Source organism: Streptomyces sp. NPDC002564 (assembly GCF_042889645.1).
Taxonomy (GTDB): Bacteria; Actinomycetota; Actinomycetes; order Streptomycetales; family Streptomycetaceae; genus Streptomyces.
Genome location: NZ_JBIARE010000003.1, coordinates 739,162 through 849,044, shown reverse-complemented (window position 1 = coordinate 849,044; position 109,883 = coordinate 739,162). Strand labels below are relative to the sequence as shown.

Genomic DNA, 109,883 nt, shown 5'->3' with positions numbered 1-109,883 from the left:
GGCGGGGGGGGGCTCTCGGCGGCCCTGGGCCCGGCGGGCGGGCGGCGGGGGGGGGCGCCCCGCGCCCGCGCCGGGGGGGGGGGCCCCCCCCCCCCCCGGGCCCGGGGTACCCGGCAGGCGGCCGGTCAGACGTCGCGGCCGCGGGCGGGACTCAGGCCTGGACGCCGACGAGCTCGTAGCCCGCCTCGTCGACGGCGGCGCGCACGGCGGCCTCGTCCAGCGGGGCCTCGGAGACCACGGTCACCCGGCCCGTCGAGGCGACGGCCTTGACGGAGCTGACGCCCGCGAGCTCCGAGATCTCCTCGGACACGGCGCCCTCGCAGTGCCCGCAGGTCATCCCCGTGACCTCGTACACGGTGGTGACGCCACCCTGCGGCGCCTGGCCGGCGTCGGAGTGGCAGGAACCGCTGGGGGAGCAGCAGGAGCCGGTCGTCTCGGCCTGCGGGAGCTCGGTCTGGGCGCTCATGTCGTTCTCCTCGGGGAAGGGGGGTGTACGTATGCGGCGTAGCGTGCAGGAGGGGGCCCCGGAGTCCCGGTGACCTCCTGACACACTCGAGACTATACCCCTAGGGGGTATTTCTCAACGAGGTGGGGCCGCACGGCGGCCGGGTGGCGCCCGGGCGGGTGCGCCACGTCAGTCCCTGCGGCCCCGGTTGCCGGGGCGCGCCGCGACCCAGGCGCGGATGGTGTCCGCGTACCAGTAGGGCTTGCCGCTCTCCACGTGGTCGGGGTCGGGCAGCAGCCCGTGCTTGCGGTAGGAGCGCACGGTGTCGGGCTGCACGCTGATGTGTGCGGCGATCTCCTTGTACGACCAGAGCCTGCGGTCGGTCATCGGTGGCACCTCCCTGCGCGCGCCCAGGGCGACCGAAAGGCCGACGGGGGAGCTGGGCGCTGCGCGCGGCGATCACTCAGCCTGTGCCCGGTGAACGACGCAGAGTGACCATGGGGGAGCGGCTGTCGACCGCCTGTGACCCAAGACCCGCGTACACGAGACATGCGTGACAGAAGGGCGGTGTTTGTGACAGAAGCGACGCATGGGCAGGGTGCGGCGCCCCGGCGCGCACGCGGCGCGCGGCGGGACGCGCGGTCGGCGGAGTGCGGCGCTCCTCAGGCGCCGCAGGAGCGCAGGAAGGAGCGGGTGCGGCGGGCGATCGGCAGCGGCCGGTCCGGCGCGCACGGGTACATGTCCTGCTCGACGATGGCGAACAGGTCGACGCCCAGCTTCTGCGCCGCGGCGAGGACCGGCTCCAGGGCGGGCTCCCCGGCGGGCGGCTCGCACATCACGCCGCGCCCCACCGCGGGCCCGAACGGCAGCTCCTCGGCCCGCACCTGAGCGAGCACCGCCGGGTCGACCTGCTTGAGGTGCAGATAGCCGATGCGCTCGCCGTACGTCTCGATGAGCTTGACGCTGTCGCCGCCGCAGTAGGCGTAGTGGCCGGTGTCCAGGCAGAGCGAGACGAGGCCGGAGTCGGTGGCGTCGAGGAAACGGGTGACGTTCTCCTCGCTGTCGATGTGCGTGTCCGCGTGCGGGTGCACCACCACCCGCAGGCCGTACCGCTCGCGCACCTCGTGGGCCAGGCGCTCGGTCTGAGTGGTCAGTTCACGCCATTGTGCGGGGGTCAGGACGCGGTCCTCCAGGACCTCGCCGGTCTTGTCGTCGCGCCAGAAGGAGGGGATGACGACGAGGTGCTCGGCGCCCATGGCCTGCGCGAGCGCCGCGTTGTCCGCGACGTGCGCCCAGGTCCTGTCCCAGACGGCCGGGCCGTGGTGCAGCCCGGTGAAGACGGTGCCCGCGGACACCTTGAGGCCGCGCCGGGACGTCTCGGCGGTGAGCTCGGCGGGGTCGGTGGGCAGGTAGCCGTACGGGCCGAGCTCGATCCACTCGTACCCCGACTCCGCGACCTCGTCGAGGAAGCGGCGCCAGGGCACCTGCCGCGGGTCCTCGGGAAACCACACGCCCCATGAGTCGGGCGCCGAACCGATCCGGATGCGAGACAGCGTCGTCATGCCGGCAAGCGTCCAGGCCGCCTCGGAGGAGTGTCAAGCAGTGGTCCGAATGTAAGGACAAAATGTTGACAGGGCTCCCGGGGCGGGATTAGACCTGGGGTGCCACGCGGGCGAGGAAGGGACGTGCAGGGTGAGCGATCCGTACGACGTCATCACGATGGGCCGGATCGGGGTGGACCTGTACCCCCTGCAGGCCGGGGTGCCCCTCGCCGAGGTGACCGCGTTCGGGAAGTTCCTCGGCGGCTCGGCCAGCAACGTCGCGGTCGCCGCGGCCCGCCTCGGGCGCCGCGTCGCCGTCATCACCCGGACCGGCGAGGACCCGTTCGGCGACTATCTGCACGGCGCGCTGCGCGAGTTCGGCGTCGACGACCGCTGGGTGAGCGCGGTCGCGGGCCTGCCGACGCCGGTCACGTTCTGCGAGATCTTCCCGCCCGACGACTTCCCGCTCTACTTCTACCGGCTGCCGAAGGCGCCCGACCTGGAGATGTACGCGGGCGAGCTCGACCTCGACGCGATCGCGGCGGCGCGGATCTTCTGGATGACGGGGACGGGGCTGTGCGCGGAGCCGAGCCGGTCGGCGACGCTGGCGGGGCTCGCCGCGCGGTCGGCGGGGACCACCGTCTTCGACCTCGACTGGCGGCCGATGTTCTGGGCCGACCCCGCCGAGGCGCGGCCCCACTACGCGGCGGCGCTCGCGCACGCCACGGTCGCCGTCGGCAACCTCGACGAGGTCGAGATCGCCACGGGGGAGCGCGAACCGCTCGCCGCGGCGCGGGCGTTGCTCGACGCGGGCGTCGAACTGGCCGTCGTCAAGCAGGGGCCCCGGGGCGTCCTCGCGATGAACCGCGCGGGCGAGTCGGCCGAGGTGCCGCCGCTGCCGGTCGAGGTGCTCAACGGGCTCGGCGCGGGGGACGCGTTCGGCGGGGCGCTGTGCCACGGGCTGCTCGCGGGGTGGGGTCTTGAGCGGATCATGCGGTACGCCAATGCGGCGGGGGCGATTGTCGCTTCGCGGTTGGAGTGTTCTTCCGCCATGCCGTTTGCTGGCGAGGTCGCCCTGGCCGTCGAACGGGGGGAGGTCACGTGAGCGGTCCCGTCGCACGGGGGTGCCGCACACGGGGCTCCGCCCCGGACCCCGCTCCTCAAACGCCGGAGGGGCTGGCATGGGGCTCCGCCCCTCGCCCCCGCTCCTCAAACGCCGGAGGGGCTGAATTGTCTGGAAGGGTGCCGTCGTGACGGGTGTTGATGTGGGGGCGCTCGTGCGGACTCGGGTTCGGCATCCCGAGGCCATCGGGGAGGCTGCCGCGCGGCGCAGGCGGCGGGCGTTGCTCGGGGGTGCCGGGCGGCTGATGATCATCGCCGCCGATCATCCGGCGCGCGGGTCCCTCGGCGTGGGGCGCGCGCCGCTCGCCATGGCCAACCGGGGCGACCTGCTCGAACGGCTCTGTCTCGCGCTGTCGCGGCCCGGCGTCGACGGCGTGCTCGCCAGCGCCGACGTGCTGGACGACCTGCTGCTCCTGGGCGCCCTCGACGACAAGGTCGTCATGGGGTCGATGAACCGGGGCGGACTCGCGGGCGCCGCCTTCGAGCTGGACGACCGGTTCACCGGGTACCGGCCCGAGGACCTCGACCGGCTCGGCTTCGACGCGGGCAAGCTGCTGCTGCGCGTCGACTACGCCGACCCGGGCTCGCTGCGCACCCTGCACTCCGCGGCCCGCGTCGTCGACGCCATGGCGGAGCGGCGGCTTCCGGTCTTCGTCGAGCCGTTCCTCACCGCCCGCGACGGCACCGGGCCGCCCCGCAACGACCTGAGCGCCGAGGCCGTCACCCGGTCCATCGCCATCGCCTCCGGTCTGGCCGGCACCTCCGCGTACACCTGGCTGAAGGTCCCCGTCACGGAGAACCCGGACGACATGGCCCGGGTCATGGAGACCTCGACGCTGCCCGCCGTGCTGCTCGGCGGCGACATCGGGGACGATCAGGACGCCGCGTACGAGAAGTGGCGCGGTGCCCTGCAGCTGCCCACCGTGCAGGGACTCGTCGTCGGCAGGGCCCTGCTCTACCCGCCCGACGGGGACGTGGCGGGGGCGGTCGACACCGCCGTAGGACTGCTGTAGCGGCGCGGACAGGCTCAGGAGGCCCCCATGACGTACGTACCGAAAGGGAGTGCGGTCGACGGTCCGTACGCCCTGTCCATCGACCCCGAACGGGCCGGTTGGGCCTACTCGCGGCTGCGCGTCGTCGAGCTCGGGCCGGGCGGGCTGCACTCCTTCGCCACCGGGGAGAGTGAATGGATCGTGCTCCCGCTGACCGGCGGCTGTACGGTTCGGACAGCAGACGGGATCATCGAACTGCTGGGCCGCGAGAGCGTGTTCAGCGGAGTCTCCGACTTCGCTTACGTGCCGCGCGACGCCCGGATCCAGATCGCCTCCGGCGCGGGAGGCCGCTTCGCCCTGGCAGGAGCGAAGTGCGAGCGTCGACTCCCCGCCCGCTACGGCCCCGCGCCGGAGGTACCAGTGGAGCGCCGCGGCAGCGGCGGCACGGCCCGCGAGGTGCGCAACTTCGCCTCCGCGGACGCCTTCGACTGCGACCGGCTGATCGCCGTCGAGGTGATCACGCCCGGCGGCAACTGGTCCTCGTACCCGCCGCACAAGCACGACGAGCACCGCCCGGGCGTCGAGGCGGAGCTGGAGGAGATCTACTACTTCGAGATCGAGGCGCGCGAGGGCCGGGACGGCTTCGGCTACCAGCGTGTCTTCCCGTCCCGGGAGGGCGGCACCGACGTCCTCGCCGAGGTCCGCACCGGGGACGCCGTGCTCGTGCCCGACGGCTGGCACGGCCCCTCCGTCGCCCAGCCCGGGCACGCGATGTACTACCTGAACGTGATGGCGGGGCCCGGGCAGGAGAGGGAATGGCGGATCTGCTTCCACCCCGACCACACGGAGGGATACCGATGACGGAGACCCCTGCGGGCAGCGTCAGGCTCACCAGCGCGCAGGCGCTCGTGCGCTTCCTGGCCCGGCAGTTCACCGAGCGGGACGGCACCCGGCAGCGGCTGATCGGCGCGACCTGGGGCATCTTCGGGCACGGCAACGTGGCGGGGATCGGCCAGGCGCTCGTCGAGCACGCCGAGGACATGCCCTTCCACCAGGGGCGCAACGAACAGGCCATGGTGCACGCCGCCGTCGGGTACGCCCGGCACTCCGGCCGGCTGTCCACCCACGCCGTCACCACCTCCATCGGCCCCGGCGCCACCAACCTGGTCACCGGCGCCGCGCTCGCCACCGTCAACCGCCTGCCCGTCCTGCTGCTGCCCGGCGACACCTTCGCGGCCCGGCCCGCCGACCCCGTCCTGCAGCAGCTCGAAGTGCCCTGGGCGGGCGACGTGTCGGTCAACGACTGCCTGCGCCCCGTCTCGCGCTACTTCGACCGGGTGACCCGCCCCGAGGCGCTGATCCCCGCCGCGCTCGCCGCGATGCGGGTCCTCACCGACCCCGTCGAGACCGGCGCCGTCACCCTCGCGCTGCCCCAGGACGTGCAGGCCGAGGCGTACGACTGGCCCGCGGAGTTCTTCGCCGAGCGGGTGTGGACCGTGCGCAGGCCCGCGCCCGACCCGCGCGAACTGGCCGCCGCCGCCGAGGCGGTGCGCGCGGCCCGGCGCCCGCTGATCGTCGCGGGCGGCGGCGTCCACCACAGCGCCGCCGAGGACGCCCTGCGCGCACTCGCCGACGCGACCGGCATCCCGGTGGCCGCCACCCAGGCCGGCAAGGGCTCGCTGCGCTTCGACCACCCGTCGGACGTCGGCGGCATCGGCCACACCGGCACCGCCCCGGCGAACGAACTGGCCCGCGCGGCCGACCTGGTGATCGGTGTCGGCACCCGCTACAGCGACTTCACCACCGCCTCCGGGACCCTCTTCGAGTCGCCCGGGGTGCGCTTCCTCAACCTCAACGTCGCGCCCTTCGACGGCCACAAGATGGCGGGCGCCACCCTGATCGCCGACGCCCGGGCCGGCCTGGAGGCGCTCGCCCGGGAGCTGGACGGGTACCGCGTCGAGCCCGCCTTCTCCCTCGACTACCGAGGCGACAAGGCGCGGTGGGAGCAGCGGGTCGACGCCGCCTTCCTGTCCGACGAGCCGGACGTGCGCCCGAGCCAGACGCAGGTCCTCGGCGCCCTCGACGCACTGGTGACCGACGACGACGTGCTGATCAACGCCGCCGGGTCGCTCCCGGGCGACCTGCACAAGCTGTGGCGGGCCCGCTCGCCCCGGCAGTACCACGTCGAGTACGGCTACTCCTGCATGGGCTACGAGATCCCGGCGGCCATCGGCGTCGCGCTCGCCGACCCGGGGCGGCCGGTGTGGGCGCTGGTCGGCGACGGCACGTATCTGATGAATCCCACCGAGATCGTCACGGCCGTCCAGGAGAACCTGCCGATCAAGGTCGTCGTCCTGCAGAACCACGGCTACGCCTCCATCGGCGGCCTCTCGGAGTCCGTGGGCGGCGAGCGGTTCGGCACCGCGTACCGCTTCCGGGCGCCGGACGGCGCGTACACCGAGGGCCCGCTGCCGGTCGACCTGGCGGCGAACGCGGCCTCGCTCGGGATGCGGGTGCTGCGCGCCAAAACCATCCGTGACCTGCGGGAGGCGCTGCGCGAGGCGCGCGGGGCAGACCGGCCCACATGTGTCTATGTGGAGACGGAAACGGCAGACACAGTGTCGGGCCCGCCCCCGGCACAGGCGTGGTGGGATGTGCCCGTGGCCGAGACCGCGACCCGGGTGTCCGCGGTCAGGGCCAGGGAAGAGTACGACCGGCACGTCACTGCCCGACGCCGCCACCTGTGAGAGTAGGGATGCTTGTCATGACGAAGACCGTCAACCACTGGATCGGTGGGAAGACCGTCGATCGTGCTGAGGGCGCGTCCGGGGCGTACGGCCCGGTCACCGACCCGGCGACCGGCGCCGTCACGACGCAGGTCGCCTTCGCCTCGGTGGACGAGGTGGACGCCGCCGTCGCCTCCGCCCGCGAGGCCTTCGCGACGTGGGGCACCTCCTCGCTCGCCAAGCGCACCGCGATCCTCTTCAAGTTCCGCGCGCTGCTGGACGCCAACCGCGACGCGATCGCCGAGCTGATCGTCGCCGAGCACGGCAAGGTGCACTCCGACGCGCTCGGCGAGGTCGCCCGCGGCCTGGAGATCGTCGACCTGGCCTGCGGCATCACGGTCCAGCTGAAGGGCGAGCTGTCCACCGAGGTCGCCTCGCGCGTGGACGTCTCCTCCATCCGCCAGCCGCTGGGCGTCGTCGCGGGCATCACGCCGTTCAACTTCCCGGCCATGGTGCCGATGTGGATGTTCCCGCTGGCCATCGCGTGCGGCAACACCTTCGTGCTCAAGCCGAGCGAGAAGGACCCGTCCGCCTCGATGAAGATCGCCGAGCTGTTGAGCGAGGCGGGCCTGCCGGACGGCGTCTTCAACGTGCTGCACGGCGACAAGGTCGCCGTCGACCGCCTCCTGGAGCACCCGGACGTGGCGGCCGTCTCCTTCGTCGGCTCCACGCCGATCGCCCGGCACATCCACACCACCGCCTCCGCCAACGGCAAGCGGGTGCAGGCGCTCGGCGGCGCCAAGAACCACATGCTGGTGCTGCCGGACGCCGACCTGGACGCGGCCGCCGACGCCGCCGTCTCGGCCGCCTACGGCTCGGCCGGCGAGCGCTGCATGGCCATCTCGGCGGTCGTCGCCGTCGGCGCGATCGCCGACGAGCTGGTCGCGAAGATCAAGGAGCGCGCCGAGCAGATCAAGATCGGTCCGGGCAACGACCCGACGTCCGAGATGGGTCCGCTCATCACGGCCGCCCACCGCGACAAGGTCGCCTCGTACGTCACGGGCGCGGCGGCCGAGGGCTGCGAGGTCGTCCTGGACGGCACCGGCCACACGGTCGAGGGGCACGAGGAGGGCCACTGGATCGGCCTGTCGCTCCTGGACCGCGTCCCGACCACGGCGAAGGCCTACCGGGACGAGATCTTCGGCCCGGTCCTGTGCGTGCTGCGCGTGGACACGTACGAGGAGGGCGTGGCGCTGATGAACGCCTCGCCGTTCGGCAACGGCACCGCGATCTTCACCCGGGACGGCGGCGCGGCCCGCCGCTTCCAGCTGGAGATCGAGGCGGGCATGGTCGGCGTGAACGTGCCGATCCCGGTGCCGGTGGGCTACCACTCCTTCGGCGGCTGGAAGGACTCCCTCTTCGGGGACCACCACATCTACGGCAACGACGGCACGCACTTCTACACCCGCGGCAAGGTCGTCACCACCCGCTGGCCCGACCCCTCGGACGCGCCGTCCGGCGTCGACCTCGGGTTCCCGCGCAACCACTGAGTCACCGTGGTGTGACCGTTCGTGGAGCAGGGCCGTCCGGTATCCGGACGGCCCTGATTCTTTTTTGACGCCGTCCTTGCGGTTCCCGTGCACAGGGTGCAATTCGGGCACCGAATGTCTCCGAGTTCATCTGCCTGCAATATCAAGGTCATAGTCACTGTCGGCATGTTCATTGCGACCTCCAGGGGCAAACTCTTGGGAAAGTGAGGCGACTTGGCCTGCGGTGCCGCTGCGGATTCCGTAGGTAAATGACCGTTGACGTTCCGGTTGTCGCCGGGGTTCGATGACGCGCCGGGAGCGAAAGAAAGACCAGCTCAGCAGCCTTCGGAGGCGATAGCGCTCCCGCCCGCAACTCCTGCCGCACGAGTCGATCGGAACCGCGCTTCATGACCGATACGCTTCGCCCGCCCCAGTCCGCCGTCACCGAGGCCCCCTCGGCGGCGGCAGCCGACCCGGGAAACCCCCAGAAGCTCAAGCGTTCCATCGGTGTCGTCGGCGGCACCCTGCTCACGCTCTCGTGCGTGACGCCCGCCTCCACGCTCTTCGTGGTCGTGCCCGACCTCTTCTCCTCGCTCGGCACCGCCACCGCGCTCACCATCGCCATCGGCTCGCTGCTCTGCGTGGGCGTCGCGTTCTGCTACTCCGAGCTGGGCACCCTCATCCCCAGCGCGGGCGGCGAGTACGCGATGGTCTCCACGATGGCCGGACGCCTGGCCGGCTGGCTGGTCTTCGTCCTCTCGCTGCTCGTCGTGATGATCGTGCCGCCCGTGATCGCCATGGGCACGGCCGACTACCTGGCGCCCGTCATCCACCTCGACCCCTCCTACGCGGGCGCCGGGGTGATGATCCTCGCCACCCTCGCGGGCCTGCTCGACCTGCGCGCCAACGCGTGGATCACCGGCATCTTCCTGGTCCTGGAAGTCGTCGCCGCGGGCGTCGTCGCCGTCCTCGGCTTCACGCACGCCCAGCGGGGCGCCGGCAGCCTCACGGACCTCTCGGTGGCCTCCGGCTCCGGGCCCGCGGGCGTCGACCCGGTCACCGCCATGCTGATCGTCTCCGGCCTCGCCATCGCCCTCTTCGTCACCCAGGGCTTCTCCACCGCCGTCTACCTCTCCGAGGAGATGGAGAACCCGCGCCGCAACGTCGCGCGCACCGTCCTCGCCACCCTCGCCATCTCCTCCGTGATCATCCTGGTCCCGGTGATCGCCATCACCATGGGCGCCGAGGACCTCACGGCCCTCACCGGGGGCGACATCAGCGGCATGGTCACCGCCTGGTCCAGCTCGGCCGTCGGCACGTTCGTCAGCCTCTGCGTGGCCCTCGCGATCATCAACGCGGGCATCGTCATGGTCATCCAGAACTCCCGCGTCCTGTTCGCCTCCGCCCGCGACAAGGCATGGCCCTCGCCGGTCAACAAGGCCCTGTCCAAGCTCGGCGCGTCCGGCGCCCCCTGGGTGGCCACCCTCCTGGTCGGCGTCCCCGGCGCGCTCCTGTGCTTCGTCAACCTGGACACCCTGTACGGCGTGACCGGCGTCTCCGTGACCGGCATGTACATCCTGGTGGCCGTCGCCGCGCTGCTGGCCCGCAGGGGCACGCACGGCACCACCGCGGCCTGGCGGATGCCGCTGTGGCCCGCGGTGCCCGTGGTGCTGATCGCGGTCCTCGCGTACGTGCTCAGCCGGCAGGAGCTGTCCTACCTCGCCTGGACCGGCGGCATCGTGGCCGCGGCGACCCTCTACTGGGCGCTCTACCTGCGCCCGCACCGCGAGACGCGGTGGCTGGTGAGCGTGCCGGAGGAGTCCTAGCCGGAGGAGTCCTGGCCGGAGGAGTCCGGCCGGAGGAGTCCTGGCCGGAGGACTTCCGGGCACCGGACGGCCGGTCCCGCGCGCAGGACCGGCCCGCCCGCGGCTCAGGCGAAGTCCCAGCCGACCGACGCGAACCGGCCCTCGTCCGTGCCGCCCGCGCTGCGGTACGTCGCCAGCGCCGCGTCGTTGTCCGGCTCCACGCCGACCCACATCCCGTAGCAACCCCGCTCCCGCGCCAGCGCGGCCAGCGCCTCCACCAGGGCCCGCCCCGTGCCGCGGCGGCGGGCCTGCCCGGCGACCGCGAGCTCGTACAGGAACATCTCCGCGCCCTTGTCGGGGTGGAGCGTCTCCACGCCGCTGACGAAACCCACCGGCACGCCGGGGTCGCCGGGGTCGTGGGCGAGCAGCAGATGGTGGTCCGGGGCGTCGAGGAAGCGCCGCGTCGCGTCGGGGCGGGCGGGGCCGTCGAAGAGGTGCGCGGCGGCCATCACTTCGGCGACGGTCGTCGCACGGCGGATCTCCATGCGTACCACGATCGCGGTACGCGGGCGGGGAGTCTACTCCCCGGGGATGCCGCCGGGTTCAGACCGGCGGCCGCCTCCGTTGTCGGTCGGCGCCCGTACGGTGGACGGCATGGATCTACGACTGCCCAGGGCCAGATTTCCCGGGCCGCGCGGGCCGCGCCGGCTTCTCGCCGCCGCGGCCGCCGTCGCGGTGCTCGCCGGCGTGGGCACCTGGACGGCGGCCGCCTCGGACGACGGACCGGCCGTGCACCGCAGCGACCGCATGGTCGACACCGGCGGCGCGCGGATCGACACCTCGTACTTCACGGCGGGCTCCCCGGACGCCAAGCGCCCCGCCGTCCTCATCGGGCACGGCTTCGGCGGCAGCAAGGCCGACGTGCGGGCCCAGGCTCAGAAGCTCGCCGCCGACGGGTACGCCGTCCTGACCTGGTCCGCCCGCGGCTTCGGCAAGTCCACCGGCAAGATCGGGCTCAACGACCCCCGGGGCGAGGTCGCCGACGTCTCGAAGCTGATCGACTGGCTCGCCACCCGCCCCGAGGTCCGCCTCGACAAGGACGGCGACCCGCGCGTGGGCCTCACCGGCGCCTCGTACGCGGGCGCGGTGTCCCTGCTCACCGCGGGCCGCGACCCGCGGGTGGACGCCATCGCCCCCCAGATCACGTACTGGAACCTGGCGGACGCCCTCTTCCCCGACGGCGTCTTCAAGAAGCTGTGGGCCGGGCTCTTCATCAACACCGGTGGCGGCTGCGACAAGTTCGAGAAGCAGCTCTGCGCCATGTACGAGCGGGTCGCCGAGGCGGGCAAGCCGGACGCGGCCGCGCGCAAGCTGCTCGCCGAGCGCAGCCCCGCCGCCGTCGGCGACCGCATCAAGGTGCCGACCTTCCTGGCCCAGGGCCAGACCGACTCGCTCTTCCCGCTCACCCAGGGCGACGCCATCGCCCGGGGCATCCGCGCCCACCACGCCCCCGTGTCCGTCGACTGGATCGCCGGCGGCCACGACGGCGGCGACAGCGAGCAGGACCGCGTCGAAAAGCGCGTCACCACGTGGTTCGACCGCTACCTGAAGGACGACAGGAGCGCCGACACCGGCCCGGCGTTCCGCGTCACCCGCACCGGAGGCGTCGACTCCACCGACGGCGCGGCCCAGCAGCGCGGCGCGAGCGCCGACGCCTACCCCGGGCTGCGCAGCGGCCCGCGCGCGGTGCCGCTCACGGGACGCGAGCAGACCTTCGACAACCCCGCGGGCGCCAGCCCGCCCGCCATCTCCGGACTCCCCGGCGTCGGCGGCAGCCGCCTCTCCCAGTTCGCCTCGCTCGGCGTCGGCGTCTCCGTGGACTTCCCCGGCCAGCACGCCCGCTTCGACTCGGCGCCGCTCGGCAAGGACCTGCGGATCACCGGGACGCCGACCGTGCGCGCCCACGTGAAGTCCACCTCCGACGACGCGGTGCTGTTCGCGAAGGTGTACGACGTCGGGCCCGGCGGCAAGCAGAAGGTGCTGCCCTCCCAGCTCGTCGCCCCCGTCCGGGTGGCGGACGCCCGCCGGGGCAAGGACGTCGAGCTGCGCATGCCCGCCGTCGACCACAAGGTCCAGAAGGGCCACCGGCTGCGCCTGGTGCTCACCTCCACCGACCTGGGCTACGCCTCACCGACCCACCCCGCCCAGTACACCGTCGCCCTGAAGGGCGACCTCCAGGTCCCCACCGCGCCCGGCGTGGAGACCGCCGCCGCCCCGCTGCCCGCCTGGGTGTGGTGGCTTCCCGCCGCGGGCGCGGTGATCGCCCTCGCGCTGCTCGCCACCGCCCGCCGCCGCTCCGCCGCCCCCGCGCCCGACCCCGGGCTCGCCGAGGTGCCGCTGCGGATCACCGGCCTGACCAAGCGGTACGCGAAGTCCACCGACCGGTACGCGGTCCGCGACCTCTCCTTCACCGTCGAGAAGGGCCAGGTCCTCGGCCTCCTGGGGCCGAACGGCGCGGGCAAGACGACGACCCTGCGCATGCTCATGGGCCTCATCCGCCCCGACGCGGGCGAGATCCGCGTCTTCGGGCACGCGATCCGGCCGGGCGCACCCGTCCTGTCCCGGGTCGGCGCGTTCGTCGAGGGCGCGGGCTTCCTGCCGCACCTGTCGGGACGGGAGAACCTGGAGCTGTACTGGAAGGCGACCGGACGCCCCGCGGACGACGCCCACCTGGACGAGGCCCTGGAGATCGCCGGGCTCGGCGACGCCCTGTCCCGCGCCGTGCGGACGTACTCGCAGGGCATGCGCCAGCGCCTGGCCATCGCCCAGGCCATGCTCGGCCTGCCGGACCTGCTCATCCTCGACGAGCCGACCAACGGCCTCGACCCGCCGCAGATCCGCGAGATGCGCGAGGTCATGATCCGCTACGCGCGCGAGGGACGCACCGTCATCGTCTCCAGCCACCTGCTCGCCGAGGTCGAGCAGTCCTGCACGCACCTGGTCGTCATGGACCGCGGCCGGCTCGTGCAGGCGGGCCCGGTCGCCGAGATCGTCGGCTCCGGCGACACCCTGCTCGTCGGCCTCGCCTCCGCGATCCCCGACCCGCTGGTCGACAAGATCGCGGCGCTGCCCGGCGTGGCGTCGGCGGAGCGCGCCGACGACGGCCTCCTGGTCCGCATGGACGGCACCGAGCACGCCGGCGCCGAACGCCTGCTGCCCGAACTGGTCCGCCTGGACGTCCCCGTGCGGTCCGTGGGGCCGCACCGCCGCCTGGAGGACGCGTTCCTCACCCTGATCGGAGGAGGCGCCGCATGACCGCCACCGCACCGCCCGAGCGCCCCGCGGCCCCCGCCGAGCGGGCCACCGCGCCCGGCTACCGCGCCCGGCGCACCCTGCCCCTGCGCGTCGAGGCGGTCCGCCAGCTCAAGCGCCGCCGCACGCTCGTGATGGGCGCCATCATGGCGCTCCTCCCGGTCGTTCTCGTCATCGCCTTCGCCGTGGCGGGCGGCTCGCCCGAGTCCCGCAGCGGCCGGGTGACCCTGATGGACACGGCGACCGCCTCCGGCGCCAACTTCGCCGCGACCTGCCTGTTCGTGTCGGCGGGCTTCCTGCTGGTGATCCCCGTCGCGCTGTTCTGCGGGGACACCGTCGCCTCCGAGGCGAGCTGGTCCTCGCTGCGCTATCTGCTCGCCGCGCCCGTGCCGCGCGCCCGGCTGCTCTGGTCCAAGATGGCCGTCGGCCTCGGCCTGAGCGCCGCCGCGATGGTGCTGCTGCCCCTCGTCGCGCTCGTCATCGGCACGGCGGCGTACGGGTGGGGGCCGCTGGAGATCCCGACCGGCGGCGTGCTGCCCGCCGACACGGCGCTGCGCCGCCTCGCGATCGTCGTGGCGTACGTCTTCGTGTCCCAACTGGTCACCGCGGGGCTCGCGTTCTGGCTGTCCACCAAGACCGACGCCCCGCTGGGCGCGGTCGGCGGCGCGGTCGGCCTGACGATCGTGGGGAACGTCCTGGACGCGGTCACCGCGCTCGGCGACTGGCGCGACTTCCTGCCCGCGCACTGGCAGTTCGCCTGGGCCGACGCCATCCAGCAGCAGCCCGAGTGGGGCGGCATGATCCAGGGCTCGGCGATCTCCGTGACGTACGCGCTGGTGCTGTTCGCGCTCGCCTTCCGGGGGTTCTCCCGCAAGGACGTGGTGTCGTGAGGGCGGGTGTCGTAGGGGCGGTGCCGCTCTAGCCCCCCGCCCCGCCCCCTCCCGGCTCCGTGGCCGCATCGAGACGCTTCCGCAATGCTTCCGGGCGATCCCGCGGAGGACCCTGCGCGTCACAGGCACGTAGCCGATGCCGAAGCCGACGCGAGGGGGAGAGATGCGGATCCGGAGGATGTGCGGGACATACGGGCCACGTGGGCAAGGTGGGGTGCGGGGGGCATGGAGTGGGGGGCTTCTCCTGTCACAGCAGCCCCCGCACCCCCTGCCCTCACCACAACCCCGTCGTCCCCGGCACGGGCTGCTCGCCGTGGTCGTGGCGGGCGGGCTGCTGCTGGCCGGGTGCAGCGGGGGCGGTGCCGCGAGCGGGACCTCCGCGGACGGCAAGGCCAGGCGGAACGGCTCCGCGCCGCTCCCCGCCCCGGCCGCCCCCGGCGGTGACGCGGCGACCCCCGGCGGGCCCGACGGCGAGCGGGACGACGCCCGCAGGGACGCCGTGCCGCCACCCGACCACCTCTCCACCTTCGCCCTGGACGTCGACACCGCCTCGTACGGCTTCGCGCGCCGCACCCTCGCCGAGGGACGGCTGCCCGACCCGGCGACGGTGCGCCCCGAGGAGTTCGTCAACAGCTTCCGCCAGGACTACCCGCGGCCGGACGGCGACGGCTTCTCGGTCAGCGTGGACGGCGCCCGCACCGGCGACGACGGCTGGTCGCTGCTGCGCGTCGGCCTCGCCACCCGCGCCGAACCCGACCCGTCCGAACGGCCGCCCGCCGCCCTGACCTTCGTCATCGACGTCTCCGGCTCCATGGCCGAGCCGGGCCGCCTCGACCTCGCCAAGAAGTCGCTCGCCCTGATGACCGACCGGCTGCGCCCCGACGACTCGGTCGCGCTGGTCACCTTCAGCGACACCGCGAAGACGGTACTGCCGATGACCCGCATCGGCGACAGCGGCCCCGGCCGCTCCCGCGTGCACCGCGCGATCGACGGCCTGGAGCCGACCCTGTCGACCAACCTCGAAGCGGGCATCGCCACCGGCTACGACACGGCCGTCCGCGGCAAGGAGCGGGGCGCGACCAACCGGGTCGTGCTGCTCTCCGACGCCCTCGCCAACACCGGCGACACCAGCGCCGACGGCATCCTGGAGCGGATCTCCGACGCCCGCCGCGAGCACGGCATCACCCTCTTCGGCGTCGGCGTCGGCAGCGACTACGGCGACGCCCTGATGGAACGGCTCGCCGACAGGGGCGACGGCCACACCACCTACGTGTCGGACGCCGACGACGCCCGCGAGGTCTTCTGCGAACAGCTCCCCGCCCACGTCGAGCTGCGCGCCAGGGACGCGAAGGCGCAGGTCTCCTTCGACCCGCGGACCGTCGAGCGGTTCCGGCTCATCGGCTACGACAACCGCGCCGTCGCCGACGACGACTTCCGCGACGACTCCGTGGACGGCGGCGAGGTCGGCCCCGGCCACACGGTGACCGCGCTGTACGCGGTGCGCGCCAGGCCCGGCGCGTCCGGCCACCTCGCCACGGCGAGCGTGCGCTGGCTCGACCCCGCGAGCAGGGTCCCGCACGAGGAGTCGGGCAGCGTGACGGCCGCCGACCTCGACGCGTCGCTGCGCGAGGCCGACGGGGGGCTCCAGATCGCCGCGACCGCCGCCTACTTCGCGGACGCGCTGCGCACCGCCGCCCCGCCGGGCGCCGCCTCCGACGACCGGGGCAGCCCGCTGCCCGGCCGCACCCCGACCCTGGGCGAACTCTCCTCCCGGGCCCATGCGCTGCCCTCCCGCGACCGGCAGGTGCGCGAGCTGGCGGAGGCCATCGACCGGGCGGCCCGCCTCGCGGGGGACGGCCCGTACGCGCCGGGCACGGAGGCGCCCCGGAACGAGACGCCCTAGGGCGTCGGCCGCCCGCACAACTCCCTCTCCGCGCGCACCGGATCGGTGGGGAAGCGGAACGCCGTGCGCGCCGCGGCCCCGGTGAGGTTGTGCCAGAACCGTCCCGCGGTCAGCGGCGCGCGCGTCGCCGCCCGCAGCTCCGCGAGCGGCCCGCAGCGCAGGGCCCGCCGGGCGGCCTCGACCCGGGCGGGGTCGAGGCCCTGCGCCGCGGCGCCGCGGGCCGTGCCGCGCTCGGCGACGACCCACTCGCGGGGCAGGTGCTTGTCGTGGCCGACCCGGCCGCGGGTCGCCCCGGAGTGGGCGGCCAGCGGATAGGACAGGCCGATGGCGTCCAGCGCGGCACCGTCCAGCGGGACGACGGTGCCGTTGAGCCCGAGGGTGTTGTGGACGCCGGTGACCGACGGCGCCGTGGCGGCGACCGGCACCGGCCCGACCAGCAGCGTCGGCCGCCCGGACCGCACGGCGGCCTGCACCAGGTGCCGGTAGCGGGAGTTGCCGGGGGAGTGCGAGAAGTCGTGGTGCACGGGGTGCGGGTCGGCGTTCTGGCGTACGTACACCCCGCGTTCGTCCGCGACGCCGTCCGGCCCGACCTGGCCCCCGTAGGGCACCCGCAGGGCGCCCGCGCACACCACGGCCCAGCCGCAGACGACGACCGCGACGGCTCCCCACGCCCGGGTGAGGGGCACCAGGAAGACGGGCAGCAGCATCAGGAGCAGGCCGGGCAGGAACATCCGCGCGTGCATGAAGTCGCCGCCCACCCTGACGACGTACACCCAGCACAGCACGCCCGCGACGCAGGGCGCGGCCACGGGCGCCCGCAGCCGGGCGCGCCCGGCGACGACGGCCCCGGCGCCGACGGCCGCGAGCGGCAGCCACAGCCCGTACGGCCCGGCGAAGTCCCACAGATACGTCGCCCCCCGCCCCCACAGGCTCCGCGAGGCCTCCTTGGTGACGCCGGGCAGCGGCACCAGATGCCCGTAGTACCCCATGCGGAAGATCTCGTACGCGGCGGGCAGCGCGCCCGCGACCCCCGCGCCCGCGAGCGCCCCGCGCCACGAGGGGCGGACCGTCACCCACTGCGCGGCCAGGAAGACCACCGACACCAGGCCGAGATCGGGCCGCACGAGCGGGCCGAGCCCGATGAGCGCACAGGTCGCCGGGGCGTGCGGGCGGGCGACGAGCGCGAGCCAGGCCGCCGCGATCCAGCAGGTGGCGAGCCCGGTCTCCAGGCCCGAGGTGGCGAAGTCCCAGACGGGCGGCAGGGCGAGCAGCACGACGGCGCCGCACGGCACGAGGAAGCGGGCGCCGTCCCCCGGTCCGCCCGGTCCGTCCAGGCCGCCCGCGCCGCGCGCCCGCAGCGCACCGATCCCGGCGAGCACGAAGCCCGCGACCGTGAGCAGCAGCCCGCCGTACACCGCGACCGACGCCACGTCGGCCCCCGTCGCGCCGCCCAGGACGAGCAGCCACTGCCACAGGGTGCCGGTGGAGGACTCGGCGCGCTCGCCGGGGTTGAAGACCGGCCCGTTCCCGGCGAGGACCTGCCGGACCGTACGGACGTAGATGTGCCCGTCGTCCGACATCCAGCGCCGCTGGAACCCGGCGACGGCGATCAGCAGCGCGGGCGCCCAGACGGCGGGGCGCAGGCCCCACCGCCACGCCGTGGTCCGTGCGCCGGGCGGGTCCCCGACGCGGATGTCCCGCGCGGGACCGGCAGAAGAGTGCGTAGAGGTCATGAACGCTAGATCGGCGCAGGTCAAGGAGGCCTTGAGCCGGGGCGCCGGTCCGCGGCCGTCAGCGGATGTGCCGCCCGGTGATCGCCCGGGCGATCACCAGACGCTGGATCTCGCTGGTCCCCTCGAAGATCGTGTAGATCTTCGCGTCCCGGTACATGCGCTCCACCGGGTGCTCCCGGCTGTACCCCGCGCCGCCGAGGACCTGGACGGCCTTCTCGCTCGCGGCGACGGCCAGTTCCCCGGCGCGCAGCTTGGACATCGAGCCCTGCCCGGCGTCGAACACCTTGTCGTTGCGCGCCATCCACGAGGCCTGCCAGATCAGCAGCCGCACGGCCTCGATCTCGGTGCGCAGGTCGGCGAGGGCGAAGGCGATGGACTGGTTCTCGACGACGGGCCGCCCGAAGGCGACGCGGTCGCCCGCGTACTCCAGGGCGTACTCGTAGGCGGCCCGCGCGATGCCGAGCGCCTGGGCGCCCACCGTGGGCCGGCTGACCTCGAAGGTGGCCATCGCGGCCTGCGTACGCTGCCGTCCGGCCGCACCGGAAGCGGAAGCGGAGTCGCCGCCCCCGGCACCCCCACCGGCACCCCCACCGGCCTCCGCGGCGGACCGCTCGCGGGCCCGGGCGAGGCGGGCGTCGAGCCGCTCCTTGCCGCCGAGGAGGCACGATCCCGGCACCCGCACGTCGTCCAGGAAGACGTCCGCGGTGTGCGAGGCGCGCAGCCCCAGCTTCTTGATCTTCCGGCCCGCGTCGAGCCCGCGCGTGCCCGGCGGCACGACGAACGCCGCCTGCCCGCGCGCGCCGAGCGAGGGGTCGACGCAGGCGACGACGACGTGCACGTTCGCTATGCCGCCGTTGGTGATCCACGCCTTCTGGCCGGTGAGCGCCCACTCGTCGCGGGCCTCGTCGTACACGGCGCGCGTCCGCATCGCGGAGACGTCCGAGCCGGCCTGCGGCTCGGAGACGCAGAACGCGGCGACCTTCGGGTCGTCCTCGTCCCCGAAGCACTGCGGCACCCACTCCGCCAGCTGGTCGGGCGTACCCGCCGAGAAGATCCCGGCGACGGCGAGCGACGTGCCGAACAGGGCCATGCCGATGCCCGCGTCACCCCAGAACAGCTCTTCGTTGGCGATCTGCAGCGAGAGCCCGGAGGGGTCGCCGAACAGGTCGGCGAGCGACTCGAAGCCGTAGAGCCCGATCTTCGCGGCCTCCTGGATGACGGGCCACGGGGTCTCCTCGCGCTCGTCCCACTCGGCGGCGGCCGGCCGCACCACACCGGCCGCGAAGCCGTGCACCCAGTCGCGCAGGTCCCGCTGTTCCTCGGTCAGTTCGAGGGAGAATGCCACGGCGTGCCGCTCCTCAGGCCTTGGGGATGTCGAAGTACCGGGTGAGTCCGGCCGCGAGCGCCACATCGCCCGCGATCTTCACCTTGCGCATCATGAACATCGTGACGGGGCTGGCGTTTCCGGAGACGAGCTTGAGGAACTCGGGGTCGGCCATGATGAGCGTGACCCGCGGCTCTGCGTTCGAACGGCCCTCGCTGACCGTGCAGGTGCCGTCGGCGATGGCCGTCTCGTACACGACGTCCTCGTTGCCGTCGCTGCCGGTGACCTTCCAGCGGATCAGGGCCTCCAGGGAGCCCGCCGCGTCCGGCTTGAACTGTCGCTCCATGCGCCCGAAGACCTCCTGGAGGACGCGGGCGCGCAGCGCGCCGTCGCGGGCGATCGCCGCGATGTCCTTGCCGGAGAGCCCCTTCACGATCCGCGCGAACTCCTCGGGCGTCACGCTGGCGAAGTCGAGCTCGGCGATCCTGCTGATGTCGTCCGCCACGGCATTCTCCTTACCCTGAAGTAAACTTACTAAGCAGTAAGGTAAGCGGGGCGAGGGAGGCTGACAAGGGTGAGTGACATATCCGGCGAGGCGGCGGGCGCACGGGCGGCGAACCCGGCGCGCAGGCGGCGGGTCCCGCGCCCCGAGCGCGAGCGCCAGATCGTCGACGTGGCCGTCCAGGTCTTCGCCAAGCGCGGCTACCACGGCGCCTCGGTGGACGAGATCGCCGAGCTCGCCGGGATCTCCAAGCCGATGGTGTACCTCTACCTCGACTCCAAGGAGGGCCTCTTCCTCGCCTGTCTGCGCCGGGAGGCGGACCGGCTGGTCGGCGCGTTCCAGGGCGCGGCCACGGCGAGCGGCGCGGCGCCCGAACTCCGGCTGCACGCCGGGCTCCTGGCGTTCTTCTCCTTCGTCGCCGAGCACCGCGACAGCTGGGTGGTGCTGCACCGCCAGGCCTCCGAGCTGAGCGAGACGATCGCGACGGCCGTCGCGCAGGCGCGCAGGGCGGTGATGGCGCAGGTGGCGGGCCTGGTGTGGGCGGGCATCGAGGACAGCGGCCCGGACAGCCAACTGTCCGACGAGGACGCGGACTTCGTGGCCCACGCGCTGGTCGGCGCGGCGGACTCGCTGACGGACTGGATGACGCGCCACCCCGACCAGTCCCCGGAGGGGGTGACCCTGCGCCTGATGAACATGGTGTGGGCGGGGATGGGCCGGGTCCTGAAGGGCGAGGTGTGGGTTCCGGGGGCGGACGGGTGAGGCGGTGCCGTGGGCGGCGGGGCGGCGGGGCGGCGGGGCGGCGGTCCGGCGGTCCGGCGGTCCGTATGGCCCTCGGTGCGGCGGCGCGGTGGGCGGCGGGGCGATCCGCGCGGGGGACACGGCACGGGAATCATCCTGTCCGACCCATTGAATTTTCCTTACGGGCCAGTAAGTTGACTCCCGAGTAAGGTCTACGGACCCGTACCGCGGAGCAGCGCAGCACATCAGCCGGGAACCGGAAGCCGGGGAGCCGACATGGGCGTACGCAAGGATCTGAAAAGGGCACAGCGCCGCAGCGACCTGGCCGAGCGTGCCACGGTCGACCTCGTCAGGGACGAGCACGGCACCGTGCGCGAGGCCCGGACCGCCGCGCTCGTGGCGCCGGCCGCGACGGGCAGCACCGCCGACATCCCGTTCGTCAACGCGGTCGAGGCCCCCGACACCGTGGTGCTGCGCCGCAAGCAGGGCGGCCAGTGGCTCCCCGTCACCGCGGCCGCCTTCGCGCGCGAAGTGACCGAGGCGGCCAAGGGGTTGATCGCGGACGGCCTCGAACCGGGCGGCCGGGTCGCACTGATGTCCCGTACCCGCTACGAGTGGGCGGTCCTGGACTTCGCGATCTGGGCGGCGGGCGGCCAGACCGTGCCGATCTACGCGACGTCGTCCGCCGAGCAGATCGAGTGGATCGTCCGCGACTCCGGCGCCCGGCACCTCGTCGTGGAGAGCGCGGAGAACGCGGCGACGGCCGAGGAGGCGGTGTCCGGCCACCCGGACCGGCCGCGCATCCGGATCGTCGACGGCGGCGCGATGGCGGAACTGACCTCCCTGGGGCGCGACGTGCCGGACGAGGAGGTCACCAAGCGCCGCTCGGCGCTCACCCCGGAGTCCATCGCGACGCTCTGCTACACCTCCGGCACCACGGGCCGCCCCAAGGGCTGCGTCCTCACGCACGGCAACCTGCACGCGGAGGCGGCCAACACCGTCGACCTGCTCCACCCCATCTTCAAGGAGATCACCGGGCAGGTCGCCGCCACACTCCTGTTCCTGCCGCTCGCCCACATCCTGGGCCGCAGCATCCAGATCGCGTGCCTGCTCGCCCGGATCGAACTCGGCCACTGCCCCAGCATCAAGCCGGACGAACTGCGCCCGGAACTGCGGGCGTTCCGGCCGACCTTCGTCGTCGGCGTCCCGTACCTCTTCGAGAAGATCCACGAGACGGGCCGGGCGACGGCCGAGAAGATCGGCCGCGCCGCGTCCTTCGACCGCGCGGAGCGGATCGCGGTGCGCTTCGGCGAGGCGTACTTGAACAAGTTCCTCGACCGGGGCGGCCCGGGCCCCTCCCTCGGCCTGCGGGCCGGCTGGGCGCTGTACGACCTGCTGGTCTACCGGCGCATCCGCAAGGAGGTCGGCGGCCGCCTGCGCTACGCGATCAGCGGCGGCTCGCCCCTGGACCGCGACCTGAACCTCTTCTTCTACGCCGCGGGGATCGTCATCTACGAGGGGTACGGCCTGACCGAGACGACGGCCGCCGCCACCATCACCCCGCCGCTCAAGCCGCGCCCCGGCACGGTCGGCCTCCCCGTGCCGGGCACGGCCGTCCGCATCGCGGCCGACGGCGAGGTGCTGATCAAGGGCGGCATCGTCTTCGGCTCGTACTGGAACAACCCGGCGGCGACGGACACGGCGCTGACCGACGGGTGGTTCGCCACCGGGGACCTGGGCGCGCTGGACGAGAGCGGCTATCTGACCATCACCGGCCGCAAGAAGGACATCCTCGTCACCTCGGGCGGCAAGAACGTCTCCCCGGCCGTCCTGGAGGACCGCCTGCGCAGCCGGGCGCCGGTGGGCCAGTGCATCGTGGTGGGGGACAACCGCTCGTTCGTGGGCGCGCTGGTCACCCTGGACCCGGAGGCGGTGCGGCACTGGCTCACCGTCCGCAAGCGCCCCGCGGACACCGCGCTCACCGAGCTCGCGGCGGACCCGCAGATGATCGCGGAGGTCCAGAAGGCGGTGGACCACGCCAACGCGGCGGTGTCCAAGGCGGAGTCGATCCGCAAGTTCGCCATCGTCGGCGGCGAGTTCACGGAGGACAACGGCCTGCTGACACCGTCCCTGAAGATCAAACGCCACGCGGTGACGGCGGCGTACGCGGCGGAGATCGAGGAGTTGTACGGGGGCGCGGGCGGGGGCCGCTGAGGGCGGGGCAGCACGGCTGGCGAGGCCGGCGGCGCCGCCGGCTTCAGAAGGTCAACGTGCGACCGCTGCCCGGAAGTTCCCCCACGCGACACGGCGGCACGACGCCCGGCCGGACGGATCTCACGAGCCGACGACTGCCATGTCACGAACGTGCCCTGAGGTCGATCAAGAGGGAACGCGGGCAACCGTGCCGACTGTCCGACACGACAGAAACAGACAAGGACGAGCAGCCGCACCCCCCGGTCCGACGACGCAAAGGACCTTGCCCAGGGCAAGGAGACGGGCACCCCACCAAGCCCGACAAGAAGTGCACGGACCAGCTGAACCACGCGGACGACACCCGCTTGAACGCGGAGATCAACTCGATCGGCGAGGAAACGGACACCTGCCCGCCGGTCAAGCAGCAGTGACCGGCACCCCTGACGACGCCTGACACCGGGCCCCGCCATGAACGCGCCCCCCGACAGCGCCGGACGGCCCCACGACCACCGAGGCGATGCGACGCGCACGCGCCACCACCGCCTGGCGGCTCTCTACGTTCCCCGAACCAGCAAGAAGAGGGCCGTCCGGGGCGGAGGACCGGACGACGTTGGCTGAAGCGCCCCCGGCAGGACTCAATCCTGCGGCTAAGCGCTTAGAAGGCGCTTGGCTCATCGACTGGCGGCCCGGCGCTGACCTGCGCATAGTTCTCTCTCCTGACCCGTTGTGACGCTGCCTTCGACACGTATTCGACAGGCCATCCCCGAGTCGCAGGTGGACACTGTGTCGGCGAATCAAGATCACAAAAAGCGTCATATTTGCAGCTGACTTACATCCTCCTGTGCCGCAGTGTTGCGGTAGCGAAGCTGGTTGTCGGCGCGACGCTTTGAGGCACGTGCCGATCGGCAGGGCGCAAGGCACTGAAGCGACCACTTGGGTACGGACTCCGGCTCTTGTGCGCGAAATTCTGACGGAACCTCAGGGGTGCGGGAGATGCGATGGTCAGCCACTGGAGCCGCAACGGCCCGGAGCGGTCAACGATTGATCGGGAGCTCGTAGACGATCTCGCAGTGAGCGGCGGGCACGACGATGTCCGCCGTCTCGACGGGCCGTCCCTCGTCGCTGTAGTACGTCCGCCGAATGTGCGTGACGAGGGCGGACTTCTGAATCCCGAGCAGAGAGGCCTCCTCGGCGGTCGCCTGTCTCGGCTCGGGCTGCTCGACGGCATGGCTGACGGTGACGCCGATGGAGTCCATCCGATTCACGACTCCCGCGCCGGCGTGTGGTCCACCTTCGGGCAGCACCACGAGCGTCCCGGCGGTGAGGTCGTATGGCTCCCAGCTTGTGGACAACTGGACGGGGCGACCGTCGGCGAGGAACTCGTACACGGTACGGACGGTCAGATCACCTTCATCCATACCGAGCCGCCCCGCGATCTCGGCAGGCGCCGGGACCTTGGCCTCGGTACGACTCTCCCAGTCGCCATGCTTGCCCGCGGCCCTCATGTCGGCGCGAAACGGTGACCCGCTGGGCTGCTCACGAGCCGAGGAACGGACGACCTGTACACGCTGACGAGGTGCGGCGACATAGGTTCCGGACCCAGCGCGCCCTTCAAGCACGCCTTGTGAAATCAGCAGCTCCTGAGCCCGGCGGATCACGTTCTCACCGACGGCACACTCTTCGGCGATCTGGGCGCGCGAGGGAAGGCGATCCCCTGGCGCCCACTCCTGGTCCGCGATCCGACGTCGAAGCACGTCAGCGATGCGAAGGTACGGCGGCTGCTCAGGCATATGGAAAATCTAGTCCACTAGCTTGACGGAGAGTGATTACCAAATGACGGGGGCGGAGCTGTGTCTACTGCATCGAGTGCAGACGCCGAAGGCATCACTGCTCGCCTGACCGCGCTCGGTCTCACTCCGCGCGTGACAGCGCACGCCCATCACCTGGTGATCGAGGCGGAGGTACCGGATTCGCTCCCGTCCGAGAAGCGGCGGGAGGCCCTGAAAGCAGTGGCTGAGGTCGACCGATTCGGTCTCCTGGCTAACAGCCTCAACGGCCGCACGTTATGGGCCGCCGTACATACAGAGACCCCCGCGACGGGCGACGTCCGGGGACCTGGGAATCAGCGGTAGGAGCTGATCAGCGTGTTCAACGGTAGTTGCAGTACTGCCCGCTACATCGGCATACGGCACACCCCGCCCGCGGGCTTCGTACTGACAGGGGCCTTCTGATGTCGCTGGGCAAGCCCCCTGGCGTCTCCCACGAGACCCCCGTCCCCTACAAGTCGAGCGCGTGCACGGTCGGCAAGCACAGCGCATGCGCACAGTCCGCACCGGCCGTCTCCACGCCGGACGTACCTCTGATCTACGAGACATGCGGCTGCGGCTGCCATGCGGTGAGCGTCGGTGGCAGCACGTTGGAGGTACTCCGGTGAGGACATGGGCGCCGCGTGGAGCGCCAGCTGTTCCGGTCGAGATCACCACGACCAACATCCGACGCGAGGACGTCATCAACGTCGGTGGCAGTCCGCACCGAGTAGTTGACCTCATCCAACTTCCCGGAGGAGCCAAGCAGGTCCGGTTCGAGTCGGGCGAACTCCTGACCATGGGCTCACGAACTCGCCTAATCGCTCTCCGAGTGCTGAGAAGGCGGTGACCGAGATCGTGCCCTCCCGTCGCCAGACCATCGCCGACGACATCCGAACCCGGATCGCGGGCGGCGAACTCAAAGCGGGCGAACGCCTCCCATCCGAAACGATCCTCGCTTCCCGGTACGGAGTGAGCACATCAACGCTGCGAGGCGCCTTAGCCCTCCTCCAGAGCGAAGGCCTGGTCGAGAAGACCCACGGCTAGGGCAACTTCGTCGGTCACGCGTCGCCTCGTCACACATACGTCGGTGGCGGCCCAACGCACCCTGGGGCCAGTGGGTTTGCACCATCGCTGCGGATCAATGTGCGAACTACTCGACTCCAGGCGCAAGGACACTTGGTCCCTCTGCTGCGGGTGCCGGCCAACACGGAACTAACTCAGTTCCTGTGCCTCCACAACGACGGGACCTCTCCACACAGCCTGGCCCGCATCTACGTGCCATCCGATCTGCCACCGAAGGGCCTGCCCTGTAAGCCGCATTCGTGCCGGGCCTTCGGAACGAGGTCGGCGGAGTACTGCCCACCACCGACAGAGATCCGAGAACGCCTCACAGCCCGCCTACCGACGCATGAAGAAGCCGAGACTCTTCGGATCGGTTCCACCCTCGCGGTGCTCGACATCACCCGCGTGACGATCGACAGCAATGGACGCGTGATCGAGGCGGCGCTCCTCGTCCTTCCCAGCCACCGCGCAGACGCCTACTTCATCACCCGCGTCGCGCACGCAGAGAACAGGAGGGAAGGATGACGACACCGAACGAGCTGCGCCTCCTCCCTTGGTCGGGACCCGAGGGCCAGCCCTGCTACTTGAGCACCGACAACGCGAACAGCTACCTGTCCCGCCTGGCCGACAACACCGAAGCCATCCACTTGGGAATGGCTTCCGAAGTCCTGGACCAGGCTGTCGAGCTGCTCGCCGGGGAGAAGGTGACGCCGAACGACTTGTGCCTTGTGGCGAGGGACCTTGTTGGGGCCCTGAGGTCAACCCTCAGGGTCGCCGCTAGCCGCGGCCAGCGGTTGCCGCAGCCTGACTCAGCTAAACAGGAACGAGGTGACGAGGGCCCTAGGTTGTCGGCGTCAGCGTTTGCTTAGCCGCCCAGAGCGCGGACAACGGAGATCTACGGGAGGTATGTATCCGGGGGTCTCCGTTGCTGCTGCCCGGGTTCCGATCTGTGGAGACGACGCGAGACCACTCCCCAGCGGCACCTGCTTGGGCACTCCAAGGTGTGGACGGCTACGCGCTACACCCCCGCCGTTTGCTCGCAAGCACCTCAAAGATGGCGCTTGGCAGCCATGACCAGTCGTCGGATCGAGTCGCGGGTGTCTCTCCTGCGCTCGTCCAGTTCGGCTCGACTGTCGACTTGTACAGCCGCGTCACGAGCGAGAGTACTTCCTCAGCAGAACTACTCAATGTGTTGAGCATCTATGCTTTGAAGAGCGCCTCCTGAGCGCTGGAGCGGAGGTCGTAGGCGCGGATCCGCACGTCATCTGCGGCCTCGGGGGGCGGTTGTTCGTGCAGACAGAACCACAGGTGCACCAAGCAGCGACGGTAGTTGATCAGGACGCCGGCGTAGGTGGAGTAGGCGTCCAGCCGCTCCTTCCGAAGGCGCTCGTCTCGCGCGAATTTATGGCCCCGTGTCGTGGTGCGCTGCTGGAGGCCAAGGTGATCCCCGAGCCGAGCAAGGTGCCCAGGACAGCTATGGCACTAGCGATGATGGCGTCCACTCTGCTAGCTGATCACAGACGGCCCGGAACGGCGTTTAGTTGAAGCAAGTTGGGGGCTCAACACGCATTCAAGTCTGTTGGTGCTGTCCGCCGTAGTGAACGAAGCCGGCTATCCTCCTCGCCGCAGTCCGGCGCCATCTGGTGCGGACGTGGTCCGCAGTTTGTAGGGCCTGCGGCTCAACTACATCGACCAGGGCATCGGGGACTTGCGGCCACCGCCGATGTGGAGATCGAGAACACGATCCTCAGCATCATCCGTGCCACATGCCGGAGTGCGTGTTGCTTGGCGAGGAGGGCGGGCACCAAGTTGCCTCCGACGCTGCGCGCTAGTGGTTGGACGATCCACTGTGCGGCTCGCCGTTGGCAACATGCTGGCGCGGTCTCTGACTTCCTCGCACCAAGCGCTGGCCCGGTTGCTGAAAGTCCAAGGCGGCGCGGAGGACGACCGCACACATCCGGTCATTGGTTACCTCGGCGACGCAGCCCTGACCGTGGCGCCACGCAGGCATGGCCCGGAAGGCGATCAGGAGACCTCCAGGTCCTGGCGAGGTCGTTGAACCTTGCGGCATGATGATATTCGGACTAGTCCCATGGGTTGGAAAGAAGTGCATGTCTGAGACCGCGGTCGTTCCCGCGAGCGTTACCGTTCGCCACCCTTCCTTCTTATTGATGAGGAACACGCCTGCCCGGCTCGCGAGCGTGGAGTTATTCGCTGGCGCTGGCGGGCTTGCGCTGGGCTGTCAGGAGGCTGGCTTCGACCCGTTGGCGACCCTGGAGTTGGACAAGTGGGCCTGTGACACGGTGCGGCAGAACCAAGCCAGGGGAAACGAGCTCGTCGCGAACTGGCACGTCGAGGAGGGCGACGTGCGGGACTTCAACTGGTCACGCGTAACCGACGAGGTGGATCTCGTCGCCGGTGGCCCGCCGTGCCAGCCATTCTCAATTGGCGGCCGCGGCAAGGCGGACGACGACGAGCGTGACATGTTCCCGGCCACGGCCGAGGTGATCGCCCACCTGAGGCCCCGCGCGTTCATCATCGAGAACGTGAGGGGGCTGGCGCGCCCGAGGTTCGCCGACTATTTTCAGTACATCCAGGCCAGACTCTCTCTGCCCCTCCTCGCTGCGAAGCCCGACGAACTGTGGGCGGATCACCTGCGGCGGCTCCGGGCAGCAGACAAGGACATCAGCAGCCAAGAGGTGTCCTATCGGGTCATCCCCGCCTTCGCCAACGCGGCGGACTTCGGAGTGCCGCAGCAGCGACAGCGCGTCTTCCTAGTCGGATTCCGAAACGATCTGGACGTGAACTGGGAATTCCCGCAAGTCACGCACTCTAGACGCGCGCTCCTGCACGCCCAGTGGACCACCGGTGAGTACTGGCAGGAACACGAAGTACCCAAGGCAAAGCGTCCGGAACGACCCAACGTTCCGATACCTGCGGAACTGCGGCCGGACGAGGTGCACGCGCGCTGGCGCACCATACGGGACGCGCTGGCTGGTCTCCCAGAGCCAACGCTGACAGGCAGTACGGGCGTCCTCAACCACGTTCTTCAACCCGGTGCTCGTTCCTATCCTGGTCACACTGGTAGCCCGATTGACTGGCCAGCGAAGACGTTGAAGGCCGGGCGTCACGGCGTTCCCGGTGGCGAGAACATGCTGCGTGAGACGGACGGCTCCATCCGCTACTTCACGGTCAGGGAAAGCGCCCGCTTGCAGACCTTCCCGGACGACTACGAGCTGCATGGCCCTTGGGGCAAGGCGATGCGCCAGCTCGGCAACGCTGTTCCCGTCGAGTTGGCACGGGTCGTGGCCGACAGCGTTCACGCCGCCCTCCGCGTGGGGAGAGCCGAAGCATGACGGAGACGGAGACGCGACCCGACACCCTCAACCTCACACCGTCCCCTCGGATCTTGGAGATGATCGCGGAGGTTGATCTCCAACTACACCAGTGCTTATGTGAGTTGATTGACAACTGCCTCGATGAGCTGGTCGAGGCCACCCGTGTCGATGAAACGTTGGAACCTCGAATAGACATCGCCTTGCCCACGGCGAGCAAGGCCAACAGGGCCGCCAAGGTCGTCGTGAGCGACAACGGTCGGGGCATGTCCCAGGCGGAGTTGCGGTACGCCCTGAGCGCCGGCACGTCGGGTAAGCAACGGTTCGGGAGCCTCGGCCTGTTCGGCATGGGGTTCAACATCGCCACGGCCCGCCTTGGCACGTTGACTGAGGTCCGTACCGGGCGGCGTGGCGACGACCAATGGATCATCGCCACCATCGACCTCAGAGAGATGCAGCGCCGCTCGTCGTACGAGGTACCCCTTCGCTATGAACGGAAGGATCCCGGCGAGCACGGCACTCTCGTCTCGGTGACAAACCTCCGTGATGACGTGGTCGACAAGCTGAAGTCGGCGAGTTCGACCCGGGAGGTCAGTAAGAACCTGGGGCGTATCTACACTTATATGCTGCGTGATCCCGATGGTCCCCATTCGGGTGCACAGTTGATGGGCGGCTTGAACCAGCGCCTGTACGTCAACGCTCGCCAGGTGCCCCCTCTCGTGCCATGCATCTGGGACCCTGCCCGATCGGTCACGTACAAGGCTGGGGAGGTGCCTGCCGCGGAACGCATCTACGTGCCACTCACCAACGCGTTCGCCTGTATGAACTGCGGTCGCTGGTACACCTCAAGGTACGACCGGTGCGTCGATTGCGAGAGCACTGAAATCCAGGAGCGGCAGCGGCGGATCGTGGGGTGGCTAGGCGTCCAGAGGTTCGCCGATAAGTCCGACTTCGGACTGACGTTCTTTCGGAGTGGGCGCGCGATCACGACCAGGGATAGGTCGCTGTTCGACTGGGAGGGGCCAGACGGGGACAACGAGCTGGAGTATCCGATCGAGCTCGGTATGGGCCGCATCGTCGGTGAGATCCATCTCGACCACGCTCCGGTCAACGTCCGCAAGACAAACTTCGACACATCGTCGCCGGAGTGGCGGTACATGGTCGAGAAGGTGCGAGGCGACCTACCTCTGCGTCCACAGCTCGCGAAGCGCCTGTTCAGACGCGAGAACGACTCTCCGATGAGCCGGTTCTTCAACGCTTTCCGAGAGAACAAACCTGGTCTCCGGTACCTCATGCCCGGCAACGGCAGCACCGCCATCCACAGTGACGCGAAGGGATGGGCACAGAAGTTCCGCAGCGGGGATCCGGAGTACCAGACCGACGAGAAATGGTACGAGGCCGCAACCGATCATGATCGGGTCAAATATGGACCACCGCCGGAGTCGGCACCGCCCTCTGACGAGGATGACTGGCTCGAGCGGGAGGGGCTCGGACATCTGGGGGCGGGACCGACCGACGGTCATACACCTCCCAAAGATCAGAAGCAGCCGGAGCCAGATGCAGAGACCCGACCGGAGACCGAAGACCAACGCTTCGCGAGGTACAGGGAGCACGCGACGTTGCTCCCGGACACTGACCGCGGAGTTCGCCTCGGTACCGCTCAGGCGATCCTTCGCGTCTATGTCACCTCTGGAGTCGAACTGCTCAAGGGCGGCCAACGGCAGCCGTCCGTGGTTCGGATCGTTGCTGGCGAGGTCGAGATCTACGTGGACGCCGATACCGCGCTGATCGCGCGGTACGGGTGGCCCCCGCTGAACGTCGCGCTCGTATGTGCGGCACCACAGTTGAAGAACGTGTACTCAGTATCGGATTCCATCGACGGGTTGGTGACCGCGATCCTCGAGCAGTTCCCGGATCGGCGGGTGGACTCCAGCGCCGTGCGCAGTCGCGCGGAGATGCTGCTGGAGGGCTTGCGCGATCGTCTCGCCGACCTCACCGCGAAAAGAGCGTCCACGTTCTGGTCCGTGCTGTCTGGCGAGTCGAAGCGGGCAGCCGAGTCGTACGCCATCGCGGTGGCGCCGGATGTCGATTGGAAGGCTGCAGTCGAAAACGGCGAGTTCGCACGCTACCTGGGAGTCGAAGGCGTCCTCGACCTTGTTGCGAGCGGTCCCGAACTGGTACTGGACGGCGGCTTGTTCCGCACTACCTACGCGGCGCTCGGCGAGGAGACGCAGGCGGATCAAGTGGCCCGCGTCAGCGCCTTCCTCACCGACCTCAAGCGGATGGTTGTGGGCCCACCCCTGCAGAACACCTTGGAACTGTCCCGCCTGCTCCTTACCGCAGACCTATTGGACGCGGAGATTGTCCAGGCATGACTAGATCATTCATAGAGCCAACCTTCCTTGTTGAGGAAGGCCCGAAGGGTCTCACGCGCCAGATAGAGCGTTTGCTCAGCCTGATCTCGTTCACGGATGTAGTCAACATCGATGGTCCCGGCGATAAGGGTGCTGATCTCCTTGGCCGACTCAACGGTGAGGATTGGATCTTCCAGTCGAAATGGAAGAAGTCGGGCAACGTGGATCGCGAGGCCGTGGACGAAGCGCATGCGGCGATGCGGCATTACGCCATACACCGAGCGGTCGTGGTCACCAACCGACTCTTCACTCAGAAGGCCAAGGAGCGAGCAGACGCTCTGAGGGACGTCGGAGTCAACGTAACCCTCTGGGACGGCCGACGTCTGGCGACGATCTACGATCGCGCTCCGGAGCGAATCACACCGTTCGATCTCCACCCCTATCAGGACCGTGCCGTGGAAGCGGCCTGGTCTGCCCTAGAGGACACAGGTGAGGCGCTGATCTACCTCGCCACTGGCCTTGGTAAGACGGTCGTCGCCGGCAGGGTGCTGCGGCGATTCCTGCTCTCCAATCCGGGGTCCAAGGTTCTAGTCACCGCGCACATGATCGACCTCGTAGAGCAACTGGAACGGGCCATGTGGCGGGACGTCCCCAAGCACGTACCGACCCGCCTGCTGCATGGCGACTCGAAACCCGACTCCTTGCCAGGCGTCACCTTCGGCGTATCGAACACGGCACGTGACTACATTCAATCGGGCTACGATCCCAAGCTGGTGATCGTGGACGAGGCACACCACGTGGGAGAGACCGGAAACTACGCCACCATGATGGGTCTGCTCCCCAAGGCCAAACGGATAGGTGTGACGGCCACGCCCTGGCGAGGTGACAAGTACGACATTGAGCGAACCTTTGGTGAACCAGTCGAACGGGTGTCCATATCGGAGGGCATGAGATTGGGCTACCTCGCCGACGTGAAGTACCGCGTGTTCGCCGACAATATCGACTGGGACTTCGTCCGCCACGCCTCCGAGCACGGCTACTCCATTAAGGACCTGAACAAGCGTCTCTTCATCCCGGAGCGGGACGAGTCCGTCCGGGGACACCTCGAGAAGGTCTGGGACCAGACCACGAACCCGCGGGCCATCATCTTCTGCCAGACGATCGAGCACGCCGAACGGATGCGCGACCTGCTCGCCCGACGGCCCGGCTGGGAACGGTCCGAGACGCTGCACGCCAAGCTGAGGACACGGGAGCGGCGGGCACGACTGCTCAAGTTCCGTTCAGGAGAAGTGCCCATCCTCGTCGCCGTAGACATTCTTAACGAGGGCGTCGACGTGCCCGACGTCAACATTCTCTGCTTCACCAGGGTGACCCACAGTCGACGGATCTTCGTGCAGCAGCTAGGCCGCGGACTCCGCCTTCGCAAGGGAAAGACCCACGTGGAGGTACTGGACTTCGTGAGCGACATCCGAAGGTTGGCCGAGGTGTACGACATACGAGAGCAGGTATCCGAGGGCGAGATCGAGCAGGTATCGGTCGGACGGAACCAGTTTGATTTTGAGGACCTGAGGGTGAAGGGGCTCTTGGACCAATGGATGGCCGACGTGGGTGACCTCGGGGGGGCCGACGACAGCGTCCGTTTGGAGTTCCCGCCCATTGAGGGGGGCTGATGGCGGCCCTTCCGGAACCGATCCGCTTGGAGATCTTTGCGGAGCTAGCCCGTCACTTCGATGTCACGAGGTGGGAAGAGGTCTCCTCGCCTGCAGCGACTGAGATGTACGACCGGTTCGTCAAAGATCCCAAGATCGGGGGACGACTCGCTAGGTTCATGCCGACGGAGAAGATACGTCCGTGGATCAAGGACGGACCGGCGAAGCAGTATCGCAGGGCGCTTGAGGGTGTCGGACCGATGGCTCAGATGACGACGCGCGAGTATCCCGGCCCGCAGTCGGTCGTTCGGCTCGCCATGGGCCCGGGATGGACCCTTCGCGCGCAGACACTGGATGTGAAGCCCATGCGTTGCCTCGCCGATGGACCCGAGGGGGAGTCGGCCTTCATCACCTGGGGCTCAATGAGTGGCCTGCAGGGCATGGTTTGGCACGCCTGCCTACGCCGGGCGGAGTTCGAGTCGCAATTGATCACCATCGCCGTCACCAAGCCCAGTTCCGCGCCATTGCCCGACGACGACTGGCAGCTCGCGCGCTCGCTAGCCGCCATCTTGAGAGCACGATGCGAGCAGGTCACCTACGCGGTCTCTCGGAAGGCGACCGGCGACTGACGGACCGTCTGATCACTTCGTCCGCTATCTTGTCGGCCACCTCGACTGGGTCAGCGTGCTCCCAGAAGCGCAGAACGGCCCAGCCCGCCGATGCGAACGCCCTGGTGGAGTCCTGATCACGCCGTTGATTCTTCGCGACTTTGGCCGCCCAGAACTCCTTTCGATCCCCCTTCGCCGGCCGATAGTGTTCCGGACAGCCGTGCCAGAAGCACCCGTCGATCAGGACGGCGACCCGCTGCCTGGTGAAGGCGATGTCGACCGTCCGCCGCAACGTGGACACAGGCTTGAAGTTCACCCGGTACCGGAGACCGCGCCGGTGCAACTCACGACGAACCTTCATCTCGGGTGCAGTGTCTCGCCCTCGGATTCGGGACATACGTGCGCTGACGATTGGGTCGACACCAGCAGACATCAGGCTCTCCAGTCGAACTCCAGCGGCGGCCTTGGCAGTCCACACGCCCATCAAGACGCCCACGAGTTCCGCTTGGGCGAAGTCCACGACGAGGTCGGCAGCAGGAAGTCAGCAGTCGCCAGTTGTATGGGTGAAGCGAGGAACTGGACGGCGGCGTACCGAAGTCCAGCCCGCGGGCAACTGATTCGGTCCGGGCCCCGAGGGCGGTAGGGCAAAGAAGTGTCGCTGGGAGTGCGAGGCGTTCGCTCGAATCATTGAGCCTAGCGGCTCTTAGCGGCCCTCGGAAGTGATGGGTGAACGTTGTGGTGGTCTGCGCCCTGCGCCGCGAACCACGCCCTCGCCGATGGCTTGATCGCTGTCTCCTGCGGGACCTATGCCAGCTCCGGTACCGCCACGACGCCCCCGACGGATGCCTCACCACCACCCCGGCCTCCGGCGGTAGACACCAGGGCGCAGCACATATCAGGCTTGTGGCTTCGATCCCAAGCAGGGACCCGTTCCGATAGTTTCTCGACGCGAATACGGTGAAGGCATAGCCTGTAAGGCTGACGTACGTTGGCCATGCGGACCGAGGGGGCCAATGAGGGTTTGCTTCTTCGTTGAAGAGGGCTGGCGGGATGGCGAAGAATGGGGATGGTTTACCCTGCGGGAGCACTTTATGCGCATCTACATGGATACCGTCCCGCGTCACCGGCGATATGCGCGCTTCGATATCGGATCGCTTTTTCTGTGGAAGGTTTACGCAGGATCCGGTGGAGTCGAGCGAGGGGTGGAAAGGCTCCTTGGTGAGCACTGGGCGGTCTGGAGCACGTTTTATGGGCCGGAGCTGGTTGAAAGGGCGGCGGCGCAAAGCAACCTGCCGGCATCGCAGTGGATTCCCTTAACCCCGCAGATGCGCGGGCCCTCCACAGCAGATTGCAGGGTCAGCCCTGGTATGTGGGGGCGATGCAGATCCTCCCGGAGATCCCCCTGCACGTAGCACTGTTTCTGGGGTCGTTGCCGGCTTCCTTCCGGGTCTTCGAGGACTCCCTCTACCTCTTTCATCGAGGCTATGAGTTGGCAGTTGAGGACAACCGGGACCACGTCAACTTCGAGAGCTGGGAGGCGTCGCGGATCTTCGAGGCTGTCCACTGGGAGGACATCGGGGTGCGGGGAACCATCTGGGACCCGTACCACGACCCAGATTATTTTCGGCGCCTAGGCGAACTTGATGGACTGCTGCAAGGGCAGCTTTCCTCTGCGCTCGACGAACTTCTGATCAGGTGTACCGATGTTGACCCTCGACTGACGGATAAACTCCACGGTGCCATTAAGTCGTTTGAGAATCATGAATCGCCTGAGGGGTTAGCACACGTCTCGCTATCGTGCCGGAGGTTCACGGAGCAGTTGGCTGACTGTCTCTATCCTCCGCGGGCAGAAAAGGTCAATGGGAGGAATGTCGGAAAAGAAGCCTATCGAAATCGCCTATGGGCCTATGTTGCGGAGAACGCGAGTGGCCGCACTACGCAAAGACTCCTATTGGCCAATACTGAAGATCTAGGTAAGCGAATCGACACGCTTGACGCTCTTTCCAATAAAGGACTCCACGACCAGGTTTCCACCTCGGTCGTCAACCGATTGCTCCTGTCGCTGGTGGTTGCGGCGCACGACCTCCTTACATTGCGCCCCCCGGGCGGAGCGTTCCGGTACGACGCTTACGCGCAGCACATCAATAAGGTGACGCGGGAGGATCTACGACGGCGGCGTTGAGGGGGAGGGAGGAGTCCGCGAACTCCGTTCTATCCATCTATGGACGGCTGTTCAAAGAAGGCCGGAACAGAATGGTGCTGTTCAGCCACAACTGATCATCTACGTCCGTGGCCTGCGGCCGCCTACTCGATCACCGCTCTGAACTGCGACGCACCTATCGCCAGTTGTCAGCTCTGGTCACCAACGAGCGCCCTTCTACGGCCCAGGACGGCCCGGGAGGGCGCTCGTGCGTACTGTGCACTGCCCTGTTGGCCGCCGAGGCTGATTAGTACCAGCGGCGATAGCGGTTACTTGGGATGCGAATTCTGTCTCCCTTACTCGTATTGCACTTTTCGCAGAGAAGTTGGAGGTTGGTTACGTCGTTCAATCCGCCGCGGGCCAGCGGGATCATGTGATCGTAGTTTGCGACATCAAATGTATCAATGAGGCCAGACAAGTTAACTCTGCATCCTGTGCAGCGTCCACGATCGCGATAGAAGACTGCCCTCCTTGCCCATACTGGCGGGCGTACTCGTTTTAGTTCTCCCTCCCGCTTGAACAGTTTGGTTAATTCCTGATCCTCTTTGCCGAAATATGCGGGGTCGAAGCCGTCGAGATACATAGAGAGGAATTTGTTTAGACTCGCCAAGGCTCGTCGATTCGTAAACATGACGAAAAATACTTCATCGGCGATTCGATCCATGAGGTCTACGTACGGCTGCAGCTGTGGTAGGTGCATGAGGTAGTCAGAGCAGGCGTTCTGAACGAAGTAGGGATCGCTGTCTGTATTTCCCTCGGTGCGATCGAACGGGTCGCCGTTTGATGGGGCATCCGGGATGAAAAACAGGGGCTCGTTAATAATCCCATAGTTCATCATCGCCAGATCGGCGGGGAGAATCCATTGCGGGTGGACAGGATCTGGCCCGTGTGGGACGCGGCTGGGCCCGTGGGAGTCTGCCATGAAGATGTCGTCAGCAATATATCTAATGAACTTATGGAGGGCTGAATCTCTCTGCCAATGAGGAAGGAAATCCATGATTCCGTTATCTACGGTTAGGCCTTCTAGTTCACGTAGGTAGGCAAAAGGATCGCGCATGATGGTGTCGACTGTGTTGGCAATCCGATAGGTGCGAAAGTATTCGTGGGTTAGCCATTCGCTGTTTTTTGCTCGCATTCTTGCTCCTGATGTCTGCGGGATTATCGCTTGCCTGTATTTGGTGGTTCGTCGAATCGAGGTCGGTGGAGCGGCTTTGGGCTGGAGCTGCTTTGGGGCGAGTGATCATGGCCCGTTAAGCTGATGGCGAGTCGGGCAGTCTGTGGAGCTGCCCGTTAAAGCACGACGTTGGGCCATGATCTTAGAGGCTCGCCCCAAAGTGGCTGCCTAAAGCCGTGATCAGTGGTGCGAAGTCCTGATCCACACCGCGACTCCGGAAGTCGGCAAGCAGTGGACGGACACCGGAGAGATCCACGAAGAGCGCGATCTCAAAGGCCGCGCTGAAGGGGAGACGCGAACCGTCCCGGGACACCCCGCCCTGACCCGCATCCTCCGGCAGCACATCGAGGACGAGGAACTGAAGCCCAGCGATCTCCTCTTTCAGGGCGAGAAGAGCGGAATCCTCGCTGGCTCCGTCATCCGCCGCGCCTGGCGCAGTGCTCGCAAGGCCGTGCTGCCGGCGCACGTTTTCGAGTCGCCCATGGGCAAGCGCGTGTACGACCTTCGACACACCCGCCTGACCAAGTGGCTCAACGACGGGATCCCGCCCGCTCAGGTGGCCGACTGGGCGGGGAACAGCGTCCCCGTGCTGCTCGCGATTTACGCCCGATGCGTCGACGGCCAGTTGCCGGACCTGAAGCGGCGACTCGAAGCGGCTGGGGATCTCGAAGACCTGCCTGCCTCCGACTGACGGACTGAACGGCAGGACTGACCCGCCGCCGAAAACTTCGACACGTATTCGACAGAGCGACCCGCAGGAACCCGGTTTCAGCCGGACAGCCCCGGACCCACCCCATGATCGGCGGGGGAGTGGCCGGGGCTTCTGTGTGCGCACGTACAGGGCCTCTGACCAGCAGAAAGGCCCCACCGAAGTGGGGCCTGCGCTAGGCGCCCCCGGCAGGACTCGAACCTGCGGCCAAGCGCTTAGAAGGCGCCTGCTCTATCCACTGAGCTACGGGGGCCGGGTGTGGCCGGGTGGCATGGAGCCCGGACATGGGGGTGATCCGTGACCTTGCCGGGGACAAGGATAGGGCTCCCCGGTCCCTGTCCCTGGTGCTTCGCCTCCGCGCCGTGATGTGGAGGTTCGGTGAAGCGATCCTGATAATCGCAGGCAGGTGCGAATCGCGCATCGCTTTTGGCGCCTCGCGCCCCGGGTGTTGTGCACTCGTTATGCCTGCGTCCCAGTCGCCCCTTCCATCACCCGTGTCCGATCGGCGCGCAGAGACGCCCATATGCTTCAGAAAGCCGTCAAAATTGGGCATTCTTCGCATGTGGTGACCTTGGACGTACGGCCTCAGCTGCTTGACGCACTCTCCGCCCTGCGCGAGCGTGTCGCCGCCGCACGCTTTCCGCTCCCCCTGCCAGGGGCGCCACGCGCGCGTGCCAACCGGGACGAGCTGCTGGCGCAGCTCGATGACTATCTCGTGCCCCGGCTCAAGGCGCCCGAAGCGCCCCTTCTCGCCGTCATCGGCGGTTCCACCGGCGCCGGCAAGTCCACCCTGGTGAACTCCCTGGTGGGGCGACAGGTCAGCGAGGCGGGCGTGCTGCGGCCCACCACGCGTACGCCGGTGCTCGTCTGCCACCCGGACGATCACCACTGGTTCTCGGGGATGCGCATCCTGCCCGACCTCACGCGCGTGTGGGTGCCCCGCCAGGAGTCCTGCGAGAGCGGCGACGAGGACAGCGACGACGTGACCCCGATCGTCGGCGAGGACGAGCGCGCCCTGCGCATCGAGACCGCCCCGAGCCTCCCGCGCGGTCTCGCCCTCCTCGACGCCCCCGACATCGACTCGCTCGTCGCCGACAACCGCGTGCTGGCCGCCGAGCTGATCTCCGCGGCCGACGTGTGGGTCATGGTCACCACCGCCTCCCGGTACGCCGACGCCGTCCCCTGGCACCTCCTGCGCACCGCCAAGGAGCACGACGCCACCCTCGTCACCGTCCTGGACCGCGTGCCCCACCAAGTGGTGACCGAGGTGTCACGCCAGTACGGGGCACTGCTCACCAAGGCGGGACTCGGCGACGTACCCCGCTTCACCGTGCCCGAGCTGCCCGAGTCCGCGGGCGGCGGCGGACTGCTCCCCGCCACCGCCGTCGCCCCCCTGCGCGCCTGGCTCACCCACCGCGTGCAGGAGCCCGCGGCCCGCACCCAGGCCGTCGCCCGCACCGCGCAGGGCGTCATGGGCTCCCTCAACTCCCGGATGCCGGAACTGGCGGGCGCCGTCGCCGCCCAGTACGCGGCCGCGCTGCGGCTCACCGCCGCCGTCGACGAGGCGTACGAGAACGAGCACGCGCGCGTGCGGGGACGGCTGCAGGCGGGCGGTGTGCTCGCCGGGGGCGCCCTGAAGCGCTGGCGCAGCTACCCGCTCGACTGCGGCGCCGGCGAACTGCTCGACGCCATCGCCGAGAGCCTGGAGGCGCTGCTGCTGTGCGCCGTCACCGCCGCCGACGAACGCATCGACGACGCCTGGCGGCGCGAACCCGCCGCCGGCGCCCCCGAGCTCGTCGGCCGCGACCCCGAGGCGGAGAGCGCCGAGCACCGCATCGGCATGGCCGTGCGCCGGTGGCGGCGCGTCCTGGAGGAGTACGCGGAGGAAGAAGTACGCGGCTTCGAACGGGTCGACAAATCCGCGCTGCCCGACCCCGAAGTCGTCGCCGCGCTGCTCGCCACCGCCCTGCTCGGCGGGCGCCGGGCCCGTTCCGCCGGGGAGGCCCTCGCCGAACGCATCGGTGCCCAGGGCGCGGTCCGGCTGCGCGACCGCGGCGGGCGCCTGCTGACCGACTACCTGGAGAAGGTCCTCACCGCCGAACGGGAGCGCAGGCTCGCCCCGCTGGACGCCCTGGAGGTCCATCCGGAGCCCCAGGCCGAGCTGATCGCCGCCCTGTCCGTACTGCAGAAGGAGAGGTGACCGCGGTGACCGCCGTCACGGATCACGCCGATCACGCCGACCCCACAGAACCCTCCGACCACACGGACGGGACCGACAGAGCTGACAGGGCCGGCAGAGCAGACGGGGTAGGCAGAGCTGACCGGGCAGACAGGGCACAGCGGGTGGAGCGGAGGGAGAGGGGTGACGGGGCCCACCGCGCCGATCACCGGGACCGGGACGACCGCGTCGACCACCGGGACCGGGACGACCGCGTCGACCACCGCGACCGGGACAACCGCACCGACCACCGCGACCAGGACACCCGCCGCGCCCGGGACGCCCACCCCGATCACGCCGACTCCACCGACCCCTCCGCACGCCCCTGGGACGACGGCCTCATCGCACGCCGCGTCGCGGGCGGGCCACGAGGTGGCGAGGCGGAGACGGCGGACCCCGGAGTTCGCTCGTACGTTCCCTCCGGAGTGCCTACCGGTACTCCCTCCGGCGCCCCCACCCGTACTCCGTCCGGGTCGCCTTCCTCGTCCCCCTCCTCCGCTCCCTCCACGACCTCCTCCGCGTACGAAGGGCCCCTGCGCGCACGCCTCGACGCGCTGCGCGAACTCGTCGGGCTCTCCCGCACCCGCCTCGACACCGGCACGCTCGCCGAGGCGGGCCGGGTCCTCGACGAGGCCGCCGCTCGCCGCAGGCTCTCCGAACGGCACACCGTCGTCGCCATCGCGGGCGCCACCGGAAGCGGCAAGTCCACGCTCTTCAATTCCCTCGCCGGAGTGATGATCTCGGAGACCGGCGTGCGCAGGCCGACCACCGCCGCACCCATCGGGTGCAGCTGGACGGACGGTGCCGCGGGTCTCCTCGACCGGCTCGGGATTCCGGGCCGGCTGCGCCGCCGCCCGCTCCAGGGGCCCGGCGCCGACGAGCTCCAGGGCCTGGTCCTGATCGACCTGCCCGACCACGACTCGGCGGTCGGCGAGCACCGCGAGCAGGTCGACCGGATCCTGGCCCTCGTGGACGCCGTCATCTGGGTCGTGGACCCGGAGAAGTACGCCGACGCGATGCTCCACGAACGCTATCTGCGGCCCATGGCCGGGCACGCCGAGGTCACTTTCGTCGTGCTCAACCAGATCGACCGGCTCCCCGGGGACGCCGCCGACCAGGTGCTCGACGACCTGCGGCGGCTCCTCGACGAGGACGGCGTCGCGCTCGGCGAGCACGGTGAGCCGGGCGCCACGGTCCTGTCGATCTCCGCGCTGACCGGCGAGGGCGTCGGCGAACTGCGCGAGGCCCTCGGCCAGTTCACGCACGAGCGGGGCGCCGCGGCGCGCCGGATCTCGGCGGATCTGGACGCCGCCGCGGAACGCCTGCGTCCGGTGTACGTGACCGGGGCGCAGCCCGGCCGTCACCCCGCGCGGATCGGGCTGAGCGAGGAGGCGCGCGAGGAGTTCGCCGACCGGCTCGCGGACGCCGTGGGCGCGACGGCCGCGGGGGACGCGGCGGAGCGGGCCTGGCGCAGGAACGCGGGCAAGGCGTGCGGCGACCCCTGGCTCAGGCTGTGGCGGTGGTACGAGGCCCAGCGCTCCCCGCAGGGGGTGCCGACGTTGACCGGGCGGGTCCCGGCGGACGAGGAGGCGACGGCGCGCCAGCGCGTGGAGCACGCCGTGCGCACGGTGGCCGACGAGGCGGCGGCCGGGCTGCCCGTGCCCTGGGGGCAGGCCGTACGGGAGGCCGCGGTGCGCGGCGCCGAGGGCCTGCCGGAGGCGCTCGACGAGCTCGCCGTGACGGCGGGGGTGCCCGCCGGGCGGCCGCCGCGGCCCGGCTGGTGGCCGGTGGCGGTGCTCGCGCAGGCGGCGATGACGTTGCTGCAGGTCGTGGGCGGGCTGTGGCTGGTCGGACAGATCGTCGGGGTCGCCACGCCGAACCTGGGCGTGCCGGTGCTGCTGATGCTCGCGGGCATCGTGGGCGGGCCGTGCGTGGAGTGGGCGAGCCGGCTGGCGGCGCGGGGGCCGGCGCGCCGGTACGGCCATGACGCGGAACGGCGGCTGCGGGAGGCGGCGGCCGGGTGCGGGCGGGCCCGGGTGCTGGATCCGGTGGCGGCGGAGTTGCTGCGGTATCGGGAGGTCAGGGAGCAGTACGTGCGGGTGACGGGGGCGCCGGTGGGGTGAGGGGCGGCCGACCTCTCGTACCCGCCCCTCCTTGGCCCTCTGACCGTTTTCCCTGCGCCTTCCCCTTCTCCTTCTCCTTCCCCTTCCCCTTCGCCTGCGCCTGCGCCTTCACCTACGCGCTCTTCGGTCGTCTGCGGCCTTCGGTCCCCTGACCCTGACCGTCACCTGACCCCTTCGGGTGACGGAGTTATCCACAACCGGTGGGCGGTCCACAGGGCTCAGCGGGATCCGGGCGGCCGGTGCAATCTGAGATCGCGGCCGCGGAAGGCGCGGCGGCGGAAGCGGACGATACGGGGGAGTGGTCGGCGTGAACGAGACCTTGGTGACGGTCGTGGGCAATGTGGCGACGACGCCGGTGTACCGGGAGTTGCCGTCGGGGCCGGTGGCGCGGTTCCGGCTCGCGGTGACGGCGCGGTACTTCGACGCCGCGAAGAACACGTGGACCGACGGGCACACCAATTTCTTCACGGTCTGGGCCTGGCGCGCGCTCGGTACGAACGTGCAGGGCTCGGTGTCGGTGGGTGAACCGGTCATCGTGCAGGGCCGGTTGAAGGTACGGGACGAGGAGCGCGGCGGACAGCACTGGACCTCGGCGGACATCGAGGCGACGGCGGTCGGGCACGACCTGTCGCGCGGCACGGCGGCGTTCCGGCGCGTGGTCAAGAGCCATGCGGCGGTCGCGGGGCCGGGGGGTGCGGGAGCGGGGGCGGCAGCCGACAAGGACGCCGGTCTGTGGGACAAGGAGCCGGAGCCCGTGGGATGACGAGTCGTCAGCGGGCGAGGTGCGGGATGCGAGGGGTGCGGGACGCGAGAGGCTCGGGACGCGAGATGTTCAGGAAGGGCGCGGCGCAGGGGCGACCGATGTGCGGCATATCGGCGATTGAGGGCCGTGGATTTGTCGATAAGCCCAGCTCGGAGCGGGTGTTGGGGATAACGATTCCGATTCGGATCCGCTGCCCGATGGGATGCGTGGGGCTCGTGATGCGCTGCTTCCTTAGGATGCCGGACGTAGCTCACGGGGCAGTTGGCAGGTGATGCCCTGCAGGTGGCAGGCGTTCCTGCCGCTTTCAGTCTGCTGGCGGGACCACCCCCCAACGTGTCAACGGGTCCCGCCCGGAGGGGAATTCTGTGTTTTCTGCGTTGTCCATACGTAGCCGAGGCGCCGTCCGTCTTGCCGCAGTGACCGTGGCGGCGGGTCTGGCCGTGGCGGGCGGGATGACCGCCGCGGGTGCGGCGGTGGCCGAGGAGGCGCCGCAGCACCAGGGCGGCGCGGTCGCGACGCTGAGCGGGCTGCAGACGTACGACCAGGCCGTCATCCGGGACAACGGCAGTTCGCAGCGGGTGCCCGCGGGGCTCTTCGAGATGGCCGTCGAGGGCGGCGGCACCCTGCAGACGTACTGCGTCGACATCCTCAACCCCACGCAGAAGGACGCCAAGTACCAGGAGACGTCCTGGAGCGGCACTTCGCTGAACGGCAACCGTGACGCGGGCAGGATCCGCTGGATTCTGCAGCACTCGTACCCGCAGGTGAACGACCTCGCGGCGCTGGCCCGGAAGGCGGGGGCGGGTTCGCTCACCGGCAAGACGGCCGCGGCCGGCACCCAGGTGGCGATCTGGCGGTACTCGGACGGCGCCCGGGTCGAGGCCGTCGACCCGCAGGCCGAGAAGCTCGCCGATTACCTGTACAAGAGCGCGCGGAACAGCGCGGAGCCCAAGCCGTCGCTGACCCTCGACCAGCCCGCCGTCTCGGGGCACGCGGGCGAGCGACTGGGACCGGTCACCGTGCGGACCGACGCCGACTCGGTGACGGTGACGCCGCCCGCGGACTCCGCGGCGAGCGGCGTGACGATCGTCGGCAAGGACGGCAAGCCGGTGAAGTCCGCGGCGGACGGCAGCCGGCTCTACTTCGACGTGCCCAAGGACGCCCTGGACGGCTCGGCGGCGCTCTCCGTGCAGGCGTCGACGACCGTGCCGGTCGGGCGGGCCTTCACCTCGGAGACCCGCAGTCAGACCCAGATACTCGCGGGTTCCAGCGAGTCGACCGTGTCGGCGACGGCGACGGCGCACTGGGCCCTGAAGGGCGCGGTCCCGGCGCTCTCGGCGCAGAAGAACTGCGCCAAGGGCGGCGTGGACATCACCGCGACCAACAAGGGTGACGAGCCCTTCACCTTCCGGCTGATGGACTTCAAGCACACCATCGCGGCAGGCGCGTCCCAGACGGTGACGATCCCGCTGCAGGAGGACCAGCCCTACGACTTCACGATCACCGGACCGAGCGGCTTCGAGAAGCGCTTCAAGGGCGTCCTCGACTGCCGGACCGAGGGCGACACGCTCACCGCCAGGACCGAGCCCGTCTCGGAGCCGAGCCCCGCGTCGGCGGGCGGCACCACGGCCATGGGCGGCGGCGACCTCGCCGAGACCGGCAGCTCCAGCAACACCCCATTGATCATCGGCATCGCGGTGGCATTCGTGGTCGTGGGCGGCGCGGCGGTCTTCTTCCTCCGCAAGAAGTCCGACTCGACGCAGCCTTCTCCCGAGGACTGACGTCCAGCCATAAGGATCGGATGCGGGTGTGCCGGGCGGCTCGTGGCAGTTAGCGCTACGGGCGTGCCCGGCTTCCGGCTACCGGTATCGAACCGAATACGGACCACGGCACGGCAGCCGACCACGGCACAGCAGGGGTGGGATGGCGTTCAGTTGGTTCCGTCGGGGGCGGAACCGTTGGCTCGCTCGGTGCGACGCCTCAGGTACGTGGATTCGACGATGCCGACAGCCAGTGCCTGCGTGATCACATCTCTGGACCGAATGGCCTTGCGGACCCCCTGGCGAAACAGAAGGAATCCGTACGCGGTGCTGGCGATCGTGAGGAGTGCCTGCGCATAAAGGCTTGGCCGGGATGACCAGATGAGGATCAAGGACAGCAGCGTCAGAGGCGGTGCAATGTTGACCCGAAATGAACTCTCCGCCAGGAGTCGGTCGTACTTGTTGTACAGGTCGATGTTGTTCGCCTGAATTCGGGTCGCTATCTGGCTCTCCTCCTTCGTGATGTTTGACAAAATTTCACGAACCTCGCCAGGGTCGCCTGCCGTCGAGCCCAGGATGGCTTCCGAGAATATGGTCATGTCCTCTCGCGCCTGACCAGAGATGGGAAACACCTGCAGCCGGGAGAAGAACGGGAGGTTCCGAAGCATGTTGCGCCCCCTGGTGATCCACGCCGGGCGCCCTCCGTGTTCCCACATGTGCAGGGGGTCTATCTCGAGGAACGTTCCCACCAGGTAGGCGGCGAAGCTGAGGGCTGCCAGGAGCGCGGGCCTCCCCAGTGACTCTCCCACGCGCCACATTGTCGAGAACGGGCCGTGGCCGGGGTCCTCCGTGGGCGCCGAATCGCCGATGAATATCCAGAGAATGGCAAGCCAAAGGTATCCCGACGTTAGTGGTGTCCTTATCTCGCGAACTCCTGGCAGCAGGGAAGATAACATTCAGCCTCCTGCGGTTGAGGGGACCCTGGGTGAATGCATGTGCGCGGTGCTGTCGGTGCGCGACCGGCGGTGATCGTGCCCCTATGACCCTCCGCCCTTCAGCCCCTGCAGGCGCAATCACTCGCAGTTCCTGAGATGCCGCGTGTGCCGGTAGCGGCAAGTGTCCCGGAGTTGTGAGAGGAGAGGGCTCGATTGAACAAGAGTCGGGCCCGCGGTGCATTGCGCGTGCCGCGCGAGCCGTCCGGAGACCGCGAGGTCGCCTCGACCGTCAGCGACAGGAGAGAGGAGGGGGTAGCTCTGTGCCGGCCGCTTCTGGGGCGAGCGGAGTTGCTCGTCCAGGGCTGGCGGTGACGTTCGGTCGCGGGGCGGCTACCCAGACCATGGGTGAACGTCCAGGTCGCGAGCCCCCGGCCATACGGGTTTCCTCCGGGGGGTGGCCGTCAGGCAAGATGGGGTGTATCTGCCCACTCACTGATTGCCGGACGGTTTCTCTTGGCTGAGTACATCTACACCATGCGCAAGACGCGCAAGGCGCACGGCGACAAGGTGATCCTCGACGATGTCACCTTGAGCTTCCTTCCTGGCGCCAAGATCGGTGTCGTGGGCCCCAACGGCGCCGGTAAGTCCACGGTGCTCAAGATCATGGCGGGCCTCGAGCAGCCGTCGAACGGCGACGCGTTCCTCTCGCCCGGCTTCACCGTCGGCATCCTCATGCAGGAGCCGCAGCTCGACGAGTCGAAGACCGTCCTGGAGAACGTGCAGGACGGCGCCGCCGAGATCATGGGCAAGCTCAAGCGCTTCAACGAGGTCGCCGAGCTCATGGCGACCGACTACTCGGACGCGCTCATGGAGGAGATGGGCAAGCTCCAGGAGGACCTGGACCACGCCAACGCGTGGGACCTCGACGCCCAGCTCGAGCAGGCCATGGACGCCCTCGGCTGCCCGCCCGGCGACTGGCCCGTCACCACCCTCTCCGGTGGTGAGAAGCGCCGCGTCGCGCTCTGCAAGCTCCTCATCGAGGCGCCCGACCTGCTCCTCCTCGACGAGCCCACCAACCACCTCGACGCCGAGTCGGTGAACTGGCTGGAGCAGCACCTCTCCCAGTACGCCGGTGCCGTCGTGGCGGTCACCCACGACCGCTACTTCCTGGACAACGTCGCCCAGTGGATCCTGGAGCTCGACCGCGGCCGCGCCCACCCGTACGAGGGCAACTACTCCACGTACCTGGAGAAGAAGCAGGCCCGTCTCAAGGTCGAGGGCCAGAAGGACGCCAAGCGTGCGAAGCGTCTGAAGGAAGAGCTCGAGTGGGTGCGGTCGAACGCCAAGGGGCGCCAGGCCAAGTCCAAGGCGCGTCTGGCCCGTTACGAGGAGATGGCGGCCGAGGCCGACAAGATGCGGAAGCTGGACTTCGAGGAGATCCAGATCCCGCCGGGCCCGCGCCTGGGCTCGATCGTCGTCGAGGTCGAGAACCTCTCGAAGGCCTTCGGCGACAAGGTCCTGATCGACGACCTGAGCTTCACGCTGCCGCGCAACGGCATCGTCGGCATCATCGGTCCGAACGGCGCGGGCAAGACCACGCTGTTCAAGATGATCCAGGGCCTGGAGCAGCCGGACTCCGGCAAGATCAAGATCGGTGACACGGTCAAGGTCTCGTACGTCGACCAGGGCCGCGCCAACATCGACCCGAAGAAGACGCTGTGGGCCGTCGTCTCCGACGAGCTGGACTACATCAACGTCGGCCAGGTCGAGATGCCCTCGCGGGCGTACGTCTCGGCCTTCGGGTTCAAGGGCCCGGACCAGCAGAAGCCGGCCGGTGTGCTCTCCGGCGGTGAGCGCAACCGCCTCAACCTGGCGCTGACCCTCAAGGAGGGCGGCAACCTGCTGCTCCTCGACGAGCCGACGAACGACCTGGACGTCGAGACCCTCTCCTCGCTGGAGAACGCGCTCCTGGAGTTCCCGGGTGCCGCTGTCGTGATCTCCCACGACCGCTGGTTCCTGGACCGGGTCGCCACGCACATCCTCGCCTACGAGGGTGACTCCAAGTGGTACTGGTTCGAGGGCAACTTCGAGTCGTACGAGAAGAACAAGATCGAGCGTCTGGGTGCGGACGCGGCCCGCCCGCACCGCGCCACCTACAAGAAGCTCACCCGGGGCTGAGGCGACTGTGGCTCGACACATATACCAATGCCCGCTGCGCTGGTCGGACATGGACGCCTTCGGGCACGTCAACAACGTCGTCTTCCTGCGGTACTTGGAGGAGGCGCGCATCGACTTCATGTTCCGTCTCGCGCCCGGTGACGGGTCCCCCTCGTTCTCCGGCGGCTCGGTCGTGGCCCGGCACGAGATCGACTACGTACGCCCGTTGGTGCACCGGCACGCCCCGGTGACCATCGAGTCGTGGGTGACGAAGATCGGTGCCGCGTCGCTGACCATCGCGTACGAGATCAAGGACGCGGAACAGGTGTATGTGCGGGCCGCCACGGTGGTCGTGCCCTTCGACCTGGAGGCGCAGCGGCCCCGCCGGATCTCCGCCGAGGAGCGGTCGTTCCTGCAGGAGTACGTGGACGACAGCGCCGACAGCGCAGGCAGCGCCGACGGCACCCGCAGCCGCTCGGGGGCGCTCGCCGCATGACCGCGCGGCTCCACTTCGCCGATGCCGGGGAGGCGGCGGACCTCGCCGCCTTCCTGGCCCGGCTGATCCACTACGACAAGGCGGCCGCCGTGCGGCTGCAGGCCGCCGGGGACACGCTCGCCGTGTTCGGGCGGCCGCCGTCGTTCGAGGTGCTCGTCGTCCGTACGGCGCGGCTGGTCAAGCCGTACGAGTACGGGCTCGACACCACGCTCGACGTGACCGTCTCCGCCGGTGAGTTCCTGGAGCACGTCGCGGAGTCGGCCCAGTCCGTGGCCGCGGAGGGCGTCGCCGACGTGCCGGGCGCCGTCACCGGACCGCCGTGGGCGGGCGTACTGCCGCCGCGCGGCGGCTGGCGGCAGGAACCGGGGCTGCCGGTCCCGGACGCGATGCGGGCGCTGGTGAAGAAGGCCGTCGCCGAATTCCGGGCCCGCGTCGAGGAGTTGCCCGCCGAGCGGCGGGTGAGGGCCGAGCTGGACCGGGTGGGACGCGAGATCTGGTCCCGGCCGGTCGGTGACACGGAGCTGCCGGTGCGGGCCGCCCACGCGGCGCAGTCCCTCGGCTTCCTGCGCGGCGACGCGCTGACCCTGCTGTCGTCGGGGGCGTGGCTGCGGCTGCGTACGGCCTACGGCTCCGTCGTGGTGCGCCGGGCCGGCGTCGGGGGACTCACCGTCACCCCCGCGTGAGTGGCCTCGGCCCCTCCCGGCCGGTGGCGGGAGGGGGCGGGCACGGGGCCGTACGGACCTCGGTGCGTCCGCAGGGCTTCGGCCGCGCAGGGCTTCGGCCGCGGAGGGCTGATCAGCCCTCCGAGTTGACCATGGATGCTGCCGCGTACGTGAGGTAGTTCCACAGCGTGCGCTCGTGCTCCTCGGCGAGGCCGAGCTGGTCGACGGCCGCGCGCATGTGCTTCAGCCAGGCGTCGTGCGCCGCCCGGTCGACGGTGAACGGCGCGTGCCGCATGCGCAGCCGGGGGTGGCCGCGGTTGTCGCTGTAGGTGCGCGGGCCGCCCCAGTACTGCATCAGGAAGAGCGCCAGGCGCTCCTCGGCCGGGCCCAGGTCCTCCTCCGGGTACATCGGCCGCAGCAGCGGGTCCTCCGCGACCCCCTGGTAGAAGAGGTGCACCAGGCGCCGGAAGGTTTCCTCGCCGCCGACCTGCTCGTAGTAGGTCTGCTCCTGAAGCGTGCCGCGCGGGATCTCATTCACACCTTCCATGGTCTCAGACGGGGCGGCCGAGTACGGAAGGCTTAGGACCATCGTCCGGATCATGGGGACCCGCCCCGGTTCGGCCACTCGCACACGAGGCGTCCGCGCAGCACAGTGGAGCCATGGAACCAGCCATGGGACCGGACGCGGCACTCGACCCCGCACTCGTCGCCGAGGCCCGGGCCGCCCTCGTCCGCGAGATCGGGGCGAGCGGGGCCTGGCAGGACGCCCCGGCCTGGCGGGCGGCGTTCACGGCCGTGCCGCGCCACCTGTTCGTGCCCTACTACTACGTGAGCGCGGGCCCCGGCGCCGGGTACGAGCGGCTGTGGGGCGAGGACCCCGACGAGGCGCGCCGCACCCGCTGGCTGCGCGGCGCCTACCGGGACGCGCCGCTCGCCACCCGGGTCCGCGACGGCGAGCTCGTCTCCTCCAGCAGCCAGCCGTCCCTGATGGCGAAGATGCTCGCCGAGCTGGCCGTCCCGGACGGCGCGCCCTGCGACGTGCTGGAGATCGGCGCGGGCACCGGCTACAACGCGGCGCTGCTCGCCCACCGGCTCGGCGCGGCGCACGTCACGACCATGGACCTCGACCCGGAGATCACCGAGTCCGCGCGGCGGCATCTGGCGGCCGCCGGCCACCGCCCGGCCGTGGTGACCGGCGACGGCGCGGCCGGCTGCCCCGAGCGGGCACCGTACGACCGGATCATCGCCACCTGCACCCTGACGTCGGTGCCGCGGGCCTGGCCGGCCCAGTGCAGGCCGGGCGCGCGGATCCTCGCGCCGCTGGCCACCGGTCTGATCGCGCTGACCGTGCGGGACGCGCGGCACGCCGAGGGGCGCTTCCTGCACACGCCCGCCTACTTCGTGCCGCTGCGCGGCGGCGGCGCGCGGCCCCCGCGGGACCAGCACATCGGCGGGCTGCCGCGCGGAGCCCTGCAGAGCGATCTCTTCCGTTTCCTGCTGGAGCTGACCGCGGGCAGCCTCGACCCGCACGAGGCCCTCGCGCTGTGGCAGCGCGAGGGACGTCCGGTGCGCGAGCGCTTCGGGGTCACCGTCAGCGGACCCTACGCGTGGGCCTGGCTGGACGACCCCGAAGGGCCCTACGTCTGGCCGCTGTGACCGGCGCGGGCCGCGGGGGCCCCGGGCTCAGTCGCGGCGGATGGTGAGCGTCGTCCAGGCCCCGACGTGGACCTGGTCGCCGTCCTGGAGGGGTACGGGCACGAAGGGCTGGATGGGCTCCTCGCCGCCGTTGACCGTGGTGCCGTTCGTCGAGTTCTGGTCGACGACCGCCCAGCTGCCGTCCGGCTGCTGGACCAGGACCGCGTGCTGGTGCGAGACGCCCGGGTCCTCCGGGGGCACCGACAGGTCGATGTCCGGGGTGTCACCCGTGGAGTGCCTGCGGCGGCCGATGCTGATCTGGTTGCCGGCCAGCGGGCGCTGCTGCTCCGGCGAGTACGCGGGCAGGTTGAGCCCCGAGGCCTCGGGGCCGCTGCGCTGCATCATCGCCATGAAGTACTCGCGGTCGGGACCGATCGTCACCGTCCACGTGCCGGGACCCTGCTGGGGCTGGGGAGCCTGCGGCTGCCCGGGGCCCTGCGGGAAGGACTCCTGCGGGAACGGGTCCGGCTGGTAGGAGTCGGGGCGGTACCCGTCGGGCTGCGCCGGGGACGAGGGCGGCGAGAGCACCCAGTCGTCGCCTCCGCCGCCGAAGGACGGGCCGGGCGGCGGCGGGGGCGGACCCTGCGGGCCGCCGCCCTCCTGCGGGAACGCGGGCGGCGCGGGCGGACTCGGCTGCTGGAAGGCCTGCGGCGCACCGGGGCCCTGCTGACCGGGGTGGCCGGGGTGGCCGGGGTGACCGGGGTGGCCCTGCGGACCCTGCGGGCCGGGGCCGCCGGGACCCTGAGGACCGCCGCCGTTGCCGTTGCCGTTGCCGAACGGCGGGATCGGCTCGGCGGGCCGGTTCATCTGCGAGGGGCGCGAGCCCTGGTACTCGTATCCCGGCGGGGGCTGGTGCTGGAACTGCTGCTGCGGCGGCGGGGGCATGCCGGGGCCGCCGTGCGTGGGCAGCGGCGGGTTCGGCGCGGCCGGGGTGTACGAGGTCGCCGTGTTCGTCAGGAAGTTCCAGCGGCACTCCTCGCAGAACGGCGCGTTCGCCTCGCGGGGCGTGCGGCACTGCGGGCAGAGCTCCGCCTCGGCCGACGCGTCCGGCACGGCGGCCAGGTGCGGGCGGCCCTGCCCCGGCTGCGGGAAGCCCTGGTCCTGGCCGGGCGGCGGCGGGGGATAGCCGTATCCGGCCGCGGGCGGCGGCGGAGGCGGCGGCGGTACGGCACCGGCCATGCGGTGACCGCAGACCTCGCACCAGTCGTCGGAACCCGACTGGTGTCCGTTCGGGCAGGTCGGCATGTCGGCGCTTCCCCCTCTCCTTCTCCGGCCCGAGGGCCGTGCGTACTGCGGGTGGTTCTTACGGTGTGACGGCGTGATTCCCGTGAGGTGCCGCCGCGGCGCTGCGCGTACGGCTACTGCTTCTTCACGCGAACGGTCTTCGTCGACCGTGTCTCGAGTGTCATCTCGTCGGCCTCGGCGACCTTCGCCTTCAATCGAACAGTACCTGCCGCCGCGTCCACGACGTCCACCACCTTCGAAAGCAGTTTCGCCGTATCGGCATTGCCCGAGGCGCTCGCGAGCTGGACGGCGCGCCCCAGTTTGGCCGTGGCTCCGTCGACATCTCCCGATTTGCGCGCGTCCAGTCCCTGCTGGATGACCTGGGCCAGTTCCGCCTGGCCCGTGTAGTGCGCGACCTGCGGATTGATCGACGTGGAGGCCGCCATGTCGTCCGTCCACACCGCCCGCACCAGCCCCTGCGACAGCGTCTGCACGCTGCCGTCGCCCTGCGGCACCACCAGCGAGACCCGGGCCGCGAGCATCTCCTGGCCCAGCTCCGCGTTCGGCACGTGGACGCAGATGTGGTAGTCGCGGGACTCGTCGCCCCAGGAGCCCGTCGGGTAGTCGCCCGCGCGCGGTCCGGCCTCCGTGCGGCGGCCGGTCAACTCCTCGACCGTGGGCGCCACTTGCTTGACGAACCGGATCTCCACGCCCATCGGCGTCCACAGCCGCAGGCTGACGTCGGCGACCTCCTTGCCCATCGCCGTCTCCATCATCCGCGTGAAGTCGGCGGCGAGCCCGGCCGGGTCGGCCACGATGTCGGCGGTGCCGAGCAGCGCGGAGGCGATCCCTGTGACCTCCTTCACCTCCCAGTCCGTGCCGACGCCGCGGGCGTCGCAGGTGAAGCGGCCCGCGCAGGAGTCGAGCGCGGCTTTCAGGTCCTGCGGCGACTCGTGTTCGTTGCGGCCGTCGGTGAGCAGGATGCCGTGCCGGATGGCGACCTCCGCGGAGGCCAGGAGGCGGTCGGCCAGGCGCAGCCAGGTGCCGATCGCCGTGCCGCCGCCCGCGCTGAGCCTGCGCAGCGCCTGCTTGGCCTGCTCGCGGGTCTGCGGGTCCGCCACCGCGAGCCGTCCGCCGCCCGGGTAGACCTCCTTGGCGACGTGCGTGCCGCCGATCACCGCGAAGTGCACGCCGTCACGGACGGCGTCGATCGCGGCGGCCGTGGCGTCCCGGGCGCCGCGCATCTTCGTCGGCGGGTAGTCCATCGAGCCGGAGCAGTCGACCATGATCGCCACGGCCGCGTCCGGGCTCTGCCCCGCGGAGTACAGGTGCGGGGCGCCCACCGCGGCGCCGATCGTTCCGCCGCCGGTCGAGCTGACCGTGGCGATGGCGTTGACCTCGCGGCCGCCTTCGGGCAGGTACTCGTTCTGGTACACGTCGACCGAGAACTGCGGCACGTTCGACTTCGAGAAATTGGCCATGGAACTGCTCCCCCTCAGAACCTCAGAACCTCAAGACCCCTGAACCTCAGAACCGCAGACGTCCGGACCCCGGCGTCCCCCCTGGTCGGCCGGGTCGCCCCTGGGCGGGGCGTGCGTCCGTCGTGCTGCCGTACTGCCGTACTGCCGTGTGCGCGTGCGTCTAGGCCGATCCTGCCCCTTGCGGCACGAAGGGGAACGGGACGACGGCCACTGTTACGTTGTCGTGGCCCCCGCCGTCCAGCGCGTGGCCGACCAGGACCTGGGCGCTGTGCAGCGGCCGGTCCGCCGCGTCGGCGGGCACCGCTTCGGCCATCTCGCCGACGCCCTCCGCGTAGTTCCACAGGCCGTCCGTGCACACCACCACTACACCGGCACGGTCCGGCTTGAAGGAAGCGGTGTGCGGCTCCAGTTCGTACGCGTCGGCGCCGAGCCAGCCGGTGATGGCGTGCGCGCGCTCGTCGGCGTACGCCTCGGCCTCGTTCATCAGGCCCGCGGCGACCATCTGCGCGGCCCACGAGTCGTCCTCGGTCAGCCGGACGGTGGGGCCGGTGCGGTCGTCGGGCACCCAGTACGCGCGGCTGTCGCCGACCCAGCCGACGACGAGCAGGCCGCCGGCGACGACGGCGCCGACCAGCGTGCAGGCGGGCGCGTTCTGGTGGGGGCTGTGCTCGCGGGCGGCGGCGGGCTCGGCGGCGAGCGCGTTGACCGCGTCGGCGGCCGCGAGGATCGCGTCGTGCATGCCCTGCTGGGGGTGGATGCCGCGGGGCAGCGACTCCAGGAGCGAGGCGTTGGCGGCCCGGGAGGCGGCCAGCGAGGCCTCGTCGGGGCGGGTCGCCGAGGAGACGCCGTCGCAGACGATGGCGACGACGGCGGGCGAGCCGTCGGGCAGCGCGGCCCCGGAGATCGCGAACGCGTCCTCGTTGCGGTGGTGGCGCAGCCCGCGGTCGCTGACCGCGGCGACCGCGTCGAGCTGCTGCTCCATGTGGTCGCGCTCGCGCGGCTGGGCGTGCCCGCAGTTCTCGCAGTAGCCGTCGGGGTCGACCCGGCCCGAGCGGCAGGCCACGCACAGCTTGGTGCCGGCGGCGGGCGTCGGGTCGGGGCTCTCCGTCCGCGGGTCGGCGGGCGCCGCCGCGGGGGCGGCGGCAGCGGGGGCGGGCAGCGGGTACTCGTCGGGCTCCGCCGCGGCCCGGGCGGGCAGCTCGCCGCCCGCCGAGTCCGTGCCCGGCAGGTCGGTGGGCAGGTGGGCGGGTACCGGCACGTCGGAGCTGTCGACGTCCGGCGCGACGGGCCACTCGCCGGGCTCGTGGGGCCGTTCGCCCGCGCCGTCCCGGCCGCCCGCGGGGGCGGCGGCCCCCACGGGTCCCGCGGACCCGTTCGGAGAGGAGTCCGGCCGCGGCGGCACCGCCGACAGGTCGAACCCGCACGCTCCGCAATACAGGTCACCCGACTCCAGCGGCTCCTCACAGCTGGGGCAGGCAGACAGCTGGGGCATCTGCGACATACTCACACCCACGTCCGGGGGCGGAAACGGTTGGCCCGCTCCACCAGTTCGATCCTCTCCTCGCCACCCTGAGCGAGCCGGGCCAGTGTCCGGTACGAACGCTCCAGACCGAACCGGAGACCGCGCTCGTCCAGGTCGCTGCCGAGCAGTACGGTCCGCGTCCCGGTGGTGGCCGGCGGCGCGGAGACGTGACCAGAGTGCCTACCGGAGAGTACCCAGTCGAGCGCCGTGCCCAGAACCTCGGTCGACAGACGCTCCCTGCGCACCGCGTCGAGCCCGAACCCGGCCAGCGCCTCGATCTGCCCCGCGGCGGCCGTCAGATCGTCCAGGAAGGTCTCGCCCGAGGGCTCCGCCGCCCCGTTCGCCAGCCGCTGCCGCAGCCGCGCCCGCACCGCCGCGACCCGGGCCGCGGTGTAGTGGATGGACGACTCCGGCACCGACTCCAGGGTGCGCACGGCGCCCGTCCTGTCGTCGGCGGCGAGCTGCACCCGGGCCAGGCCGAAGGCGGCGCTCACGTAGCTCGGGTCGGTGGTCCACACCAGCCGGTAGTACTCGGCGGCGTTGTCCAGCTGGCCGAGGACCTCGGCGCACACGCCCAGCGCCAGCTTCGGCGCGGGCTCGCCGGGGAACGCGTCGTAGACCGCGTCGAAGGAGAGCGCCGCGTTCTCGAAGTCGCCGGTGGCGAGCGCGGCCACGCCGCGGTACCAGATCACCCGCCAGTCGTCCGGGTGCTGGGACTCGAGCTCGGCCAGGGCCTGCGCGGCGGGCGCCAGTTCACCCATGGCGAGCCGGGCGCGCAGGCCGCGCAGCCGCAGTTCGAGGGACTCGGCGGGCGCCGACGCCAGGGCGGTGATCAGCTCGGCGGGCGCGGAGGTGATGAGACCGGCGAGGAACCCGGCGTTCGGGTCGCTCGGGTCCACCAGGGGGACGGGCAGCGTCAGCGCCGTCGCGGGCGCGTCGATGACCCGGACGATCCCCGTGGCCGTCGTCGCCCCCTCGGCGATCGCCGCCACCGCGGGCGCCGCGCCGAGCGCCCGCCGCCCGCCGCCCGCCGGGCCCGCCAGGTCGGCGCGCGCGCCCAGGTGCGACACGTCGCCGGTCAGCTCCGCGAACAGCTCGGTGTCCGTCACCTTGACCTCGGGCCCGAACAGCGTGGACAGCGCGGGCCGCGGCCGGCCCGTGCGCAGCGCCATGACCTCCCGCAGCACCCCGGTGAGCTGCTCGGCCATCTCCTGCGCCGAGGCGAAGCGCCGGCCCGGGTCCGGGTCCGTGGCGCGCACCAGGAGGCGGTAGAAGGACTCGTACGTACGGAAGACCTCGATGTTGTCCGGGTCGGGCAGGGAGTCCACGAACACGTTCGTGTAGCCCTGGAAGTCGAAGGTCAGCACGGCGAGGGTGCGCGCGACGGTGTACAGGTCGGAGGCCACCGAGGGGCCGAGCTCGGCGACTTCGGGTGCCTGGTAGCCGACCGTGCCGTAGATCGCGGACTCGTCGTCGTCCATCCGGCGCACCGCGCCCATGTCGATGAGCTTGAGCTGGCCCTCGGTCTGGATGGCGTTGTCGACCTTGAAGTCGCAGTAGAGGAGATTGCGGCTGTGCAGGTGCCCGAGCGCCTCCAGGGCCTCGATGCCGTACGCACAGGCCTGGGCGACCGGCAGCGGGTCGCGTCTGCCCTCGGGCGTGCGGCGGTCGTTGGCGATCTCCTTGAGGGACTTGCCGCCGACGTACTCCATGACGATGTAGCCGTCCATGGAGCCGGTGCGCTGGTCGAGGTGCTCGACGAAGTTGTAGATCCGGACGATGTTGGAGTGCTCGATCTCGGCGAGGAAGCGGCGCTCGGAGATCGCGGCGGCCATCGCGTCCTGGTCACCCGTGTCCAGCAGGCCCTTGAGGACCACCCAGCGGTCGGACACCGCGCGGTCGACGGCGAGATAGACCCAGCCGAGGCCGCCGTGCGCCAGACAGCCCACGACCTCGTACTGGCCGTGCACGATGTCGCCGGTGTTCAGCTTCGGCACGAACGAGTACGGGTGGCCGCACTTGGTGCAGAAGCCCTCCGTGCGGCCCGGCCGCGCACCGCGCGCGCGGCCCACCGGCGCCCCGCAGTCCGAGCGCGAGCAGAATCGCTTCCGCTCCGGTACCTCGGGGTTCTGCTGCACCGCGCCGCGCGGGTCGGGGCGCGGCACGTCCGGCACCGCGACCAGGCCGACGCCGAGCCGCCCGCGCGCCGAGGACCCGGCCGCCGAGCCCGAACTGCGCACCGACACCGAACGCGACGTCGAGGCGCCCGAGAGGGAACGGGACAGCCGCCCCGACACCGACCGCCGCGAGGACTGCGAGCGGGACGAACGGGAGGAGCGGGACGAGCGGGAGGAGGACCCCGTGGAGGAGCGCCCGCTCGCGCTGCCGGAGCCCCGCGAGCCCCGGGCGCCCGCGGTGATCCCGGTGGGCGGCGAGCCCACCATGCCGTTGGGCGCGACGACCGGGGCGAGGCCGCAGGTGTCGCAGTACAGCTCGCCGCCGCCGACGTCCTCGTACGACCCCGTGCATCCGGGCCGCTGACACTGCCGCTGGCTCACGATTCCCCCGTCCGGTCGGTGGGCCCGCCCTGCTGCGGGACCCTCGGCGCGAGCGCCTCGGCGGCCGCCTGCTGATAGCGCAGCACCGCCTGCTCCGCCACGCGCAGATCGCAGGGCGCGCTCCACAGCATCCGGCGGGCCGCGTCGTACCGCTCGATCAGGAGCGGGTCCTCGGCGTGACCGTGCCGGGCCATCTTCGCCTTGTACGCGTCCAGGCGGCCGCGCAGCTCCGCGCGGACCGCGAGCGGCGCGGTGACGGCCGTCAACGACTCGCGGGCGCGCAGCAGTTCCTCCTCGGCCTGCTCCTCCAGGGACTCCAGGAGCGGCGAGAGGCGGTGCCACTGGGCGTGCCTGCGGTAGTCGGAGGCCATCGCGAGCTGTTCCTGCAGCGCGGTCGGCGGGCCGCTGACCGCGGGCACCTCGGACGCGGCGATCTTGGCGAGGACCTCGCCGCGCGCCGAGCGGGCCTCGGCCAGCGTGCGGTCCGCGCGCGAGAGCAGGTCGCGCAGCCTGCCCAGGCGCGCCTCGGCGTCCTGGCGGACGGTGAGCACGGCCTCGATCTCGCGGCGCACGTCCTCCAGTGCGCGGGCCTCGCGGTCGTAGCGGTCGGTGTGCGGCCGGCCGCCGCCGGGCGCCGAACTGCCCTCCGCACGCTGCCAGAAGGCCAGCGGGTCGGAGACGACCTGCTCGCGCAGGGCGGTCAGCGTGCGGGTGATGCGCTCCAGGTCGTCGCCCGAGGGGTGTTCGCCGGGGCGCACCCCGACGGAGTGCGCGAGCTGGCGGGTGCGGCCGAGCTCGGCGGCGAGCAGGTCGATGCGGGCCGGCAGCGCGGACCACACCGCGTCGGCGGCAACGACCATGTCCAGGGAGTGGGCGTACAGGTCGTTCATCCGGGCGACGAGCTCTTCGAGGGTGAACCGCTCGGTGAGCCTGGCGGGTCCGGTGAGCGCGGGGGAGACGCCGGAGGAGGAGCCGCCCGCGACGGTCACCGACTCGCCGCGCAGCAGCTCCGTCAGCTCCACCAGGTCGTCCCGGGCAGGCCAGCGCCTGCGCTCGCGCACCTCGCGGGCGGTGCGCAGCGCCCCCGCGTAGGCGTCGAAGTAGGCCCAGAGCAGCGTGATGCGGTTCTCGGTGTCGCTCCAGCGCTCCTCGGTGACGCCGGTGAGCCGGGCGCCTTCGAGGAGACGGCGGCCCGCGTGGTCCTGGAGGGCGAGGAGCGAGGTCTCGATCGCCTCGTGCTCGGCGTCGAGGCGCGCCAGCGCACGGTCCACCTCGTCCCGGTCCATCACCGGACCGGGGGGTCCCGTGACGCTCATCGATCACCTCTCCGCTCTGTGTCGCCGTGCCCCCGCGCCATGGCGCGGGCGGTGCGCGTGGGTCGTAACTCTCCAGTGGTACCAGGTCGGTTGTCGGCTCCGGGTCAGTCGACCGGGTCAGTCGCGGTACTCGGGGGCCGGCGGGGTCGCGTCCTTGCCGAGGGCGGACTTGAGCCAGTGGTCGTAGGACTTCTGCCAGCCGTCGTCGTCGCGGTAGTCGTCGAGGACCTTGTTGACCCGGCGGACCAGGTCGTCCGAGCCCTTCTTCATCGCCACGCCGTAGTGCTCGGTGGTGAACGGCTCCTTGCCCTTGAGCTCGACCGTCGGGTCCTGGGCGGCCTGGCCCGCGGCGAGCGCGCTGTCGGTGACGACGGCGTCCACCTCGCCGAGCTGGAGCCGGACCAGGCAGTCGAGCTGGTTGGGCACGGTGGTGGAGATGTCCGCGCCGAAGTTCTTCTTCTTGAGCTCCTCCTCGGCGATGGAGCCGGAGGCCGAGCAGATCTTCTTGCCCGCGAGGGATGTGTCGTAGCCCGTGATGTCGGACTTCTTCGGCGCGAGGACCTGCTGGCCCGTCTCGAAGTAGCCGGTGGAGAAGTCGACGTCGTCCAGGCGCTTGCAGTTGACCGTCATGGTGCGCACGACCATGTCGACCTGGCCGCTCTGGATCGCCGGGATGCGCTGGTTGGTGGGGATGGCGCGGAACACGACGGCGTCGCGGTCGCCGAATATCTCCTCGGCGATCTCGTGCGCCAGGTCGATGTCGAAGCCCTCCAGCTTCCCGCCCTTCTTGTTCGGGTCGCGGTAGCCCCAGCGGTAGCTGTTCTGGTCGACGCCGACGACGAGCTTCTTGACGTCGCGGTCCTTGATCTTGCCGATGGCCGGGCCGTCCTTGGCCGAGGGGCGCAGACTGCGGTCGTTGCAGTCGTCGGCGTCCGCCCGCGCGGGCACGGCCAGGACGGCGCCCGGCCCGCCGCGGTCCGCCGCGTCCCCGTGGCCGCCCCGGTCGGGCAGGGCCAGGACCAGTGATCCCGCCAGGGCGCAGGCGAGGCCCATCGCGCCCACACCGCCCCAGCCGCGCAGGCCTGCCGTGCCGCGTCGCGTCCGCATCGTCTGCGCGCCCCCTCTCGCCTCTGACCTCGTCACCGGTACTCCGAAAGCCTGCGGCCGATGCCGAGCACGGCACCCGCGGCGGCGAGCACCGCGAGGACGGCCGCGCCGACGGGCAGGCCGCTCATGGCGCCCCTGCCGTCCTTCGCCGCCTGCTGGAACTCGCGCTGTTCGTGCGCCAGGGCCCGGTCGAGGGCCGCGTCCACGTTGTCGAAGCACTCGCCGGTCGGCTCGTCGTCCTTGGCGCCGATGACCTTGTCGAGCGCGCCCTGGTAGTCACCCGAGTCGTCGCTGGAGCGGGCCACCTGGTGGCGGTCCTTCCAGACGCCCACGTTCTTCGCGGCCTCGGCGACCGGCTGCTTGCCGTCCGGGTCGTCGGCGAGGGCGGCGGCCTTGCCGAGCAGGCCGCTGTCGGCGCCGCCCAGCTGCTTCATCTGCGCGCGGTAGGCGACGTCGAAGGTGTCCTCGGACTTGCCGCCCACGTCGGTGGTCTCGGCGCCGCGGCTGACCAGCGTGAGGTTTTCGTTGCCCCGGGCCTTCAGGGAGCTGATGCGGGCGTCGTTGAGGACGTTCAGCGACCGCACGCCGTCGTCGTAGGAGTCGCCGAGGCCCGAGCGGGCGAAGGAGTGGCCGACGACGAGCCAGAGCAGCACGACGCCGGCGGCCGCCGTCGCGGCGAGCAGGCCGTGGTTGAACACCCGGTTCGTCCGCCGGTAGTTGCGGTGCTGGGCCCAGGCGAGGGCGGCCAGCGCGAGGACGCCGAGGGCGATGGCGAACCAGGGGTAGGGCTTGGCGCTGTCGTAGTCGGAGCCGAGCCGTTCGTTCTCCGCCTTGTAGAGCTTCTCGGCGGCCGGGAGCATCTCGGTCTGCATCTTGTCGTTCGCGTACCGCAGGTAGGCGCCGCCCAGCGGCAGGCCCTGGCGGTTGTTGGCGCGGGCCCGCTCGATCAGGCCGGTGTACTCGGGCAGGAGCTTGTTCAGCTTGCCGACGGAGGCCGCCGATGAGGAGTCCGACCCGGCGTTGGACGCGGCCTTGGCCAGCTTGTCGGAGGCCCGCTCGATGTCGCGTTCGTAGCGCGCGCGGACCGCGGCGGGCTCCTGGCCGCCGGCGAGGAAGCCGCTGGACGCCGCGGTGTTGGCGTCGGCCAGCGAGCGGTAGATGGCGGCGGCGTCGGCGCTCAGCGGCTGGCTGCGGTGCAGCACGTCGTCCGCGGCGGCGGCCCGCTCGGTCATCTGCCAGGTGGTGACGGCGCCGAACGCGACGACGAGCAGGGCGAGGACGGCCCCGATGATGCGCAGCCTGCCCGGCTCCGTGGTCGCGGCGGCACGCAGCCGGTCGACGCCCTCGGACCAGGCCGTGCGGCGGCCGGCGGCGGGCGGTCCGGTGCGCGGCGGGCCGGCCGGCGGGCCCGGTGCCTGCGGCGGCACCGCGGGCGGCGCCGGTGCGGTCGGCCCGGGAACCGGCGCGGGCGGACCCGGCACCTGTCCGGGCGGACCGGGTGGCACAGCGCTGCCGTTCGGCGGGTATGTCACCTTGACCTCGACCTCCCCCTCGGGTCTCCGGACGGTTGCTTCCGCCCGGCCGCGCGCGGCGCGGGAAGAAGTGCTCGGCCGCAAGTATTGCCGCAGGGACCGACATCCGCACAGGCATTGACTCGATCTTGTGCGGATCCCTGCCCCTGAACACGCGGGGGAGAGGTGTTCGGTTCCCCGCCCGCGCCGTGCGCGCGGGCGGGAGCCCCGTCAACTGCCGTGCGCGCCGCCCTCGTACTGCTCCCGCACGCGCGCGTGCACCTCGCCGGGCGCCGCCACGTGGTCAAGGCCGAGCAGGATCGCGCCGAGCACCGGACGGGCCGCGACCACCCGCACCGTCGCCTTCGGCGCCCGCTCGGCGAGCAACGCGCGGACGCGGTCGTCCAGTTGCGGGTGCCGGGCCGCCAGGACGCTGCCGCCGAGCAGCACCGGGGCCTGCTCGTCGAGCAGGCCGAGCCGGCCGAGGGCCACCGTCGCCATCGCCACCACCTCGTCGGCCATCCGGTCCACCAGGGACCGTGCCACGGCGTCGCCCGCCGCCGCGGTGGCGAACAGCACCGGCGTCAGTTCGTGCCGCCTGACCGGCGCGATGCGGCCCAGGTGCAGCGCCTCGATCAGCGCGTACATGGAGTCGAGGCCGAAGTGCGCGGGCAGCGTGCCGCGCAGCGCGGTCGCCGACCCGCGGCCGTCCTCGGCGCGCGCCGCGTGCCACAGCGCCTCCTCGGCCAGGCCGCCGCCCCCGCCCCAGTCGCCGGACATCCGGCCGATGGCGGGGAACCGGGCGGTGCGCCCGTCCGGCAGCATGCCGACGCAGTTGATGCCCGCGCCGCACACCACGGCCACGCCGCGCGGCTCGGTGTCCTCCAGGAGCCCGGCGCGCAGGATGGCGAAGGTGTCGTTGCGCACGTCGACGGAGGCGCCCCAGGCCCGCCTGTCGAGCGCCGCCGCCAACTCCCGTTCCTCGACCGGCAGATCGGCGTTGGCCAGACACGCGGACACATGGCCCACGGAGTCGACGCCGGCCTCGGCGAACGCCCGCGTCACCGCGTCGGCCAGGACGTCCACCGCGGTCTCGACGCCGACCTGCGGCGGCTGGAACCCGCCGCCGCGCGCCGCGCCGACGACCCGGCCGTCGGCCGCGACGACCGCGACGTCGGTCTTGCTGTTGCCCGCGTCGATCGCGAGCACGCTCGTGCCTACGCCCACGCCAGGTGCTCCCGGTTGTGCGCGACGAGGCTGTCGGTGAGCCGCTCGGCGTAGGCGTACTGGCCGACCAGCGGGTGGGCGAGCAGCGCCTTGAACACGCGGTCGCGCCCGCCGCGCAGGGCGGCGTCGAGGGCCAGGTCCTCGTAGCCGGTGACGTGCGCGATCAGCCCGGCGTACAGCGGGTCCGGCCTCGGCACGGCGAGCGGCTGGGCGCCCTTGCGGTCGACGGTGGCCTGCACCTCGATTACGGCGTCGTCCGGCAGGAACGGCAGCGTGCCGTTGTTGCGGGTGTTGACCACCTGGTAGGGGCTTCCGCCGTTGCCGAGCAGCGAGGCCGCGAGGTCGACGGCCGCCTCCGAGTAGAAGGCGCCGCCGCGCTTGGCGAGCAGCTCCGGCTTCTCGTCGAGGGCCGGGTCGCCGTACATCCGGAGCAGTTCCTGCTCCATCGCGGCGACTTCGGCGGCCCGGGACGGCTTGGTCCGCAGCTCCTCGACGACGGCGTCGTGCTGGTAGAAGTAGCGCAGGTAGTACGAGGGCACGACGCCGAGCCGGTCGACGATCTCGCGGGGCATGCGCAGGTCGGCGGCGACCGCCTCGCCGTGCTCGGCGAGCAGCCGGGGCAGGACGTCGGTGCCGCCGGGACCGCCGAGGCGTACGCCCGTCTCCCACGTGAGGTGGTTGAGGCCCACGTGGTCCAGGTGCACCTCGCCCGGGGCGACGTCGAGCAGCTTGGCGAACTTGCGCTGGAAGCCGATCGCCACGTTGCACAGGCCGACGGCCTTGTGGCCCGCCTGCAGCAGGGCCCGGGTGACGATGCCCACCGGGTTGGTGAAGTCGATGATCCAGGCGTCCGGGTTGGTGCGGCGGACCCGCTCGGCGATGTCGAGGACGACCGGGACCGTGCGCAGCGCCTTGGCGAGGCCGCCGGCGCCGGTGGTCTCCTGGCCGACGCAGCCGCACTCCAGGGGCCACGTCTCGTCCTGCTGCCGGGCCGCCTGGCCGCCGACGCGCAGCTGGAGCAGCACGGCGTCGGCGTCCGCGACGCCCGCGTCCACGTCGGAGGTGGTGACGATGCGGCCGGGGTGGCCCTGCTTGGCGAAGATGCGCCGCGCGAGGCCGCCCACCAGGTCGAGGCGGTCGGCCGCCGGGTCGACGAGGACGAGTTCCTCGATCGGCAGGCTGTCCCTCAACCGCGCGAATCCGTCGATGAGTTCGGGTGTGTAGGTCGACCCTCCGCCGACCACTGCGAGCTTCATATCGGTTCTCAGCCCTTTACTCCGGTGAGGGTGACGCCTTCGACGAAGGCCTTCTGTGCGAAGAAGAAGATGATGATGACGGGGGCCATGACGAGCAGGGTCGCCGCCATCGTCATGTTCCAGTTGACGGCGTGGGCGCTCTTGAACGACTCGAGGCCGTAGCTGAGCGTCCAGGCGCCGGGGTTCTGGGCGGCGTAGATCTGCGGCCCGAAGTAGTCGTTCCAGCAGTAGAAGAACTGGAAGAGCGCGATGGCGGCGATGCCCGGCTTGGCCATCGGCACGACGATCCTGACCATCGTGCGGAACTCGCCGCAGCCGTCGACCTTGGCCGACTCGATGTACTCCTTGGGGATCGTCAGGAGGAACTGCCGCAGCAGGAAGATCGAGTAGGCGTCACCGAACGCCATCGGGATGATCAGCGGCCACAGGGTGCCGGACAGGTGGAACTGCTGGGCCCACACCAGGTACATCGGGATCACGATGACCTGCGGCGGCAGCATCATCGTGGAGATGACGAGCAGCATCGCGGTGCGCCGGCCGCGGAAGCGGAACTTGGCGAGCGCGTAGGCCACGGGGATCGCCGAGCAGACGGTGAAGAGGGTGCCGAGGCCCGCGTACATCAGCGAGTTGCGCCACCAGTCGAGGAAGCCCGGGGTGTCGAAGACCTCCTTGTAGTTGGACCAGTGCCAGGAGTCGGGCCACAGGTCGCCGCTCATCGCCTGGGAGTCGCTCATCACCGACGTCAGGAAGACGAAGACGAACGGCAGGACGAAGAGCAGCGCGACGGCTATCGCCACGCTGTGCACGGCGATCCAGTGCAGGATCCGCTTGCGGCGCGCGCGGGCGGCGGCGGGGCCCCGGGCCGGGGCGGTGCGTTCGGGCGCCGACGCGGGCGCCCGGAGGGTGGTGGAAGTCATCGGGTCCTCAGTCCTCCGCCGCGAGCAGTCCGGAGCGCTTGCGCATCAGGAGCATCGTGACGGCCATGGCGATGGCGAAGAGCACGAGCGAGAGAACGCACGCCGCCCCGGTGTTGAAGTTCTGGAAGCCCATCGAGTAGACGAGCTGGGGGATGGTGAGCGTCGAGTGGTCCGGGTAGCCGGGCTGGATCACCGAGCCGGGGCCGATGTTGACGCCGGAGGCGACCTTTCCCGCGACCAGGGCCTGCGTGTAGTACTGCATGGTCTGTACGACGCCGGTGACCACCGCGAACATCACGATGGGGGTGATCGCGGGCCAGGTGACGTAGCGGAACTTGGCCCAGGCGCCCGCGCCGTCCAGGTCGGCGGCCTCGTACTGCTCCTTGGGCACGTCGAGCAGTGCGGCCATGAAGATGACCATGAGGTCGCCGATGCCCCACAGGGAGAGCAGGACGAGCGAGGGCTTCGCGGTGTCCGGGTCGTTGAACCAGTTGGGCCCGGAGATGCCGAGGGATTCGAGGATCTCGTTGACCGGGCCCGTGCCGGGGTTGAGCAGGAAGACGAAGGCGACGGTGGCGGCGACCGGCGGGGCGAGGTAGGGGATGTAGAAGGCGGTGCGGAACAGGCCCGTGCCCGTCTTGATCTTCGTGATGAGCAGCCCGAGCGAGAGCCCGAAGACCACCCGCACGGCCACCATGACGACGACCAGCCACAGGGTGTTCCACAGGGCGGGCCCGAACAGCGGCATCTGCTCGAACACGTACGTCCAGTTCCGCAGGCCCACGAAGGTGGGCTCCTTGATCTGGTTGTAGTGCATGAACGAGAAGTAGACGGTGGCGATCAGCGGGTACGCGAAGAAGACGCTGAAGCCGACCAGCCAGGGGGAGAGGAAGCCGAGCGTGCGCAGGCGGCGGCGCGCGGGGCTGGAGAGGGAGATGGCCATGGCGGGGTCCTCGGCTAGCTCTTCGACTGGAGGGTGTCGGCGTCGATCTGTTCGTCGAGCTTCTTCAGGCGCTCGCGCAGGTGGCCGGTGCGGCCGGCCTCCACCCCGTACGCGAAGTCCGCGAGCGAGACGACGTAGGCGCCGCCGTTGACGGAGGGCGGCAGGGCCTTGCTGTGCTTGTTCGCCAGGATGTCGAAGAAGGCCCGGAAGGTCGGATCGGCGTCCAGGTCGGGGGACTTGAGGGCGGCGAAGGTGGAGGGGACGTTGTGGATGGCGTTCGCGAAGCGGACGACCTGCCGGGTGTCGGCGGTCAGGAACCGCACCAGTTCCCAGGCGGCGTTCTGGTGCTTGCTGCTGTGCGCGATGCCCGCGACGGTGCCGGTGATGAAGCCGCGTCCGTACGTGTCGGCCTGGTCGTCCGGCACGGGCAGCGGCGCCACGCCCCAGTCGAAGTCGGGCTTGGCCTCGTCGAGCATCAGGCCGCGCCACTCGCCGTCCAGGTGCATGGCGACCTTGCCGGTCAGGAAGGCGTTCTGGCTGGACATCTCGTCGCCGAAGGTCATCCGGAAGCGTTCCAGGTCCTTGAAGCCGCCCTGGGCGTCGGCCAGTTGGCCGGTGGTCCTGAAGAACTTGTACGTCGAGGGGTCCTCGGCGAGCCGTGAGTCGCCCCGGGCGTCGAAGTACCGGGGGCCCCACTGGGCGAAGAGGCGGTCCGGACTGTTCTGGTAGAAGCGGAAGTTGGGCAGGAAACCGACCTGCCGGTAGGAGTTCTTGCCGCGGCGCACGGTCAGCTTCTTGGCGACCTCGGCGAGCTCGGACATCGTGCGGGGCGGGCGCTCGATGCCGGCCTTGGCGTAGGCGTCCTTGTTGTAGTACATCCCGAAGGCGTCCGCGAGCAGCGGCAGCGCGCACTGGTTGCCGCGGTAACTCGTGTAGTCGAGCAGCGTCTTGGGGAAGGTCTTGTGCTTGTCCAGGCCGGTCTTCTTCATGAACGGGTCGAGGTCGGCCCACATGCCCGAGTCGCAGTACTGGCCCACGTTGTTGGTGGTGAAGGACGACACCACGTCCGGTGCCTTGTCGCCGCCCGCCCGCAGGGCCTGGTTGATGGTCTCGTCGGAGACGTTGCCGGTGGCCTTCACCTTGATGTTCGGGTGCAGCTTCTCGAACCGGTCGATGCTGTCGTCGACGGCCTTGACCTCGCCGGGGGTCGCCCAGCCGTGCCAGAACTTCAGCGTCACCGGTTCGGTCGGGTCGTCGTTCGCGCTGCCGACGCTCGGGTTGGCGCAGCCGGAGAGCAACAGACCGGCTGCGGCGAGCGCCGCGGACGCGCAGGTGGGCATGCGCCATCGCGGCATGGCGGACTTCCTTTACGGGGGAAGGGGCGGGAGAGGGGTGTGTCGGGAGAGGGGGAGGGGCGGGGAGAGAGGTCAGGCCGTGTCGAAGACCTGGTCGCGGGCCTGGGTGAGGGCCGAGCGCAGCGCCCCGGTGAGGATCGGGTCGTCGTCGAGCACGCTGATGCGGATCTCCGGCCGGGGCAGCGCGAGCCCGGTGAGCTCCTCCTCGACCCGGGCGCGCAGCTTGTCGCCGCCCGCCTGGGCCACCGAGCCGGAGAGCACGACGAGTTCGGGGTCGACGACGGCGACGACCGCGGCGATGCCGACGGCGATGCGCCGTGCGACCTCGCCGAGCGCGTCGTCGTCGGCCATGACCTCCGCCAACGTCGCTCCGCCGCCGGTGAGTTCACGCACGACGTAGGCGGAGACGAGGCTCTCGAAGCCGCCGCCGTCGCCGCTGCCCCCGCGGGCCAGGGGGGCGCCCGGCAGCGGCATGTAGCCGATCTCGCCGGCGCCGCCGGTGGCGCCGCGCAGCAGCGTGCCGCCGAGCACGATGGCGGCGCCCACGCCCTCGTCGAGCCAGGTGAGGACGTAGTTGTCGTAGTCCTGGGCGGCGCCCTCGTACTGCTCGGCGACGGCGGCCAGGTTCACGTCGTTCTCGATGTCGACGGGCGTGCCGAGGACGGCGGCGAGGTCGTCGCGCAGCGTCCGCGAGTGCCAGCCCGGCAGGTGCGGGGCGTACCGCAGGGTGCCGGTGTGCGGGTCGATGGCGCCGGGGGTGCCGATGACCGCGGCCCGCAGGTCGTCGTGGCCGAGGCCGGCCTGCCGCAGCGCCCCGTCGACGGCCTCCGCGACCAGCTGAGCGGTGCGGTGGCGCACGTCCTCGGCGACGGCGTCGGCCTCGACGCGGGCCCGGCCGAGGACGGTGCCGGTGATGTCGGCGACGAGGGCGGTGATGCCGCCCGGGTCGGCGGAGATCGCGGCGACGTGTCCGGCGCCCGGGTCGATCTCGTACAGCAGGGCGTTGGGCCCGGGGCGGCCGCTGAGGCTGCCGGTGGTGTGGACGAGCCCGGCGGCCTCCAGGCGGCCGAGGAGCTGGGAGGTGGTCGGCTTGGACAGGCCGGTCAGCTCGCCGATGCGGGTGCGGGTGAGGGGGCCGTGGGCGACCAGGAGGTCGAGCACGGCCCGGTCGTTCATGGCCCGCAGGACGCGCGGCGTGCCCGGGGTCCCCGGCGTGCTGCCCGCTGCTGCCATGACGACACCTGCCTTTCGGCTGCCTGCCCCCGCGACTGCGGTGTCGGGGAGCGCTGACGGTCTGAGGAGATCCAGGATCCCGGATGGCGGTGACCGGGGTGATCCGGATCGGGAAAGCAACTGTTAGGAAACTTTCCAATTGGTGAGGACCGTACGGCTGGCGTGAATGAGGCGTCAAGAGCGGACGCCCCCGCGGCAACCAAGTCGTTACCTGCGGGGGCGGGGTGTTGCACGGGGTGCCGCGGGAGGCGGCGCGGGGCGGTGGCGCGGGCCGGAACGCCGATGGGGCGGCGCCCCGGTCCGGGCGGGGTGCCGCCCCGTCGGGGAGGGGTTACTTCGCGAGGTTGGGCGGGGGGATGGGGGAGGCCGCCAGGGACTGGGGGGACGTCGTCGAGGCGTAGGCCGAGGGGGCCGCCACCGCGGCGGACGGGTCGGCCGCCGTCTCCTCCGCCGGGATCGGGAGGCCGCCGACGATGCGGATGCCCGCCGCGTCGAAGGCCTGCTTGATGCGCCAGCGCAGCTCCCGCTCGACGCCCAGGGACTTGCCCGGCATCGTCTTCGCGGAGACGCGCACCACCATCGAGTCGAGCAGGACGCTGTCCAGGCCGAGGACCTCCACCGGGCCCCACAGGCGCTCGTTCCACGGCTCGTCCTTGGCCATGGTCTCGCCGACCTCGGCGAGGGTCGCCTTCACCTTCTCCAGGTCCTCGTCCGGGCGGACCGTCACGTCGACGCCCGCCGTGGACCAGCCCTGGGAGAGGTTGCCGATGCGCTTGACCTCGCCGTTGCGCACGTACCAGATCTCGCCGTTGTCGCCGCGCAGCTTGGTGACGCGCAGGCCGACCTCGATGACCTCGCCGGAGGCGACGCCCGCGTCGATGGAGTCGCCGACCCCGTACTGGTCCTCAAGGATCATGAAGACGCCGGACAGGAAGTCCGTCACCAGGTTGCGGGCGCCGAAACCGATCGCCACACCCGCCACGCCCGCGGAGGCCAGCAGCGGCGCGAGGTTGATGTCGAACGTGCCGAGGATCATGAGCCCGGCCGTGCCGAGGATCAGGAACGACGCCACCGAGCGGAGGACCGAGCCGATGGCCTGCGAGCGCTGGCGTCTGCGCTCCACGTTCACCAGGAGACCGCCGAGCGCTGTGCCGTCCACGGCCTGGGCCGTGCGGTTCATGCGATCTATGAGCTTGGTGATGGCGCGGCGCACCAGGACACGCAGGACGAGGGCTATCGCGACGATCAGCACGATGCGCAGGCCGATGCCGAGCCAGGTGGACCAGTTCTGCTCGACCCAGCTCGCCGCGTTCGTGGCGCTCTCCTGGGCGTCCTCGAACGTGGGCGACTTCGGCGTCGGCTTGTCGTCCGGGTCCGTTCCGGCTGCCGACAGGACGGACAGGAACACTGCAGGTACCTCCAGGTATCGCGGCCTGCCCGGAGGGAAAAGCGCCTCTGCGGAGACGGACCGGGGGTACCGGGCAGACTCACCACACTAACGGGGCATTGTGTGTGGATCGTTGTGATGTTCCAGGGAGAGACGGTGCTCACCTGGGGAGGAAGCCGCGGCGCACCGGCGCCGCCCCCCATGTGGTCGAAAACACTTCAAGGCCGTTACGGGGACATGCTGGCGCTACGACCAGGCATGAGGGGAGACTGGCTGCAGATCGTCCCGGCGCGAGCCACGCGCCGCCGGCGTACAAGGAGGCATCCGCCGTGCCGCATGTCTTGGTCCTCAACGCGTCGTACGAGCCCCTCGGCGTCGTACCGCTCCGCCGCGCGCTCGTCCTCGTCCTGGAGAACAAGGCTCTCTGCCTCGAGGAATCCGGCGCCTTCATGCACAGCGCGACACGCACCGTCCCCGCACCCAGCGTGGTCCGCCTCAAGCGGTTCGTCCGGGTCCCCTACCGGGGCCCCGTTCCGCTGACCAGGCGGGCGCTGTTCGCCCGCGACGGCGGTCGGTGCATGTACTGCGGTGGCGTCGCAACCAGCGTCGACCACGTCATCCCCAAGAGCCGAGGCGGCCAGCACGCCTGGGACAACGTGGTGGCATCCTGCCGCCGCTGCAACCACGTCAAGGCCGACCGGCACCTCATGGAGCTCGGCTGGCGGCTGCGGCACAAGCCCGCGCCGCCCTCGGGCCTCGCGTGGCGCATCATCGGGACCGGACACCGGGATCCGCGCTGGCTGCCGTACTTGCAGCCGTTCGGCGCGGAGGACGCCATGGCCCGGATCGACGGCATTTCTGCCTAGCACTCGATCCGGGCCTTCGTCCGTCGTGGGCGTCCGTGCCCCGCCCGGCTCCCGCGGCGCACGGACGGCACAGGCGTACGAGGGACATGTGCGCACCCGGCCACCCCTCCCCGGGGGACCTTCCCCGGCGGCCTAGGGCGTGTCCTCCCCGGCGACCGCGTACGCCTCCACCGACCACAGCGAATAGCCGAACCGCGTGGCCCGCTTCTCGCCCTGGACGCGGATGAAACGGGTGTCCGGCGCGTCCATGCGCACCGCCTCGCGCCCGCCCCTGCCGTCCCGCACGGTCGCCGCCGTACGCCAGGTCCGCCCGTCGGCGGACGTCTGCACCCGGTAGCCCGCGGCGTACGCGTCCTGCCAGCGCAGCACCACCTGGCCGAGCCGGACCGGCTCCGCCAGCTCCACCTGCCACCAGGCGCCGTCCCGCACGGGCGAGGACCAGCGGGTCCGCGGGTCGCCGTCGACGGCCGCCCGGGCGGGGAAGTCCGCCGTCTCGTCCGCGGAGGACGAGGCCCGCCCGCCGCGCGCCAGGTCGGGCCCCGCGGTGCGCGGGAAGGCGCGGACCGCCACCGTGCGGGTCCGGCCGGCGAAGGTCACCGGGATCTCGTACGTCCCCGCGCGCGTGCCCGCCGGGACGGTGATGTCCAGCGGCACCTCGACCTCCGTGCCGCGCGGCAGCGCGGTCCGCCCGGGCACCCGGACCCGGATGCCGCCGGGCGCCTCGGCCCGCAGCCGCCCCTCGACGTCGCCGGGGCGCAGCGACAGCAGCTTCGCGGCGACCCGCCGCGACCGCCCGCCGATCTCCGCGTCGGTCTCCGTCCGGGTCAGCGAGAGCCGCACGGCGGGGCTGTCGCCGAACCACGGCACGAGGTGGTGCACGGAGCCGTCGCCGGGCGCGACCACCCGCACACGATCGGCCCGCAGGCCCGTGCGGGCCGGGTCACCGCCGGGGTCGGCGCCGGAGGGGTCACCGGGCTCCGGCTTCGTGAGGTCGAGCTCCGTGAAGCCGGTCGCCGAGAGGGGGCCGATGCGGTGCCAGCCCTCGCCGGGGACGTGGGCCTCGACGCTGCCGCGGGTGGCGGGGTCGGTCAGGGCGGTCACCGCCGTCAGGGTGCGGACGCGGCCGAAGGCGGACCTGCCCGTGTCCGAGGCGTGCTCGCCGCGCAGGCCCGCCCAGGTCCCGTGGGCCCGCTGCGCGCGCGCAAGGAACGGGTCCAGTACGCCCTTGCCGACGGTGACGCCGCTGCCCTTCAGCTCCTTGCGCAGCACGCCCAGCGCGCGTGCCCCGCGCCAGGCCGCCGCCCCGTCGCCCGCGGACTGCGCGGCCAGCAGGTCGAGCGCGGTCTCGCCCGCCTCGCCGTACCGCGCCAACTGCTCGATCCAGGGCCCCACTTCACCGTGCAGCTCGCTGCCCGCCAGGTGCTCGGGCGCCCGGCGCATCACCGCGAAGGCCGCCCGCAGGCTCTGCGCGGCGCGCTGGGCCCGCGCCCGGTCCGGCGCCGTGCGGGCCTGCCAGAAGGCGCCGATGAGCGGCCGCAGGTACGCGGACTCGTCGGTGGCCAGGACGGACGACGCGTCGTTGCCCGCCAGGGCCCGCAGCGCGCCCCGCGCCTTCGGGTCGGCGCCCGCCAGGTCGTCGATGGCGGCGAGCCAGGACTCGCCCGGACGGTAGGCGCGCGGGTTCCACGCGAAGTCGGCGACGGTGAACAGCGGGATGCGGGAGGCGGCGGGCTGCTCCATGGCGTTGCCGAGGAGGGCGGCCGAGCCCGCGGCGACGGCGGGCCTGCGGCCGGTGTAGGGGCCGAGGAAGATCCGGTCCTGCGCGAAGTCGTTGACGGGGTAGTTGTCCATCGTGACCAGCGGGTGCGGGGCGAACGCCGCGCGGGCGCCCGCGAGCTCGCGCCCGGTGATGGTCCGCGGGACCACGCCGACGCCCGTCCAGGCCACCTCGATCCGGCGGTCCAGGTCGCGCGCGAGGGCCGCGCGGTAGTCGGTCGTGCCGTCCTGGAAGTACTCCGTGGGCATCAGGGACAGCGGCGGCGCCCCGGGGTGGCGCGCGGCCAGGTGCCGCGCGACGGCGTTGGCCACCCGGGACTGCGCCTCGGCGGCGGCCGCGGGCCCCGAGCCGAACTGCTCGGCGTCCCGCGCGCAGTGCCACTCGCTGTAGCTGACGTCCTGGAACTGCAGCTGGAAGGCGCGCACGCCGAGCGCCCACATCGCGTCGATCTTGCGGTTGAGGTCCCTGACGTCCCGCTCGGACGACAGGCACATGGCCTGCCCCGGCGCGACCGCCCAGGCGAGCGTGACGTGGCGGGCGCGGGCGTGCTCGGCCAGGGCGCGGAAGTCGGCGCGCCGCCCGGCCGGGTAGGGCTCGCGCCAGCGGGCCTGGCGGTAGAGGTCGTCGCCCGGCGCGTACAGGTAGCGGTTCTGCTTGGTGCGGCCCATGAAGTCGAGCTGGGCGAGCCGCTGTTCGAGGGTCCACGGCGTGCCGTAGAACCCCTCGGTCATGCCGCGCACGGCGGTGCCTGGCCAGTCGCGGACGCGGACGCCGGGCACGGAGCGGGCGCCGCCGCCCGTGCCGACGAGCTGGCGCAGGGTCTGCACGCCGTGGAAGAGGCCGTCCTCGCCCGCGCCCGCGAGGGCGACGGTGTCCCGCCCGCCGACGCGTCCGACGGCCAGCCGGTACCCGCCCGCGGGCAGGTCGGCGCGCGCGGCGACGCCCAGGGAGCGCAGCGCCCGGTCGGCACCGGCCCCGCCCGCCCGGACGAGGAGCCCGCCGCCCGCGGGCAGCGGGTCGCCGTCGCGCACCGTGGTGACGTGCCGCGCCCCGGCGTCGTGCAGGAGGGTGCGCAGCGCCGTCAGGGCGTAGGGATCGGCGTCCTCGGTGCCGGGGTCCGGCGCGACCAGGACGACGTCGTCGCCCACGGGGACGGCGCCGCCCGCGGCCTCGATCGACTGGGGCCGCGGCCAGACAGCGGGCGGCCCGGCCACGCCCGTACGGGAGGCGGAGGTCCCGGAGAGTGCCTCGGCGGGCACGGCGGGGGAGTCCGGGGCAGCGGCGGGCACGGCGGGGGAGGGGGAGTCAGGGGAGGCGCCGGGCACGGCGGGGGAGTCCGGGGAGGCGGTGGCGGCCCCGGGCCTGCCGGGGGTGCCCGGGGCCGCGAGGGCACCGGGTGCGCCGCCGAGCGCGCCCGCCATGACGGCGACGGCGATCGCGGCCGCGCCCTTCCTGCGCCGCAGCTGCACGACCCTCGCCCCTGTCTTCGCTCCCCGGGGTCCTCGCGGTCCCGCTGGTCCCGTGTGGCAGCGACCCCACCACCACGGTGGCGGGGGTGTCAACGCAACCGGGACCGGGGCGCCGGTTTCTTCGCGGAACCTGCGCGTTTTCCCCGCTGGGAGGGGGTGCGGGAGAGCCGGGCCGTACTCGAACAGAGGCGTGTGCGATGCCCCGTGGGAGTGGATGTCTTCCCGTCCCCGCCCGGCGTCGGAAGAGGTTCTTCCGGGGCGGGGCGGACCTCGGTGCAACACCTTTCGCCCGGGCACCGGATGTGACCAGGGTCACGTTGGGGCGTCGGATACGTCTGCGCTCGCGGACTCTGGGTAGGGCTGGCGAGACCTGCCCCCTGAAAAGGAGCTCCTTGTGGCTGCTTCCGCGAACCTTCTGCTCGACGCGTTCTCCAAACAGGTCTCCCACCCCGACTCGGGCCTCGACGGCTCCTGCTCCTGCGGCTGCCTGGAGCTGCCCCTCACCAGCGAGCCCCCGCTCGCCGACTACACGCCGCTCACCAGTGAGCCGCCGCTGGCCGACGCCGCCCCGCTCACCAGCGAGCCCACCTCCACCGGCATGGCCTCGGGCCTGGACTACTCGGGGGTCTGATGCCCCTCTCCCGGTTAGCCGCCTCCTACGGGGTGGCGACCTCCTACTCTCCGTCGCCCGGGCGCACCGTCCGCGCCGCCGACGCCGCGGTGATCGCGGCGCTCGCCGCGCTGGACGTGGACGCGAGCAGCCCGGAGGCGGTCCGGTCGGCGCTGGCCGCGCGCGAGGCGCAGCTGGCCGCGCGACTGCTGCCACCGACCGTGGTGGCCTGGACGGACGGCCCGCCGTCCGCCGCCACCACGGCCGCGCCCACCGCCCTGCCCCCGCCGCTCGCCGCGCTGCCGCCCGGCACCCGGGTGCGGGTGGAGCTGGCGGACGGCGGCACCGAGGAGTGGACGACCGGACAGGGCGGCGCGGACCCCGGCACGGCACGGCTGCCCGTCCGGCTGCCGCCCGGCGCGCACCGCATCCGGGCGCGCGGCGCCGACGGCCGCGAGGCCCTGGCCCACCTCATCGCCGCCCCGCGCAGGATCAGGACGCCGGGGCGGCGCACGCACGGCCTCCTGGTCCAGCTCTACTCCCTGCTCTCCCGCCGCTCCTGGGGCATGGGCGACCTCGGCGACCTGGCCGAGCTCGCCGACTGGTCCGGCCGCGCCCTGGACGCGGGCTTCCTCCAGGTCAACCCGCTGCACGCGGCCGTCCCCGGGGTGCCGGGCGGGCCGGGCAGCGACCCCTCGCCGTACCGGCCGTCCTCCCGCCGCTTCCCCGACCCGGTGCACCTGCGCGTCGAGGCCGTCCCGGAGTTCGCCTATCTGCGGGGCGAGGCCCGCGACCGGGTCGAGGCCCTGTGCGACCGGGCCGCCCGGCTGCGCGAGTCGGTGCTCGGGCCGGGCGGTCTGATCGACCGGGACGCCGTCTGGGCCCTCAAGCGCGAGGCACTGGAACTGCTCCACGAGGTGCCGCTCGGCCCCGGCCGCCGCGCCGCCTACCACGCCTTCCTCGCCGACCAGGGGCCCGCCCTGGAGGACCACGCCACCTGGTCCGCGCTCGCCGAGACCTACGGCCCGGACTGGCACTCCTGGCCCGCCGCCGTGCGCGACCCCGCCTCGCGCGGGACGGCCCGCGCCCGCCGCGAGCTGATGCACCGCGTCGACTTCCACTGCCGCCTCGCCTGGCTCACCGACACCCAGCTGGCCGCCGCCCAGCGCGCCGCGCGCGAGGCCGGCATGGACATCGGCCTCGTCCACGACCTCGCGGTCGGCGTGCACCCCGGCGGTGCCGACACCTGGGCCCAGCAGCGGTACTTCGCGCCGCGCACCACGGTCGGCGCGCCGCCGGACGCCTTCAACGCGCGGGGCCAGGACTGGGGCCTGCCGCCCTGGCGCCCCGACCGCCTCGCCGAGTCCGGCTACGCCCCCTACCGCGCGCTGCTCCGCGGCCTGCTGCGGCACGCGGGCGCGCTGCGCATCGACCACGTCATGGGCCTGTTCCGGCTGTGGTGGGTCCCCGAGGGCCGCGACCCCACCGAGGGAACGTATGTCCACTACGACGCCGAGGCGATGCTCGCCGTCCTCGCCCTGGAGGCGCACCGCGCCGACGCCCTCGTCATCGGCGAGGACCTCGGCACCGTCGAGCCGGGCGTGCGCGAGACGTTGCGCGAGCACGGGGTGCTCGGCACCTCCGTGCTCTGGTTCGAGCGGGACTGGGCGGGCACCGGACGGCCGCTGGCCGCCGAGGACTGGCGGGCCGACTGCGTGGCCACCGCCACCACCCACGACCTGCCGCCGACCGCTGCCCGGCTCACCGGCGAGCACGTCCGACTCCGCCACGACGTCGGCCTGTTGACCCGCCCGCTCGCCCAGGAGCAGTCGGAGGACCGCAGGGACGTGCGCGAGTGGCTGGACCTGCTGTCCCGGCTCGGCATGCTGCCCGGCGGCACGGGCAGCGAGGAGGACGAGATACGGGCCGTGCACCGCTTCCTGCTCGCCACCCCGGCCCGCATGATCGGCATCTGGCTGCCGGACGCGGTGGGCGACCGCCGCCCGCAGAACCTGCCCGGCACCTGGGACCAGTACCCCAACTGGCGCCTGCCGGTCGCCGACGCCACCGGACGCCCCGTCACCCTGGAGGACCTCGCCGCCTCCCCGCGCCTGCACGCGTTCATGGCGGTGTTCCGGCAGGAGGCGGCACCGGGCGAAAGCGCCCGTACGGCACCCCCGGGCGCGCACCCCGTTTAGGAGTTCGCTACGTTGGCACCGTGGACAAGAAGAACGCACTGCGCGCCGGCGCCCTGGCCTCCGGCACGACGCTGATGATGCTGCTCATGTCGTCCCCCGCGTTTGCCGCGCGCGACGACGGCGACGACCCGGGCCCCGGCCTGAGCGTCATCGACACGCTCGGCCTGTATGTCGCGGCGCCCATCGTGCTGTTCCTGGTGATCGCGGGCCTCGTGATGGTCGGCGACAAGTCCCGCAAGCAGAAGCAGGGCTGACGCACCACCGCGGCCCGCGCCCCGCTCCGGGGCCGTGATCCGCACGCACGAGCTTTTGCGCCGAGGGCGTCCTCGGGCGACTTCCGTACGCGGTACGGGAGGACGCCGCCCGAGGGCGCCCTCGGCGTGCTTCACGGCCGTTCGGCCGTCAGGTAGCGCTGGAGGGTCGGCGCGAGCCAGTCGGTGATCTCCTCGCGGGTCAGCGCGGCCGACGGCGGGAAGCCCAGCACGTAACGCGTCAGCGCGAGGCCGAGGACCTGGGAGGCGCAGAGCGCGGCCCGGGTCGGCGCCTCGGCCGGATCCGGGCAGACCGCGCGCGCCACCGGCAGCAGCTGCTCGGCGAAGACGCCCCGCATGCGCTCGGCCCCCGCCTGGTTGGTGATCCCCACCCGCAGCAGGGCGGTGAGCACCCCGTCGCCCTCCCAGAGGCCGAGGAAGTGGGTCACGAGCGCCCGCCCGACCTCCGCCCGCGGCACCGGCGAGAAGTCCGGCATCCGCAGGTCCACGGAGGTGGCGGCGGCGAAGAGCCCCTCCTTGCTGCCGTAGTAGCGCATGACCATCGACGGGTCGATCCGGGCGTCCCCGGCGATGGCGCGGATGGTCGCCCGCTCGTACCCGTCCGCGGCGAACCGCTCGCGGGCCGCGGCGAGGATGCCGGCGCGGGTGGCGTCGGAGCGGCGGCCCGACGGCAGGTCGGTGGCGGGATCGGCGGCGGGACCGGCCGCATTCTCAGTCATGCCAACAACCGTAGGCCAACAAGCGTTGACAGTCCATGCCACCCGCCCTACTTTGGTCAACAGGCGTTGGCATACAGACGTTGGCATACGAGTGTTGGCACACCGGTGTCGGCCCACGGACGACGGCCCACCGGTGCCGGCCCGAAGGAGGCGGCCATGAACGGCACCACCGGACACGACGGCACCACCGGGCACCCGGACACCCCCCACGGCGCGACCGCGGCGCGGACCCCCGGCGACAGCGCCGTCGTGGTCGTCGGCGCGGGCCCCACCGGGCTGCTGCTCGCCGGGGACCTCGCCGCCGCGGGCATCCCCGTCACCCTCGTGGAGAAGCGCCCGCACGGCATCAGCAACCTCTCGCGGGCGATGGTCGTGCACGCCCGCACCCTGGAGCAGCTGGACACCCGGGGCCTGGCCGACGAGCTGGAGGCCAAGGGGCGGCCGCTGGGCACGCTGCGTCTCTTCGGCCGTCTCGCCCTCGACCTCGGGCGCCTGCCCACCCGCTTCCCGCACGTCCTGGTCCTCGCCCAGTACGAGGTCGAGCGGGTCCTGGAGCGGCGCGCCGTGGCCGCCGGGGTGCGTTTCGCGTACGGGACGGAGGTGGCCGGACTCGCCCAGGACGCCGACGGCGTGACCCTCGCGCTCCGCGGCCCCGACGGCGCCCCCGGCACGCTCCGCGCCGCCTACGCCGTCGGCGCCGACGGTCTGCGCAGCGGGGTCCGCGAGGCCGTCGGGCTGCCCTTCCCCGGCTGCTCCGTCATCCGCTCGCTGGTCCTCGCCGACGTCCGGCTGGCCGAGCCGCCGCCGGGGCTGCTCACCGTCGACGCGGTCGGCGACGCCTTCGCCTTCATCGCGCCCTTCGCCGACGGCTACCACCGCGTCATCGGCTGGAACCGCTCGCGCGACGTCCCCGACGGCGAGCCGCTGGGCCTCGACGAGGTCAAGGAGATCGTGCGGGCCGCGCTCGGCCGGGACTTCGGGATGCACGACGCCCGCTGGATGTCCCGCTTCCACAGCGACGAACGGCAGGCGCCCGCCTACCGCGTGGGCCGCGTCCTGCTCGCCGGGGACGCCGCGCACGTCCACTCGCCGGCCGGCGGCCAGGGCATGAACACCGGGCTGCAGGACGCGGCGAACCTGAGCTGGAAGCTGGCCGCGGCCGTCCGGGGGCGGGCCCCGCAGGGCCTGTTGGACACCTACCAGGCCGAGCGGCACCCGGTCGGCAGGGCGGTGCTGCGCAGCAGTGGCGGGCTCGTCCGGCTGGCGATGGCCAAGCGCCCGTGGACCCGGGCGGCCCGCGCCGCCGTCGGCGCCGTCGCCGCCCGGGTGCCCGCGGTCCGCGCCAGGGCGGCGGGACAGGTCACCGGCATCGGCATCGCCTACCCGTCGCCGAAGGGGGCCCACCCCCTCGTCGGGCGCAGGGTCCCCGATGTCGCGACGGCGGAGGGCCGCCTGTACGAACTGCTGCGCACGGGCGGGTTCGTGCTGGTCTCACCGCGCGACGAGAAGCACCCGGTGCCGGGTGGCGTGACATCGGCCCACTGGTCGAGCGACCGCCGCACGACGCTCCTGGTGCGCCCGGACGGTTACGTGGGGTGGGCGGCGCGGGACGCGGACGCGGGGTCCGTGCGGGCGGCCCTGGGGGATTGGGGCCTCGCGTAACGCCCGCCTCCCCCCCCAACGATTCAGTTCTCCTTAAAAGAATCAGCGAAAAGATTCGATGGACCTGATGGGTGTACGGGTGTCACGGTGGTCCCGCACCGCACCGAGACACCCCCGCCGACGCGGGGGAGAGAGACAAGGGATACCCCGTGACCGTCCTGGACCAGACCCCCGCTCGCACCGCACCGGCCGCACACCCGGCAGCCCGCCCCATCGGCGTCGGGCTCGCCCTCGCGGCCCTCGCCACGGTCGTCTGGTCGGGCAGTTTCGTCACCTCCCGCGCCCTGCACGACACGGTGCCGCCCGTCCAGCACGCGTTCTGGCGCTGGATCATCGCCATCGCCGCCGTCGCCCCCTTCGCCGTACGGCAGACCTGGCGGCAGCGCGCGGTCCTGCGCAAGCACCTGAAGTTCCTGCTCCTCGCCTCCCTGCTCGGCGTCACCGTCTACAACACCCTGGTCAACCAGGCCGGCATGACCACCACCGCGGGCAACATGGGCATGATCATGGCGGCGTCGCCGGTCCTGATGGCGGTCTACGAACGCCTCGGCGGCACCCGGCTCGGCGCCCGCCGGGTGACCGGCATGCTCGTCGCCTGCGCCGGGGTGCTCCTCCTGGTCAGCAAGGGCTCTTTCGCCATGGACTTCGCGGTCGGCGACCTGTGGGTGATCGCGGCGGCGTTCTCCTTCGGCTCGTACAGCGCGCTGCTGCGGCGCAGGCCCGCCGAGATCGAGGGGCTGCCCTTCCTCTTCTCCACGTTCGTGCTCGGCGCGCTGATGCTGCTCCCTGCGTTCGTGGTCAGCTACGTCGTCCAGGGCGGCTTCGAGGTCACGGCCGGCACGGTCTCCCCGCTCCTGTACGTCGGCGTGGTGTCCTCGGCCGTCGCCTTCTTCGCCTGGAACAAGGCGATCTCGATCATCGGCGCGGCCCGCGCCGGGGTCGTCTACTACCTCCAGCCGGTCTGCGTCGCGCTGCTCTCCTTCGCGGTCCTCGGCGAGGCGATGGGGTGGCTGCAGGTGCTGTGCATGGGTCTGATCCTCGGCGGGGTCGTGCTCGGCGCGGCCCGCACGAAGTAGGGGGCGCGGGCCGTGGGTTCCGCGGTGCTGACCAGTCGGTACGTTGGCCTCATGAGCGAGTGGGACATCAAGAAGCTGCAGATCCTGCGCACGTTGAGCGAGCGGGGCACGGTGACGGCGACGGCGCAGGCGCTGCAGATGACGCCGTCGGCCGTCTCCCAGCAGCTGTCCAACCTCGCCAGGCAGCTGGGCGTCCCGCTCCTGGAGGCGCACGGGCGCCGGGTCCGGCTCACCGACGCGGCCCATCTGGTGCTGCGGCACGCGGAGGCGGTCTTCGCCCAACTGGAGCGGGCGGACGCCGAGCTGACCGCGTACGCGCAGGGCGAGGCGGGGGAGGTGCGGGTCGGCGCGTTCTCCACGGCCGTGCCCGCGCTGGTCGTCCCCGCCGTGCGGGCGCTGCGGGAGGCGGCGCCCGGCATCTCCGTACGGGTACGGGAGACCGAGGCGGCCCAGGCCTACGAACTCCTCGCGGCCGGCGAGGTGGACATCGCCCTCTCCCTGGCGGTGCAGGCGCCCGTGGCGGGGGACGTGGACGCCCGCTTCACCCGGGAGTCCCTGCTCGCGGACCCGCTGGACGTGGCGCTGCCCGGCGACCACCGGCTGGCCGACCGGGCCGGCCTGCGCCTGGCCGACCTGGCGGGCGAGCCGTGGATCTTCGGCGGGAGCGGGCCGTGGTCCGAGATCACCCGGGCGGCCTGCGAGGGGGCGGGCTTCACCCCGGAACAGGCGCACTCCGCGTCCGGCTGGACGGCGATCCTCGCGATGGTCGAGGCGGGGATGGGGGTCGCGCTGGTGCCGCGGATGGCGGCGGTGCGCAGGGGTGGGGTGGTGATGCGGGAGCTCTCCGAGGATCACCCGTCGCGGCACGTCGTCGCCGCGGTGCGGCGGGGGGCGGGGGCGGGACCGGCGATCTCCCGCGTGCTCGATGCTCTTCGCCGAACAATCCCACCCCGATCCCCTTAAACCCCACCCCACCCCGGCCGCCGGACCGCCGCCCCCGGCACCGTCATGAGCCCGTGGCTTCCCCACCCCGTTCCCTGGCCGCCCGACCCAACTCCCCCGGCACCGCCCCTCCCTGGTCCCCGCGCTCCGCGCGGGGCTTCCCCACCCACCCACCCTCCACCTGCCCCGGCACCGTCCGGGGGGCGGCATGAGATGGGTGGGTCAGCCCGGCTGCCCCAGGGGCGCGGGGAACTGCGCGAACGGTGAGGTGTGGGGCAGTGCTTGAGGGTGGTCGTGCTGGGGGTGGCTCAGGGGCGCGGGGAACTGCGCAGGGGGTGAGGTGTGGGGCGTGGTGGGGCTGGTGGGGTGCGCCCGGGGTCCCTTGGGGGCGCGGGGAACTGCGCGAGCGGCCGTGGGTTGGGCGGTGCTTGAGGGTGGCTGTGCTGGGGGTGGCTCAGGGGCGCGGGGAACTGCGCAGGGGGTGCGGTGTGGGGCGTGGTGAGGCTGGTGGGGTGCGCCCGGGGTGCCTCGGGGGCGCGGGGAACTGCGCGGGCGGTGAGGTGTGGGGCGGTGCTTGAGGGTGGCTGTGCTGGGGGTGGCCCAGGGGCGCGGGGAACTGCGCGGGCGGTGCGGTGGGGGGGCTGGGGGGCAGCCCCGGTTTCCTTGGGGGTGCGGGGGGCGGTGTGGAGGGGCCGCCCCCCGCCCGGCAAGGGCTACGCGTCGGCCGACCGCGCCCGAAGCGCCCGCTCGACCCCCGCCCGCGACTCCGTCACCAGCCTCCGCAGCGCCGCCGACGGCTCCGCGGACGCCAGCCACGCGTCCGTCGCGTCCAGCGTCGCCCGCGACACCTGCAGCTGCGGGTAGAGCCCCGTCGCGATCTGCTGCGCCATCTCGTGCGAGCGCGAGTCCCACGCCCCCTTGACCGCCGCGAAGTACTTCTCCGCGTACGGCGCGAGCAGCTCACGCTGGTCGGTCTGGACGAAGCCGCCGATCACCGCCTCCTGGATCGCGTTCGGCAGCGAGTCGGACTCGACGACCGAGGCCCACGCCTCGGCCTTCGCCTGAGCCGTCGGCCGCGCCGCCCGCGCCGCCGCCGCGTGCCGCTCGCCCGCCGCGGTCCGGTCGCGCCGGAGCTCCGCCTCGATGCCCGCCTCGTCGAGCCGGCCGGTCGCCGCGAGGCGCGCCACGAACGCCCAGCGCAGCTCCGTGTCGACGGCCAGGCCCTCGACCGACTCCGAGCCGTCGAGCAGCGCTTCGAGCAGCGAGAGTTCCGCGTCCGTGCGGGCCGTCGCCGCGAACGCGCGGGCCCACGCCAGCTGGTGGTCGCCGCCCGGCCGCGCCGCCCGCAGGTGCTCCAGCGTCGCCCCGGTCCAGCGGGCCAGCGCCGCGTCCCGGCCGGCCGGCGCCGCGTACAGGTCGAGGGCCAGCTTCACCTGGCGGTGCAGCGACTGCACCACGCCGATGTCGGACTCCTTGCCGATGCCCGACAGGACGAGGTCCAGGTAGGCGCGGGTCGGCAGCTCCCCGTCCCGCGTCATGTCCCACGCCGACGCCCACGACAGCGCGCGCGGCAGCGACGCCTCGAAGTCGCCGATGTGCCCGGTGACGAAGGCCAGCGACTCGGCGTCCAGGCGGACCTTCGCGTACGACAGGTCGTCGTCGTTGAGCAGGATCACCGCGGGCCGGTGCTTGCCCACCAGCGCGTCCACCGAGGTCAGTTCGCCGTCGACGTCCAGCTCGACGCGGTCCGTGCGCAGCAGCTTGCCGGACGCGTCGTCCAGGTCGTAGAGGCCGATCGCGATGCGGTGCGGGCGCAGCGTCGGCTCGCCCGTGGCGCCCTCGGGCAGCGCGGGGGCCTCCTGCTTGACCGCGAAGGACGTGATGACGCCCCGCGTGTCGACGTCCACGACCGGGCGCAGCACGTTGATGCCGGCCGTCTCCAGCCACTTCTTCGACCAGGTCTTCAGGTCCCGGCCACTGGTCTCCTCCAGCGCGCCGAGCAGGTCCGACAGGCGCGTGTTGCCGAACGCGTGCCGCTTGAAGTACGCCTGCACGCCCTGGAAGAACTCGTCCTCGCCGACGTAGGCGACGAGCTGCTTCAGGACGCTCGCGCCCTTCGCGTACGTGATGCCGTCGAAGTTGACCAGGACGTCGTCCAGGTCACGGATCTCGGCCATGATCGGGTGCGTGGAGGGCAGCTGGTCCTGGCGGTACGCCCACGTCTTCATGGAGTTGGCGAACGTGGTCCAGGAGTGCGGCCAGCGGGACTCCGGCGCGTACGCCTGGCAGGCGGCCTCGGCGTAGGTAGCGAACGACTCGTTCAGCCACAGGTCGTTCCACCACTCCATGGTGACCAGGTCGCCGAACCACATGTGCGCCAGCTCGTGCAGGATCGTGGCGGCGCGCACCTCGTAGGCCGCGTCGGTCACCTTCGAGCGGAAGACGTACTGGTCGCGGATGGTCACCGCGCCCGCGTTCTCCATCGCGCCCGCGTTGAACTCCGGCACGAAGAGCTGGTCGTACTTCGGGAACGGGTAGGCGTAGTCGAACTTCTCCTGGAACCAGTCGAAGCCCTGCCGGGTGACCTCGAAGATCGCGTCCGAGTCGAGGAACTCGGCCAGCGAGGGGCGGCAGTAGATGCCGAGCGGTACGGACTGGCCGCCCGGACCCTCGTAGGAGGAGTGCACCGAGTGGTACGGGCCGACGATCAGGGCCGTGACGTACGTCGACATGCGCTGCGTCGGTTCGAAGGACCAGACGTCGTCCTTCGGCTCGGGCGTCGGCGAGTTGGAGACGACCGTCCAGCCGCTCGGCGCCTTCACGGTGAACGTGAACGTCGCCTTGAGGTCCGGCTGTTCGAAGGAGGCGAAGACGCGGCGGGCGTCCGGCACCTCGAACTGCGTGTACAGGTAGGCCTGCTGGTCGACCGGGTCGACGAAGCGGTGCAGGCCCTCACCGGTGTTGGTGTAGTCGCAGTCCGCGACGACCCGCAGCTCGTTCGGCCCGGCGAGCAGGTGCGGGAGCGCGATGCGCGAGTCGCGGAACACCGCGGCGACGTCCAGCGCGTGGCCGTTCAGGACGACCTCGTGGACCGCGGGGGCCACCAGGTCGATGAAGGTCTCGGCATGCGCCTCGGCGGAGTCGAAGCGCACCGTGGTCACGGACCGGTAGGTGCCGCCCTCCTGGGCTCCGGAGAGGTCGAGATCGACCTCGTACGCGTCAACGGTCAGCAGCTTCGCCCGCTGCTGTGCCTCTTCGCGGGTCAGATTGGTGCCGGGCACGCGGTCATCTCCTCGGGTACGACGTGTCGTCCAGGTGGTACGACGTCTCGGGTCTTCGGGGGGTGCGACTTGTGGTGTTTCCGGCCATCCTTCCATGCACCCCCGGATGGCCGCCCGGGCCATTGTTCTCCCGCTGCCGTCCGGTTACGCTCCGCGCGTTCGCACCGGTCCCGGCCGGCCGCCGACCAGGGCCGCCGGGACCGTCAGGGACCACAGGGGGATGCCGGAGATGCTGGGGACCGAGAGGCCGGCCACCGCGGGGCCGACCGCGCGGCGGCCATGACCGACGTACTGGTGGCGGGCGCGGGCATCGGCGGGCTCACCGCCGCGCTCAGCCTGCACGCGGCGGGCATCGAGGTGCGGGTCGTGGACGCCGCCGAGCAGCTGCGCCCGGTGGGCGTGGGGATCAATCTGCTGCCGCACGCCGTGCGGGAGTTGACCGAGCTCGGGCTCGGCGACGAGCTCGCCGCCACCGCCGTCGCGCCCGAGGCGATGGTCCACTTCGACCGGCACGGCAACCGTATCTGGGCCGAGCCGCGCGGCCGGGCCCTCGGCTACCGCTGGCCGCAGTACTCCATCCACCGCGGCGCCCTCCAGGTGCTCCTCCTGCAGGCCGTCCGCGACCGGCTCGGCGACCACGCGGTGCGTACCGGCACGGCCTTCGTGCGGCTCGCCGAGCGGGAGAGCGGCGCGCTGCGGGTGATCCTGCGGGACCGGGGCCGCGGCCGGGAGCACGGGGTGCGGGTGCGGGCCCTGGTCGGCGCCGACGGGCTGCACTCGACGGTACGGGCGATGCTGCACCCCGGCGAGGGGCCGCCGCTGTGGAACGGCATCCGGATGTGGCGCGGCACCGCGGAGTGGCACCCCGTCCTCGGCGGGCGGACCGTCGCGGTCGCGGGCAGCAACGCCAGCGCGAAGCTCGTCGTCTACCCGATCTCGCGGCGGGCCCAGGAGCGCGGCAGGGAGCTGCTCAACTGGGTCGCCGAGGTGCGCTTCCCCATCTCGCGCCACCACGGCATGGCCGGGCCCGCCGACTGGAACCGCTCGGGGCGGCTGTCCGACGTCCTGCCGCACTTCGCGGGCTGGCGCATCGGCGACCTGGACGTCCCCGCGCTGCTCGCCGCGACCCGGCACATCCTGGAGTACCCGATGGTCGACCGGGACCCGCTGCCGCAGTGGGGGCGCGGCCCGGTCACCCTGCTCGGCGACGCGGCCCACCCGATGTACCCGGTGGGCTCGAACGGCGGCTCCCAGGCGATCCTCGACGCCCGCGTCCTGGCCCGCTGCCTCGACCGCGCCGCGCCGGACCGGGAGGCCGGGCTGCGGGCGTACGAGGACGTGCGCCGCGAGCCGGTCAACTCCCTGGTGCTGGCCCACCGCAACATGCCGGCGGACCGCATCCTGCACACCGTCGCCGAGCGCGCCCCGGAGGGCTTCGACCGTGTCGAGGACGTCCTGACCCGCGAGGAGCTGGGCGAGCTGGACACGGCGTACCGCAGGACCACGGGCACGGAGGCGACGGACCTGGAGGGCCGCGGCTCCTGGGGCACGGAGGGCGTCGTCTGACCCCGCCCCGCCCCGCCCCGCCCTCGTGCTCGTCAGGGCCGTCGAGTACGGCTGCTTCCCCTTCGAGGTGCGCCGCCCGGCCCGACCGCACCGGCACGGCCGAGCACCCGCGCGAACTCCCGGACCCGCGCCGTCTCCGCGTCCCGGTGCCACACCATGCCGAGGACCGAGTCCGGCAGCCCGTCGACCGGTACGAAGACCACGTCCTTGCGGCCGTGGTAGTCCGCCGTCGGGCGGCACAGCAGCATCGCGCCCCGGTCCGCGGCCACCAGGGTCAGGCCCTCCTGGAGCGTGCGGACCGCGGGGGCCGGGGTGTCCGAGGGGGCGTGCGCGGCGCGCCAGTAGGCGGGCGCCGGGGCGGTCGCCGCGATCAGCGGGGTCCCCGCGAGGTCGGCGGCCGTCAGCGAGGGCCGCCCCGCGAACGGGTGCCGCACCGAGACGGCGACGGTCTGCCGCTCGCCGCAGAAGACCGGCCCGAGCACCAGATCCGGCTCGTCGACCGGCAGCAGCACGACCGCCGCGTCCACGCCGCCGTGCCGCACCGCGCCGAACGGGTCGGCGAAGGGGATCTCCACGATCTCCGTGACACAGCCGGGGTGCCGCTCCTGGAACGCCGCCACGGCCTCCATCAGCCGGGCGTCCGCCGTCCCCTGGAACCCGAGCCGCAGCGTGCCCGTCACGCCCCGCGCCGCCGCCGTGGCCCGCTCCACCACGGAGGTCAACTCCGCGTAGGAAGGCCGGAGTTCGGCGACGAAGCGCTCCCCGAGTGTGGTCAGGGCGACCCGGCGGCTCGTACGCTCCACCAGGCGCGCGCCGATCCGCCGCTCCAGGGCGGCGAGCAGCTGGCTGACCCGGCTCTGCGACACGTGCAGACGCTCGCCGGCCCGCCCGAAGTGCAGCTCTTCGGCGAGCACCAGGAAACACTCCAGCTCACGGATCTCCAGACCGTGCCCCGGTCCCCTCCCGGGCCGGGAGGGGAGGTCCCCGCCCCGTCCCCCGTCTGTTCCCGTCCCCGGTCCGCCCACGGCGCGCGCGCTCTCTTCCCCGGTCGTTTCCCCGATCGATGAATCCGGCTCATACAAGGATGAGATCTTCGCCGTTGTTCCCGGGCGGGCACCCCCACAGGGTGGATCTCATGTCACAGCGCACGCAGACACCCACACGGCACGCCGTGGTGGAGCGGCCCCGGGGCGCCGTCGCCGTCCTCGCCGTCGCCGCCGCCACCTTCTCCGTCGTCACCACGGAGATGCTGCCCGTCGGGCTCCTCACCTCCATCGGCACCGGCCTGCACGTCTCGGACGGCACCGCGGGTCTCGCCGTCACCCTGCCCGGCCTCGTCGCCGCGCTCGCGGCCCTGCTGCTGCCCGTCGCGGTCCGCCGCGCCGACCGGCGCACCGTCCTCGCCCTGCTGATGGCGCTGCTCGCCGTCGCCGACGTGGCCTCCGCGCTCGCCCCCGCCTTCGGCGTCCTGCTCGCCGCGCGCGTCCTGGTCGGCGTGTGCATCGGCGGCGTCTGGGCCGTCGCGGCCGGTCTCGGCGCACGGCTCGCCGGACCGGAGCGGGCGGGACGGGCCACCGCGGTGATCTTCAGCGGGATCGCCGTGGCCTCCGTGCTCGGCGTGCCCGCGGGCACCCTGCTGGGCGAACTGGCGGGCTGGCGCTGGGGGTTCGCGGCCCTGGCCGGGCTCGCCCTGGCCGTCTCGGTGCTGCTCGTCACCGTGCTGCCCCGGCTGCCCGCGCAGGAGGGCGTCCGGCTCGGCGCGTTCCCCGGCCTGCTGCGCATCGGCCGGCTGCGGGCCGGTCTCCTCGCCGTCACCCTCCTGGTCACCGGCCACTTCGCCGCGTACACCTACGTCCGCCCGGTCCTCGAACGGGTCCCGGGCATCGGGGCGGGCCTGATCAGCGGGCTGCTCCTCGCCTACGGGACGGCCGGCATCGTCGGCACCTTCGCGGGCGGCGCCGTCGCGGCCCGCGACCCGCGCCGGGCGCTGTCCGCGATCAGCGCGGGACTCGGCGCGGTGGTGCTGCTCATGGTGCCCGCGGGCGCCTCGCCGGCCGCTTCGGTGGCGCTGCTCGTCGCGTGGGGGCTGGCCTACGGCGGGGTCTCGGTGTCCGCCCAGAACTGGGTGATGGCCGCCGCGCCGCACGCCCGCGAGGCCGCCTCCGCGCTCTTCGCGGGCGTGTTCAACGTGGCGATCGCGCTCGGCGCCTTCGCGGGCGGCCGGGTCGCGGACAGCCGGGGCGCCGGGGCGGTGCTGTGGCTGGGCGGCGGGCTCGCCGGGCTCGCGCTGCTCGCGGTGGTGTGCGCGGGCGGCTCCCGGCACGCCGCGGGGGCGGCCACCGGCACGCGGTGACCGCCCCCGGGGGGCGTAGGGGCGGGGGTCAGCCCTTGAGCTCGGCGGCGACCAGCTCGGCGATCTGGACGGCGTTCAGCGCGGCGCCCTTGCGGAGGTTGTCGTCGGAGATGAAGAACGCCAGGCCGTTCTCGACGGTCTCGTCCGTGCGGATGCGGCCGACGAACGAGTCGTCCTTGCCCGCGGCCTCCAGCGGCGTGGGCACCTCGGTCACGACGACGCCCTCGGCCGAGGAGAGGATCTCGGTGGCGCGCGCGGGGCTGAGCGGCCGCGCGAAGCGGGCGTTGACCTGGAGGGAGTGGCCGGTGAAGACCGGGACGCGCACACAGGTGCCCGAGACCTTCAGCTCCGGGATCTCCAGGATCTTGCGGGACTCGTGGCGGAGCTTCTGCTCCTCGTCCGTCTCGTTCAGGCCGTCGTCGACGACGGAACCGGCCATCGGCAGGACGTTGTACGCGATCGGCGCGACGTACTTGTCGGGCTCGGGGAAGTCCACCGCGGAGCCGTCGTGGGTGAGCTTGGGGGCGTCCTGGCCGACCTTCTGGACCTGCCCGAAGAGCTCCTCGACACCGGCCACACCCGAGCCGGACACGGCCTGGTAGGTAGCGACGACCAGCGCTTCGAGGCCCGCCTCCGCGTGCAGCGGACGCAGCACCGGCATGGCGGCCATCGTCGTGCAGTTCGGGTTGGCGATGATGCCCTTGGGGCGGTTCCTGATCGCGTGCGGGTTCACCTCGGAGACGACGAGGGGGACCTCGGGGTCGCGGCGCCAGGCCGAGGAGTTGTCGATCACGACGGCGCCCTGCGAGGCGACCTTCTCGGCGAGGGCCTTGGAGGTGGCGCCGCCGGCCGAGAACAGCACGATGTCCAGGCCCGTGTAGTCGGCCGTGGAGGCGTCCTCCACGGTCACACCGTCCACGACCGTGCCGGCGCTGCGGGCCGAGGCGAACAGGCGCAGCTCGTCGGCCGGGAACTTCCGCTCGGCGAGGATCCTGCGCATGACCGTGCCGACCTGACCGGTGGCTCCGACGATTCCGACCTTCACTGGGACTTCCTCCGTGGGTGTGCGGCCTCGTGACCTCGGCCGATCTGTGGGGGGTGGCTCCATGATGCGTCTGTCCAGACCCGCGTTGTCCAATCCATTGTCCGAGGTGCGGGACGCCACATGGGAGATGAACCATTCGGCCCGCCCCGGCGTCGTAGGGGAAACGCGGGGACGGGAGGGGCACATTGCTGCGCAGAGGGGTGCGCCGTGCGTCGCGGGGGCAGGGGGCGGATCCCCTGGACGCGGCCCAGGAGGACCGGGTCAGGGCGGTGCTCGCGCTGGGCGGGGTGCCGTACGCCGATCTGCCGGACGGGGTGCAGCAGGTCAGGCTGAAGCTCCTGGAGCGGGCCGCCGACGGGCGCGAGGCGCCGCGCGACGTGTCGGCGTGGGCGGCGGTCGTGGCCTCCAACCTGGCCATGGACTGGCACCGGGCCCGGCGCAGACAGGAGCGGCTCGGCGAGCGGCTCGCGGTGCTGTGGCGGGAGGCCACCGACGAGGACGGCGCGGAGGCGCGGGCCACCTCGCTGGCCGTCGCCCAGGGCCTCGGGGAGCTGCCGGACGCACAGCGCCAGGTGGTGGTCCTGCGGTTCTACGCGGACCTTCCGGTGCGCGCCATCGCGGACGAGCTGGGCATTCCGGAGGGCACGGTCAAGAGCAGGCTGCACACGGCGGTACGGCTCCTGCGGGCACGGCTGCACGAAGGGGAGGTGGTGTGACGTGCACGGCAAGGACGCCGAGGGCGGCGCCCCGGACGCGCTGATGCTCGCGATCACGGGCGAACCCGTGCCGGACGGCACACCGCGCGACCCCGCGTTCGACGCCGAGCACGCGGCGGCCGTGGCGGACCTCGCCCTGCTGAGGGAGCGGCTCGGCACGGTGGGCGACGCGCTGGCGGCCGGTCCGCGGCGGGCGGCCCCGGCCGTCGCGCCGCGGCCGCCGCGCGCCCGGGCCCGGCGGGGTCTCCTGGTCGTCGCGGGCGGCGCGGTCGCCGCGCTGGCGGCCTCGGCCCTGCTGGGCGGGCTCGCCTGGCTGGCCGTGGAGGGCGGGGCGGAGACGGGCGGGGGCGGCGACGGGTCCAAGGGCGCGGCCTCCGACGGGCAGCGGCGCGAGACGGGGGAGGGGAGCGCCGACGCGGGCGGCGACTCGGCCGACCTGAGCCCCGAGGGCTTCGTGGCCTGCTCGCGGCTGATCGTGGAGGGCACGGTCACGGCGGTCGACGCGGTGCCGGGCGGCCTCCAGGACCGCGTCACCCTCGACGTGACGCGCTACCTGAAACCGAGGAGCGGCGAGGGCACGGTCCGTTTCCCCATGGACCGGGACGTGGACCCGCGCCTGAAGACCGGCGACCGGGTCCTGATCACCGTCACCGAGGGGTCGGCGGAGCCCGCGAACTGGGCCGTCGGCAAGGAGCGCGACCGGCTGCGCACGACGATCCTCAAGGCCCTGCCCGCCGCGGAGAAGATCCGCTGCGACCGCGGCCCCGGCCCGGCCGGCTGACGGGCGGGCCGGCTGACGGGCGGGGCGGCTGACGGGCGGGGCGGCACGCGAAGGGGCCCCGCCGGCCTGCGCGCGGGAGCGGCAGGCCGGCGGGACCCCGTCGGCGGTGCCCGCCGGAGCGGGCGCGCGGTGTTACGGCGTGACCTTCTCGACCTTCACGCTGCCGCTGCCCGCGACCGTGCCGCCCGCGTTGAGCAGGGACACCTCGCCGAACAGCTCACGGCCCGCGGCGGCCGGGGTCTTCGCCTCGACCTTGGCGTCGACCTGCGCGGTGGCGCCGTTGGCGAGCTTCACCTGCTTCGACTCGTCGACGGTGATCCGGCCGAGCGCACCGGAGAAGAACACGTCCCGGTAGTCGTACGCGGTCGTCCCGGCCGGTACCGCGTAGCCCACGACCTCGATCGTGTAGGTGCCGGCGGCCGGCTTGGACAGGCTCACCGACTCCTCCGAGTCGCCGTCGGCCGACGAGCCGACGACGACGCCGTCCTTCTTCACGGCGAGGTCGAGGTCGGCGGCCGCGTCCGCGGTGGCGCCGATGGCGGCGTCGAGACGCTCCGCGCCCGCGGGCACGACGACCTCGGTCACCTGCGTCTCACCCTGCTTGATGGTGGGACGCGCCGACTTGGCCGAGCCGAGCGAGCCGCCGCGCAGCTTGCCGTCGACGGCCGCGAAGTTGTTCGTGACCTTCCAGGAGACGGGCGCCGGCGTGCCGACCTTCGCCTCCGGGATCGTCTGCACGGCCGGGTCGAAGTCGACACCGAGGGTGGCGACGTTCAGCTTGTACGGGTTGTCGAGCAGCGGCGACGTACGGCGCGACTCGACCTCGATCTCCCAGACGCCGGCCTGCGGCTCCGCGTACGAACGCAGGTCCGGGCGGCAGGTGTTGGCGGGGTTCTCGTAGTTCGGGTAGCAGGCCGTGGACGCGGTCGACTCGACCGGGACGCCGTAGGGGTGCACCGCGATGAAGCGGGTCTGGCTCTTGTCCTTCAGGCCGCCGAGGGAGACCTCGAGGGACGTGGCGCCCTGCGGGACCGTCACGAAGTACGACTGCGTGCTGTTGCGCTGCGTCGAACCCTGGGCGGAGTAGGTGTGCGTCGGCTTGGCCAGCGGCGCGGAGACGACGACGGTCGCCATGATCTGCTGGTCGATGCCCTCGCTGCGCTCGTCGTCGACGGTCAGGATCGCGCTGTGCAGCCCGGCCGACTTCGCCTGCGCCCGGACCTTGACGGTGACCGGCTTGTTCAGCGGCAGCGACACGGAGCCCTTGCCGAGCAGCTCGAACGTCTTGTCGTGGTTGTTGACCAGGTCCAGCTCGTGGCGGATGCCGCGGTCCGGGCCGGAGGTGCGGGTGATCGTCACGTCGTACGTCCGCTTCTGGCCGGTCTTCAGGCCACCCTCACGGTCGTAGATGCCGGTGCCGGGCTTCTTCAGCTCCTGCTCCAGGGCGGTGTCGACCGGGGCCTGCACCGTGTACGTGTGCGCGCTCGCCTCGTCCTCGATGGCGTTCCAGGCGTCGACCACGTTGATCAGGCCGGTACCCTGCGCGTACGCCTGCTCGCCGCGGATGCGGTCCGCGGTGGAGGTCAGCGCGGTGCGCAGCTTCGCCGGGGTCAGGTCGACGTGCTCGCGCTTCGCCGCCGACAGCAGCAGCGCCGAGGCGCCCGCGGCCTGCGGGGAGGCCATCGAGGTGCCCTGCAGCATCGAGTAGCCCGCGGGCAGCCGGTAGCCGGCCTCGGCGACCGGGGAGCCCGGCAGCCAGGTCTGCGTGGTGTTGATGGCCGAGCCGGGCGCCGAGATGATCGGCGCGAAGCCGCCGTCCTCGCGCGGGCCGCGCGAGGAGAACGGCATCATCGCGTACTTCTTCTCCACCTGGGAGCCGTAGTTGGCCGCCCAGGTCTCCTTGGAGATGGCCGCGCCGACCGAGATGACCTTGTCCGCGAGGCCGGGGTCGCCGATGGTGTTCGCGCCGGGGCCGGAGTTGCCCGCGGAGATCACCAGCTGCACGCCGTAGGTGTCGATGAGGCGCGTGTAGAGCTCGGCGCGCGCGTTGTTGCCGTCGTTCAGCGCGGGCAGGCCGCCGATCGACATGTTCACGATGTCGACGCCGCGCTTGGTGACGAGGTCGATCATGCCCTCGGTGAGCGCGACGTTGGTGCAGCCGCCGGTCCAGGTGCAGGCGCGCGAGGAGACCAGCTTGGCGCCGGGCGCCGCGCCGTTCATCTTGCCGCCGAACAGGCCGTTGGCCGCGGTGATGCCCGCGACGTGCGTGCCGTGCTCGGACTCGATGACGCCGATGTTGACGAAGTCGGCCTTCTTGCCGACCCAGTCGCCGCCGTACGGGTCGGTCGGCACGTCCTTGCGGATCTCGACGACGAACGGGACGCGCTCGGCGACGTCGGTCGCCGGGTCGTCCTTGCCGAGGTAGGCGACCTGGTGGTCGTCCTTGTACGGCTTGAGGACCTCGTCGTCGGTGAAGTCGTTGTTGGCGTTCAGGTCGACGCGGACCGTGCCGGCCGCCGGGTCGTACAGCACGCCCCAGCTGTCGGTGGTGTCGCCGTCGCGGTTGAGGTCGCCCTTGGCGTCGCCGCCCGCGGTGGCCGACTCGCGGAAGCGGTTGACCTGGAAGGAGCCCGCCGGGGCCTTCCACGACTGGCCGTCCCAGCTGAAGACGGGGCCGGTGACCGGGTTGGTCATGCGCCGCCAGGTGCCGTCCGCGTCCACGATCGGGTCGGTCGCGGTCACCCAGTCGGTGATCTTGCGCTCGCCGGTCGTGGTCTTCTGCAGCGCCGGGTGGCCCAGGTCGACGCCGGAGTCCAGGATGCCGATGGTGATGCCCCGGCCGTCCGCCTTCGGGTGCTTCTTGACGAAGTCGACGGCGCCCGTCTCGGCGGACGGGTTGTACGGGTTCTTCGCCGGGGTGGTCCTGTCCGGACCCGGGTAGGTGCCGCGCGCCGCGGTCTTCGCGCCCTTGGCGCGGTCGGCGGCGGGCGTCGGGTCGTCCAGCTCGATCTCGTGGCGCAGGTCGATGGCGTGCACCGACGACAGCTTCGCGGCCGACTTGATCGCGGCGTCGGCCCGGTCCGTCGGCACGGTCGCGCGGACGTAGCCGAGCTTGTCGTCGGTCCGGCCGACCGAGCCGCCCTTGACGCCGTCGAGCTGGTCGGCGACCCGCTCGGTGGCACCGGGGGCGGTGGCGACCATCATCGTGACGGTCTTCTCGCCGTCCGCCTTGGCGTCGGCGAGCAGGTCGGCGTCGGCGGCGCCGAGCTTCTTGTCGGACGACTTGGGCGCGGGGGCGGGCGATCCGTCCGCCGCGAAGGCGAGGGGAACGGCCCCGGTCGCGCAGAGCGCGGCGGTCAGACCGACGGCTATCGCGAGCCGGGGCGCGCGTCTGGCGCTGGAACTGGATCTGGGCATCGGCATCCCTGTTGCGTGAGGGTCGGGAAGGAAGATCGGGAAGAAGAGCGAAGGTCGGCAGGAGGAGCGACGGATCGATCGATACGGTCCCGGAATCGCGGAAGGTCCGGATTCCGGGGCCGGATGACCGCTCAGCCTTACGCAAGTGGCCGCCGTTTGGGGAGAGTTGTCCGAGCTGTGATCAGGGCGTGACGCAATTCCGCCATGCGTCATGCGGGACATGCGGGCGTAAGAGGGGATATGGCGGTGCGTCGCGCCGTCCCGCCGGCACGGTGAACGGCACCACCCGCCGGGGCGAACGCGCGGATGGCAGACAGGCGTCGCACCGGGCGCCTAGCGTCGACGGCGTGCAGAAAGAATTGAGAGTGGCGGCCTACGCCGTGTGCGTACGGGACGGCCGGGTCCTGCTCGCCCGCTGGGTGGCCGGGGACGGCGCGAAGCGCTGGACGCTGCCCGGCGGCGGCATGGACCACGGCGAGGACCCCTACGACACCGTGATCCGCGAGGCCGACGAGGAGACCGGATACGTCGTCGAGCCGGTCACGCTCCTCGGCATCGACTCGCTGCGCCGCCGCTACCCGCGCAGGCTCGGCGCCGTCGCCGACTTCCACGGCCTGCGGATCGTGTACGAGGGCCGGGTCACCGGCGGCACGCTCCGCAGCGAGGCCGACGGCTCCACCGACCTCGCCGCCTGGCACCCCCTGGAGTCCGTGCCGGACCTCGACCGGGTCGGGCTCGTCGACATCGGCCTGGCACTGTGGCGCGCCCGCCCGGCCGACGGGCACACCGCCGCCCCGGGCCGCTGACCCCGCCCGGAACCTTCCCTTCCCCGCGAGGTGAACGTGGAGTGACCGCCTCCTCTCCGCCCGGAGAGGACCGCGTGACCGCGTAGGGTGCCGACTGATCCACGTACGGTGATCGGCGCTGCCCGTTGCGGTCTCGTTAACGCGCAGGCCACCCCCGCTGCCAACGATCCAGTACGAGCGGGGAGTTCGCCGGCCGCAGCCAGGCCCGGGCGCCCCGCGACCACTGCCGTCGCGTTCGCACCCGGGGAGACCGCGCCATGCCGCGCACACGCTCTGTCGCCACCGCAACCGCCTCGGCCGCCACCGGCGCCGCCACCGCGACGGCCCACGCGGCCCGCGCCGTGGCCGGTGCCGCGGTCCGGCCCGACCGCCGCGCCGTCCTCGCCGCCGCCGGCGCGGTCACCCTCTCCGCGGGCGTCGGCTACGCGCTGGGCCCCGGCGCCGGAGCGGGGAACGCGGCGCCCGCGGGCCACGCCACCGTCCCGCGCTCCCGCCCGGCCCCCGCCGCGCCCCTCGCCCCCTACCGCGGCGGCACCACCCTGCTCACCGTCGCCGCCCCGCGGGGCACCGCGGGCTATCGGCGGCTCGGCGACGGACCCGCCTGGCCGCGCGTCGTGCGCGGCGACCTCGCGGCGGCGAAGGCGGGCCGCGCGGGGCGGCGCACCGCGCTCGCCGCGTTCGTGCAGTTCACCGACCTGCACCTGGTCGACGTGCAGCACCCGCTGCGGTACGAGTACCTGCGCGCGCAGACCGCGAGCGCCTGGCGGCCGCACGAGTCCCTGTCGGTGGCGGGCGCCGTCGCGCTGGTCGAGCGGGTCAACGCCCTGCGCGGCGCGCCCGCCACCGGGGCGCCCCTGCACTGCGTCGTGACGACCGGCGACAACACCGACAACAACTCCCGCTCCGAACTGGACTGGTTCCTCAAGGTGATGAGCGGCGGCCGCATCACCCCCAACACCGGCGACCCGCGCCGCTACGAGGGCGTCCAGGCCAGCGGCCTGCCGCTGTACTGGCACCCCGACGACGACCTGCGCGACGCCGACAAGCGGCTCGGCTTCCCGCACCTGCACGGCTTCCTCGACGCGGCGATACGCGAGGTCAACAGCCCCGGCCTCGGCCTGCCCTGGTACTCCACGGTCGGCAACCACGACGCGCTGCCCGGCGGCTGCTGGGCGCCCAGGGACCCGTACTTCACCGAATTCGCCACCGGGGGGAAGAAGTTGATGTCCCTGGACGAGCCGCGCGGTGCCGCCCTGTGGAAGGCCGTCAAGAAGGGCCGCGACCCCAAGGGGGCGCACTTCAAGGAGCTGCTCAAGGGCGAGGCCCGGCGCATGCGGTCCGTCACGCCCGACGCGTCCCGGGCGCCCTTCACGCCCGCCGAGTACCTGCGGGCGCACCTCGACCCGGCCCACCGGGGCGCGGGACCCGCCGGACACGGCTACACCGAGGAGAACCTCGCCGCGGGCACCCAGTACTACTCCTTCCGCATCAGCGACGACGTGCTCGGCATCAGCCTGGACAGCACCGACCCCGGCGGGCACTACGAGGGTTCGCTCGGCACCGCCCAACTGCGCTGGCTGGAGCGGGAGCTCGCGGCCAACGAGCGCCGGGCGGGCGGCCCCTCGTACGTCGTCGTCCTCAGTCACCACACCAGCGCGACCATGCGCAATCTCCGCGACGACCCGGCGCACCCCGGCGAGGCCCGGCACGGCGGCGACGAGATCGTCGCGCTGCTCGGCCGGTACCGCTCGGTGCTCGCCTGGGTCAACGGCCACAGCCACAAGAACGCCATCACCCCGCACCGCACCCCGCACGGCTCCTTCTGGGAGGTCTCCACCGCCTCGCACATCGACTTCCCGCAGCTCGCCCGGGTGGTGGAGCTCACCGACAACCACGACGGGACGATCTCGCTGTTCACCACGCTCATCGAGTCCGCGGCCCCGCACCGCACCGATTTCGCCGACCTCTCCCAGACCGGCCTGGCCGCGCTCTACCGCGAACTGTCCTTCAACGCCCCCGGCGCGAAGCCCGCGTTGGGCGGCGGACCCGGCGACCGGAACACTGAGCTGCTGCTGCACAAGGACGGCGGCGGCTGAGCCGCCGCACGGGACGGCTACCGGGGCAGCACGACGACGTACGCGGCCGGGTCGCGGTCGCCCGACGCCATCAGCGCGGTCCGGACGACGGCGGCCTGCTGCTCCGGCGCGTCCCGCAGCTTGCGCGGCGTGATGTGCACGACGGCGATGCCGAGCCGCTCCAGGTGCTCGCGCTTGCGGGCGTACTCCGACCACAGCGCGTCCTCGTCCTGGCGCGGCGCCCGGGTGTCCAGCTCGACCGCCACCGCCTGCTCGGGCCAGTAGGCGTCGACGCCGCCGAGGTGCGGGCCGCCGGGCAGCCGCAGGTCCACGTTCCACAGCGGGTCGGGCAGGCCGTGCTCGGCGACCATCCCGTACAGCCGGTCCTCGGCGATCGCCCGCCCCTCGGCGAGCAGCGAGTCGACCGCGTCCACCACGTGCGGCCGGGTGAGCAGCCGGGCCTCGTTCAACTCCCGGACCACGGCGGCCGGTTCGCAGTGTCCGCCGCGCACCGCCTCGCTGAGCAGGCGGCGCACCACGCCCGCGTCGGCGAGCTGCGCCACGGCGTCGGCGAGCGCGCGGGGCACCGGGGCGACCGGCACCGCGCCGATCTGCTGGGGCGTCGGCAGCGCGGGGCACCGCACGAGCCGGGCGAAGCCCACCGAGCGCAGCCGCCGGGTGCGCGGCACCAGGACGTCGATGCGGTCCAGGGACGGCAGCGGGGGAGCGGACGAGAAGCGGTGCAGGGCGAGCGCGGCGAGCCCGGTGATCATCGCGTCCGCGTACGGGGCGTGCGCCTCGCCCGTGCGGGGCTGCACGGGCACGGCCCTGGCCTGGCGTGCGGGCGGGCGTCCCGCGTACAGCAGGGCGCCGTGCAGCCGCTCCTCGCTGGTGGCCGGTCCCGGGTGCAACAGGCAGACGCCGGGCAGGAGTTGCTGCCAGGGTCCGCCGGGGCGGCAGTGGGCGCCCGCGTCGGCGGCGGAGACGCCGTGCGCGCCGAGCTGGGCGGTGCTCAGGACGCGCAGCTGGGTGCCTGCGAGGTGCTGGAGGGGCAGCGGGGAGAGCGGGGCGTTGTGGTTCATGACCCGGTCGTTCCCGCCCCTCCGCCCCTCGCTAACCGCTGTTACACGCTCGTCGACAAACCCGGACAACCTCGCCCTAAAGCACGGACGTTCGACAACCGATGAACGCGCGTTCCCCTCCCGGCCCTGACCTGCACCTCGCCCGCCCCCGCCGCGCACACGGGCCCCGCGCCGCCCCGTCGGCGCCCCGGTGCACGCCGCAGGGGCGGCCCCCCGCGCGCCGGGCGACGGCACGCGGGGGACCGCCCCGGGCAGAACCCCTGAACGCGAGGGGATACGCGGTCGGCCCGGCTAGGCCGCCGCCCCCGCGTCGCACGCCTGCGCCCGCAGCGCCCGCGCCAGGTCGTCCCGCGCCTCAAGGACCAGCCGCCGCAGCGCGGGCGCCGACGCCTCGTGCGCGGTGAGCCACGCGTCCGCCGCCACCAGCGTCTCCCGGTCCCCCTGGAGGCTCGGGAACAGGCCCCGCACCACGTCCATGCCGATCTGGATCGAGCGCTGCGCCCACACCCGCTCGATCGCGGCGAAGTACTGCGCGGTGTACGGCGCGATCAGCTCGCGCTGCGAGGACTGCGCGAAGCCCGAGATGGTGGCCTCGACCAGCGCGTTCGACAGGGCGTCGGACTCCACCACGGCGGCCCACGCCTGCGCCTTGACCGCCGCCGAGGGCCGCGCGGCCAGGCACCGCACCTGGTGCCGCTTGCCGGACGCGGTGTCGTCCCGGGCCAGCTCGGCCGCCAGCGCGTCCTCGCCCGCGGCGCCGTGCGCGGCCAGCGGGCCCAGGAACGCCCAGCGCAGCTCCTGGTCGATCTCCAGGCCGTCGATCTTGGCGTTGCCGTCGAGCAGGCCCTGCAGGAGCTGGAGGTCGGCGGCCGTCGAGGCGACGGCGGCGAAGAACCGCGCCCACGTCAGCTGGTGCTGGCTGCCCGGCGCCGCGATCCGCAGCTCGCGCAGCGCGCCCTCGGCGAGCGCCCGGCCGCCCTCCTCGCGCCACTCGGGGGCGGCGTAGTGCGTGAGGGCGGAGTTCGCCCAGGCGTGCAGCATCTGGAGCACGCCGATGTCGCTCTCGCGCCCGGCGAAGCGCAGCACGAGCCCGATGAAGTCCCGCGCGGGCATGAGGCCGTCCCGCGTGAGGTTCCACAGCGCCGACCAGCACAGCGCGCGGGCCAGGGGGTCGGTGAGGTCGCCCAGGTGCTCCCGCAGCGTCGCCAGCGAGTTCTCGTCGAAGCGGATCTTGCAGTAGGTCAGGTCGTCGTCGTTGACCAGGACCAGCTCGGGGGCCTGCTCACCGGCCAGCTCGGCGACGACCGTGCGCGGACCCTCCACGTCGACCTCGGCGCGGGCGTACCGCTCCAGGTCGCCGCCCGCGGCCCGGCGGTACAGGCCCACGGCCACCCGGTGCGGCCGCAGTTCGGGGTGGGACTCGGCGGCTTCCTGGAGCACGGAGAGCTCGGTGATCCGGCCCTCCGCGTTCAGGATCACCTGCGGGGTCAGGGAGTTGACGCCGGCCGTCTGCAGCCACGCCTGCGACCAGGTGGCCATGTCGCGCCCGGAGGTCTCCTCCAGGACCGACAGGAGGTCGCCGAGGACGGTGTTGCCGTACGCGTGCCGCTTGAAGTAGCGCCGGGCGCCCTCCAGGAACGCGTCCCGGCCGACGTAGGCCACGAGCTGCTTGAGCACCGAGGCGCCCTTGGCGTACGTGATCCCGTCGAAGTTGAGCTTGGCGTCCTCCAGGTCGCGGATGTCGGCCGTGACCGGGTGGGTGGAGGGCAGCTGGTCGGCGCGGTAGGCCCAGGCCTTGCGGTTGTTGGCGAAGGTGATCCAGCCGTTGGTGAAGCGGGTCGCCTCGACCATCGAGAAGGAGCCCATGAAGTCGGCGAAGGACTCCTTGAGCCACAGGTCGTCCCACCAGCGCATGGTGACCAGGTCGCCGAACCACATGTGCGCCATCTCGTGCAGGATGACGTTGGCCCGGCGCTCGTAGGACGCCTGGGTCACCTTGCCGCGGAAGATGAACTCCTCGCGGAAGGTCACCAGGCCCGGGTTCTCCATGGCGCCGAGGTTGTACTCGGGGACGAACGCCTGGTCGTACTTCCCGAAGGGGTACGGGTAGTCGAAGTGGTCGTGGAAGAAGTCCAGGCCCTGCTTGGTGACGAGGAAGACGTCGTCGGCGTCGAAGTGCGGGGCCAGGCCCTTGCGGCACATCGCGCCGAGCGGGATCTCCAGACGGGTGCCGTCCGCGAGCACGCGCTCGTAGGAGTCCGTCACGTAGTGGTAGGGGCCGGCGACGACCGCCGTGATGTACGTCGAGATGGGCTTGGTCTCGGCGAACTTCCAGACGCCGTCGGTCAGCTCGCCCACGCCGTTCGACCACGCGGTCCAGCCCTCGGGGGCCCGCACCGAGAAGCGGTAGGGCGCCTTCAGGTCGGGCTGCTCGAAGTTGGCGAAGACGCGGCGGGAGTCCGCGGGCTCGTACTGCGTGTAGAGGTAGACCTCGCCGTCCTCCGGGTCGACGAAGCGGTGCATGCCCTCACCGGTGCGGCTGTAGGCGCACTGGGCGTCCACCACCAGCTCGTTCTCCTCGGCCAGGTCCTCCAGCGCGATCCGGGTGCCGTCGAAGACCTCGGCGGGGTCGAGGTCCTTGCCGTTCAGCGAGACGGCGGTGACGCTCGGCGCGATCAGGTCGGCGAAGGTCGCGGCGCCCGGCTCGGCGCTGCGGAACCGGATCGTGGTGACCGAGCGGAACGTGCGCGGCTCCCGACCGCTCTCGCCGACCGCCGACCTGAGGTCGAGAAAGACCTCGTAGCCGTCGACGGAGAGCAGCGCGGCCCTCTCGTGGGCCTCGTCGCGGGACAGATTCTCACCGGGCACGGGCGGCACTCCCTTGTGACTCGCATGACTGTGATTCGCCTGACTCGTACGAATGTCTACGATCCTCGCATGTGCCGTCAGCGGCCGACATCCGGGAATGCCCCGGTGTGCCACCGACGTTTTCCCTGGCAGATGCGAACGGATTCCCTAGGGAGAGACATGTCCGAGAACGGCAGCAAGACCCCCGTCGACTTCTGGTTCGACCCGCTGTGCCCCTGGGCGTGGATGACGTCGCGGTGGATGCTCGAGGTGGAGAAGGTCCGTGACGTGGAGGTCCGCTGGCACGTGATGAGCCTCGCGGTCCTGAACGAGGACAAGATCGACCAGCTCCCCGAGGAGTACCGCGAGATGCTGGAGACGAAGGCCTGGGGCCCCGTCCGTGTCGTCATAGCGGCCCAGCAGAAGCACGGCGACGAGGTCGTCGGCAAGCTCTACACCGCGCTCGGCACCCGCTTCCACAACCGCGGCGAGGGCCCCACCCGCGAGGCCGTCGCCGGCGCCCTCGCGGACGTCGGCCTGCCTGCCGACCTCGTCGATCACATGGACTCCGACGCCTACGACACCGAGCTGCGCGCCTCCCACAAGGAAGGCATCGACAAGGTCGGCCAGGAGGTCGGCACCCCGGTCATCGCCGTCCCCGGCGCCGACGGCGAGCAGATCGCCTTCTTCGGCCCGGTCGTGACCCCGGCCCCCAAGGGCGAGGCCGCCGCGAAGCTCTGGGACGGCACGCTGCTCGTGGCGTCGACGCCGGGCTTCTACGAGATCAAGCGCACCCGCACGCAGGGCCCGATCTTCGACTGACCTGCCCCCCGGCGGACACCCGCCCGGCACCGAAACCCCGGCACCGAAAGACCCCCGTGAGTCACGTCCTCACGGGGGTCTTTCCTCTATCCGCCCGCCTCGGCGAAAGTTGAGAAGACGATCACGAGGCGGGACGTTCTCACGGGGCGAGCAGCAGGCTGTTCACCCGCTCCTTGGCGGCGGCGTAACGCTTGGCCACGTCCTGCCAGTTGACGACCTGCCACATGGCCTCGATGAAGTCGACCTTCTGGTTCTTGTACTGCAGGTAGAAGGCGTGCTCCCAGGCGTCGAAGACCAGGATCGGCGTCGAGCCCTGGCCGACGTTGCCCTGGTGGTCGTAGACCTGCTCGACGATCAGGCGGTTGCTGAGCGGCTCGTAGGCGAGCACGCCCCAGCCCGAGCCCTGCGTCGTCGCGGAGGCCTTGGTCAGCTGGGCCTTGAACTTGGCGAAGGAGCCGAACGACTCGGTGATCGCGTCCGCGAGCTCACCGACGCCGTCGGCGGCCAGCGGCTCGCCGCCGCCGCCGTCCTTCGGGCTGTTCATGTTGTGCCAGTAGATGCTGTGCAGGATGTGCCCGGAGAGGTGGAAGGCCAGGTTCTTCTCCAGGCCGTTGATGGCGCCCCACGTCTCCTTGTCGCGCGCCTCCTCCAGCTGCTCAAGGGTGTCGTTCGCGCCCTTCACGTACGCCGCGTGGTGCTTGTCGTGGTGCAGCTCGATGATCTGCGGGTTGATCACCGGCTCGAGCGCCGCGTAGTCGTACGGAAGTTCAGGAAGCGTGTAAATGGCCATGGATCCGAGCCCTCCGACTGCTGCTTAGCTGTGGTGCACTGTTGTGTTTCTCAAGTTATTGCAAGTCCGTCGCAACTGCAGGCTAGCAGCAGGTGCCCGCGGAAGTTGATCAGCCCTTCGTCCTAGGTCCGGACGGGAATACCGGAGGAAACTCCGGCCGCACGAAAGGGCGACACACTGCCCGGAGGTGCTCTCGGCCTGTCGGATATGGTGCGTTGCGCAACTTTTTCCTGCGTTTTGGAGACCGATCCGGCCGTGCCTCCTGTGAATGTCATGGTCGTGGACGACGACAAACTGCTGCGGTACGGCCTCCGGCGCATCCTGGAGAGCGCCGGGAGCATCACGGTCTCCGCCGTGTGCGACGGCGCCGACGCGGTGGAGCGGGCGGTGCGCCACCGGCCCGACGTGGTGCTCGTCGACCTGCACATGCCGGACCTCGACGGCATCAGCGTCCTGCGGGCCCTGCGCGGCCTTGACGCGCCGCCCGTGGTGGCCGTGCTCACGGGATTCGGGGACGACGCCCAGGTGACCGAGGCGTTCGCCGCGGGCGCCGCGGGGTTCTTCCTCAAGGACGCCGCGGCCCGGGAGCTGATCCCCGGGGTGCTGCTGCTCGCGGCCGGCGGCAGCGCCCTGTCCGCGCGGGTGGTGCGCTCGCTGCGCGCGGCCCCCGCGCCGCCGCTCGCCGGGCCCGCGGAGCCGCCCCTTCCGCCCGCCGCCACCCCGCCCGCCGTCCCCGCCGTCCCGGCCGTCCCGCCCGTCGCGCCGACCGTCGCGCTGACCGGCCGCGAGCGCGACGTGCTGGACCTGCTGGCCACCGGGATGACCAACGCGCAGATCGCCGAACGACTCCTGCTGAGCCGCTCCACGGTGAAGGACCACGTCAGCTCCGTGCTGGCCAAGCTCGGCGCGAGCAACCGCATCCAGGCGGCCGTGCTGGCCCGCGCCACGGTGCGCTGACATGGCGCGCCGCCTTCCGGCCCGGGCGGTGGACGCCGTGGTCGTCGCGGTCGCCGCGGCGGAACTGGTGACCGTGCCCGACGGCGTCGGCCCCGTGGTCGCGGCCTCCTACCTGCTGGCCGTGGCGGCCCTCGCGGTACGCAGGCGCTGGCCCCTGGCGGTCGCGCTCGCCACGGTCCCCGCGGCCGCGAGCGGCTATCTGTGGCTGGCCCCGATGTGCGCGCTCGGCACCGCCGCCGCGCTGTCCTCCCGCGCCCTCGCCCACGGCTGCGCCGCGGCGATGTTCCTGGTGGCCGCGGCGCCCGCCACCGCCGCGGAGGCGCGCGCCCGGAGCGCGCACGAGTGGGCCACGGTCGCCCTGGGCCCGGCGCTGTTCAGCGCGGGACCGACCGTGCTCGGCCGTCTTGCCCGCACCCGGCGCGAGCTGGCCGAGCACCTGGAGCGGCTGAACGCGGTCCGTGAGCAGGAGCGCGAGCAGGCCGCCGAGCGCGCCATCGTGGTCGAGCGCGCCCGTATGGCCAGGGAGATGCACGACGTGGTCTCGCACCAGGTGAACCTGATCGCCGTGGAGGCGGGCGTGCTCGCGCTCACCTCGCGGGACGACCGGGCGCGGGACTGCGGGGAGCGGATCGGCGAGCTGAGCAGCAGGACGCTGGACGAACTGCGGGACATGCTGGGCGTCCTGCGCGCCCCGGCGCGGGGCGGCGCGACGGCGGGCCTCGCCGACCTGCCGGCCCTGGTCGCGGCCAGCGGACTCCCGGTGCGCACCGACTACCGCCTGGCGACGGCGTCGTCCCCGCCGTCCCCGGAGACGGCGCACGCCGTCTTCCGCATCGTGCAGGAGTCCCTGACCAACGCGGCCAAGCACGCCCCCGGGAGCGCCGTCGGCCTCGTCATCGCCGGGGGCCCGGCGCACGGCACCCTGAGCGTCGAGGTCACCAACGGCCCGCCGGACGACGCCTCCCGGCCGCCCCACCCGCGGCGTCGCCGTGCTCCCGGCCACGGCCTGGCCGGGCTGCGGGAGCGGGCCGCGCTCCTCGGGGGATCGGTGACCGCGGCTCCCACCGCCGACGGCGGGTTCACGGTCCGGGCCGAACTGCCCTACGCCTGACGGCGGCAGCGGACCCCCGCCACCCGGCGGGGGTGCGCCTCCCCGCCACCTGTCTGAATGAAAAGGGCGAAGGGTTCATAAGCCGCCGAACCATGACATGTGGTTCTTGGGGGTGCCTCATCCAGGCGATACGTTCATCTCGCCCACCCAAGGTCTGGACCAAGGCCGCACGGGGGGCATTCACCAGGCGTCCGGCGGCCGTGACCAGGCGGCCGGACTGCTGGGCCCAGGGGGGAGCCGGGCGAGACCAAGGTTTCGCAGGACGGGCATCGCCACGACTTCGCCCCTTTGTGCACGAACACCCAAAGGAGCATGCACAGATGAACAAGCGTACGCGCATCGGCGCCGCCGCTGTCTCCGGCCTCGCGGCCCTGTCCGTCGGGGTCACCGGCGTGTCGCAGGCCTACGCGGCCGGTCCCGCGGCGGGCGGTGCGTCCGCCCTCGCCGAGCAGGTGACCGAGGACCAGATCGACGAGCTCGCCGGTCACCTGGCGGCCCTCGACCGGGGCGAGCACCTGGACGCCGACGGCGCGTTCGACTACGAGGCGACGAAGGCGCGGTTCGGTGCCGAACTCGCCGATGCCCTGCGTGTCGTCTTCCCGGACGGTGTCGTGGACGTGCCGGAGGGCGTGCAGCGTTCCTACGCGTCCTGCCTGATGGCCGCCGTCGGCCTCGGCGGCGTGCAGGGTGTCGTCGACAAGGTCAAGCACCACATCGAGAAGAAGAACTGGCGCAAGGTCGCCGAGATCGGGCTGAAGGAGGCCGCCAAGCGCGGCATCAAGATCGCCGGGAAGGGCGGTGTCGCGGGCATGGCGACGGCGCTCGCGGTGGCCGCCATCGGCTGCATCTGGGCCGCCCCGCAGCAGCCCGGTGCGCAGGTGTCCGCAGCCCAGGAGGGGGCGGCCGGATTCGTGCCGGTCTCCTTCGCCGGTCGGGACGCCGCGTCCTTCGCGCCCGCCGCCTGACCGTCGGGTCGCAGGACCGGTGAGCCGGGGAGCTCCGTCCGTGGGGGGGCGGGCGGGGCTCCTTGTCGATCGGCCGCGTCAGCCGCCGTCGCCCTCCACGATCGCGCGCAGGTCGGCCAGATAGGCCGCGAAGCGCTCGCGCCCGGAGTCGGAGAGGCGGACATGGGTGACGGGGACACGCTTGATCCGCAGCTTGGCCACCTCCACCATGCCCTCCTTCTCCAGGATCGCGATCTGCCGGGACAGTTCGGGGGACGTCAGGTGCAGGCTGTCGCGCAGCTCGGCGAAGGCGACGTGCTGGACGCGGTTGAGGACGGCGATGATGGCCAGCCGGTTGGGGGAGTGGATGAGGTTGGCCAGGGCCTCCCGGGGCGGCCGCGCCGCGGTGTCGTCGGCCATCCCTCACCGCCTCCAGCGCAGTACGAAGTACACCGCGGCGGCGGCCGTGGGCAGCGCGGCGGACACGAGGTGGCCGGTGAGCGAGTCGGAGCCCTGGCCGAAGACCAGCGCGGCCCCCGGCATGCAGAGGAAGACGAGGCCGCAGAACCGGACGGCCATCTCCAGGCGGGTGTGGGGCCGCCTGCGGGCCGCGCCGTCGTGGTGGCCGTTCCAGCCGAGCAGCAGCGCGGTGGCCGCGATGAACACGGCGGCCCCGGCGAGCCGAGGCAGATCGCTCTCCAGCGCGATGACCAGGCCCGCGTACAACGCCACCAGCGTGACGACTCCGACGACGCGCTCGCCGGTCGAGGCGGGGCGCGAGAGGTCGGGGGCGGAGTCGATCACGGACAGCTGGTCGGCGGGAGTGGTGCGGGGCTCGTCGTGCGTCATGCCAACAACTTTTACATCTACTTGCACAAAGTGCAACTGGCTCCTGGCCGCCCGCCCGCCCACGAAAAAGCCCCGGACCGCCGCGGGTCCGGGGCTTCTCGGCGGGTGGCGGCGCGCCTACGCGGTCGCGCGGCGTTCCGCCGTCTTCTGGCGGACGATGCCGATCACCGCGAGCGCCAGCGTCAGGCCGCCCGTGGCGAGCAACTGCTTGCGGGTGTCCGGCTGGTCGGTCATCAGGTAGAAGACGTACGCCATGCCGGCCAGCGCCACCCAGGTCAGGAAGGGGAACGCCCACATCTTGACGACCAGCTTCTCCGGGGCCTCGCGCTCCGTGCGGCGGCGCAGGATCAGCTGGGAGACGGCGATGAAGATCCAGACGACCAGGATCATCGCGCCGATCATGTTGAGCAGCCAGGGGAAGACCTCGTCCGGGCTCCAGTAGCTGAGCAGCACGCAGACGAAGCCGAAGACCGAGGAGGCGAGCACCGCCAGGCGCGGGACGCCGCCGGAGATCCGGCCGAGCGCGCGGGGGCCCTGGCCGCGCTCGATCAGGGAGTACGACATGCGCGAGGCGCCGTAGATGTTGGCGTTCATCGCGGAGAGCAGGGCGATCAGGACGATGACGTTCATGATCTCGCCGGCGCCGGGGATGCCCAGGTGGTCGAGCGTGGCGACGTAGGGGCCCTTGGCGACGACTTCCTTGTTGTCCCACGGCAACAGCGTGACGACGACCAGCATCGAGCCGACGTAGAAGACGGCGATGCGCCACATCGCGGTGCGCACGGCCTTGGCCACGCTCTGGACCGGCTTCTCCGACTCGGCGGCGGCGATGGTGACGGTCTCCAGGCCGCCGTACGCGAAGACGGACGCGAGCAGGCCGATGATCAGGCCGTCCGTGCCGTTGGGCATGAAGCCGCCCTCGCCGGTCAGGTTCGCGGTGCCGGGGGCCGGCGCGTCCGAGCCGGGCAGGATGCCGAGGATCGCGAGGACGCCGATGGCGAGGAAGAGCGTGATGGCGCCGACCTTGAGGGCGGCGAACCAGAACTCGAACTCGCCGAAGTTCTTCACGGCCGTCAGGTTCGCCCCGCAGAACGTGAGCATGAAGAGGGCGACCCACATCCACTTCTGGGTGTCGGGGAACCAGCCCACCATGATCTCCGCGGCGCCGATGCCCTCCAGGCCGACGGCGACGCAGAGCAGGAACCAGAAGCCCCAGCCCGCGGTGAAGCCCGCCCAGGGGCCGATGGCCCGCTCGGCGTGCACCGAGAAGGAACCCGACGCCGGGTTCGCGGCCGACATCTCGCCCAGCATGCGCATCACCAGCATCACGAGCGCGCCGGACACCGCGTAGGCGAGGACGATCGAGGGGCCGGCCGCGGCGATACCCGCCCCGGAGCCCACGAAGAGGCCCGCGCCGATCACGCCGCCGAGGGCGATCATGGAGAGGTGCCGCTGCTTGAGGCCGTGCACGAGCGGCGAGTCGGCCTTGGGGGCCTCGTCGGGTGCTGCGTCCTGGGGGGTGGACGTCCGAGACATGGGCGTGCCCTGTTCAGTAGCTGAGACGGAGAGCGGAGGGCCCACAGTCTGAAGTCCTGCACCGCTGACAGGGAACACTTGACCGGTATACGGACACAACGCTCACACCTGGTGAAGTAATGCGCACGTCAAGTTCATGCGGCCTTCACACGCCCTGCCCTCCGACCGCGAGCCCCACCCCGCGCGCCTCACCCCATGCGCCTCACCCCGCGCGCCGCATCCCGCGCGCTCACCCCACGCGTCGCGCGTACCACTCCCGTACCCCCGCGACCGCGAGGACGACCCCCGTCGCCCCCGCCGACCACAGCAACTGCGGCCGCGCCGTCCCGTCCGTCAGCATCAGCCCGAGCACGGCTGCCATCGCGGCCAGCGCCGCCCACGTCAGATACGGGAACGCCCACATCCGCAGCACGAGCCGCTCCGGCGCCTCCCGCTCGATGCGCCGCCGCAGCCGCAGCTGCGAGACCGCGATCAGCGCCCAGACGAACAGCAGCACCGCGCCCACGGAGTTGAGCATGTAGAGGAAGACGGAGTCCGGCCACTTCAGATTGAGCAGGACGGACACGAAGCCGAAGGCGACGGACGCGAGGACCGCGCGGCGCGGCACCCCGCCGCCGGACACCTTCAGGAGCGCCTTCGGCGCCTCGCCGCGCTCGGCCAGCGAGAAGACCATCCGGGACGAGCCGTACAGGTTGGCGTTCAGCGCCGAGAGCAGCGCCACGAACACCACGATGTTCATGATCGTCCCCGCCGACGGCACGCCGATCGAGTCGAGGACGGTGACGTACGGGCTGGCCCCGGCCTGCTGCGCGGTCCACGGCAGCACCGTCACGATGACCAGCATCGATCCGACGTAGAAGAAGAGGATGCGGTAGACCGCGCTGCGCACCGCGCGGGCGACCGAGCGCACCGGGTCGTCGGACTCGGCGGCCGCGATGGTCACGACCTCCAGGCCGCCGAAGGCGAAGACGACGGCGAGCACGCCCGAGACGACGCCCTCCCAGCCGTGCGGCAGGAAACCGCCCTGCCCGGTGAGGTTGGTCAGGCCCACCGGATCGGTGTCCGGCAGCACCCCGAAGACCGCGAGCAGCCCGAGGACCAGGAACGCGACGATCGCGAAGACCTTCAGCGTCGCGAACCAGAACTCGAACTCGCCGAAGTTCTTCACCGCGGCCAGGTTGGCGCCGGTGAAGACCAGCATGAAGATCAGCACCCAGGCCCACTGCGGCACCGCGGGCACCCAGCCGCCGGCGATCTGCGCGGCGCCGGTCGCCTCCACGGCGAGCACCACGACGAGCAGGAACCAGTAGAGCCAGCCGACGCTGAACCCGGCCCAGCGGCCGAGCGCGCGCTCCGCGTGCACGGAGAAGGAGCCGGACGCGGGCATCGCGGCGGACATCTCGCCGAGCATCCGCATCACGCACATCGCCAGCGCGCCCGCGATCAGGTACGAGACGACGATGCCGGGCCCGGCGACGGAGATGCCGGCCCCCGACCCCACGAAGAGCCCCGCCCCGATGACCCCGCCGAGGCCCAGCATGGTCAGGTGCCGCTGCTTGAGCCCGCCGCCGAGCGGCTCGGACTCCGGCGCGGTCACCTGCTCCCGCTCCGCTGCGGGCCGGGTGGGAGGTACGTCGTGCATGGTGCTCAGGCTGCTCTCGGGGCTCGCAAGGCTTTGGCGGGACTCCACAGTCTCCCCGGGCGGCGGCCCTCCGCGCAAAACGGGACACCGACCCCCCGACCTCAGTGACGAGCGTCACGCCGTCCGAGGTGTACGCGCGGCCCTTTGTGCGGAGCCCACCAAGCCGCCG

At 71.9% G+C, this 109,883-nt stretch carries 85 protein-coding genes and 2 tRNA genes; 45 read left to right on the top strand and 42 right to left on the bottom strand.

Going from position 1 to position 109,883, the window contains the following annotated elements:
- Positions 1-151: 151 nt before the first annotated feature.
- From ACFYXE_RS15230 to ACFYXE_RS15220, 3 genes are all read right to left on the bottom strand, one after another.
- Positions 152-466, bottom strand: coding sequence for a heavy-metal-associated domain-containing protein (locus tag ACFYXE_RS15230; RefSeq protein ID WP_389312526.1), 315 nt, complete (start codon positions 464-466; stop codon positions 152-154).
- A 168-nt stretch (positions 467-634) separates the two neighbouring features.
- Positions 635-832 carry a MarR family transcriptional regulator gene (locus tag ACFYXE_RS15225; RefSeq protein ID WP_361179250.1) on the bottom strand — a complete coding sequence of 66 codons (198 nt, stop codon included), beginning with the start codon at positions 830-832 and terminating at the stop codon, positions 635-637.
- Positions 833-1,107: 275 nt separating this feature from the next.
- Positions 1,108-2,007, bottom strand: coding sequence for a sugar phosphate isomerase/epimerase family protein (locus ACFYXE_RS15220; protein ID WP_389312524.1), 900 nt, complete (start codon positions 2,005-2,007; stop codon positions 1,108-1,110).
- Positions 2,008-2,164: 157 nt separating this feature from the next.
- On the opposite strand from ACFYXE_RS15220, the gene iolC reads away from it, so the two are divergent.
- The 6 genes from iolC (at position 2,165) to ACFYXE_RS15190 (ending at position 10,181) form a co-directional block, all read left to right on the top strand.
- Positions 2,165-3,091: a 5-dehydro-2-deoxygluconokinase gene (gene iolC / locus ACFYXE_RS15215; RefSeq protein ID WP_389312593.1), complete on the top strand. Its 927-nt coding sequence runs from the start codon at positions 2,165-2,167 to the stop codon at positions 3,089-3,091.
- 145 nt (positions 3,092-3,236) lie between these two features.
- A complete protein-coding gene (locus tag ACFYXE_RS15210; protein ID WP_389312522.1) occupies positions 3,237-4,121 on the top strand; it encodes a deoxyribose-phosphate aldolase in 885 nt (294 codons plus the stop codon).
- A 27-nt stretch (positions 4,122-4,148) separates the two neighbouring features.
- Positions 4,149-4,961 carry a 5-deoxy-glucuronate isomerase gene (iolB, locus tag ACFYXE_RS15205; protein ID WP_361179260.1) on the top strand — a complete coding sequence of 271 codons (813 nt, stop codon included), beginning with the start codon at positions 4,149-4,151 and terminating at the stop codon, positions 4,959-4,961.
- Positions 4,958-6,847: a 3D-(3,5/4)-trihydroxycyclohexane-1,2-dione acylhydrolase (decyclizing) gene (iolD, locus tag ACFYXE_RS15200; protein WP_389312519.1), complete on the top strand. Its 1,890-nt coding sequence runs from the start codon at positions 4,958-4,960 to the stop codon at positions 6,845-6,847. Before iolB ends, iolD begins: the two co-directional genes overlap by 4 nt.
- Positions 6,848-6,864: 17 nt before the next feature.
- The gene (mmsA, locus tag ACFYXE_RS15195; protein WP_361179264.1) at positions 6,865-8,376 is read left to right on the top strand and encodes a CoA-acylating methylmalonate-semialdehyde dehydrogenase; all 1,512 of its coding nucleotides are present in this window, start codon (positions 6,865-6,867) and stop codon (positions 8,374-8,376) included.
- A 386-nt stretch (positions 8,377-8,762) separates the two neighbouring features.
- Positions 8,763-10,181 (top strand): APC family permease, encoded by a 1,419-nt coding sequence (locus ACFYXE_RS15190; protein ID WP_389312517.1) that lies wholly within the window; start codon positions 8,763-8,765, stop codon positions 10,179-10,181.
- Between the two features lie 104 nt (positions 10,182-10,285).
- On the opposite strand, the gene ACFYXE_RS15185 is transcribed toward ACFYXE_RS15190, so the two are convergent.
- Positions 10,286-10,705: a GNAT family N-acetyltransferase gene (locus ACFYXE_RS15185; RefSeq protein ID WP_361181379.1), complete on the bottom strand. Its 420-nt coding sequence runs from the start codon at positions 10,703-10,705 to the stop codon at positions 10,286-10,288.
- Positions 10,706-10,814: 109 nt separating this feature from the next.
- Between ACFYXE_RS15185 and ACFYXE_RS15180 the strand changes: the two genes are divergently transcribed.
- From ACFYXE_RS15180 to ACFYXE_RS15170, 3 genes are all read left to right on the top strand, one after another.
- Entirely contained in the window at positions 10,815-13,475 is a 2,661-nt protein-coding gene (locus ACFYXE_RS15180; RefSeq protein WP_389312515.1) for an alpha/beta fold hydrolase, read from the top strand.
- Complete coding sequence (locus ACFYXE_RS15175; RefSeq protein ID WP_361181375.1) at positions 13,472-14,362, top strand: ABC transporter permease; 891 nt, start codon at positions 13,472-13,474, stop codon at positions 14,360-14,362. Before ACFYXE_RS15180 ends, ACFYXE_RS15175 begins: the two co-directional genes overlap by 4 nt.
- Positions 14,363-14,666: 304 nt before the next feature.
- Positions 14,667-16,265, top strand: coding sequence for a von Willebrand factor type A domain-containing protein (locus ACFYXE_RS15170; protein ID WP_389312591.1), 1,599 nt, complete (start codon positions 14,667-14,669; stop codon positions 16,263-16,265).
- Here ACFYXE_RS15170 and ACFYXE_RS15165 read toward each other — a convergent pair.
- The 3 genes from ACFYXE_RS15165 to ACFYXE_RS15155 are packed head-to-tail and all read right to left on the bottom strand — an operon-like array spanning position 16,262 to position 19,827.
- Complete coding sequence (locus ACFYXE_RS15165; RefSeq protein WP_389312513.1) at positions 16,262-17,998, bottom strand: hypothetical protein; 1,737 nt, start codon at positions 17,996-17,998, stop codon at positions 16,262-16,264. The genes ACFYXE_RS15170 and ACFYXE_RS15165 overlap by 4 nt on opposite strands.
- Positions 17,999-18,056: 58 nt before the next feature.
- Positions 18,057-19,343 (bottom strand): acyl-CoA dehydrogenase family protein, encoded by a 1,287-nt coding sequence (locus tag ACFYXE_RS15160; protein ID WP_389312511.1) that lies wholly within the window; start codon positions 19,341-19,343, stop codon positions 18,057-18,059.
- Between the two features lie 13 nt (positions 19,344-19,356).
- Positions 19,357-19,827: an SCP2 sterol-binding domain-containing protein gene (locus ACFYXE_RS15155; protein ID WP_361179067.1), complete on the bottom strand. Its 471-nt coding sequence runs from the start codon at positions 19,825-19,827 to the stop codon at positions 19,357-19,359.
- A 78-nt stretch (positions 19,828-19,905) separates the two neighbouring features.
- Here ACFYXE_RS15155 and ACFYXE_RS15150 point away from each other — a divergent pair, with 78 nt between their 5' ends.
- Together ACFYXE_RS15150 and ACFYXE_RS15145 are read left to right on the top strand one after the other, a co-directional pair.
- A complete protein-coding gene (locus tag ACFYXE_RS15150; RefSeq protein ID WP_389312589.1) occupies positions 19,906-20,586 on the top strand; it encodes a TetR/AcrR family transcriptional regulator in 681 nt (226 codons plus the stop codon).
- A 255-nt stretch (positions 20,587-20,841) separates the two neighbouring features.
- Positions 20,842-22,779, top strand: coding sequence for an AMP-dependent synthetase/ligase (locus ACFYXE_RS15145; RefSeq protein WP_389312509.1), 1,938 nt, complete (start codon positions 20,842-20,844; stop codon positions 22,777-22,779).
- A gap of 599 nt (positions 22,780-23,378) precedes the next feature.
- Here the strand turns inward: ACFYXE_RS15145 and ACFYXE_RS15140 are convergent.
- Positions 23,379-23,449: transfer RNA gene (locus ACFYXE_RS15140), tRNA-Arg, on the bottom strand.
- A gap of 343 nt (positions 23,450-23,792) precedes the next feature.
- Positions 23,793-24,548, bottom strand: a complete 756-nt coding sequence (locus ACFYXE_RS15135) for a GntR family transcriptional regulator (protein ID WP_389312507.1) — start codon at positions 24,546-24,548, stop codon at positions 23,793-23,795.
- 60 nt (positions 24,549-24,608) lie between these two features.
- On the opposite strand from ACFYXE_RS15135, the gene ACFYXE_RS15130 reads away from it, so the two are divergent.
- The 7 genes from ACFYXE_RS15130 to ACFYXE_RS15100 all read left to right on the top strand — a co-directional run bounded on the left by ACFYXE_RS15130 (position 24,609) and on the right by ACFYXE_RS15100 (position 33,595).
- A complete protein-coding gene (locus ACFYXE_RS15130; protein ID WP_389312505.1) occupies positions 24,609-24,890 on the top strand; it encodes a hypothetical protein in 282 nt (93 codons plus the stop codon).
- 519 nt (positions 24,891-25,409) lie between these two features.
- On the top strand, positions 25,410-25,610 hold the full coding sequence (locus ACFYXE_RS15125) for a winged helix-turn-helix domain-containing protein (protein WP_389312503.1): 201 nt from the start codon (positions 25,410-25,412) through the stop codon (positions 25,608-25,610).
- A 99-nt stretch (positions 25,611-25,709) separates the two neighbouring features.
- A complete protein-coding gene (locus ACFYXE_RS15120; RefSeq protein ID WP_389312501.1) occupies positions 25,710-26,153 on the top strand; it encodes a UTRA domain-containing protein in 444 nt (147 codons plus the stop codon).
- 1,586 nt (positions 26,154-27,739) lie between these two features.
- On the top strand, positions 27,740-28,984 hold the full coding sequence (locus tag ACFYXE_RS15115) for a DNA cytosine methyltransferase (protein ID WP_389312499.1): 1,245 nt from the start codon (positions 27,740-27,742) through the stop codon (positions 28,982-28,984).
- Positions 28,981-31,338: an ATP-binding protein gene (locus ACFYXE_RS15110; RefSeq protein WP_389312497.1), complete on the top strand. Its 2,358-nt coding sequence runs from the start codon at positions 28,981-28,983 to the stop codon at positions 31,336-31,338. Before ACFYXE_RS15115 ends, ACFYXE_RS15110 begins: the two co-directional genes overlap by 4 nt.
- Positions 31,335-32,987 (top strand): helicase-related protein, encoded by a 1,653-nt coding sequence (locus ACFYXE_RS15105; protein ID WP_389312495.1) that lies wholly within the window; start codon positions 31,335-31,337, stop codon positions 32,985-32,987. The genes ACFYXE_RS15110 and ACFYXE_RS15105 overlap by 4 nt, the downstream gene beginning before the upstream one ends.
- On the top strand, positions 32,987-33,595 hold the full coding sequence (locus ACFYXE_RS15100; protein ID WP_389312493.1) for a hypothetical protein: 609 nt from the start codon (positions 32,987-32,989) through the stop codon (positions 33,593-33,595). Before ACFYXE_RS15105 ends, ACFYXE_RS15100 begins: the two co-directional genes overlap by 1 nt.
- Here ACFYXE_RS15100 and ACFYXE_RS15095 read toward each other — a convergent pair.
- Positions 33,558-33,971 (bottom strand): very short patch repair endonuclease, encoded by a 414-nt coding sequence (locus tag ACFYXE_RS15095; RefSeq protein ID WP_389312587.1) that lies wholly within the window; start codon positions 33,969-33,971, stop codon positions 33,558-33,560. The two genes, ACFYXE_RS15100 and ACFYXE_RS15095, sit on opposite strands and share 38 nt — an antisense overlap.
- Positions 33,972-34,952: 981 nt before the next feature.
- Here ACFYXE_RS15095 and ACFYXE_RS15090 point away from each other — a divergent pair.
- Positions 34,953-35,756: a hypothetical protein gene (locus tag ACFYXE_RS15090; protein WP_389312491.1), complete on the top strand. Its 804-nt coding sequence runs from the start codon at positions 34,953-34,955 to the stop codon at positions 35,754-35,756.
- Positions 35,757-36,021: 265 nt separating this feature from the next.
- On the opposite strand, the gene ACFYXE_RS15085 is transcribed toward ACFYXE_RS15090, so the two are convergent.
- On the bottom strand, positions 36,022-36,909 hold the full coding sequence (locus ACFYXE_RS15085; protein ID WP_389312489.1) for an HNH endonuclease: 888 nt from the start codon (positions 36,907-36,909) through the stop codon (positions 36,022-36,024).
- A gap of 181 nt (positions 36,910-37,090) precedes the next feature.
- On the bottom strand, positions 37,091-37,414 hold the full coding sequence (locus ACFYXE_RS15080) for a hypothetical protein (RefSeq protein ID WP_389312487.1): 324 nt from the start codon (positions 37,412-37,414) through the stop codon (positions 37,091-37,093).
- A 15-nt stretch (positions 37,415-37,429) separates the two neighbouring features.
- Between ACFYXE_RS15080 and ACFYXE_RS15075 the strand changes: the two genes are divergently transcribed.
- Entirely contained in the window at positions 37,430-37,639 is a 210-nt protein-coding gene (locus tag ACFYXE_RS15075; RefSeq protein WP_389312485.1) for a hypothetical protein, read from the top strand.
- A gap of 198 nt (positions 37,640-37,837) precedes the next feature.
- Here the strand turns inward: ACFYXE_RS15075 and ACFYXE_RS15070 are convergent.
- Positions 37,838-37,910 (bottom strand) — tRNA-Arg (locus tag ACFYXE_RS15070).
- Positions 37,911-38,219: 309 nt separating this feature from the next.
- Between ACFYXE_RS15070 and ACFYXE_RS15065 the strand changes: the two genes are divergently transcribed.
- From ACFYXE_RS15065 to ACFYXE_RS15050, 4 genes are all read left to right on the top strand, one after another.
- A complete protein-coding gene (locus ACFYXE_RS15065; protein ID WP_389312483.1) occupies positions 38,220-39,857 on the top strand; it encodes a dynamin family protein in 1,638 nt (545 codons plus the stop codon).
- 143 nt (positions 39,858-40,000) lie between these two features.
- Positions 40,001-41,998, top strand: coding sequence for a GTPase (locus ACFYXE_RS15060; protein WP_389312481.1), 1,998 nt, complete (start codon positions 40,001-40,003; stop codon positions 41,996-41,998).
- Between the two features lie 307 nt (positions 41,999-42,305).
- Positions 42,306-42,761, top strand: a complete 456-nt coding sequence (locus ACFYXE_RS15055) for a single-stranded DNA-binding protein (protein ID WP_389312479.1) — start codon at positions 42,306-42,308, stop codon at positions 42,759-42,761.
- Between the two features lie 416 nt (positions 42,762-43,177).
- The gene (locus ACFYXE_RS15050) at positions 43,178-44,542 is read left to right on the top strand and encodes a Cys-Gln thioester bond-forming surface protein (RefSeq protein ID WP_389312477.1); all 1,365 of its coding nucleotides are present in this window, start codon (positions 43,178-43,180) and stop codon (positions 44,540-44,542) included.
- A 149-nt stretch (positions 44,543-44,691) separates the two neighbouring features.
- Here ACFYXE_RS15050 and ACFYXE_RS15045 read toward each other — a convergent pair whose 3' ends face one another.
- Entirely contained in the window at positions 44,692-45,477 is a 786-nt protein-coding gene (locus ACFYXE_RS15045; protein ID WP_389312475.1) for a hypothetical protein, read from the bottom strand.
- Positions 45,478-45,969: 492 nt separating this feature from the next.
- Between ACFYXE_RS15045 and ettA the strand changes: the two genes are divergently transcribed.
- The 3 genes from ettA to ACFYXE_RS15030 are packed head-to-tail and all read left to right on the top strand — an operon-like array spanning position 45,970 to position 48,792.
- Entirely contained in the window at positions 45,970-47,634 is a 1,665-nt protein-coding gene (ettA, locus tag ACFYXE_RS15040) for an energy-dependent translational throttle protein EttA (protein ID WP_389312473.1), read from the top strand.
- 7 nt (positions 47,635-47,641) lie between these two features.
- Entirely contained in the window at positions 47,642-48,109 is a 468-nt protein-coding gene (locus tag ACFYXE_RS15035; protein WP_389312471.1) for an acyl-CoA thioesterase, read from the top strand.
- Positions 48,106-48,792, top strand: coding sequence for a hypothetical protein (locus ACFYXE_RS15030; protein ID WP_389312469.1), 687 nt, complete (start codon positions 48,106-48,108; stop codon positions 48,790-48,792). The genes ACFYXE_RS15035 and ACFYXE_RS15030 overlap by 4 nt, the downstream gene beginning before the upstream one ends.
- 112 nt (positions 48,793-48,904) lie before the next feature.
- Here ACFYXE_RS15030 and ACFYXE_RS15025 read toward each other — a convergent pair whose 3' ends face one another.
- A complete protein-coding gene (locus ACFYXE_RS15025; RefSeq protein ID WP_389312467.1) occupies positions 48,905-49,318 on the bottom strand; it encodes a globin in 414 nt (137 codons plus the stop codon).
- A gap of 125 nt (positions 49,319-49,443) precedes the next feature.
- Between ACFYXE_RS15025 and ACFYXE_RS15020 the strand changes: the two genes are divergently transcribed.
- The gene (locus tag ACFYXE_RS15020; RefSeq protein ID WP_389312585.1) at positions 49,444-50,427 is read left to right on the top strand and encodes a methyltransferase domain-containing protein; all 984 of its coding nucleotides are present in this window, start codon (positions 49,444-49,446) and stop codon (positions 50,425-50,427) included.
- 27 nt (positions 50,428-50,454) lie between these two features.
- Here ACFYXE_RS15020 and ACFYXE_RS15015 read toward each other — a convergent pair whose 3' ends face one another.
- From ACFYXE_RS15015 to ACFYXE_RS14950, 14 genes are all read right to left on the bottom strand, one after another.
- Entirely contained in the window at positions 50,455-51,711 is a 1,257-nt protein-coding gene (locus tag ACFYXE_RS15015; protein ID WP_389312465.1) for an FHA domain-containing protein, read from the bottom strand.
- A gap of 113 nt (positions 51,712-51,824) precedes the next feature.
- The gene (locus ACFYXE_RS15010; protein ID WP_389312463.1) at positions 51,825-53,171 is read right to left on the bottom strand and encodes a VWA domain-containing protein; all 1,347 of its coding nucleotides are present in this window, start codon (positions 53,169-53,171) and stop codon (positions 51,825-51,827) included.
- A 160-nt stretch (positions 53,172-53,331) separates the two neighbouring features.
- A complete protein-coding gene (locus ACFYXE_RS15005; RefSeq protein ID WP_389312461.1) occupies positions 53,332-54,672 on the bottom strand; it encodes a PP2C family protein-serine/threonine phosphatase in 1,341 nt (446 codons plus the stop codon).
- 2 nt (positions 54,673-54,674) lie between these two features.
- On the bottom strand, positions 54,675-57,251 hold the full coding sequence (locus ACFYXE_RS15000; protein WP_389312460.1) for a tetratricopeptide repeat protein: 2,577 nt from the start codon (positions 57,249-57,251) through the stop codon (positions 54,675-54,677).
- Entirely contained in the window at positions 57,248-58,567 is a 1,320-nt protein-coding gene (locus tag ACFYXE_RS14995) for a hypothetical protein (RefSeq protein ID WP_361181275.1), read from the bottom strand. Before ACFYXE_RS14995 ends, ACFYXE_RS15000 begins: the two co-directional genes overlap by 4 nt.
- A gap of 117 nt (positions 58,568-58,684) precedes the next feature.
- Positions 58,685-59,674 carry a glutamate ABC transporter substrate-binding protein gene (locus tag ACFYXE_RS14990; RefSeq protein WP_389312458.1) on the bottom strand — a complete coding sequence of 330 codons (990 nt, stop codon included), beginning with the start codon at positions 59,672-59,674 and terminating at the stop codon, positions 58,685-58,687.
- Between the two features lie 32 nt (positions 59,675-59,706).
- Positions 59,707-61,206, bottom strand: coding sequence for a hypothetical protein (locus tag ACFYXE_RS14985; RefSeq protein WP_389312456.1), 1,500 nt, complete (start codon positions 61,204-61,206; stop codon positions 59,707-59,709).
- Between the two features lie 210 nt (positions 61,207-61,416).
- On the bottom strand, positions 61,417-62,412 hold the full coding sequence (locus ACFYXE_RS14980) for an N-acetylglucosamine kinase (protein ID WP_389312454.1): 996 nt from the start codon (positions 62,410-62,412) through the stop codon (positions 61,417-61,419).
- Positions 62,403-63,668: a 6-phospho-beta-glucosidase gene (locus ACFYXE_RS14975; protein WP_389312452.1), complete on the bottom strand. Its 1,266-nt coding sequence runs from the start codon at positions 63,666-63,668 to the stop codon at positions 62,403-62,405. The genes ACFYXE_RS14980 and ACFYXE_RS14975 overlap by 10 nt, the downstream gene beginning before the upstream one ends.
- A gap of 8 nt (positions 63,669-63,676) precedes the next feature.
- The gene (locus tag ACFYXE_RS14970; protein ID WP_389312450.1) at positions 63,677-64,585 is read right to left on the bottom strand and encodes a carbohydrate ABC transporter permease; all 909 of its coding nucleotides are present in this window, start codon (positions 64,583-64,585) and stop codon (positions 63,677-63,679) included.
- Positions 64,586-64,592: 7 nt separating this feature from the next.
- Positions 64,593-65,528, bottom strand: coding sequence for a carbohydrate ABC transporter permease (locus ACFYXE_RS14965; RefSeq protein ID WP_389312448.1), 936 nt, complete (start codon positions 65,526-65,528; stop codon positions 64,593-64,595).
- A gap of 14 nt (positions 65,529-65,542) precedes the next feature.
- Entirely contained in the window at positions 65,543-66,883 is a 1,341-nt protein-coding gene (locus ACFYXE_RS14960; RefSeq protein ID WP_389312446.1) for an ABC transporter substrate-binding protein, read from the bottom strand.
- 72 nt (positions 66,884-66,955) lie between these two features.
- Positions 66,956-68,116, bottom strand: a complete 1,161-nt coding sequence (locus ACFYXE_RS14955) for an ROK family protein (RefSeq protein ID WP_389312444.1) — start codon at positions 68,114-68,116, stop codon at positions 66,956-66,958.
- A 331-nt stretch (positions 68,117-68,447) separates the two neighbouring features.
- On the bottom strand, positions 68,448-69,524 hold the full coding sequence (locus ACFYXE_RS14950) for a mechanosensitive ion channel family protein (protein WP_389312442.1): 1,077 nt from the start codon (positions 69,522-69,524) through the stop codon (positions 68,448-68,450).
- A 308-nt stretch (positions 69,525-69,832) separates the two neighbouring features.
- On the opposite strand from ACFYXE_RS14950, the gene ACFYXE_RS14945 reads away from it, so the two are divergent.
- Complete coding sequence (locus tag ACFYXE_RS14945; RefSeq protein WP_306335859.1) at positions 69,833-70,369, top strand: HNH endonuclease; 537 nt, start codon at positions 69,833-69,835, stop codon at positions 70,367-70,369.
- A 132-nt stretch (positions 70,370-70,501) separates the two neighbouring features.
- Here ACFYXE_RS14945 and ACFYXE_RS14940 read toward each other — a convergent pair whose 3' ends face one another.
- On the bottom strand, positions 70,502-73,615 hold the full coding sequence (locus tag ACFYXE_RS14940) for a beta-N-acetylglucosaminidase domain-containing protein (protein ID WP_389312439.1): 3,114 nt from the start codon (positions 73,613-73,615) through the stop codon (positions 70,502-70,504).
- 394 nt (positions 73,616-74,009) lie between these two features.
- Between ACFYXE_RS14940 and ACFYXE_RS14935 the strand changes: the two genes are divergently transcribed.
- The 3 genes from ACFYXE_RS14935 to ACFYXE_RS14925 are packed head-to-tail and all read left to right on the top strand — an operon-like array spanning position 74,010 to position 76,677.
- Positions 74,010-74,246 (top strand): hypothetical protein, encoded by a 237-nt coding sequence (locus ACFYXE_RS14935; protein ID WP_361181084.1) that lies wholly within the window; start codon positions 74,010-74,012, stop codon positions 74,244-74,246.
- Positions 74,246-76,423: a 4-alpha-glucanotransferase gene (gene malQ / locus ACFYXE_RS14930; RefSeq protein ID WP_389312436.1), complete on the top strand. Its 2,178-nt coding sequence runs from the start codon at positions 74,246-74,248 to the stop codon at positions 76,421-76,423. Before ACFYXE_RS14935 ends, malQ begins: the two co-directional genes overlap by 1 nt.
- Positions 76,424-76,443: 20 nt before the next feature.
- Complete coding sequence (locus ACFYXE_RS14925; RefSeq protein WP_361181082.1) at positions 76,444-76,677, top strand: hypothetical protein; 234 nt, start codon at positions 76,444-76,446, stop codon at positions 76,675-76,677.
- A gap of 131 nt (positions 76,678-76,808) precedes the next feature.
- Here ACFYXE_RS14925 and ACFYXE_RS14920 read toward each other — a convergent pair whose 3' ends face one another.
- Positions 76,809-77,414 carry a TetR family transcriptional regulator gene (locus tag ACFYXE_RS14920; protein ID WP_361181081.1) on the bottom strand — a complete coding sequence of 202 codons (606 nt, stop codon included), beginning with the start codon at positions 77,412-77,414 and terminating at the stop codon, positions 76,809-76,811.
- A 156-nt stretch (positions 77,415-77,570) separates the two neighbouring features.
- Between ACFYXE_RS14920 and ACFYXE_RS14915 the strand changes: the two genes are divergently transcribed.
- The 3 genes from ACFYXE_RS14915 to ACFYXE_RS14905 all read left to right on the top strand — a co-directional run bounded on the left by ACFYXE_RS14915 (position 77,571) and on the right by ACFYXE_RS14905 (position 81,115).
- Positions 77,571-79,076, top strand: coding sequence for an FAD-dependent monooxygenase (locus ACFYXE_RS14915; protein WP_389312433.1), 1,506 nt, complete (start codon positions 77,571-77,573; stop codon positions 79,074-79,076).
- Positions 79,077-79,234: 158 nt separating this feature from the next.
- Complete coding sequence (locus ACFYXE_RS14910; protein WP_389312583.1) at positions 79,235-80,152, top strand: DMT family transporter; 918 nt, start codon at positions 79,235-79,237, stop codon at positions 80,150-80,152.
- 51 nt (positions 80,153-80,203) lie between these two features.
- Positions 80,204-81,115 carry a LysR family transcriptional regulator gene (locus tag ACFYXE_RS14905; RefSeq protein ID WP_389312431.1) on the top strand — a complete coding sequence of 304 codons (912 nt, stop codon included), beginning with the start codon at positions 80,204-80,206 and terminating at the stop codon, positions 81,113-81,115.
- A gap of 692 nt (positions 81,116-81,807) precedes the next feature.
- Here the strand turns inward: ACFYXE_RS14905 and pepN (ACFYXE_RS14900) are convergent.
- Entirely contained in the window at positions 81,808-84,375 is a 2,568-nt protein-coding gene (gene pepN / locus ACFYXE_RS14900; protein WP_389312429.1) for an aminopeptidase N, read from the bottom strand.
- A gap of 279 nt (positions 84,376-84,654) precedes the next feature.
- On the opposite strand from pepN (ACFYXE_RS14900), the gene ACFYXE_RS14895 reads away from it, so the two are divergent.
- A complete protein-coding gene (locus ACFYXE_RS14895; protein WP_389312427.1) occupies positions 84,655-85,941 on the top strand; it encodes a flavin-dependent oxidoreductase in 1,287 nt (428 codons plus the stop codon).
- Positions 85,942-85,973: 32 nt separating this feature from the next.
- On the opposite strand, the gene ACFYXE_RS14890 is transcribed toward ACFYXE_RS14895, so the two are convergent.
- Positions 85,974-86,885 carry a LysR family transcriptional regulator gene (locus ACFYXE_RS14890; RefSeq protein ID WP_389312581.1) on the bottom strand — a complete coding sequence of 304 codons (912 nt, stop codon included), beginning with the start codon at positions 86,883-86,885 and terminating at the stop codon, positions 85,974-85,976.
- Between the two features lie 191 nt (positions 86,886-87,076).
- On the opposite strand from ACFYXE_RS14890, the gene ACFYXE_RS14885 reads away from it, so the two are divergent.
- On the top strand, positions 87,077-88,294 hold the full coding sequence (locus ACFYXE_RS14885) for an MFS transporter (protein ID WP_389312425.1): 1,218 nt from the start codon (positions 87,077-87,079) through the stop codon (positions 88,292-88,294).
- Between the two features lie 28 nt (positions 88,295-88,322).
- Here the strand turns inward: ACFYXE_RS14885 and ACFYXE_RS14880 are convergent, their stop codons facing one another.
- Positions 88,323-89,339, bottom strand: a complete 1,017-nt coding sequence (locus tag ACFYXE_RS14880) for an aspartate-semialdehyde dehydrogenase (protein ID WP_389312423.1) — start codon at positions 89,337-89,339, stop codon at positions 88,323-88,325.
- A gap of 188 nt (positions 89,340-89,527) precedes the next feature.
- On the opposite strand from ACFYXE_RS14880, the gene ACFYXE_RS14875 reads away from it, so the two are divergent.
- Positions 89,528-90,055 (top strand): RNA polymerase sigma factor, encoded by a 528-nt coding sequence (locus ACFYXE_RS14875; RefSeq protein WP_389312579.1) that lies wholly within the window; start codon positions 89,528-89,530, stop codon positions 90,053-90,055.
- A gap of 1 nt (position 90,056) precedes the next feature.
- A complete protein-coding gene (locus ACFYXE_RS14870) occupies positions 90,057-90,836 on the top strand; it encodes a hypothetical protein (protein WP_389312421.1) in 780 nt (259 codons plus the stop codon).
- Between the two features lie 132 nt (positions 90,837-90,968).
- Here the strand turns inward: ACFYXE_RS14870 and ACFYXE_RS14865 are convergent, their stop codons facing one another.
- On the bottom strand, positions 90,969-94,259 hold the full coding sequence (locus tag ACFYXE_RS14865; protein ID WP_389312419.1) for a S8 family serine peptidase: 3,291 nt from the start codon (positions 94,257-94,259) through the stop codon (positions 90,969-90,971).
- Between the two features lie 341 nt (positions 94,260-94,600).
- Here ACFYXE_RS14865 and ACFYXE_RS14860 point away from each other — a divergent pair, with 341 nt between their 5' ends.
- On the top strand, positions 94,601-95,059 hold the full coding sequence (locus ACFYXE_RS14860; RefSeq protein WP_389312417.1) for an NUDIX hydrolase: 459 nt from the start codon (positions 94,601-94,603) through the stop codon (positions 95,057-95,059).
- Positions 95,060-95,316: 257 nt separating this feature from the next.
- A complete protein-coding gene (locus tag ACFYXE_RS14855; protein ID WP_389312415.1) occupies positions 95,317-97,155 on the top strand; it encodes a TIGR03767 family metallophosphoesterase in 1,839 nt (612 codons plus the stop codon).
- 17 nt (positions 97,156-97,172) lie between these two features.
- Here the strand turns inward: ACFYXE_RS14855 and ACFYXE_RS14850 are convergent, their stop codons facing one another.
- Both ACFYXE_RS14850 and pepN (ACFYXE_RS14845) read right to left on the bottom strand, forming a co-directional pair.
- Positions 97,173-98,216, bottom strand: a complete 1,044-nt coding sequence (locus ACFYXE_RS14850; protein WP_389312413.1) for a hypothetical protein — start codon at positions 98,214-98,216, stop codon at positions 97,173-97,175.
- Between the two features lie 291 nt (positions 98,217-98,507).
- Positions 98,508-101,084, bottom strand: a complete 2,577-nt coding sequence (gene pepN, locus ACFYXE_RS14845; RefSeq protein WP_389312411.1) for an aminopeptidase N — start codon at positions 101,082-101,084, stop codon at positions 98,508-98,510.
- A 159-nt stretch (positions 101,085-101,243) separates the two neighbouring features.
- On the opposite strand from pepN (ACFYXE_RS14845), the gene ACFYXE_RS14840 reads away from it, so the two are divergent.
- On the top strand, positions 101,244-101,885 hold the full coding sequence (locus ACFYXE_RS14840) for a DsbA family protein (protein ID WP_361174707.1): 642 nt from the start codon (positions 101,244-101,246) through the stop codon (positions 101,883-101,885).
- A 139-nt stretch (positions 101,886-102,024) separates the two neighbouring features.
- Here ACFYXE_RS14840 and ACFYXE_RS14835 read toward each other — a convergent pair whose 3' ends face one another.
- Positions 102,025-102,675 carry a superoxide dismutase gene (locus tag ACFYXE_RS14835; RefSeq protein ID WP_361174704.1) on the bottom strand — a complete coding sequence of 217 codons (651 nt, stop codon included), beginning with the start codon at positions 102,673-102,675 and terminating at the stop codon, positions 102,025-102,027.
- A 255-nt stretch (positions 102,676-102,930) separates the two neighbouring features.
- Between ACFYXE_RS14835 and ACFYXE_RS14830 the strand changes: the two genes are divergently transcribed.
- The 3 genes from ACFYXE_RS14830 (at position 102,931) to ACFYXE_RS14820 (ending at position 105,708) form a co-directional block, all read left to right on the top strand.
- Positions 102,931-103,632, top strand: a complete 702-nt coding sequence (locus ACFYXE_RS14830) for a response regulator (RefSeq protein ID WP_389312409.1) — start codon at positions 102,931-102,933, stop codon at positions 103,630-103,632.
- Between the two features lies 1 nt (position 103,633).
- Positions 103,634-104,743 (top strand): sensor histidine kinase, encoded by a 1,110-nt coding sequence (locus ACFYXE_RS14825; protein WP_389312407.1) that lies wholly within the window; start codon positions 103,634-103,636, stop codon positions 104,741-104,743.
- A gap of 320 nt (positions 104,744-105,063) precedes the next feature.
- On the top strand, positions 105,064-105,708 hold the full coding sequence (locus tag ACFYXE_RS14820; RefSeq protein ID WP_389312405.1) for a hypothetical protein: 645 nt from the start codon (positions 105,064-105,066) through the stop codon (positions 105,706-105,708).
- Positions 105,709-105,786: 78 nt separating this feature from the next.
- Here ACFYXE_RS14820 and ACFYXE_RS14815 read toward each other — a convergent pair whose 3' ends face one another.
- From ACFYXE_RS14815 to ACFYXE_RS14800, 4 genes are all read right to left on the bottom strand, one after another.
- Entirely contained in the window at positions 105,787-106,107 is a 321-nt protein-coding gene (locus ACFYXE_RS14815) for a transcriptional regulator (RefSeq protein WP_361174693.1), read from the bottom strand.
- 3 nt (positions 106,108-106,110) lie between these two features.
- Positions 106,111-106,536, bottom strand: coding sequence for a hypothetical protein (locus ACFYXE_RS14810; RefSeq protein ID WP_361174690.1), 426 nt, complete (start codon positions 106,534-106,536; stop codon positions 106,111-106,113).
- A 117-nt stretch (positions 106,537-106,653) separates the two neighbouring features.
- On the bottom strand, positions 106,654-108,072 hold the full coding sequence (locus tag ACFYXE_RS14805) for an amino acid permease (RefSeq protein WP_389312402.1): 1,419 nt from the start codon (positions 108,070-108,072) through the stop codon (positions 106,654-106,656).
- A gap of 229 nt (positions 108,073-108,301) precedes the next feature.
- Entirely contained in the window at positions 108,302-109,714 is a 1,413-nt protein-coding gene (locus ACFYXE_RS14800; protein WP_389312400.1) for an amino acid permease, read from the bottom strand.
- Positions 109,715-109,883 lie beyond the last annotated feature (169 nt).

Coding starts and splice junctions, on each gene's coding strand:
- ACFYXE_RS15230 (WP_389312526.1), bottom strand. CDS start 466: ATGAGCGCCCAGACCGAGCTCCCGCAGGCCGAGACGACCGGCTCCTGC.
- ACFYXE_RS15225 (WP_361179250.1), bottom strand. CDS start 832: ATGACCGACCGCAGGCTCTGGTCGTACAAGGAGATCGCCGCACACATC.
- ACFYXE_RS15220 (WP_389312524.1), bottom strand. CDS start 2,007: ATGACGACGCTGTCTCGCATCCGGATCGGTTCGGCGCCCGACTCATGG.
- iolC (WP_389312593.1), top strand. CDS start 2,165: ATGGGCCGGATCGGGGTGGACCTGTACCCCCTGCAGGCCGGGGTGCCC.
- iolB (WP_361179260.1), top strand. CDS start 4,149: ATGACGTACGTACCGAAAGGGAGTGCGGTCGACGGTCCGTACGCCCTG.
- iolD (WP_389312519.1), top strand. CDS start 4,958: ATGACGGAGACCCCTGCGGGCAGCGTCAGGCTCACCAGCGCGCAGGCG.
- mmsA (WP_361179264.1), top strand. CDS start 6,865: ATGACGAAGACCGTCAACCACTGGATCGGTGGGAAGACCGTCGATCGT.
- ACFYXE_RS15190 (WP_389312517.1), top strand. CDS start 8,763: ATGACCGATACGCTTCGCCCGCCCCAGTCCGCCGTCACCGAGGCCCCC.
- ACFYXE_RS15185 (WP_361181379.1), bottom strand. CDS start 10,705: ATGGAGATCCGCCGTGCGACGACCGTCGCCGAAGTGATGGCCGCCGCG.
- ACFYXE_RS15180 (WP_389312515.1), top strand. CDS start 10,815: ATGGATCTACGACTGCCCAGGGCCAGATTTCCCGGGCCGCGCGGGCCG.
- ACFYXE_RS15175 (WP_361181375.1), top strand. CDS start 13,472: ATGACCGCCACCGCACCGCCCGAGCGCCCCGCGGCCCCCGCCGAGCGG.
- ACFYXE_RS15165 (WP_389312513.1), bottom strand. CDS start 17,998: ATGACCTCTACGCACTCTTCTGCCGGTCCCGCGCGGGACATCCGCGTC.
- ACFYXE_RS15145 (WP_389312509.1), top strand. CDS start 20,842: ATGGGCGTACGCAAGGATCTGAAAAGGGCACAGCGCCGCAGCGACCTG.
- ACFYXE_RS15135 (WP_389312507.1), bottom strand. CDS start 24,548: ATGCCTGAGCAGCCGCCGTACCTTCGCATCGCTGACGTGCTTCGACGT.
- ACFYXE_RS15115 (WP_389312499.1), top strand. CDS start 27,740: ATGTCTGAGACCGCGGTCGTTCCCGCGAGCGTTACCGTTCGCCACCCT.
- ACFYXE_RS15110 (WP_389312497.1), top strand. CDS start 28,981: ATGACGGAGACGGAGACGCGACCCGACACCCTCAACCTCACACCGTCC.
- ACFYXE_RS15105 (WP_389312495.1), top strand. CDS start 31,335: ATGACTAGATCATTCATAGAGCCAACCTTCCTTGTTGAGGAAGGCCCG.
- ACFYXE_RS15100 (WP_389312493.1), top strand. CDS start 32,987: ATGGCGGCCCTTCCGGAACCGATCCGCTTGGAGATCTTTGCGGAGCTA.
- ACFYXE_RS15095 (WP_389312587.1), bottom strand. CDS start 33,971: ATGTCCCGAATCCGAGGGCGAGACACTGCACCCGAGATGAAGGTTCGT.
- ACFYXE_RS15090 (WP_389312491.1), top strand. CDS start 34,953: ATGCAGATCCTCCCGGAGATCCCCCTGCACGTAGCACTGTTTCTGGGG.
- ACFYXE_RS15085 (WP_389312489.1), bottom strand. CDS start 36,909: ATGCGAGCAAAAAACAGCGAATGGCTAACCCACGAATACTTTCGCACC.
- ACFYXE_RS15075 (WP_389312485.1), top strand. CDS start 37,430: ATGGGCAAGCGCGTGTACGACCTTCGACACACCCGCCTGACCAAGTGG.
- ACFYXE_RS15045 (WP_389312475.1), bottom strand. CDS start 45,477: ATGTTATCTTCCCTGCTGCCAGGAGTTCGCGAGATAAGGACACCACTA.
- ACFYXE_RS15030 (WP_389312469.1), top strand. CDS start 48,106: ATGACCGCGCGGCTCCACTTCGCCGATGCCGGGGAGGCGGCGGACCTC.
- ACFYXE_RS15025 (WP_389312467.1), bottom strand. CDS start 49,318: ATGGAAGGTGTGAATGAGATCCCGCGCGGCACGCTTCAGGAGCAGACC.
- ACFYXE_RS15020 (WP_389312585.1), top strand. CDS start 49,444: ATGGGACCGGACGCGGCACTCGACCCCGCACTCGTCGCCGAGGCCCGG.
- ACFYXE_RS15015 (WP_389312465.1), bottom strand. CDS start 51,711: ATGCCGACCTGCCCGAACGGACACCAGTCGGGTTCCGACGACTGGTGC.
- ACFYXE_RS15010 (WP_389312463.1), bottom strand. CDS start 53,171: ATGGCCAATTTCTCGAAGTCGAACGTGCCGCAGTTCTCGGTCGACGTG.
- ACFYXE_RS15005 (WP_389312461.1), bottom strand. CDS start 54,672: ATGTCGCAGATGCCCCAGCTGTCTGCCTGCCCCAGCTGTGAGGAGCCG.
- ACFYXE_RS14995 (WP_361181275.1), bottom strand. CDS start 58,567: ATGAGCGTCACGGGACCCCCCGGTCCGGTGATGGACCGGGACGAGGTG.
- ACFYXE_RS14990 (WP_389312458.1), bottom strand. CDS start 59,674: ATGCGGACGCGACGCGGCACGGCAGGCCTGCGCGGCTGGGGCGGTGTG.
- ACFYXE_RS14975 (WP_389312452.1), bottom strand. CDS start 63,668: ATGAAGCTCGCAGTGGTCGGCGGAGGGTCGACCTACACACCCGAACTC.
- ACFYXE_RS14970 (WP_389312450.1), bottom strand. CDS start 64,585: ATGACTTCCACCACCCTCCGGGCGCCCGCGTCGGCGCCCGAACGCACC.
- ACFYXE_RS14965 (WP_389312448.1), bottom strand. CDS start 65,528: ATGGCCATCTCCCTCTCCAGCCCCGCGCGCCGCCGCCTGCGCACGCTC.
- ACFYXE_RS14960 (WP_389312446.1), bottom strand. CDS start 66,883: ATGCCGCGATGGCGCATGCCCACCTGCGCGTCCGCGGCGCTCGCCGCA.
- ACFYXE_RS14955 (WP_389312444.1), bottom strand. CDS start 68,116: ATGGCAGCAGCGGGCAGCACGCCGGGGACCCCGGGCACGCCGCGCGTC.
- malQ (WP_389312436.1), top strand. CDS start 74,246: ATGCCCCTCTCCCGGTTAGCCGCCTCCTACGGGGTGGCGACCTCCTAC.
- ACFYXE_RS14920 (WP_361181081.1), bottom strand. CDS start 77,414: ATGACTGAGAATGCGGCCGGTCCCGCCGCCGATCCCGCCACCGACCTG.
- ACFYXE_RS14915 (WP_389312433.1), top strand. CDS start 77,571: ATGAACGGCACCACCGGACACGACGGCACCACCGGGCACCCGGACACC.
- ACFYXE_RS14905 (WP_389312431.1), top strand. CDS start 80,204: ATGAGCGAGTGGGACATCAAGAAGCTGCAGATCCTGCGCACGTTGAGC.
- ACFYXE_RS14895 (WP_389312427.1), top strand. CDS start 84,655: ATGACCGACGTACTGGTGGCGGGCGCGGGCATCGGCGGGCTCACCGCC.
- ACFYXE_RS14885 (WP_389312425.1), top strand. CDS start 87,077: ATGTCACAGCGCACGCAGACACCCACACGGCACGCCGTGGTGGAGCGG.
- ACFYXE_RS14865 (WP_389312419.1), bottom strand. CDS start 94,259: ATGCCGATGCCCAGATCCAGTTCCAGCGCCAGACGCGCGCCCCGGCTC.
- ACFYXE_RS14855 (WP_389312415.1), top strand. CDS start 95,317: ATGCCGCGCACACGCTCTGTCGCCACCGCAACCGCCTCGGCCGCCACC.
- ACFYXE_RS14850 (WP_389312413.1), bottom strand. CDS start 98,216: ATGAACCACAACGCCCCGCTCTCCCCGCTGCCCCTCCAGCACCTCGCA.
- ACFYXE_RS14840 (WP_361174707.1), top strand. CDS start 101,244: ATGTCCGAGAACGGCAGCAAGACCCCCGTCGACTTCTGGTTCGACCCG.
- ACFYXE_RS14835 (WP_361174704.1), bottom strand. CDS start 102,675: ATGGCCATTTACACGCTTCCTGAACTTCCGTACGACTACGCGGCGCTC.
- ACFYXE_RS14825 (WP_389312407.1), top strand. CDS start 103,634: ATGGCGCGCCGCCTTCCGGCCCGGGCGGTGGACGCCGTGGTCGTCGCG.
- ACFYXE_RS14820 (WP_389312405.1), top strand. CDS start 105,064: ATGAACAAGCGTACGCGCATCGGCGCCGCCGCTGTCTCCGGCCTCGCG.
- ACFYXE_RS14815 (WP_361174693.1), bottom strand. CDS start 106,107: ATGGCCGACGACACCGCGGCGCGGCCGCCCCGGGAGGCCCTGGCCAAC.
- ACFYXE_RS14810 (WP_361174690.1), bottom strand. CDS start 106,536: ATGACGCACGACGAGCCCCGCACCACTCCCGCCGACCAGCTGTCCGTG.
- ACFYXE_RS14805 (WP_389312402.1), bottom strand. CDS start 108,072: ATGTCTCGGACGTCCACCCCCCAGGACGCAGCACCCGACGAGGCCCCC.
- ACFYXE_RS14800 (WP_389312400.1), bottom strand. CDS start 109,714: ATGCACGACGTACCTCCCACCCGGCCCGCAGCGGAGCGGGAGCAGGTG.